This window comes from Nitrosomonas sp. Nm34 (assembly GCF_900113925.1).
Lineage (GTDB): Bacteria > Pseudomonadota > Gammaproteobacteria > Burkholderiales > Nitrosomonadaceae > Nitrosomonas.
Genome location: NZ_FORD01000003.1, coordinates 57,672 through 153,371 on the forward strand (window position 1 = coordinate 57,672; position 95,700 = coordinate 153,371).

General features: G+C 44.8%; 87 protein-coding genes and 3 pseudogenes (1 of these 90 cut by a window edge). 31 read left to right on the forward strand and 59 right to left on the reverse strand.

Annotated features, from left to right (window positions below; translation table 11 throughout):
• Together BM283_RS02165 and BM283_RS02170 are read left to right on the forward strand one after the other, a co-directional pair.
• Positions 1-955, forward strand: partial view of a cupin-like domain-containing protein gene (locus tag BM283_RS02165; protein WP_090688663.1) — the 3' portion only. 245 nt of this gene lie to the left of the window's left edge; only the last 955 of its 1,200 coding nucleotides appear in the window; its start codon lies off the left edge, out of view; it ends in the stop codon at positions 953-955.
• Positions 956-1,092: 137 nt separating this feature from the next.
• The gene (locus BM283_RS02170; protein ID WP_254776097.1) at positions 1,093-2,232 is read left to right on the forward strand and encodes a DUF1207 domain-containing protein; all 1,140 of its coding nucleotides are present in this window, start codon (positions 1,093-1,095) and stop codon (positions 2,230-2,232) included.
• 208 nt (positions 2,233-2,440) lie between these two features.
• Here the strand turns inward: BM283_RS02170 and BM283_RS02175 are convergent, their stop codons facing one another.
• Both BM283_RS02175 and BM283_RS02180 read right to left on the reverse strand, forming a co-directional pair.
• Positions 2,441-2,725: a hypothetical protein gene (locus tag BM283_RS02175; protein ID WP_090688666.1), complete on the reverse strand. Its 285-nt coding sequence runs from the start codon at positions 2,723-2,725 to the stop codon at positions 2,441-2,443.
• Positions 2,726-3,200: 475 nt separating this feature from the next.
• A complete protein-coding gene (locus BM283_RS02180; protein ID WP_090688669.1) occupies positions 3,201-3,521 on the reverse strand; it encodes a hypothetical protein in 321 nt (106 codons plus the stop codon).
• Between the two features lie 334 nt (positions 3,522-3,855).
• Between BM283_RS02180 and BM283_RS20310 the strand changes: the two genes are divergently transcribed.
• From BM283_RS20310 to BM283_RS02190, 3 genes are all read left to right on the forward strand, one after another.
• Entirely contained in the window at positions 3,856-3,990 is a 135-nt protein-coding gene (locus BM283_RS20310) for a hypothetical protein (protein WP_302848272.1), read from the forward strand.
• Positions 3,987-4,223, forward strand: a complete 237-nt coding sequence (locus BM283_RS02185; protein ID WP_090688672.1) for a hypothetical protein — start codon at positions 3,987-3,989, stop codon at positions 4,221-4,223. Before BM283_RS20310 ends, BM283_RS02185 begins: the two co-directional genes overlap by 4 nt.
• Before the next feature lie 403 nt (positions 4,224-4,626).
• Positions 4,627-5,388, forward strand: coding sequence for a pentapeptide repeat-containing protein (locus tag BM283_RS02190; protein ID WP_217646411.1), 762 nt, complete (start codon positions 4,627-4,629; stop codon positions 5,386-5,388).
• A gap of 528 nt (positions 5,389-5,916) precedes the next feature.
• On the opposite strand, the gene BM283_RS02195 is transcribed toward BM283_RS02190, so the two are convergent.
• The 3 genes from BM283_RS02195 to BM283_RS02205 all read right to left on the reverse strand — a co-directional run bounded on the left by BM283_RS02195 (position 5,917) and on the right by BM283_RS02205 (position 9,045).
• Entirely contained in the window at positions 5,917-6,339 is a 423-nt protein-coding gene (locus BM283_RS02195; protein WP_090688676.1) for a hypothetical protein, read from the reverse strand.
• An 821-nt stretch (positions 6,340-7,160) separates the two neighbouring features.
• Complete coding sequence (locus tag BM283_RS02200; RefSeq protein WP_217646412.1) at positions 7,161-8,306, reverse strand: endo alpha-1,4 polygalactosaminidase; 1,146 nt, start codon at positions 8,304-8,306, stop codon at positions 7,161-7,163.
• Positions 8,307-8,754: 448 nt separating this feature from the next.
• Complete coding sequence (locus tag BM283_RS02205) at positions 8,755-9,045, reverse strand: hypothetical protein (protein WP_139225169.1); 291 nt, start codon at positions 9,043-9,045, stop codon at positions 8,755-8,757.
• A gap of 829 nt (positions 9,046-9,874) precedes the next feature.
• Between BM283_RS02205 and BM283_RS19210 the strand changes: the two genes are divergently transcribed.
• From BM283_RS19210 to BM283_RS02215, 4 genes and pseudogenes are all read left to right on the forward strand, one after another.
• Positions 9,875-10,054, forward strand: coding sequence for a hypothetical protein (locus BM283_RS19210; RefSeq protein ID WP_217646413.1), 180 nt, complete (start codon positions 9,875-9,877; stop codon positions 10,052-10,054).
• Between the two features lie 131 nt (positions 10,055-10,185).
• Positions 10,186-10,455: pseudogene (locus tag BM283_RS20425) on the forward strand (transposase); the annotation flags it as partial.
• 37 nt (positions 10,456-10,492) lie between these two features.
• Positions 10,493-10,702 (forward strand): transposase, encoded by a 210-nt coding sequence (locus BM283_RS20430; RefSeq protein WP_368086396.1) that lies wholly within the window; start codon positions 10,493-10,495, stop codon positions 10,700-10,702.
• Between the two features lie 151 nt (positions 10,703-10,853).
• Positions 10,854-11,348, forward strand: coding sequence for a hypothetical protein (locus tag BM283_RS02215; protein ID WP_090688686.1), 495 nt, complete (start codon positions 10,854-10,856; stop codon positions 11,346-11,348).
• Between the two features lie 476 nt (positions 11,349-11,824).
• On the opposite strand, the pseudogene BM283_RS02220 reads toward BM283_RS02215, so the two are convergent.
• The 10 genes and pseudogenes from BM283_RS02220 to BM283_RS02265 form a co-directional block, all read right to left on the reverse strand.
• Positions 11,825-12,551 (reverse strand): annotated as a pseudogene (locus tag BM283_RS02220) (transposase).
• 58 nt (positions 12,552-12,609) lie between these two features.
• The gene (locus BM283_RS19215; RefSeq protein WP_217646415.1) at positions 12,610-12,762 is read right to left on the reverse strand and encodes a hypothetical protein; all 153 of its coding nucleotides are present in this window, start codon (positions 12,760-12,762) and stop codon (positions 12,610-12,612) included.
• A 175-nt stretch (positions 12,763-12,937) separates the two neighbouring features.
• Positions 12,938-13,363, reverse strand: coding sequence for a nucleotidyltransferase substrate binding protein (locus tag BM283_RS02230; RefSeq protein ID WP_090688689.1), 426 nt, complete (start codon positions 13,361-13,363; stop codon positions 12,938-12,940).
• Positions 13,364-13,576: 213 nt separating this feature from the next.
• Positions 13,577-14,446: a M28 family peptidase gene (locus BM283_RS02235; protein ID WP_090688692.1), complete on the reverse strand. Its 870-nt coding sequence runs from the start codon at positions 14,444-14,446 to the stop codon at positions 13,577-13,579.
• On the reverse strand, positions 14,443-14,712 hold the full coding sequence (locus BM283_RS02240) for a DUF504 domain-containing protein (RefSeq protein ID WP_090688696.1): 270 nt from the start codon (positions 14,710-14,712) through the stop codon (positions 14,443-14,445). Before BM283_RS02240 ends, BM283_RS02235 begins: the two co-directional genes overlap by 4 nt.
• The gene (rtcA, locus tag BM283_RS02245; RefSeq protein WP_090688699.1) at positions 14,709-15,749 is read right to left on the reverse strand and encodes an RNA 3'-terminal phosphate cyclase; all 1,041 of its coding nucleotides are present in this window, start codon (positions 15,747-15,749) and stop codon (positions 14,709-14,711) included. Before rtcA ends, BM283_RS02240 begins: the two co-directional genes overlap by 4 nt.
• Before the next feature lie 3 nt (positions 15,750-15,752).
• Positions 15,753-16,643 carry a hypothetical protein gene (locus BM283_RS02250; RefSeq protein ID WP_090688702.1) on the reverse strand — a complete coding sequence of 297 codons (891 nt, stop codon included), beginning with the start codon at positions 16,641-16,643 and terminating at the stop codon, positions 15,753-15,755.
• Positions 16,644-16,760: 117 nt separating this feature from the next.
• Positions 16,761-17,342 carry a DJ-1/PfpI family protein gene (locus tag BM283_RS02255; protein ID WP_090688706.1) on the reverse strand — a complete coding sequence of 194 codons (582 nt, stop codon included), beginning with the start codon at positions 17,340-17,342 and terminating at the stop codon, positions 16,761-16,763.
• A gap of 331 nt (positions 17,343-17,673) precedes the next feature.
• Positions 17,674-18,708 carry a methyltransferase gene (locus BM283_RS02260; protein ID WP_090688709.1) on the reverse strand — a complete coding sequence of 345 codons (1,035 nt, stop codon included), beginning with the start codon at positions 18,706-18,708 and terminating at the stop codon, positions 17,674-17,676.
• 114 nt (positions 18,709-18,822) lie between these two features.
• Complete coding sequence (locus tag BM283_RS02265) at positions 18,823-19,317, reverse strand: SRPBCC family protein (RefSeq protein WP_090688713.1); 495 nt, start codon at positions 19,315-19,317, stop codon at positions 18,823-18,825.
• 260 nt (positions 19,318-19,577) lie between these two features.
• Between BM283_RS02265 and BM283_RS02270 the strand changes: the two genes are divergently transcribed.
• The 3 genes from BM283_RS02270 to BM283_RS02280 all read left to right on the forward strand — a co-directional run bounded on the left by BM283_RS02270 (position 19,578) and on the right by BM283_RS02280 (position 22,164).
• Entirely contained in the window at positions 19,578-20,360 is a 783-nt protein-coding gene (locus BM283_RS02270; RefSeq protein ID WP_090688716.1) for a M90 family metallopeptidase, read from the forward strand.
• Positions 20,357-21,364, forward strand: coding sequence for a glucokinase (locus BM283_RS02275; protein WP_090688719.1), 1,008 nt, complete (start codon positions 20,357-20,359; stop codon positions 21,362-21,364). Before BM283_RS02270 ends, BM283_RS02275 begins: the two co-directional genes overlap by 4 nt.
• Positions 21,365-21,489: 125 nt before the next feature.
• Complete coding sequence (locus BM283_RS02280) at positions 21,490-22,164, forward strand: DUF4126 domain-containing protein (protein WP_090688724.1); 675 nt, start codon at positions 21,490-21,492, stop codon at positions 22,162-22,164.
• 137 nt (positions 22,165-22,301) lie between these two features.
• On the opposite strand, the gene BM283_RS02285 is transcribed toward BM283_RS02280, so the two are convergent.
• A complete protein-coding gene (locus tag BM283_RS02285; protein ID WP_090688728.1) occupies positions 22,302-22,736 on the reverse strand; it encodes a helix-turn-helix domain-containing protein in 435 nt (144 codons plus the stop codon).
• A 127-nt stretch (positions 22,737-22,863) separates the two neighbouring features.
• Between BM283_RS02285 and tmpT the strand changes: the two genes are divergently transcribed.
• From tmpT to BM283_RS02305, 4 genes are all read left to right on the forward strand, one after another.
• The gene (gene tmpT / locus BM283_RS02290) at positions 22,864-23,508 is read left to right on the forward strand and encodes a thiopurine S-methyltransferase (protein WP_090688732.1); all 645 of its coding nucleotides are present in this window, start codon (positions 22,864-22,866) and stop codon (positions 23,506-23,508) included.
• Positions 23,505-24,329: a sulfite exporter TauE/SafE family protein gene (locus tag BM283_RS02295; RefSeq protein WP_254776101.1), complete on the forward strand. Its 825-nt coding sequence runs from the start codon at positions 23,505-23,507 to the stop codon at positions 24,327-24,329. Before tmpT ends, BM283_RS02295 begins: the two co-directional genes overlap by 4 nt.
• 369 nt (positions 24,330-24,698) lie before the next feature.
• Positions 24,699-25,238 carry a hypothetical protein gene (locus BM283_RS02300; RefSeq protein ID WP_090688736.1) on the forward strand — a complete coding sequence of 180 codons (540 nt, stop codon included), beginning with the start codon at positions 24,699-24,701 and terminating at the stop codon, positions 25,236-25,238.
• Positions 25,231-26,442 (forward strand): DGQHR domain-containing protein, encoded by a 1,212-nt coding sequence (locus BM283_RS02305; RefSeq protein WP_217646416.1) that lies wholly within the window; start codon positions 25,231-25,233, stop codon positions 26,440-26,442. The genes BM283_RS02300 and BM283_RS02305 overlap by 8 nt, the downstream gene beginning before the upstream one ends.
• A gap of 348 nt (positions 26,443-26,790) precedes the next feature.
• On the opposite strand, the gene BM283_RS02310 is transcribed toward BM283_RS02305, so the two are convergent.
• Both BM283_RS02310 and BM283_RS02315 read right to left on the reverse strand, forming a co-directional pair.
• Positions 26,791-27,294, reverse strand: a complete 504-nt coding sequence (locus BM283_RS02310) for a dihydrofolate reductase (RefSeq protein ID WP_090688739.1) — start codon at positions 27,292-27,294, stop codon at positions 26,791-26,793.
• Positions 27,291-28,085, reverse strand: coding sequence for a thymidylate synthase (locus BM283_RS02315; RefSeq protein ID WP_090688744.1), 795 nt, complete (start codon positions 28,083-28,085; stop codon positions 27,291-27,293). The genes BM283_RS02310 and BM283_RS02315 overlap by 4 nt, the downstream gene beginning before the upstream one ends.
• 95 nt (positions 28,086-28,180) lie before the next feature.
• Here BM283_RS02315 and BM283_RS02320 point away from each other — a divergent pair, with 95 nt between their 5' ends.
• A complete protein-coding gene (locus tag BM283_RS02320) occupies positions 28,181-29,644 on the forward strand; it encodes a M17 family metallopeptidase (RefSeq protein ID WP_090688946.1) in 1,464 nt (487 codons plus the stop codon).
• A gap of 267 nt (positions 29,645-29,911) precedes the next feature.
• Here the strand turns inward: BM283_RS02320 and BM283_RS02325 are convergent, their stop codons facing one another.
• The 3 genes from BM283_RS02325 to BM283_RS02335 all read right to left on the reverse strand — a co-directional run bounded on the left by BM283_RS02325 (position 29,912) and on the right by BM283_RS02335 (position 35,465).
• Positions 29,912-31,120, reverse strand: a complete 1,209-nt coding sequence (locus BM283_RS02325; RefSeq protein ID WP_090688748.1) for a transglycosylase SLT domain-containing protein — start codon at positions 31,118-31,120, stop codon at positions 29,912-29,914.
• A 252-nt stretch (positions 31,121-31,372) separates the two neighbouring features.
• A complete protein-coding gene (locus tag BM283_RS02330; protein ID WP_090688751.1) occupies positions 31,373-32,557 on the reverse strand; it encodes a ribonucleotide-diphosphate reductase subunit beta in 1,185 nt (394 codons plus the stop codon).
• 46 nt (positions 32,558-32,603) lie between these two features.
• Entirely contained in the window at positions 32,604-35,465 is a 2,862-nt protein-coding gene (locus BM283_RS02335; RefSeq protein WP_090688754.1) for a ribonucleoside-diphosphate reductase subunit alpha, read from the reverse strand.
• 386 nt (positions 35,466-35,851) lie between these two features.
• On the opposite strand from BM283_RS02335, the gene BM283_RS02340 reads away from it, so the two are divergent.
• Positions 35,852-39,286 (forward strand): acyl-[ACP]--phospholipid O-acyltransferase, encoded by a 3,435-nt coding sequence (locus BM283_RS02340; protein ID WP_090688757.1) that lies wholly within the window; start codon positions 35,852-35,854, stop codon positions 39,284-39,286.
• 44 nt (positions 39,287-39,330) lie between these two features.
• Here the strand turns inward: BM283_RS02340 and der are convergent, their stop codons facing one another.
• The 9 genes from der to ndk all read right to left on the reverse strand — a co-directional run bounded on the left by der (position 39,331) and on the right by ndk (position 48,766).
• Positions 39,331-40,734, reverse strand: a complete 1,404-nt coding sequence (gene der / locus BM283_RS02345) for a ribosome biogenesis GTPase Der (RefSeq protein ID WP_090688761.1) — start codon at positions 40,732-40,734, stop codon at positions 39,331-39,333.
• A gap of 113 nt (positions 40,735-40,847) precedes the next feature.
• A complete protein-coding gene (gene bamB / locus BM283_RS02350; RefSeq protein ID WP_254776103.1) occupies positions 40,848-42,068 on the reverse strand; it encodes an outer membrane protein assembly factor BamB in 1,221 nt (406 codons plus the stop codon).
• 30 nt (positions 42,069-42,098) lie between these two features.
• Positions 42,099-42,746 (reverse strand): YfgM family protein, encoded by a 648-nt coding sequence (locus tag BM283_RS02355; protein WP_090688765.1) that lies wholly within the window; start codon positions 42,744-42,746, stop codon positions 42,099-42,101.
• Between the two features lie 30 nt (positions 42,747-42,776).
• Positions 42,777-44,033: a histidine--tRNA ligase gene (gene hisS / locus BM283_RS02360; RefSeq protein WP_090688768.1), complete on the reverse strand. Its 1,257-nt coding sequence runs from the start codon at positions 44,031-44,033 to the stop codon at positions 42,777-42,779.
• A complete protein-coding gene (gene ispG / locus BM283_RS02365; protein ID WP_090688954.1) occupies positions 44,026-45,270 on the reverse strand; it encodes a flavodoxin-dependent (E)-4-hydroxy-3-methylbut-2-enyl-diphosphate synthase in 1,245 nt (414 codons plus the stop codon). Before ispG ends, hisS begins: the two co-directional genes overlap by 8 nt.
• Before the next feature lie 53 nt (positions 45,271-45,323).
• Positions 45,324-46,376: a RodZ domain-containing protein gene (locus BM283_RS02370; protein WP_090688771.1), complete on the reverse strand. Its 1,053-nt coding sequence runs from the start codon at positions 46,374-46,376 to the stop codon at positions 45,324-45,326.
• Positions 46,369-47,160, reverse strand: coding sequence for a type IV pilus biogenesis/stability protein PilW (pilW, locus tag BM283_RS02375; protein ID WP_090688774.1), 792 nt, complete (start codon positions 47,158-47,160; stop codon positions 46,369-46,371). The genes BM283_RS02370 and pilW overlap by 8 nt, the downstream gene beginning before the upstream one ends.
• A complete protein-coding gene (gene rlmN, locus BM283_RS02380) occupies positions 47,157-48,305 on the reverse strand; it encodes a dual-specificity RNA methyltransferase RlmN (protein ID WP_090688958.1) in 1,149 nt (382 codons plus the stop codon). The genes pilW and rlmN overlap by 4 nt, the downstream gene beginning before the upstream one ends.
• Before the next feature lie 35 nt (positions 48,306-48,340).
• The gene (gene ndk, locus BM283_RS02385) at positions 48,341-48,766 is read right to left on the reverse strand and encodes a nucleoside-diphosphate kinase (protein ID WP_074666296.1); all 426 of its coding nucleotides are present in this window, start codon (positions 48,764-48,766) and stop codon (positions 48,341-48,343) included.
• 438 nt (positions 48,767-49,204) lie between these two features.
• Between ndk and BM283_RS02390 the strand changes: the two genes are divergently transcribed.
• On the forward strand, positions 49,205-50,590 hold the full coding sequence (locus tag BM283_RS02390) for an aspartate aminotransferase family protein (RefSeq protein WP_090688777.1): 1,386 nt from the start codon (positions 49,205-49,207) through the stop codon (positions 50,588-50,590).
• Positions 50,591-50,665: 75 nt separating this feature from the next.
• On the opposite strand, the gene dnaQ is transcribed toward BM283_RS02390, so the two are convergent.
• From dnaQ to BM283_RS02405, 3 genes are all read right to left on the reverse strand, one after another.
• Positions 50,666-51,373, reverse strand: coding sequence for a DNA polymerase III subunit epsilon (gene dnaQ / locus BM283_RS02395; RefSeq protein ID WP_090688781.1), 708 nt, complete (start codon positions 51,371-51,373; stop codon positions 50,666-50,668).
• Positions 51,373-51,879, reverse strand: a complete 507-nt coding sequence (rnhA, locus tag BM283_RS02400) for a ribonuclease HI (protein WP_090688784.1) — start codon at positions 51,877-51,879, stop codon at positions 51,373-51,375. Before rnhA ends, dnaQ begins: the two co-directional genes overlap by 1 nt.
• A 153-nt stretch (positions 51,880-52,032) precedes the next feature.
• Positions 52,033-52,794: a class I SAM-dependent methyltransferase gene (locus BM283_RS02405; RefSeq protein WP_254776105.1), complete on the reverse strand. Its 762-nt coding sequence runs from the start codon at positions 52,792-52,794 to the stop codon at positions 52,033-52,035.
• A 32-nt stretch (positions 52,795-52,826) separates the two neighbouring features.
• Between BM283_RS02405 and gloB the strand changes: the two genes are divergently transcribed.
• Positions 52,827-53,591 carry a hydroxyacylglutathione hydrolase gene (gene gloB / locus BM283_RS02410; RefSeq protein WP_090688788.1) on the forward strand — a complete coding sequence of 255 codons (765 nt, stop codon included), beginning with the start codon at positions 52,827-52,829 and terminating at the stop codon, positions 53,589-53,591.
• 208 nt (positions 53,592-53,799) lie between these two features.
• On the opposite strand, the gene BM283_RS02415 is transcribed toward gloB, so the two are convergent.
• From BM283_RS02415 to BM283_RS02445, 7 genes are all read right to left on the reverse strand, one after another.
• Positions 53,800-54,372 carry a peroxiredoxin family protein gene (locus BM283_RS02415; RefSeq protein ID WP_090688791.1) on the reverse strand — a complete coding sequence of 191 codons (573 nt, stop codon included), beginning with the start codon at positions 54,370-54,372 and terminating at the stop codon, positions 53,800-53,802.
• 327 nt (positions 54,373-54,699) lie between these two features.
• On the reverse strand, positions 54,700-55,305 hold the full coding sequence (locus tag BM283_RS02420) for a cytochrome P460 family protein (RefSeq protein ID WP_090688794.1): 606 nt from the start codon (positions 55,303-55,305) through the stop codon (positions 54,700-54,702).
• Positions 55,306-56,120: 815 nt separating this feature from the next.
• Entirely contained in the window at positions 56,121-56,795 is a 675-nt protein-coding gene (locus BM283_RS02425) for a tetratricopeptide repeat protein (protein WP_254776106.1), read from the reverse strand.
• A 141-nt stretch (positions 56,796-56,936) separates the two neighbouring features.
• Positions 56,937-57,698 carry an ankyrin repeat domain-containing protein gene (locus tag BM283_RS02430; protein WP_090688798.1) on the reverse strand — a complete coding sequence of 254 codons (762 nt, stop codon included), beginning with the start codon at positions 57,696-57,698 and terminating at the stop codon, positions 56,937-56,939.
• A gap of 105 nt (positions 57,699-57,803) precedes the next feature.
• Entirely contained in the window at positions 57,804-58,925 is a 1,122-nt protein-coding gene (locus BM283_RS02435) for a deoxyguanosinetriphosphate triphosphohydrolase (RefSeq protein WP_090688801.1), read from the reverse strand.
• The gene (aroB, locus tag BM283_RS02440; RefSeq protein WP_090688972.1) at positions 58,918-60,018 is read right to left on the reverse strand and encodes a 3-dehydroquinate synthase; all 1,101 of its coding nucleotides are present in this window, start codon (positions 60,016-60,018) and stop codon (positions 58,918-58,920) included. Before aroB ends, BM283_RS02435 begins: the two co-directional genes overlap by 8 nt.
• Positions 60,019-60,062: 44 nt before the next feature.
• Positions 60,063-60,704, reverse strand: coding sequence for a shikimate kinase (locus BM283_RS02445; RefSeq protein ID WP_090688805.1), 642 nt, complete (start codon positions 60,702-60,704; stop codon positions 60,063-60,065).
• Between the two features lie 1,046 nt (positions 60,705-61,750).
• Here BM283_RS02445 and iscR point away from each other — a divergent pair.
• Genes iscR through BM283_RS02485 form a run of 8 tightly spaced genes read left to right on the forward strand, consistent with a single transcriptional unit; the run spans position 61,751 to position 68,486 of the window.
• Entirely contained in the window at positions 61,751-62,218 is a 468-nt protein-coding gene (gene iscR / locus BM283_RS02450) for a Fe-S cluster assembly transcriptional regulator IscR (protein WP_074666274.1), read from the forward strand.
• Between the two features lie 26 nt (positions 62,219-62,244).
• Complete coding sequence (locus BM283_RS02455; RefSeq protein WP_090688811.1) at positions 62,245-62,598, forward strand: HesB/IscA family protein; 354 nt, start codon at positions 62,245-62,247, stop codon at positions 62,596-62,598.
• A 2-nt stretch (positions 62,599-62,600) separates the two neighbouring features.
• Positions 62,601-64,037 (forward strand): Fe-S cluster assembly protein SufB, encoded by a 1,437-nt coding sequence (sufB, locus tag BM283_RS02460; protein ID WP_090688815.1) that lies wholly within the window; start codon positions 62,601-62,603, stop codon positions 64,035-64,037.
• Positions 64,034-64,831 (forward strand): Fe-S cluster assembly ATPase SufC, encoded by a 798-nt coding sequence (gene sufC / locus BM283_RS02465; RefSeq protein WP_090688819.1) that lies wholly within the window; start codon positions 64,034-64,036, stop codon positions 64,829-64,831. The genes sufB and sufC overlap by 4 nt, the downstream gene beginning before the upstream one ends.
• Positions 64,828-66,123: a Fe-S cluster assembly protein SufD gene (sufD, locus tag BM283_RS02470; protein ID WP_090688823.1), complete on the forward strand. Its 1,296-nt coding sequence runs from the start codon at positions 64,828-64,830 to the stop codon at positions 66,121-66,123. The genes sufC and sufD overlap by 4 nt, the downstream gene beginning before the upstream one ends.
• Before the next feature lie 3 nt (positions 66,124-66,126).
• On the forward strand, positions 66,127-67,389 hold the full coding sequence (locus BM283_RS02475; protein WP_090688826.1) for a cysteine desulfurase: 1,263 nt from the start codon (positions 66,127-66,129) through the stop codon (positions 67,387-67,389).
• The gene (sufU, locus tag BM283_RS02480; protein WP_090688831.1) at positions 67,389-67,871 is read left to right on the forward strand and encodes a Fe-S cluster assembly sulfur transfer protein SufU; all 483 of its coding nucleotides are present in this window, start codon (positions 67,389-67,391) and stop codon (positions 67,869-67,871) included. The genes BM283_RS02475 and sufU overlap by 1 nt, the downstream gene beginning before the upstream one ends.
• 54 nt (positions 67,872-67,925) lie before the next feature.
• Positions 67,926-68,486: a NifU family protein gene (locus tag BM283_RS02485; RefSeq protein ID WP_090688834.1), complete on the forward strand. Its 561-nt coding sequence runs from the start codon at positions 67,926-67,928 to the stop codon at positions 68,484-68,486.
• A 239-nt stretch (positions 68,487-68,725) separates the two neighbouring features.
• On the opposite strand, the gene BM283_RS02490 is transcribed toward BM283_RS02485, so the two are convergent.
• The 8 genes from BM283_RS02490 to BM283_RS02525 form a co-directional block, all read right to left on the reverse strand.
• Positions 68,726-70,111 (reverse strand): NAD(P)(+) transhydrogenase (Re/Si-specific) subunit beta, encoded by a 1,386-nt coding sequence (locus BM283_RS02490; protein WP_090688838.1) that lies wholly within the window; start codon positions 70,109-70,111, stop codon positions 68,726-68,728.
• A complete protein-coding gene (locus tag BM283_RS02495) occupies positions 70,112-70,420 on the reverse strand; it encodes an NAD(P) transhydrogenase subunit alpha part 2 (protein WP_090688842.1) in 309 nt (102 codons plus the stop codon).
• 71 nt (positions 70,421-70,491) lie between these two features.
• Positions 70,492-71,619, reverse strand: coding sequence for a Re/Si-specific NAD(P)(+) transhydrogenase subunit alpha (locus BM283_RS02500; RefSeq protein WP_090688845.1), 1,128 nt, complete (start codon positions 71,617-71,619; stop codon positions 70,492-70,494).
• A 215-nt stretch (positions 71,620-71,834) separates the two neighbouring features.
• The gene (locus BM283_RS02505) at positions 71,835-75,371 is read right to left on the reverse strand and encodes an FAD-dependent oxidoreductase (RefSeq protein ID WP_090688848.1); all 3,537 of its coding nucleotides are present in this window, start codon (positions 75,369-75,371) and stop codon (positions 71,835-71,837) included.
• Positions 75,372-75,532: 161 nt separating this feature from the next.
• On the reverse strand, positions 75,533-76,804 hold the full coding sequence (gene cysN / locus BM283_RS02510) for a sulfate adenylyltransferase subunit CysN (RefSeq protein ID WP_090688851.1): 1,272 nt from the start codon (positions 76,802-76,804) through the stop codon (positions 75,533-75,535).
• 70 nt (positions 76,805-76,874) lie between these two features.
• Complete coding sequence (gene cysD / locus BM283_RS02515) at positions 76,875-77,780, reverse strand: sulfate adenylyltransferase subunit CysD (protein WP_090688855.1); 906 nt, start codon at positions 77,778-77,780, stop codon at positions 76,875-76,877.
• A gap of 38 nt (positions 77,781-77,818) precedes the next feature.
• Positions 77,819-78,523 (reverse strand): phosphoadenylyl-sulfate reductase, encoded by a 705-nt coding sequence (locus tag BM283_RS02520; RefSeq protein WP_090688859.1) that lies wholly within the window; start codon positions 78,521-78,523, stop codon positions 77,819-77,821.
• A gap of 20 nt (positions 78,524-78,543) precedes the next feature.
• On the reverse strand, positions 78,544-80,640 hold the full coding sequence (locus BM283_RS02525; protein WP_090688862.1) for a nitrite/sulfite reductase: 2,097 nt from the start codon (positions 80,638-80,640) through the stop codon (positions 78,544-78,546).
• 349 nt (positions 80,641-80,989) lie between these two features.
• On the opposite strand from BM283_RS02525, the gene cysB reads away from it, so the two are divergent.
• Positions 80,990-81,961, forward strand: coding sequence for an HTH-type transcriptional regulator CysB (gene cysB / locus BM283_RS02530; RefSeq protein WP_090688865.1), 972 nt, complete (start codon positions 80,990-80,992; stop codon positions 81,959-81,961).
• A gap of 33 nt (positions 81,962-81,994) precedes the next feature.
• On the opposite strand, the gene BM283_RS02535 is transcribed toward cysB, so the two are convergent.
• Both BM283_RS02535 and BM283_RS02540 read right to left on the reverse strand, forming a co-directional pair.
• Entirely contained in the window at positions 81,995-83,284 is a 1,290-nt protein-coding gene (locus BM283_RS02535; RefSeq protein WP_090688868.1) for a c-type cytochrome, read from the reverse strand.
• On the reverse strand, positions 83,281-83,994 hold the full coding sequence (locus BM283_RS02540; RefSeq protein WP_090688976.1) for a c-type cytochrome: 714 nt from the start codon (positions 83,992-83,994) through the stop codon (positions 83,281-83,283). Before BM283_RS02540 ends, BM283_RS02535 begins: the two co-directional genes overlap by 4 nt.
• A 29-nt stretch (positions 83,995-84,023) precedes the next feature.
• Between BM283_RS02540 and BM283_RS02545 the strand changes: the two genes are divergently transcribed.
• On the forward strand, positions 84,024-84,512 hold the full coding sequence (locus BM283_RS02545; RefSeq protein ID WP_175491999.1) for a DUF3293 domain-containing protein: 489 nt from the start codon (positions 84,024-84,026) through the stop codon (positions 84,510-84,512).
• 14 nt (positions 84,513-84,526) lie between these two features.
• On the opposite strand, the gene ftsH is transcribed toward BM283_RS02545, so the two are convergent.
• The gene (gene ftsH / locus BM283_RS02550; RefSeq protein ID WP_090688980.1) at positions 84,527-86,338 is read right to left on the reverse strand and encodes an ATP-dependent zinc metalloprotease FtsH; all 1,812 of its coding nucleotides are present in this window, start codon (positions 86,336-86,338) and stop codon (positions 84,527-84,529) included.
• Positions 86,339-86,936: 598 nt separating this feature from the next.
• Here ftsH and BM283_RS02555 point away from each other — a divergent pair.
• Positions 86,937-87,287, forward strand: a complete 351-nt coding sequence (locus tag BM283_RS02555) for a hypothetical protein (protein WP_090688883.1) — start codon at positions 86,937-86,939, stop codon at positions 87,285-87,287.
• Positions 87,288-87,761: 474 nt separating this feature from the next.
• Here the strand turns inward: BM283_RS02555 and BM283_RS02560 are convergent, their stop codons facing one another.
• From BM283_RS02560 to BM283_RS02585, 8 genes and pseudogenes are all read right to left on the reverse strand, one after another.
• Complete coding sequence (locus BM283_RS02560) at positions 87,762-88,652, reverse strand: universal stress protein (RefSeq protein ID WP_090688887.1); 891 nt, start codon at positions 88,650-88,652, stop codon at positions 87,762-87,764.
• A gap of 21 nt (positions 88,653-88,673) precedes the next feature.
• Positions 88,674-91,409, reverse strand: a complete 2,736-nt coding sequence (locus BM283_RS02565; protein ID WP_090688891.1) for a cation-transporting P-type ATPase — start codon at positions 91,407-91,409, stop codon at positions 88,674-88,676.
• 337 nt (positions 91,410-91,746) lie between these two features.
• Positions 91,747-92,010, reverse strand: a pseudogene (locus tag BM283_RS20435) (transposase); the annotation flags it as partial.
• Entirely contained in the window at positions 91,965-92,135 is a 171-nt protein-coding gene (locus BM283_RS20440) for a transposase (RefSeq protein WP_139225173.1), read from the reverse strand. The pseudogene BM283_RS20435 and the gene BM283_RS20440, both read right to left, overlap by 46 nt.
• Before the next feature lie 92 nt (positions 92,136-92,227).
• Entirely contained in the window at positions 92,228-92,380 is a 153-nt protein-coding gene (locus BM283_RS18575; protein WP_175492000.1) for a hypothetical protein, read from the reverse strand.
• A 130-nt stretch (positions 92,381-92,510) separates the two neighbouring features.
• The gene (locus BM283_RS02575; RefSeq protein ID WP_090688899.1) at positions 92,511-92,999 is read right to left on the reverse strand and encodes a hypothetical protein; all 489 of its coding nucleotides are present in this window, start codon (positions 92,997-92,999) and stop codon (positions 92,511-92,513) included.
• 66 nt (positions 93,000-93,065) lie between these two features.
• Positions 93,066-95,087 (reverse strand): CopD family protein, encoded by a 2,022-nt coding sequence (locus BM283_RS02580; RefSeq protein ID WP_090688903.1) that lies wholly within the window; start codon positions 95,085-95,087, stop codon positions 93,066-93,068.
• Positions 95,080-95,493: a copper resistance CopC family protein gene (locus BM283_RS02585; protein WP_090688906.1), complete on the reverse strand. Its 414-nt coding sequence runs from the start codon at positions 95,491-95,493 to the stop codon at positions 95,080-95,082. Before BM283_RS02585 ends, BM283_RS02580 begins: the two co-directional genes overlap by 8 nt.
• Positions 95,494-95,700 lie beyond the last annotated feature (207 nt).

Below are 95,700 nucleotides of genomic sequence, written 5' to 3' on the forward strand. Positions count from 1 at the left end.
TAATCCTAACCTGTTGCAAAAAATGCGTCGGCAAACAGAGCAGCGCATGCTAAAAAGATTGCAAAACTATAATCTACCACGCCGAGTTGTTTTAAATATTGCGCAATATCATCCTGGTGAGATTGAGCCACGCCAGTTTTACCATGAGCATGTCAAACGCGCCGTTCCATGCATTTTACGTGGCTTTGTAGAAAATGCACCCCAGGACTGGACACTCGCAAGATTAGCGGAGCGATTTCCAGACACCATAGTGCAGGTTCTGGACAAGAACGCTAAGAAAATGATTAACACATCACTCAGCGAAGTTGCACTCGATCGCCGCCGTAATTTCATTCCGCAACAATTATTGCTCGACCAAAACCCAGCCTTCTACCATTATTTCGGTATTCCACGGTCACATGCTTATTTCCCCGTGATGGGCCGTCCATCCAAGCCCATTCTGAGTTTTCTTATACTTGGTTTGGGTAAAGGGTTGAACGCTAATTACCACTGCGAGGAAGGTCTCAACTGGTATCAAGCTGTATCAGGATCCAAGCACTGGACGTTGATTGAATCCGAGTATTCGTGGTTGTTATATCCAGCTGCACGTGGCAATGGTATGCGTCGGTTTGCAGATTTTCGTGCTGATGAGCAAGGCGAACCAAGCGATCGTAATACGTATGCATTGGTGGAATACGCACCGCGCTATGAATTCGAGCTGCACCCAGGAGATGTTTTATTTTTTCCAGCGTGGATGTGGCACAAGACCATCAATCTAGATGAGGAAGGATTAGGGATTACTTGTCGATACAGCGCGCCAGCAGTGATGTCGAACAGGTATTTCCGTGGCCTGCAGCTGCTCTCCGCTGGCTTCTGGAAAAGCTGCGTTGAAGTTATCAGCAGCAGCATACGCGGCAATATTGGCGATCTAGCCAAAGACACTGACCACAACGAGCAGGAAACCCCACTCTACTGAAAAAGACCTGGCTGCTATTTTTCAACAAAACTGAAATTAATCAGCCCGTTTGACTTTTCTTGATCGATTAACCACGAGTACATAATGACGGAAAAACTGCTATCTTTATATGATGATAAATACCGACAAAAAATATCATGGCAAAAATGATGCGTGCTGTACGGTTTTTTACTCTTCTTGGGATCGCTTTGTTTCTGTCATTCCCCATTTATAGCGATGTGATCCCAGATGACTCATATATTGCAGGTTATGCCACAGGGATGCTCAAACGTGATTTTCAACTTGATCTCTCTTCCCTGGTGGTACGCAACGGTGTGATTACTTTGCCAGTCGGTAACTTGCCACCTGAAGATCGTGCTCAAGTTCAACAAATGTTATCTGAAATTCCGGGAGTCACCGGTGTCGAGTTAATTGAGGGTGATCATCAACAAAAGCTGGCGGTTTTGCCACCGCCAGCTAAACAGCAAGTGCCGGTAACTCCGTCTGGTAAAGTTGTGGGAGTTTTTCCTACGGGCTTTCTACCAACCGGTCATTTATTTTTGCCCTTATTGGCCGATCCACGCTGGGCACATTTCTCTGCCAGCTATCGCAACTATGTAGGGGCCGATATTGATGGAGAAAATAATGGGGCAGTCAGTTTCGGCGAAACTATCCCCTTCTATCGCGCCAATCTTGGCCAATCCACTATCCAATGGGAAGCAGGACTGCAGGCGGGTGTTTTTAGCGACTTCAATCTTGATGCAAAGTCTTCCGATCTGATCAATACTGATTTTATTGCTTCTATCTACTCAAGCATGCGCATGAGTCAACTTTCCGCTTTTGCCCGCATTTTTCATCAAAGCTCGCATCTTGGCGATGAGTTTTTACTGAGAACCCAGCTGGAGCGCGTCAATCTGAGTTATGAAGGGGCTGACCTCAAGCTTTCATATGAGTTCCCATACGGAATCCGAGTCTATGGCGGAGGGGGAGGTATTTTTCATAAACATCCTTCAACCATTAAACCCTGGTCAATTCAATATGGGCTTGAATTCAGAAGTCCTTGGCGTCTTGATTTTGCTGCAATGAGACCTATACTAGCTGTTGACTTAAAGAATCACCAACAAAACGATTGGAACGTGAATGTATCCGCCAGAGCCGGGTTTCAGTTCGACAACCACCATGTATTTGGTCGCAAACTGCAGTTTCTGATAGAGTATTTTAACGGTAACTCTCCTACTGGTCAGTTTTACAAAGAGAAAGCTGAGTATCTCGGAATTGGTGCACACTATCACTTTTAACTTAAAAACCAGTGAGTGTACAGAGCAAAGGGGAAGAAATCAGTGAGGCAGGCTGAGACTATATTACATAGCTTTGAGCTAGCCCTTACTAATCGTTACCATTCCAGCATTGCTGATTATTTCATCAACTCACGCATGAGGCTGTTCACGTCCACTGGCGTTCCCAAGCGACGAGCAACCTCTAAAATTTGGCCGGGTCTGGGTTTGACTAAATGGGAACATGCTTTCGAGTTTGCGTAAATGCTGTCTTGACAGTAAGCCGGTCTTGCACCCGAGCAGGCAGATGTATTGGCGTAGCTAGAACTGCTGCAATAGGATGGGTGCGATACAAAACATGCACCGGAATTGGCGTAGCTATCGCTTTCACAATAAGCTTCGTTAGCCAGGAAGCAGGCGCCTGAATTGGCGTAGCTCGAGCTACTGCAATATATTGGATGTGATGTGAAGCACGCACCCGAATTCGCATTGCTATCGCTTTCACAGTAAAATGCATTCATCAGGAAACATGCTCCTGAGTTAGCAAAGCTTGTACTATCACAATAGGAGGGATGCGAGGCAAAACATGCTATGGCATCAGCATGGGTAGTACTTTTACAATATTCTGGCAGCTCAGTAGAAAATGTATAACCATTGAACAGATTCAGAAGCAGAAACAATAGCATGAGCCGCCAGATACTTCTCATCACCCACTCCGATATGTCTCTTAAACTTTGTCTTGAACCTTAACAGAGCACTCATTCACTCAACACCCCCAACAGCATCAACATAACCAAGCATTAGGTTGTCAGCCAATTAGCTGAGGGTTAAATCCATTTGAAATTTCCAATAAAAATCTTGGAACTTCCTCGTTCAATTGATCCCGTCAATTTAATCAATCATTCAAGTAGAATAATCAGATATTGACTGTTAGCAGTACTATTTTCTGGGAACATTTCCCAGACAGTGAAAAATAAGTCATAGACAACAGATCAAACGTCAGCATTGTGTGGCGTATCTACATTTTGGGTGGGCATCAAGCCAGATCGATCAGCTGTAACCCTGCAGTGTGGCTTATCATTAGCAATATCAAAATCATTTTGCAAGTGAAATGGCTGCAGGTTTTCCAGATGATCAGGATTACCTGGTTTAATATTTACAATCTTCCAGCCATATTCTGACTTTGCATTATTATAATTTTGTCGATTTATCCATGCCCCACATTGGTCCTTGCGCCACTCGGATATATCTTGCTCTTGCGTCCCTCTTCCTTTTTCCCAGACTGCCTGTACCAGATTAACATCAATAGCCATAGTCTTCTCCTGCAAAAAGGTTCTTTAAATATTTTCTAATGATCAGAACGAGTATTTTCCGCACTGCCATGCTTAAAATTTATCAATCCTATTTTTCAGCCTCTCATTAGAATTAGAATACTGGATAAGCAGCAAATTCCATCATGCAGATAACAAAGGAAAGTATCAGCAATATATGGCTTATCTCCTGCTGTGCTCTGAGAAGCACAGACTGAGCATTTACCACTGAGAAATGATCGACGCTGGCGCATGCCATTCTCACGACGCCAGACGCAAAGAAACTCGCTCTATCTGCGGCTCGCCTTAACGTCATTTTTAATTTAGAAATGGAATAATGAGTAATCACCGCCGCACTACTGAGGCTGTCACCACCAAGCTTGCGATCACCGGAGTTAAACCAGAGATTCTGCCGGAACACAAAGGCAAAATTGGCAGAAAACTACAGGGGCAGGCAGAAAGATCGCTATGATGGGCGATGACATCGACGATGTACCCGCATTAGCTGCGGCCGATGGAGGCATTGCTATGGGAACAGGTACTGATGTCGCTATGAAAAGCGCGGGCATTACGTATCTCAAAGGCGGCCTGTCCGGTATTGTTCGCGCTCGCAAGCTATCCATGGCAATCATGAGCAATATCCGACAAAAACTGGTCTTCGTGTTTATTAACAACGCTGCCGGAGTACCCGTAGCAGCAGATTAGTAATACTTTGAGATTACAGTTCGTTTCTCTCGAGTAATCGGCCGATAACGTTGCTGCAATACATAAAAATTATCAGAATTTTTTTCAATTTGAGTTAGCCAAATTACTTTCTGGATCATTCCTCAACATGTTTGACAACATATAGGATTCTGGGTACATTCCGGCTAGATTAAAAAAATATTTAAATTAACTTTCCTTCCAATGCAATGATATTAAAAATAACGCGCTTCTCGAATGCATGCACTCGAAGCAGCATAGGAAGCTGCCGATCAGTGCTGTAATTACGGAAAGCGTCAGTCGATGTGGTGCAGTCTTGAGAGCCTTGGCGCATGAGTTATGGATTAAACATTTTTTGAATAGCTTACCTAAATCGTGCGTTTCCAAGGGAGTTACATTGATACTTATGTCCAGAAGAAAAATCGTATTACTATCGGCCACCGTTAAAAATCAATTATACGGGGCCAGACTCATCGTGCATTCATTTGATAGGTATCCCATATTACGCACTGCTATGCACCCTGCTTTCCGATTGCTCGCTAATTGTTTTCGATACTCTCTCGTGCTAGCTTTGTTTATTTGCTTTGAAGCATTTGCCCAAGGAGCGCGCAATATAGAAGGGTGCAATATCCGGCGAGGCACGTTTTGTGTGGATATGAACCTGTATGGGAGCGATCTGCAAAATGAGAATCTGGCAAATTCCCAGTTCACTCGGTCGATACTTTCCAAAGCGAATCTGACTGGAGCCAATCTGAATGAAGCGAACCTATCGAGTACTCAACTACACGAGGCCAACTTGAACCAGGCCTCACTGGTAAAAACGAATGCCCGGGGCGCACGTTTCAATGACGCCCAACTGGTAAAAGCGAATCTGCAAGGGGCCGTTCTACAAAATGCGGATCTCAGTGGCGCTAATTTAACAGGGGCCATGCTGACCAACGCAGATCTCACCAACGCGAAGCTTAGTAATGCCATACTCGATAATGCCGATATTCAGCGTGCTAATATGCGCGCAGCCCATTTGCGGGGAGCATCTCTGGTTAACGCTAATTTGCAGGGAGTAAATTTTACTGGTGCCGATCTGACTGACGCAGATCTGAGTGGAGCCAATCTCGGGCAGACTATTTTTAACATGACACGTACGAGCGGATGCAAGAACTGCCCCTAAAGCGTGCGATGCTCCTCCAACTCTTGTGTATCAGCAGCATATAACTCGAATAGCGCCTGAATTTACCCCTCGAATCTTTGTAACCAGATTGATTAAATAAATGATGCAGATTCGCGTCACCGCTGGTCGGCAATAGCGAGTGAGGGAGCTATCATCACGACGGTATCACGACTCCTGCTATTCATTATGTGAGTTCGACATAAGAATCATCACATCACGATTGGAAGAGCTTGAGGGAGTCTGATATTAAGCGAGAGTTTCTTCTCATGAATAATGAGGGAAATTTTTCTCTAAAATCGCTTCACCATAAGGAATTCAGTTTCCCTTTACAGCTTTTTTTATTCCGAAATCACGTTGAATATGGCAAAAAAAATACCGCTCGAAGGCGGCCTTAAGTAAGTAGTTTGTCATGCCAACAAGGTCAGCCGTACTACATGGCATACTTGGGCGATATCAATTCCCTCGACACCTTGGTTTTCTTTTAGGAGGCTTTAATTCCCGCCGAAGACTTTCAGAATTAAAGAAATTCTATTGAAGATTTTTAGGTGGCGGTAATATGAATTGGAGCTGCTCTCGCTTGCCGTTTACAATATCATCTGTTAATTGACAAAGATAATTTATTGTAATGATTGAATAACCTGGCTCAAGCTCTTCTATTTCGCCATGCTGATTTTCAAGCATATTGATAACCGCAAAAAGTGAACCATACTCAAGAGCAACAGTCGTGTTATGTTCATCCACAGAGGGGGCAACAATTATCTTATCTTGATATTTTAACTGCTGAGGTACTGGAGCAATAATATGGGTTTCATTCTTGTATAAGAGATTATCGTATGTCCCATAATCGACAAGTAAAACGCCAGAGTAATTCTTTTCATTGCAAAACTGTCGAAGGATTTTGGAGTAATCACGATTTGACTTAACTTTGGTATTAGGATATAGCTTTTTCATTATTACCTCCTTATAAAGTTGTCACTAAAGTTGCCAAATTTTTATCAGACAACCCTATGTTTTAACAACAAAATGACACTTTATTGCTGGGATAACAAGGCGTTTAGTGTCATGCATATATATAGCCGCCCTGTTTGATAGATAGGATGAAGTTTTAGTCCAATCCGCCTGTTTCGATACGGCAGTATGGATTACGCGTACTGGTTTTGTTGATTATTGAGAGTGATTTTGGCTATTTAATAATATTGGTTTCGCTGTTTTAATCTGTTTGATTTCTTTTTGTGCGGTTTGTTCTTCTTGTGGTTGTAGTCTCGCTATAATGCGATCTATTGAAATGTAGAGCAGTATGGGAGCAATAGGAATTGCTGTGTATGATGCCTACGGTTTTAAAGATATGAGCCTTGCCAAGTTTGCTCGTTATCCACATTTTCCGTGGATAATGCTGTGGATAACAGACTTATCTTGAGTATGGGTAATCCTTATTTCGAGTGCTATAAAAGTATGCTAAAGCTTTTTCCTACCTAGCCGATGCAAAATTTGCATCAAGATAATTTTAATTGTTGCTGTATTGATACTTATCATAATCCTTTGTCACCCAGTGAGTTGTTCACGCTACTCACCAGGACCTTAAGTGAGGGTTTCCCCTCACGAATAATGATGAAGCTCTTTTTCAAAAGCTATTTATCATCAGGAATTCAGATTCCTCTTGCTGCTTTTCTTATCCCAGCTCATGTTAATTAACGATTCAGAGGTGAGTATTTATTGTTCATCGAATAAACAGTGCGTTGTATTACGTGCGGTGCAATATTAAGTATTCATTTTCAAAAACAGCTAAATCGCCGACTATCATCTAAAGCTGCTGGTAGAATCAATGTGCTGAATTGTGCGCCTTTAGAAATATCACAAAGCGCCTGGCGCTCAGCCGGATTGTCCATATAGCTTTGCTGATATTCTGCATTTAACACAGGTTTGCCGTTAGCAATAAAATTGGTCAGCGCGTCACACTCATGGAACTCATGACATTGCTCATTAATACTAAAGTCAAAATAACTGATTAAGTCAGGAATTTGATCCAAATCATTTTTAAGCCCAACCGATAACCCTCTTTTATGTGCTTCATTGGCAATAAGCTTATTAAATGCCAACTGATCCCTGGCGCTTATATTAAAGCCGGAATTATTTTGATAAGCATCTATATTATCCGGTTCCACGCCATCACAGCCTTTTAGCAGAGCCAAATTGAGCCGTGAAATCATGACCTCTGCTACATTATGTGAGCGAATATCAAGCCATCGCTCATCCGGCCAATCATCTAAAGGATTACCCAATTCCTCAGGCTTGAATTTATCTTTATCTGATCTAAAATCTTCATAACTACCTGCTGAGAAATAACAGATAACCTTTTTGCCAGAAGCTTTGAGTGTATTAATCAAGGATGGGGAAGAATTAAACAGATCAATATCGTAAAGTTGAACTGGATAATTCATATCGATGTCATTATCTTCAATGGTGTCATTCATTGCATTTTTCATTGCGCCTTTCTTAGCAATTTTCAACTGCCATTGCCAGGTTATTGCTACAGGCGGTTTGTACCAATTACCAGTAGTAACCGCTGGTGCATCAGGATCAAGTAACGGTGCTTTAGAAAGAAAAAATAATTCAATATTGGAGTAATCGCTACTACCTGCATCATTATGAGCTTTTATTGCCACAATGAAAGCAGCGCCATCCCATAACTCAATTGAGCCAGATGTGGCATTACCCATATCAACATTTTTAATGCTTTCTGGACCGGTAAAAGGAAAAGGGGCATAAAATAACTGATAACCACTGGCATTTGGAACTGGAGACCATGTAGCCGATATTTTGGTGCCTTCTTGCGTTACTAAAATAACAGGTGGGTTTAATGCATCTGCTAAAGCGAGACTATTAGTTAATAGAAGAAAAAGTATCAGTATGATCAACATAATATTGTTATTTAAACCTTAGTATATTATTAATATTAAGGAATAAAAGCTAGGGCGACAATAATACGATTGCATACAGTTTTACTCCTCATTAGGAGGAACTTCGCTAAGAACAACTTATGTATTCTGCCTCTGCGCTATAAAGCCGGAGAAGAAGTAAATCTTCATTTTGCGATCTTGCACGGTGGAAATCAAGCTATATATTTTGATTCGATGAGTATCTATAATTTTTCATCACCTTCAAAGATCATAATGCGAGCGTTTTAAGGATTTGCGCGAAATATGTCCCTGTTGAGCAGTCGTGCCAAAGAACGGCAATGACAACGCATATCATGATAGAGAAATAGCAATCGGATATCAAACCAGTTTCATTTCGATAGCTCTATATCAACGAGTTTGTTGATTTCAGGAGAGATGAGGCTAAGATATTTGTTTGCCTGATCTATATCTATATCTGCTCTTTCGATATTTCACTCATTCTGTTAGAAAATGAATCATCAGTAAAAAATTGGCTTGGCGGATATCCCATAACTTGCGAAACTGTTAACTCAATATAACTTGGTGCTATGTCAATATAGCTGCAACAAAATATTTTCTTTGAAAGTTGAGCGTAACACTCCGTTATTTTTTCAATCATGCCAGATACTCTGGATTCTCTGAACCCGGCAACTGCTACCTGTGATGCTTTAGTCATTGCTTTTTTCACGTCTTGATATGATTGAGCATGTACTGAAGACATAACAGAGCTAATTACTATGAACAGCATTATTTTTATTGCTCTCACAACTTCAATTATTTTGTTAATCCATGTAAGCGTTTATTCGTTGCGTAACAATAACTTTCACGTTATAACGCAACTTGCTCAGAGCATTGAATTATGCTCATCTCTTAATGGGAATCCTGAAATTATTTATAATTTAAGACTCTGTACCCTAGTTCAGCTAAAACTAATTTTAGCTGAACAACTTAGCCTAGCCTTGGTTTTGTTTAGGAATAATATTAATTTTCAAAGGGTATTAAACATCGTACTTACTCAATTTCCGGGAAATTTCTGATTGCTCTTGTTTTCTTTCCAGATGCTTTTCACATCTTTTCTCATGATGATACGTTTTCATTTCTTGCAGTTTGGTATTTTGCTCAGGAGTTAATATCTTTTTTAATCGTGATTGAGTTTCCTCACGAATTGCTTTGTGTTTGTCGCCCTGCTCTTGAAAAGGGCTTCAATTTTTGCTTTTTGATCTTCACTTAACCTCAGTTCTCTATTGAGCCGCTCTATTTTTTTAGTGCGATATTGTTCATGATTTCCTCGCCTGGATGTGCGACTACCGTCAAAGGAAATGCTAAAATAATTACCATACCATATAGTTTTGCATGCATAGCCCAGTTCTCCTAATGATTAATGATAATCAAGTAGTTAATTGCTACTCTTGAGTTGAGGTAATAAATGCGCATACAGTTTGCAGCAACTGTGAAAAAAATATGGAAGTGAAGTGTATGACTAAATTTCAAATCTATCGATGAATACTTCTCATGAATGAAAATTTGGTTTAAGTGAGTGCGCCAATGTCATGAATAGAAAGAATCGGTGTATATCTTCACGCTACCACTTAACCGATCAAGAATTCGCTGAGTTAGAGTTTGAACACCGTCATACTACCGATAAGCGTTATGTTGGTCGGGTTAAGGCTGTTTATCTGTTAGAAAAAAGGGTGGTCGGCCACCAGGCTTGCACAAGCCCTGTTGATTGAGCGTGAAACGGTACGCAATCACTTCAAGCGATAGGGTAAAGGCGGGTTGGCTGCCTTGCAAAGAAACGACGCTGGCGGCAGCGACGCTGCGCTTACAGAGGAACAGCAGCGGTTGCTGGATCAGCATCTGCGTGAGAATTTCTATCTCACTGCCAAAGAAATCGCGCATTACGTGGAGCAGACGTGGCCAGGATCACCAAATTTCGAGCAACACAGGTCGACAACGCATCAACCTCAATGGCGCTATCGATTGCGCTGGACTATCCCAATCATTCGCTATTGACACGGTCCATGCACAATCCACGATAGCGTTGTTGCAACAGATCGAGCAACAACATCCCGCTGCTGCCCGTATATACGTCATCTGTGATAATGCCCGCTATTATCGCTCTCAGCTCGTTACTGAACACTTAACACTTGTTAAATTCAAAAATCGAATTGATCTTCCTGCCACCTTATGCACCCGATCTGAATCTGATCGAGCGCTATTGGCGATTCTTCAAAAAAGAAATTCTGTATGGCAAGTACTGTCAAACTTTTGCCTTGATCAAGCAAGCTTGCGATGATTGCTTTGCTGCTTCCAACTGCCATAGGGAAGCGCTACGCTCCTTGTTAACCGATAATTTTCAGATTATCGATTGCGCTTGAGTGCCGAAATTTGAAGTGCGGCTAGTATAGAAGAAAAAGGTTAAGCGTCATTGTATGCTATAGTAATTTCTGCTGCTTATGGTTTAAAGCAGCGCCGGTTTTCTTGATGTTTTTATCAGTCATATATTTGTTATCTTTAGGAGGAACAACAGTGAAACAGATACTATTCTCTTTTGTTTTTTTGGGGTTGCTGTTTGTATTGCCAGCTTGGGTTATAGCCGGAGAGCACCAATCTGCGCGTGGCAGTCAAGTACAGGCTGCCGGACCATATAATCTGGAGCTGATCGCAAAGGATGGTCAATTGCAGCTGTATGTCACCGATCGCATGCAAAATGCAGTGCAAACTAGCGGAGGCTCGGCAATTGCCAATATTATTGACAAAGATGGCAATCGCGCTACTGTCCAGCTAAAGCCAGTTTTTGGCAATATCATGAGAGGGTCTGGGGATTTCAAGATAACCCCGGATACAAAGATATCTGTGCTCCTCGCAATGGATGTAAAAGGCACGCATGTGGCTCGTTTCACTTTCAAGGGAGAACCAGCTTTCAAGGGGGAACCAGAAACTGCGCCCGCGCAAACGACTGAAAGCGACAATCATCCACCACATGAAGGCGCTTCCGAAAACGGATCTTCCGATGAAGATTGAAATTAGATAGCAATTTATTCCGTCAGCTAAGTGGTCCGATGTGACATTTAGCTGACGGTCGATAGGGCTCCAAAAAATGGGAGCTTTTCTACGATCAGCCAAAGCAAATAGTGGAAAAACAGGTAGTTATTTGTTGCAGTGTACTGCGAATCTATTAAAATAAAAGACTGCAACTGACGGATTATCAACCGTTTATCTGCCACAGCCTCCCTTATCAAACTGGACAGGCGCTCCTCCCGCATACGGCTTTGCGATGTTTTCTTCCTTAAGCATTGAACTTAACGCATCCTATCGCACCAACTTCTTAAGCAGGACAATTTCATGGCTCCTACTTTAGTTAACGTGAGTTCGACATAAGAATCATCACATCACGGCAGGAAAAACCTGAGAAAATCTAATACTAAGAAAGATCTCTTCTCGATAATAATGATGAAACTCTCTACCAAAATCTATTTAACGTAAGTTCGACATAAAGATCATAGCACCACGCCTAGAAGAGTTTGAGGGTTTCTGATATTAAGGGAGGGTTTCTTCTCACGAAAAGTATAAGCCACCAGCCCGGCTATCAGATTAACAAAGAAGTTAAGTGGACTGCGATGACGGGAATGCTCGATTTGCGAGATTTAACCCCGATCACCAAAGAGTTTTCCAAAGAAGAAGTGCGCCAGTTCCAGTACCGGATCACGGGCATCCACATTGCCTGCTGTTATTTTTACCCCAGCAATTCTTGCCTGGTCATTGATAACCAGGTGCAGCTTGAATCCATAAAACCAACCCACGCTGGTCTTTCCCTGGGCAGCAAGCCTGCCATTACTTTATGTGACTAAATACGCTGGTTGTGACACACGCTGATCCTGATGGAATCAATGAAACTGATCCCACTGCAGCGCCCGAAGCGACTGGTCAGAAAACAGCACAAAGGTACCAGGCTACCTTGCGGCAACTCAACAAAGCGGTGGTCGCTCACCAACCTTGGAAAATAACCCCGCTGATGCCTCAACACGTCATTCAGGTAATAGTGCTTAAACGTCCGGTACCGGATAGATGAGACCCCACCATGATGGTCATGACTTCACTTAGACACAGCTCCCCTCGGCGACGACGCCGTTTTAGCGATGACCCCGACAAACGTCGCTCCTACCTCGGCTCAAACTCTTTACAAAAATCGTCAATTGCACAAAAAATCATTAGCATAGTATCCATCGGATCTGATCCTCCTAATGAGGAAACTCTTTTTGAAAATCTTTTCCTCATAAGGAATTCAGGTCCCTTTTGCTGCTTTTCTTATCCTGAACTCACGTTGTAATACCCCATAATCCCGTTTGACCTCATCCCGGAAGGCTACTGGCAAATGCGCCCAGTCATGGACTTCTATCAGTATCGGCAAACTGCTTTCTTGTAATGCTTCAATCAAATCACCTCAACCAGCCACTTCAGTCGTCAGAACGTTGGGATTACGCAATACGAGATCCAGATCACTGCCTTCATGTGCCGAACCATGGGTTCAACTGCCAAAAACCCAGACTTCGGCTTCGGGCACATGTATTGCCAGCGAGCGCTCCAGTTGTGCCGTATGACGATCTGCCAGCTCAATCCACTTGCTCATTGGGAAGATGCTTCAGGGTATCAGCCAACTCTCTCGCATCGTTAATAAATTGTGGCAGCAGTTTAAGAGTCTGATTGGCAAAACCCTCCCCATAGTCGTGCGCAGCAGTATTGCGGTTAGCGCGGTATGCGAGCCAGCGCTCGACGCCATCCATATCGAGAAGCCCATGCCTTCCTGCCATACGCAGCACATCGTTAAACACTAACCCGTCCACGGCACGTGGGTTACCGCTATAGGATTTGAGTGTCTCACGCAACAACTTGCCGATCGCTTCAAGCGACAATTCCAGACTCTTGATCGCTGCATTGCGGTAGAGATCATAAAGTATGTCGTCATTGTCGAGACGTTGCAGCGCAATCAACGCCTGCTCAAGCGTAGTGATGGTACGCAGGAAGGGGTCAACGTTCAGCGGCGTTCAATATCCTTCAGTAACTTTAGTCATTTTTATGGTATGCCATTCCTTTTCTAAATTAAAACTGACTTTATCGGCTTCACCTTGCCGTATGATTGATCCTGTCCGTGGCTCGCCTTCGCGTCATTTTTGATTTAGAAATGGAATCACGTCAACATAACAGGATTAATGCGAATGTTAGCTGCCACTATTATTACTTCAAAGTCATCATTATGCTTTTACCAGCACTGTCAGTGCACCGGTTAGTCCTTCGACTACGCGCGCCATCTCGGCATAGTTGAGCTCTCCAGGGGTATCACCGGCCCGATGATAGTGCGGGTAGCGATAGAATGCTGTATCGGTGACCATCACTGCCTGATAACCTTGCCGCCAGAACGAAATCTGATCACTCCAGGAAACGCCCGGCACAATAGTGGGGCTGGCAAGCGTCTCGTACGGAAAATCTGAGCTGGCAGCGAACGCCGCCGCGAATTGTTTGAGCGCATGGCGTGAATTGAGGTTGGACACGAAGCCGATGAAATTGCCACGATCAGGATAGAGCCAGCGCAGTAAGGGAGGATAGCTCTGGCTGCCTGGCTCTTCGCTGTAGCAGCCGAGCATCTCGAGCGAGAGCATGAGACGGATATTATCATGTCGCTCACGTGCAGCCTGCGCATAAATCTTGCTTCCCATTTCACCGATATAGAAGAATGGCGATTCTTCATTCACAAACGCCACTAGCCGCAGTGTGCGCTCAGGTTTGACTCCGACAAGAAATCGTGCGATCTCGAGTAGCGCGGCCACGCCGGAAGCGTTATCATCTGCGCCCGGGCTGCCCGACACGGTATCATAGTGTGCGCCAGCGAGCACAATCTCACCGGCCTGCTCCCTGCCGTATATCTCGATCTCGAGATTCTCGCTCCATACGCCGCCTGCATCATAGCCCTGAGCGTGAACTTCATAGCCTAACTGGCTCCAGGTATCATGAATATAGTCGGCAGCAGCGTACAACGCTTTCGGCCGCCACACGTTGCGCTCGCCGATCTCACTCGCAAGCTTTTCAACATGCAGCTGCAACCGCTGTTCAAGTAGTGGTTTCATTTTGTTTTACCTCCTGGATGTCGTTTCCAGATAATCATCCCATCTCGCCAAACTTTTCGCACCCGATGAAACGGGACAGTATGTAATGTGCCATCTTCCTCTTCCGCTTCGAAGGCAAAGTGCTGACCTGGCTCGATGATTATTCGCTCGAGTGGTACACGCTTGTGCTGGTGCTCGATTTTATCCTCATAGGCAAGCTCAAATTTTCCCTTCCCGAATTCCGGATCCCAGCGGATGCGCGCGAGCAGCTCGTGAATCGGGATCATAATAATTCTCTACGTAATTTCACAGTAATGTATGCCAGATCCGGCGATTCAGTTACCTCGAACGTTACCGGCAGAAACTGTTCTATCAGCCACATCGCGGTACGCGCATGCAGTGAGACATGGCGCGTGCTGAATGAGCCACTACCTATAAGCGCGAGATAAACAAGTATTTGATCAGCTGCGTGGATATCGAGCGCAGTACCCGCGGAAATATCTGTAGCAAGCTCTTCCCCCACAGCCTCACCCAACGTCTCCGCAGTGACGCCCCGCTCTGCGACCCGCGCTGCACCCCGCACAGTATGCTCACTCTCGAGCCAGCAGGTGACGGCGCCCCCTGCACCAAAAGCTGCTTCACGACCCAAAACCTGCGTCTCGATCCTCGCGTGCGCACCGTATGTGCCAAGCCGGTTAAGTACCGCCTGCTTCATTCGTAGCGCAATATGCTCAGGAAGATTAGTCACGTGCGCAAGCCCGCAGATGGTCTTGCTATATCCAGACGCATCGAACACTGCGGATGAGAGCATTGCCGGCTTTACTGCGAGCTCGATCTGGCCACCACCTTGTGGATAGTAGCCGCGGCGCAGCACGCGCATGGTCACCTGTGCACCGAGTCGTTTGATCAGCGGGATAAGCACTGCGCGCAAGTAATCCGCAGCGGGTGCCTGCCGCACGTCAGTACCGCCGGTGATATGCACCTTGCAAGGCAGGTGGATCGCCAGCATGACCGGCAGCAAGGCTTGCAGCACCAGCGTAATGCTGCCTGCCGTGCCCACATCAAAGCGATAATCGCCACCCCGAAGCATTGCCGGCTCGAAAACAATTTGGTCTGATCGCAAGGTGAGGCCTTCGATGCTCGCACCGCAGAGCTTGCCTACGGCGTGCACCCCGGCAAGGTGCTGTGCAGCAAGGCCGGGTTTGTCGCGTCGTGCACGAATATTCATGATACGCACATCGATACCAGTAATGGCAGACAATGCGACGGCAAACCGCAGGAGCTGACCACCGCCTTCGCCATAACTGCCATCAATCTCAAGCATAAGCTACCCCCAGAGAGAATAGCGGTGCGCGCCTGGCTTGAGGCTCGGAATACGTTGAGCGGCATCGAGCATCACCCGTGCGACAAATGTCGCAACGTCAAACCGTCCCTCCAGCAGCAACGTGGCATGCGCACCTGTTCGCTCAGTACCGATACGTTCGAGCAGGATACCGCGGCCTTCCTCCTCCAGGGCGGCAATGCTTTCCACTTCGAACACCCGTGTCTGCTCACCGACGAAGAGCGGATCAGCAGCGAGAGCAGCCTCAACTTTATCGAGCAACCTCCTGTCTGAGTCCTCTACATTCTTTGCGTCCTTTACGTTCTTTGCGAACTCAACATAGACATAGCGGGTCAGTTGCCCCTGCCCGTCACGCATCTCGGTGGCAAGTGCACCTTTTATACCTTCGATGTTTTCTACCATTTCGGTATGATGTAGGCTCGCACTTGGTCGGCTGGTGCGCTTGGTGCGGCCATCAGGAATTAAGGTGGTAAACGCGCGCTCGAACAAAGGCAGCATGCCCGGATTCCATCCTGCCCCAACAATAGCGCACGTATGATGATGGCGCGCCGCATTGCCGATGGCATCATAATGCGTCTCAAGTGAAGGCCCTTCCAGCACCGCATTCTCAACGATCGGTATTTCTGCCTGGAGCAATTCGCGTGCTACGCCAAGGACGATCTCTGCAGGCACACAGATCAAGGCGACATCAACACGCTTCAAGTCACGGATGTGCGTAACTACCAGAATCTTGCCAAGTGGATCGGGCAATTTCATTGGTGAAACTGGACGTCGAACCACCCCAGCCAATGCCAGATAATCGATATTACGTAATGCCATTGCACAAGCACGTCCTACTCGCCCAAAGCCGATGACCGCAATGTTAAGCTTCGCCATGAGTCTTCCCTCCGTACCTCTTTAGGAAAAGTATTCGCTGAGCGGTGTAATTTTTTGGTTATCTTCCTGTTCGACCTCTCTTTTTACATCAAGTGCCATCCAGAATAAGTACGCATCCTAAGGTTTAATTTTTGTTCCCAGCACTTGCAGGAATTTGGCGAGCCAATCAGGATGTGCCGGCCAACCCGGGGCAGTAATCAGCTTGCCATCGACATGGGCCTGATCCATCGGAATATCCCTATACGTTCCACCTGCACGTGTGACATCCGGTGCTACCGCCGGATAAGCAGAACATGCCTTACCCTCGATGACTCCGGCCGCCACCAGCAGTTGCGCGCCATGGCAAATGGCGGCAATAGGTTTATTCGCTTCTGAAAAATGTTGCACGATTTTGATGACTTTTTCATTCAGACGAATATACTCAGGCGCGCGCCCGCCAGGAATGACCAGCGCATCATAATCTTCTGCCTTAACCTTGGTGAAAGTGGCATTCAGCGTAAAGTTGTGGCCTGGTTTTTCGCTATAGGTTTGATCTCCCTCAAAGTCATGTATGGCCGTGCGCACAGTCTCGCCTGCTTTCTTTTTAGGGCAGACCGCATGGACGGTATGCCCCACCATCAACAGCGCTTGGAATGGCACCATGACCTCATAGTCTTCCACATAATCGCCTACCAGCATCAAGATTTTTTTTGCACTCATCATGAACTCCTTTCTTTTTATTGTGTTTTACAAGTTGCCTCTCTGGCAGCTATTGTAGCGAATGGGGTGCGGTAATGGATCGACCGATAGTCGATCCAAGCTGGCTAATGCTGAGAAATTGCGAGCAGTTATAGCACATCACGGTAAAATCCATTTCTAAATTAAAGCTGACTTTGTCGACTTCGCCTTCCGTTTCATGGGTACGGTCTGCGGCTCGTCTTCACGTCATATTTTATTTAGAAATGGAATCACTGGCTGATCATAAAGATAAGAGAGTGTCTCCAGCAGCCGGACTGATGCTCAGCTCTCTTGTTGAAATTAACGACGAGACTTAAGGTTTACGGCCACTCACGATACTATAATAGCCAAAAGCTTTCTGAATTTGAATTTGCTCAAATCCGATTTCCCTCAGCATCGCTGACAATTCCTGACCGGAATATTGCTTGCCCTCAGTCCAACCCAGCATTATCATACTGAATGCTGCGGCAGCGAAAGGACCAGTTTTTTCATCATTATAGAGCATCTCATGAATAACGATCCGTCCGCCCGATTCCAGACGATTGAAACTTTTCGCCATCAAAAAGTGACATTTTTCTGGCAACCAATCGTGAAACATATTGGAGAAAAAGTGCAGATCGGCAGCAGGCCAATGATCGCGCCAGATATTGATCTCACACGTTTTAACGCGATCCTGCAGCTTGTACCGGGTAATATAGTCCTGCGCAATCTCACACACTTGGGAAAAATCCAGGATATGTGCCTGTAAGTCTGGCCAACGCAAGGCTGCACCAATCGAATGCGCGCCAGAACCTCCTCCAATATCCAGCATCATCCGGTGCTGGGATAAATCCATGACTTGTGGCCAAACGAGCGCTGGCGTCATGCTGATACTGTGCATGCCGCAGGTGAAGCGTCGAAGCAATTCAATCTGCTCCTCATGAGATTTGAAAATATCGCCCCCTCCGTATGCCTGGGCAGAATCGGTAAGGGCAGCTTTCTCCAGACCCGCATAGGTAGATACTTGGTAATTGTCGATCATCAGATCCCAAAAAAATCCGAAGTAATTAGGACTGTCTTCGAGCAGATATTCCTTACTAACCGGGGTCAGCGAATAGCGCCCCTCTTGTAAGGATAAGAAGCCTAATGCAGTCGCCGTCGTCAATATTGCTTCGGCCGGACGCGGCGCTACGTCCAGTGCCGTACAAATTTCCGGCAAAGTATGGGAATTTTGAGCTAATAAAGGAAAAATTTTCAACCGATGCGCCAGTAACAAGGCTGGATAACCATAAATCGCAAAGATCACATCCCAGAGTGGACGGTCATCCACCTGCGGTACCTGGATACTGGAAAAATTATCTCGCGCCATGAATTCTCCTTTTATGACTACAAGTGACTGACAGAACGGGCCAAACGTCAGGATGTATTTTTTATCAATAATTAACCAATCGTTGTGCTTCTATACTGCTCAGGTTGCAGAACTTTACATTGATTTTTCTGCCTCTACCAGGCGCTTGATATTCTGAACGGTACGTTCAGCCCCATCTTTTATAGCAGAACGAACTAATCCCTCGAAAGGCCGCATGACAACTAACAATTCCAGCAACTCAAAAGAAAACGTCAGCTTAGTAGATCCCTCAGGATTCATATCCTGCAATTCATAGGTACAGCGAAAGGGATCAGACACACCGGCCAATACCAAGCGTACACCCGGTTCAAAAGTAAAAATTTTGAAGCGTGATTCGCTGCGGCGCCCCATATCAAGACGCACTTGCCGCCCAAGCGTACCCAGTTGTACTGGACCGGGCGTGAGCTGCTCAAGCTCTTGAACTTCCGGCGACCATTTTGGATAATTCTGGAACAGATCCTCACCCAGATATTTGAATAGATCTTTCGTCGAACATTCCACTAAAGTGGAAGCTCTTCCTATGATCGGCTCTGTAGAGCCCAAGTTGAGCATGTTACCTAAATTGAACATGTTACAAGAGTTCCTTCTGCCTGGTTGATATCCGACTCAGCATCTGCGAAGAATGAAATTCCGCTAAAATGAAGCTTCGCTAACAGATTTGTTCATAACTTTTCAGCCAATTTCTTGACGATGAGCCTAGACCTTAAACGAATCAGAGATCAGTTTCAAGTTCTTCGTATAAAAATATTGCTTGAATCAGCTCGCTCGCACCACCAGTTCGTGCTTAGTATAAATAACTAAAACTTTATTCCTGAACCTCTTGATAGCTTATGATATGGAAACTGAAAAAGTGGTGGCGAAACTATATCTTCCAGCATGAACCGATCGCTGAAGCCATCTGGCAGAAAGTGCTAGCACGCTTGCACTTTCTGCAAGGATTGACCCAGCCTGAAATCCTACAGTTGCGGCGATGGACGACCATTTTCTTGCACGACAAGAAAATAAATGGTGCGCAGGGTCTCATCGTCACCGAAGAAATGCGCGTAATGATCGCGATCCAGGCCTGTATGCTGATTTTGGAACTTGATCTGGACTATTATCGCAACTGGCTGGAAATCATCGTCTATCCAGGAGAATTCATTCTTGATTATGAATATACCGATGAAATGGGCATCGTTCACGCTGTACACATGGCCGCATCAGGCGAATCATGGCTTGCTGGACCCGTCATTCTTTCGTGGGAAGATGTCAACAATACCAATAATAAACAGGGATATAATGTGGTAATACATGAGTTTGCACATAAGCTGGATATGTTGAATGGGACGGCCAATGGTTGCCCTCCCCTGCATAGGAATATGGATCCACGCGCCTGGGCTGCGGCCTTTACGCAAGCTTTTGAGGCTTGCTGTAATCAGCTCGATAAAGGAGATGAGCTGGTTATCGATCCTTATGCCGCGACCAGTCCGGCAGAATTCTTTGCAGTCATGAGTGAAGCTTTTTTTGTCAAGCCATATGCAATACAGCAATATTTTCCTCAAGTCTATCAGCAATTGTCTGCCTTCTATCGCCAGAACCCAGCGATGCGGTGGCCAACGGGAGTTAACTTGTGAACAACTATTTTATTTATGGTGATATCGGTGGCACCAAGACACTATTGCGTGCAGAAGTAGCTGACGGTAACAAAACGGATTTATGTTACGAACGGCGCTATGACAGCCAAGCTTATGCTGATTTCGACACGATACTCGCCGATTTTTTGGACAAAGCGGAACTGAATCAAGCCGGCCACTTTCCAATATCAGCTTGTTTTGGAATAGCAGGCCCAATCGTGTCACAACGAGCCAAACTGACCAATCTGCCATGGTTGATGGACGCATCCGCTCTTGCGGTCAAATTTTCTATTCCCAAGGTAAAGCTGATCAATGATTTCGAAGCGATCGCATTAGGTATTGAAAAGTTATCCCTGAATGATCTGGCAGCGCTGCAATGGGGAATCGCAGAGAAGCAAGCAATGCGGGTAGTATTAGGCGCGGGTACCGGTATGGGGGTTGCCTGGCTTCATTGGCAAGGCGATCGTTATATTCCGTTATCCACAGAAGGAGGGCATATTGAGTTTGCCCCTGCCACCTCCTTGCAGATGGAATTACTGGATTATCTGATGAAAAAATTTGATCATGTCTCGGTCGAGCGGGTTCTTTCAGGACCAGGACTGACCAATATCTTCAACTTCCTGCAAAGCGACCCAACCAGATTTCCCGGCATCACCGCTGAGGAATATAAGGAGGACAGCGGCGCCATCATCACTCAGCTGGCCTATGAGCAACAACACCCGATTGCACTGCAAGCATTGGAGTTGTTTGTTGAAATTTATGGTGCCTACGCCGGTAATCTGGCACTGTTGGGATTATGTCGGGGCGGCGTGTATATTGCTGGCGGGATTGCACCCAAAATCATCGACACCTTGTTGACGGGTAATTTCATGCATGCTTTCCGCCACAAAGGGCGGTACTCAGAAATGATGAGCGAGATCCCGGTTCATGTCATCATGAACCCGCAAGTGGGCTTACTGGGCGCTGGTCTCGAAGCGCAGCGATTGATAAAGACCAGTACTTGATTAGTCAATTCGGTCACTTTAAACCGGTATGGAAAAATGTATTCGAGGCAACAGACGCGCAGGCAGACCGACAAAGAATCAGATTGGGTTTGGAAAAAAACACATGATTAAAAAGATATAGCAATATGGATAGTTATGAAGCATTAATGGCCACTTTGGCGCTCACCATGGGCGCATCGTGGGCAAGCGGTATTAATTTGTATGCCGTCATGCTGGTGCTGGGTCTTGGCGGCGCCACAGACAATATCAGCTTACCAGCCGAACTCAGCGTGATAGAAAATCCACTGGTAATCGGGGCAGCGGCAGTGATGTATATGGTCCAGTTTTTTATCGATAAAATACCCGGTCTGGATAGCGCCTGGGACACCCTGCACACTTTTGTCCGCATCCCTGCAGGCGCCATGTTGGCAGCCGGTACGGTGGGTGATGTGTCTCCCGCAATGGAAATCGCCGCGGGCATTCTGGGCGGTGGTGTCGCCGCTACCAGTCACGCCACCAAGACGGGCACCCGCTTGATGCTCAATACCTCACCCGAACCGGTCACAAACTGGTCTGCCTCCATCAGCGAAGATTTGTTGGTGTTAGGCGGCTTATGGACTGCATTGAACCATCCCATATTATTCCTGATCCTGCTTGTTATTTTTATCGGCCTCGCTATCTGGCTATTGCCCAAATTGTGGAAATTTATTAGAGGAGTGTTACTCAGAATAGGTAAATTCTTTGGAATGACAAACGCTAGCGCTACTGAAACTGGTCATGGCGCTGCGTCATTTACTGAAAGCAAGCATGAGGGCAAATAGAGTTCTCAAAATCTGGAGAGTGCTTCTTGGATGCACTTCGTGCACTCTTCCATGGTAAATATCATTTCATTCAAATAGCATTGTCTGGTGAGACTCATGAAATATAAAGTGAGTAGAAACAGCCTCCTGCTTCAAGTTTACTGTGCTTTACCCGTAAATTTATTCTTCGATAATTTATTTGAAGGCCTGAAGCGATTTTTCCCAGCAACCTTTAGAAGGCGAAGGAACTTTGGACACTCGAAATGACTGGGGGCGCTACACACCGCTGCATGCCGGAGACTGTCCCGCATAGAAGTTAATTCTTTTATTTTTCTGTCCAATTCGTCAGCCTTTATTAACAGCAGTTCCCTATTAATTTCAGGCCCCTGAGGGGTAAACATTTCCAAAATCTCTTCAAGTGAGAACCCGGCGCTACGGGCCAATGAAATCAGTGCCAGCCTCTGCAGAACATCAGCATGAAATAGCCGCCGCAAACCACTGCGGCCATAAGACTGAATAAGCCCTTTCTCTTCGTAATATCGTAATGTCGAGGCCGGTAACCCCGATGCCTTAGCGATCTCGGAAATGTCCACGTGGACTCCTATTAAACCACTTGACTTAAAGTCAACTTGAACTTGTATCCTACTTTACTACACCACTTAAAACAACATTCAAGTTGGTTTTCTGGTAACGAATAAATTGAAAATATAAGGAGATAATATGGAAGCAAATTACTGGCGTCAAAGATGGGAACGGGGTGAAATTGGTTTTCATGAAAGCGAGGTTAATCCGGCGTTGGTTGAGAATTTGAATAGGTTGAACCTGGCAAAGGGAGCAAGACTCTTCCTGCCTTTGTGCGGCAAAACGCTTGACATTGCCTGGTTGCTTGCACAGGGCTATCGAATTGTTGGTGCAGAGCTGAGTGCGTTTGCAATAAACGAACTGTTTGCAGCGCTGGATTTAGTGCCGGAAATCACCCCAGCCGGAACGCTGACGCGTTACAGCTCAACAAATATCGATATCTGGGGTGGCGACATATTTGATTTATCTAGCAGCATGCTCGGCGCAGTTGATGCCATCTATGACAGAGCGGCTTTAGTAGCACTGCCAGAGCACATGCGCAACCGATATGCGGCACATCTGATAGCGCTTACTCATGCAGCTCCGCAGTTGCTGATCACCTATGAATATGATCAACGCTTATATGATGGCCCGCCATTTTCAGTTCCGGAAGAAGAATTGAAACAACATTATGGCGGAACTTATCAGCTGAAACAGGTGACACAAGACCAAATCGCAGGTGGCCTCAAGGGGAAAGTGGAGGCAGCAACCGTTACATGGCTTCTCCAAAGGAACAAGCCATGACTGCAGTTCATATGCTGAGCATTGAATGGCTTCTGTTATACGCCGCCTTAGGCGTCTTAGTTGGTTTTATGGCGGGGTTATTAGGTGTGAGTGGTGGCGGAATACTGGTTCCGCTGCTGGCACCTTTATTCGGTTACCAGGAGATTGGCACAGGCCACACTGTCCATTTGGCGCTAGGGACAGCGTTGACATGTATGATTATTACCTCAGCAGTAAGCACCTGGGCACACAGTGCGAGGGGAGCCGTAGAGTGGAAAATAGTTGGCGGCATGACATTGGGGATTCTTGTAGGTGCTTGTGCGGCCACTCATATTGCCGCCAAAGTCAATATGGCTTATATGGCGTTGTTTTTTGCCTTGTTTATGGGGCTTGTGGCGGTGCAAATATTTATTGGATGGCAACCTAAGCCCAGCAAAAAACCAATGAAACATCATACATTGATAAGCGTTGGTATGAGTATCGGTGCTATTTCCGCGCTGGCTGCGGTGGGCGGCAGCTTGCTTACCATTCTTTATCTGAGCTATAAAAATACTGAGTTTAAAAAAGCCATTGGCACCTCAGCAGTCATTGGCTTTCCGATTGCTATTGCGGGCGCGGCTGGCTATATGATAGGTGGCTGGTCTGCAACATCGGACATCCCTTACACGGTTGGCTACGTTTACACCCCTGCATTTATCACTATATCTATCACCAGTATTATTGCTGCTCCTGTTGGCGTGCGTTTGTCGCACAACTTGACAGCAGCGTATTTGAAAAAAATATTCGCGGTTATCTCATTATTACTGAGTATAAAAATGTTCTTGTCAGTTGCTTGGTACTAGCTTATAAATAGGTAGAGTGGGGTCAAGCTGTGACAAGAAAAATGATTTTATACTACAGACTACATTGTCAAGACCACTCCGTTTAGTGCCGCAGAGAGCAATAAGCGAAGCCATATTGCGGCCCCATGACAAAGTTTAACATTCGGCGCAATACGCTTCGCTATTACGCCCTACACGAGCTACTATTGCTTACAAAAACAGGTATATACAGCCAGCGAAAAACTGGAGGATTTTATAAATTGCACCAAACGACGATTAGGGCTATTCTTCGCAAAAACAAAAATTATTGGTGCCGGATCTTGCTCTTCCTGTGTAGATACATGTAATTTTACTTACACATCGCAATTATTCCATGATGTGGAAAATAAAATGAAGAAACAAATTTTACATATTGCCCAACAAATCCCTCTATTTGGATCTGTCTTTGCTTTTCGATTTATAGTTCTAAAGAAAGCTTTATCCCAATTAATTGTGGTGTGGACTCTTTCTTCTCTCCCTATCATTTTTACTATCGTTGAATCAGTGTTTTTCGAAGAAAAATCTTTTAATATTGCTTTGTTAAATACTTTGAATGTGACAGTTTTGTTTATCTATACCGCTGCATTCTTAGCACCTGTAATTTGGTTATGTATTGATAGAGTTGTATATCCAAAAACACAAAAAGCGTTTCCAGGGATCATTTGGATCTTTTTAACAGCCTTTATTTTCTTACTATTTTCAGCTTGGGGATTTGATAATTCAAAATTTCGCCTTAATGAAATTTGGCAAGAAGTAACACTGACAATTTATTTCTTATCGTTATATTTTTGGTTCTTAACAATCGCAGATAGTTGCAATGCTGACTTTGATTTTGTTTCTAATGCGCGTGAACAAGAAATAGATTTTGTTAAGAAAGTAACAAATGGATAAAAATAAGATGTCAAAAAAAAATTCTAGAATAGAGATAAATGTCCTTAAGGCTAAACAGCCTATCGGTGATTTTTTTGTAGCATCAATGAAGCCAGATGAATTGGTGGATATTTCTTTTGCAGACATACGTAGGATTGAAGAAAGAGATATTGAAAAATACCTCGGGATTCAGAGGCCTCTCAATAAAACTAGAGTCAAACAGATAAAAGAATATATCCAAGGAAAAGAAGCTACGTTTCCAACGTCAATTATTTTAGCTGTAGATGAAAAATGTGCAGAATATAACGAAGAAAACCAGATTTTAACTCTTTATCCTTATGAGGCGGATGAGGAAAGCAATGAAGAGTCAATTGAATTTAGAAAAATAGCTAAAGTTTTAGATGGTCAACACAGAATTGCTGGATTTTTAGATGATAATGACAACTATTCTTTAAATATTGGCAGAACTTTTGAACTTAATGTTTCAATTTTTGTTGGGATTGATGTTTCAGAACAAGCTAACATTTTTGCTACAGTTAATTTAGCTCAAACTAAAGTAAACAAAAGCTTGGTCTATGACCTTGAAGAATTATCAAAAATACGTAGTCCCCATAAAACATGCCATCTCATCGCGGTGGCGCTCGATGCCGATCCAGAAAGCCCATTACACCAGAGAATTAAGCGCCTGGGCGTAGCAACACCGGGAAGAGAATTTGAACCCCTTACACAGGCAACTGTTGTTGAGTCATTGGTAAAATTTTTATCACCAGATCCTTTCCAAGATAGAAGGCAGCTTTTAGAAGGTCATAGATTACAAAAAGTCGATATTGATCATCTACGAAAGTTTCCTTTTAGAAATTTGTTTATAGATGGAAATGACGAAGCTATATACAAAATACTGTTTAATTTCTTTAAAGCAGTCGAAAATAAATGGCCAACCGCTTGGAATGAGTTGCAACGAAAAGGAAACCTATTGCCAAAATCTAATGCGTTTAATGCACTTATGAAGTTTCTAAAAAATAATGTTTATTTAGAACTGGCAGGAAACAACATTGGAACTATTCCATCTCAAAATGAATTTGCAAATTTTTTTCATAACATTGGTTTAGCTGACGAAGATTTTAATACTCGTAATTTTTCTCCTGGCAGTGGTGGTCAATCTGCATTTTACAAACTGTTAACAGGACAATTATCGAAAGAGGATTTTTTTAAAGATCAGTCTTAAATTATAAATTGCTACTCATGGTCGCACCTTCTGCGCACTTCATCAAAAATAAACAAGATAGTACTCTCGGGACAGCTACTCGCGGCCTGCATCACCTTTATGTCATCTTTTTCATAACATTTAAAACTTCTTATGTTTTACAATAGATAAATCTCCAAAAAACTGGGCTCCCAAAAAATTGGGTTCTGGTTGTGAATAAAAAATAAGCACAATACAACACTTCAGCAAATTCAATGGACCAAGTCTTACCACTTTTAAGTGTCTATGATTTAAACCGTGGATTCAAATTCAAAGTGCAACTTTTTGAAAGTTGAATTAATTGGAAATTATGCTGAATAAATGTAAGGCCTAAGTTTTTCGCTCGAGCACCACAAAATGGTATTTCAGTTTGCTTCCATCTTCTAACCTATGGATCTCACGTGAGGATTCATACCATTCATTCCGATCAAATTCAGGAAAAAAAGTATCACCCTCAAAATCCTGCTGTATCTCAGTAAGATAGATACGCTGGCAATACGCCAATGTCTGCTGGTAAAGTTCTGCGCCGCCGATGATGAAGATTTCCTTATCCTGATAAGGCAAACAGGCTGCTAATGCTTCTTCAATCGAGCCAGTTACTATCGCACCCGCGACTGAAAAGGCTGGCTGCCTAGTGACGATAATATTGATACGCCCTGGTAGCGGCCTGCCGATGGATTCATAGGTTTTTCGCCCCATGATGAGGATTTGCCCCATGGTAAGCGCTTTAAAGCGTTTGAGGTCGGCTGACAGATGCCAGGGAAGCGCATTATTTCGACCGATGACGTGATTAGTGGCCATGGCTACCAGAATGGATAAACGCTGTGTTGTCATACGGCCACCGGAGCTTTAATGGCTGGATGGGGATCGTAATTATCCAGCATAAAATCGTCATAATCAAAAGCAAAAATATCTTTGACTAATGGATTGAGCCGCATGTTGGGCAGCTTTCTTGGCTCACGCCCTAACTGTTCCCGCGCCTGCTCAAGATGGTTCAGGTAGAGATGCGCATCGCCAAACGAATGCACAAAATCACCCGGCTTTAACTTACAAACTTGCGCCATCATCAGGGTGAGCAAGGCATAAGAAGCAATATTAAACGGCACCCCGAGAAAAATATCTGCGCTGCGCTGGTAAAGCTGGCAGGAGAGCTTGTCATCGGCCACATAAAACTGAAACAGCACATGGCAGGGCGCCAGCTTCATTTTATCCAGATCATTCACATTCCAGGCAGAAACAATCATGCGCCTGGAATCAGGGGTATGACTGATTTGCTCGACCACCTGTGAGATCTGATCAATTGAATCTCCCCCGGGGCTTGACCAGGAGCGCCATTGATGACCATAAATGGGACCAAGATCACCGTCTGCATTCGCCCATTCATCCCAGATGGAGACCCCCTTTTCTTTTAGATAGGTTATGTTGGTGTCACCTCGCAGGAACCAGAGTAATTCGTGAATAATGGATTTGACATGACACTTCTTAGTCGTGACCAGCGGAAAACCCCGTGCCAGATCAAAACGCATCTGATAGCCAAAAATAGAGAGCGTGCCGGTACCAGTGCGATCCGATTTTTGATGACCGTGCTCGAGCACATGCCGCATAAGTTCAAGATATTGATGCATGAAAAATTAATAAATAATGCAGTAATAAAAAAACCATGCTAAATATCGCTAGGATAGCAGATATAATAGCGCAAACTATAATGGCAGGAATTCTAATGCTCGCAACACTTTTACAAAATAACGTACCGATTGATGAATCTGTTAAAGCCACGCATATTCTGGCGCTCCTTCCCAAGCTGGAAAAACTGCCCAGCAAAATGAATTTGCCTGGCGAATATGCGCTCAAGGCATTACTGCTTCGGCGCGAGATGCAGTTATCTGAGATTAGCGAAATACCTGTCTGTGCCAATTTGCAGAATGGTACGCTCTGCACCTGGGTGATGGTGGATTTTAATAAATCTGTTTTTGAACAGCACACCGTGATTCGCAAAGCGCTGCAACTGCTATTGGAAGAGGGACCCACTCAGATTCATTTATCGGTTCATGGCAATGCTCATCAAAGACAGCTCTTGGCAAAATTAGCCGTCTATGTCACTTGGATCAATGGTGCGGTTTTACCGGTACGCAAACTGAGAGCTGAGAGAAAATCGCTCGAGTCGATCATTTTACATGGACATGAAGACCCTGACCATTTCTTGCTGTTACGCGCTCAGGCTGAAGGAAATTTGCTCGCGCGCGGATTGACCGGATTGCCGCCCAATGAGTTAACGCCCAAAACCTATCGCGAGCAGATCGAAAAGCTTGCCCATAATGAAAACTGGAAGTATGAGGAATATGACCTGGCCGCCTTACGCAAGCTGGGTGCCGGTGCTTTTGTAGCGGTAGCCCAAGGCAGTGATACCGAAGATGCGGCCATCGTCCATCTACAACGAAGCAATGGAAAAAAATCAGGCAATACCGTCGCGCTGGTCGGAAAAGGCATTTGCTATGACACCGGTGGACATAATCTGAAACCTGCGCGTTTCATGCATGGCATGCATGAGGATATGAACGGGTCAGCGGTTGCACTCGGCGTATTACTCGCCGCAACACGAGCTGATTTACCTATTAATATCGATTGCTGGCTGGCGATTGCACAAAATCATATTAGTCCCCGTGCTTATAAGCAAAATGACGTCATCACGGCGTTAAATGGGACCACGATAGAAATTATCCATACTGACGCGGAAGGCCGCTTGGTGCTTGCTGATACGTTGACTTTGGCAGAAAAACAAAAACCCGATTTGATGATCGATTTCGCCACCTTAACAGGTAGCCTTTATACTGCGTTGGGGTCACGTTATAGCGGCATCTTCAGTAACCGCGAACATCTGATTCAGAAAGCGCTCGCTGTGGGAAAATCAAGTGGTGAACGCGTTTGTGCTTTTCCTATGGATGCTGATTACGAAGCTGATCTGGAAAGCAAAATCGCGGATATCAAACAATGCACATTGGATAGCGATTATGACCATATCCTGGCAGCCCGTTTCCTCAGCCGGTTTATTGACGATGTGCCCTGGCTCCACATGGATCTTTCCGCCTGTCATCATAAAGGTGGCCTGGGGGCTGTGGGGACCGATATCACTGGCTTTGGCGTTGCCTGGTCCATCGCCTTTCTGCAAAAGTTTCTTACCAACTAATGGGAGCTCATTCTTCTAAGAATGTTCAATAAATGCATCTTATTGAATGACTCATCTGAAGATGAGTACCCGATCGATAGAAAGACGTTCGCTATTAGCTATCCTATAATTTGATTTCTTTTATCCCAGCTTCCCCGCGCCTGTCAGTAGTGTATAACATCTCACTTTCCTGACAGGCTATCTAATTCCATTTCTAAATCAAAATTGGCTTTGTCGGCTTCACCTTGCCGTACTGTTTTTGATTTTGAAATGGAATAAGTAATCTGATTAATTCAATGGCGAGTAAGTATTATACTTATCCCTCTCGTTATTTTGTGCCAGATAATTTTTTTCTCCTTCCCTCTTCTTGCTGCGAGGAACTAATAAAATCTGTCCCTTCCTCACAATGCCATTTTCAGCAATACCATTGATCTCTGCAAGTTCAGCCACATCGATGGCGTACCGATTGGATAAACCCTCAATTGTTTCCGCCTCTTTCACCCGATAAATTCGCCATGACACGAGCGATTTATCGTAATTTTCCAGATTATCCACAAAAGTTTTTGCCTTATTGACTGGCAATAGAAGCTTGCGGGGTACATCGTCAATTTTGATAACCGGCCGATGGTAAGCTGGATTAAGTGCAGTAAATTCATTTTCCGTTACATCCGCCAGCTCAGCTGCCAACTTCACATCGATTTGCTGATTAATTTCAACTTGTTCGAAATAGGGCCGGTTAGGAAGCGGTTTTAGCTTAATCCCAAAATTTTCTGGATTAGCAATAATATTCTTTATTGCAAATATCTTAGCCACATGGTTTTTGGTTTCAGTGGGTAACTGAAGGTCACGAAAATTAATAGGCTCCTTTTCTTTATAATTTTCATCGATATATCTTTTTACTATGCCCTCTCCACAATTATAGGCAGCTAAAGTCAATTTCCAGTCACCAAACATTTTATAAAGCCTCTGCAGATAGTCCAAGGCAGCGCGTGTAGCGGCCACGACATCGCGTCGTTCATCATGCCACCAGTTTTGTTCAAGCCCGAATGCTTTCCCAGTAGAGGGAATAATCTGCCAGAGACCTGATGCCTGCTTAGGAGAGTGGGCGAGTGGATCAAAAGCACTTTCGATAATAGGAATCAGTGCAACCTCCATGGGCATGCCACGCCGTTCCACTTCTTCCACAATATGGAATAGATAGCGTCTGCTCCGCTCAACGATTTGATCGATATACTTTTGATGGCGGGCAAAACGATTTTCGTTATGGCTTACTTCCTGGCCTCGCATGCTTGCAAGAGAAAATCCATTGCGGATACGTGCCCATAAATCATTTGAACGTTTATTTGAAGAGGCGACTGTTTTCTTTATTTCCGAGGTATGGCCTTTTTTATTATTTCCTAAAGATTCCTGTGCTTGTGTCGTAGATGGTAGGAAAGCCAGTATGGTACTAACTATAAGTATAACTATGAGATTTGGTAAGATTTTTTTTCTTAGCATGAGTGTCGTTCATCCTTAATTTTCAAAATAATCAATATCTCTGAAAATTCAGATTCGATCATGCCTACCTTATACGCAGCCTTATTCTCTGAGATTTCTTTCGAATCACTCAGTTAGCTGCGTGTCTGGCAGACAAGTGGCTACATCATTGCTTTTTGCGCTTACTTCTAAAGTATTAATGAATCTATAACTTATAGAGCCTTAAATTTCAAAAACGCTATCCAGCAAATTTACTTTTATTTGCTGTTAGCGCTAATCCCAGCTCAATACACCACCCGTTTGATATTCAATGACACGTGTCTCAAAAAAATTCTTTTCTTTCTTTAGATCAACCATTTCCGACATCCAGGGAAATGGATTGCCCGCGTCTGAAAAGAGAGTATCAAGGCCAATTTGCTGGCATCGACGGTTTGCTATAAAACGCAGATATTCTTTGAACATGGATGCATTGAGTCCCAGTACACCACGGGGCATTGTGTCTTCTGCATAGCGGTATTCAAGCTCTACTGCTGTCCGCATCAACGTGCTGATTTCTTCGCGGAACGCTTTCGTCCAGAGGTGAGGATTTTCCAGCTTGATCTGATTGATGACATCAATGCCAAAATTGCAATGCATGGATTCATCCCGCAAAATATATTGGTATTGTTCAGCAGCACCTGTCATTTTATTTTGCCTGCCCAGCGCCAGAATTTGGGTGAATCCCACATAGAAAAACAGTCCTTCCATGATGCAGGCAAATACAATCAGACTCTTCAGCAATTGCTGATCAGTTTCTGATGTGCCTGTTTTAAATTTGGGATCGGTCAAGGTATCGATGAAAGGAATCAAAAATTCATCTTTATCACGAATTGATCCAATCTCATGATACGCATTAAAAACTTCACCTTCATCCAGGCCGAGTGATTCCACGATATATTGATAGGCATGGGTATGAATGGCTTCCTCAAAAGCCTGACGCAAAAGGTATTGACGACATTCAGGGTTAGTAATATGACGATAAGTGCCCAGCACAATATTATTTGCTGCCAATGAATCAGCTGTCACAAAAAAACCAAGGTTACGCTTGACGACACGCCGCTCATCTTCAGTCAATCCATTAGGATCTTTCCAGAGTGCGATATCACGGCTCATATTGATTTCCTGCGGCATCCAGTGATTGGCGCAAGCTGACAGATATTTCTCCCATGCCCATTTATACTTGAACGGAACCAGCTGATTGACATCGGCCTTGCAATTGATAATGCGTTTATCTTCTACCGAGATGCGGCCATTTTTTGTTACATTTTGGTTCGGTATCTCATTCGGTATCTCAAGGTGATGTTCTGTCGCTGCATTGCTTGCAGCAGGAGAATACAAAACGGAATCGGATATTCCACTTAACAGGCCTTTTTTGGGAATACTTTCTGGTTGCAGTGGCTCATCATCAAATGTCAACATTATCTTTTCTCCTTATCTTTATATAGTTGCATCCCTGCATTCATTATCATTGGCACGATTCACATTCAGGATCATCAATTGCACAATATTTGATTTCTGCTGCCATCTGTTGAGCGCTTGCTGCCGCCATGCCACCGCTGGCTGGTACGGCATTGAGTGTTCCGGTATGCACCGTAGATTTTTCTGCCGTTGTGGCACCTAATGAACGTAAATAATAGGTGGTCTTGAGCCCCCGCAGCCAGGCAAGCTTATAAATCTCATCGAGCTTCTTACCAGAAGCCGCTCCCATATAGATATTGAGCGATTGTGCCTGATCGATCCATTTCTGCCGCCTGGCAGCCGCCTCCACTAACCAGCGGGGATCCATTTCGAAAGCAGTTGCATACATATTGCGTATGGTGGCAGGTATCCGGTCTATTTTGCCGACAGCACCATCGTAATACTTGAGATCAGCAATCATCACTTCATCCCAGAAACCACGTTGCTTCAGATCATTGACCAGCCATTTATTGGCGATCGTAAACTCACCAGACAAATTGGATTTAACGTATAGATTCTGATAGGTAGGCTCAATACTCGCTGAAACACCGACGATATTGGAAATCGTCGCAGTCGGTGCAATCGCCAGGCAATTCGAGTTTCTCATACCATGCTTCTTGATACGCGCCCGCAGCTTATCCCATGGCAGAGTGGTGGAAGTATCCACCTCAACATAATTTCCGCGCTCTTCGCGTAATAGCTCAAGAGAATCCTGTGGCAGAATGCCACGATCCCACAGACTGCCACGATAGGAGGCATAACAACCGCGCTCTTCTGCTAATTCGGTGGAAGACCAATAAGCATTATAAGCGATAGCCTCCATTGATCGGTCTGCAAATTCTACCGCTTCTTCAGAAGAATAAGGAATGCCAAGCTTATACAAACAATCCTGGAATCCCATGACGCCAAGTCCAACCGGACGATGTCTCAAATTGGCATTACGTGCTTTGGCAACCGCATAGAAATTGATATCGATCACATTATCAAGCATACGCATTGCTGTACTAATCGTCCGCTTGAGTTTATCTATATCCAGTTTGCCATCGTTGATATGCGCCAGTAAATTGATCGACCCCAGATTGCAGACAGCAATCTCCTGCTCGTTGGTATTCAACGTAATTTCAGTACAAAGATTAGAACTATGTACCACACCGACATGATTTTGAGGGGAGCGTATGTTGCATGGATCCTTAAAGGTAATCCACGGATGTCCTGTCTCGAACAGCATCGTCAGCATTTTTCGCCATAATTGCTGAGCAGGAATCTTCCTGTGCAAGGCAATTTCACCCTCGATCGCTCTTTTTTCATAAGCAAGATAGGCCTGCTCAAATACCTTGCCATACTTGTCATGGAGATCCGGTACGTCCGAAGGGGAAAACAGTGTCCAATCCCCCCCTTCTATCACCCTTTTCATGAACAAATCGGGCACCCAGACAGCAGTATTCATATCATGCGTACGCCGACGATCATCCCCAGTGTTCTTGCGCAGCTCCAAAAACTCCTCGATATCCAGGTGCCAGCATTCCAGATAGGCACATACGGCTCCTTTACGTTTGCCGCCCTGATTGACCGCTACAGCGGTATCAGAAACCACTTTGAGAAAAGGAACCACACCTTGTGATTTGCCATTGGTTCCCTTGATGCGCGATCCCATCGCGCGCACCGGAGTCCAGTCATTACCCAGCCCACCCGCAAACTTTGAAAGCAAGGCATTTTCCTTAATGGCTTCATAAATACTATCCAGACTATCGGGTACGGTCGTCAGGTAACACGAAGAGAGCTGCGGACGACATGTACCTGAATTGAACAACGTCGGCGTCGAACTCATGAAATCAAATTTTGATAGCACATGATAGAACTCGATGGCGCGCACTTCACGATCGATCTCATTCAGCGCAAGCCCCATGGCTACCCGCATAAAAAAAGCCTGCGGCAGCTCGATACGCTTTTCATTGATATGCAGAAAATAGCGATCATACAGTGTCTGTAAACCCAGATAACCAAACTGCATGTCACGATCTGCCTCCAGCACCTCTGCCAGACGCGCCAAATCGAATTGTGCCAGTCGCTCATCCAGCAATCCTGCCTCGATGCCTCGCTTAATAAAACCGGGAAAATATTCTGCGTAACGGGATGTCATCTCTTTCTGCGCAACATCCTCTCCTAGCACCTCAAACCGGATCGTATGCAATAACAACCTGGCTGTAACGTAGCTATAGGCAGGATCTTTTTCTATCAAGGAACGTGCTGATAAAATTAACGATTTTCTGACTTCTTCCGCGGGCACCCCATCATATAAATCTCTTAATGTTGATTTAAAGATCAATGCACTATCTACCGCCTCGCCGAGATCCGCACAAGCGGCTTCTATCAGCGCGGTCAGTCGCGCAATGTCAAGCGGTATCCTGTGGCCATTTTCCAATACATGCAAAACAGGGCTCTGCTTCTCAGCAGCCAATTTTTCCTGCTGTTTGGCCCGTTCACGCGCCCGCTCTTCACGATACAGCACATATGAGCGCGCCACATCATGCTCGCCCGAACGCATCAGCGCCAGCTCAACTTGATCCTGAATATCCTCAATATGAAACGTGCCCCCTTCAGGCTGACGCCGCGTCAACGCTGCCACGACATCCTGAGTCAACCGCGCCACCACCTCACGCACCCGCGCAGACGCAGCTCCCTGCCCTCCCTCCACAGCGATAAAAGCCTTGGTCATGGCAACAGAAATCTTGCTGGGTTCAAAAGCAACTACTGCGCCATTACGGCGTATCACTTTGTATTGCGCGTATTGTGAACCTACCGCCGAAGGAATGTCGGAAAAATCTTTTTGCAGCGTTGGGCTTAAATTTTCACTGTCGGCGGTAAGCATAAGGAGTAAGCATAAGGAGTTAGAGGTAGTATAGTAGACTATACTACCTGTAGTAGCAAGCGCTAGATTATAGCAGACCTATTGTACTAAGCCATTAAAGCCCTAAACTTTTTGAGAAAATAGAGCATCCTAACCAATTAACAGGATTGAAAAAAATAAAAATTAAAAAGGTTGAAATAGAGATAAAAAGACCGAAACAAGAAAATAGTGCTCTATCAAAATAGGTCATTACAGACAATTTTTTAATCCAAAATCACTGTTAGGTTTAAGTCAAAAAACAGGTGCTTGATCCATAAGCACGCTTACTTTTTCCCGATTTTCAAGACGGAGAATATTATAAGAAACTACGCTCGATTGATCTCCCTCATTATTACAGGTGTATTCCTATGCATCAGAACCAATGGCATTTGTTGACTACTAAACGCTTTTTGCCATTTTTTCTCACCCAGTTCCTGGGAACATTGAATGAGCATGTTTGCAGAAATATATCGGTCATTTTGATCACTTATGCAACCATAGAGCGCACTGACTTTAGCCCGCAAATTATGCTAGCGGTTGCGAGCGCCCTCTTCATTCTGCCTTATTTTCTTTTTTCTGCTATTGCTGGCCAGGTTGCAGACAAGTGGGCCAAAGCAAAACTCATCAGAATCATAAAATTCATAGAAATCCTCTTGACGAGTAGTGCAGCAGGCAGTTTCTTTTTAGGCAACGTCACCTTGATGCTCAGCATCCTTTTTTTAATGGGAACCCTGTCAGCATTTTTTGCACCACTCAAATACAGCATTCTGCCAGATCACCTCCAGGATAATGAGTTGATTGGCGGGAATGCTTTCATTGAAGCGGGTACGTTTTTATCTCTATCAACTGGGGCGATCGTCGTAAGCTGGCTCCTTGTGGCTGAGAACGGCATTACTCTGCTGGCCGCCCTGATGATCATCAGTGCGCTCGCCGGCTGGCTCTTCAGCCTATTGATTCCCTCAAGCTATGCTGCATCCCCTCAAATTAAAATTGGCTACCACGTATTGAACGAAACTCGCGCCATCCTTCAGTATATCCGTCAGAATCCCCTCGTATTCCGCTCCATCCTGGGGATCTCATGGTTTTGGCTGTTTGGGGCAGCCTTCGTCTCTCAATTTCCCCTTTTCGCGAAAGAAGTCATGGGTGGCAATGAACAAGTTACCCTCTTGTTATTAGCATTTTTTTCCATTGGCATTGGCTTGGGCTCGCTGCTTTGTAATAAGTTACTAAAAAGCGAAATTGCAGCGACTTTTACTCCACTGGGAGTTCTTGGCATGACCATTTTTACCGTGGACCTGGTTTTTGCCAGCGGAAGCATGCTGCCAGCAAAAGGGGAGTCGATCGGCGCAATGGCTTTTCTGGCTTCACTCGAGCACTGGCATATCTTGCTGGATCTGCTGGCTATCACGATTTGCGGCGGCGTCTATGTGGTTCCGCTTTATGCTCTTGTTCAGCGTTACTCAGAAGCATCTCATCGCTCACGTGTCATGGCTGGCAATCACATCATGAATGCATTCTTTCTGGTGGTATCTACCATGACGATCAGCTTGATGTTAGCCACCAATTTCTCGATAGCAGAAGTTTTTCTTACCATCGCGACTCTCAATGGTCTTGTGATGATCTACCTCTCCAGTTTATTGCCACAGGCTTTAATCAGATCCATTCTAAAGTGGGTTTTTCATACGAGCTGCCGCCTGGAAGTTAAAGGACTGGAGAATTATGCAAAAGCGGGAAATAAAATGATCATTATGGCCAATCATCTCTCATTTCTGGATGCCCTTCTGCTAAGCACTAGCTTGCCCGACCCACTATGTTTTGCCATCAATCTACGCACAGTACGGCGCTGGTGGCTCAGGCCATTTTTATTTCTGGCTGACACTGTCCCGGTCGATCCTGCTGATCCGAAATCGACTCAGTTATTGATGGATAAAGTAAGCAGTGGTCAGAGAGTGGTTATTTTTCCCGAGGGCAGATTAACGCTCACCGGGCTCCTCATGAAAGTATATGAAGACCCGGTCATCATTGTCTCCAAATCAGGCGCCCTGCTTCTGCCGATTAGTATTTCAGGTGCACAATACACCCCATTCTCTCGACTGAAGGGCAGAATCCGCATGCGGTGGTTTCCCAAAATCACCCTTACGTGCATGCCCCCAGAATCATTTGATTTTCCACCGCAAGTCCAGGGAAAACCACGAACACATCTTGCTACAATCAAGCTCTACGACATCATGACAAGCATGATGTTTCAAAGCAATGAGCTCAGGCAAACGTTATTTCAGTCCCTTTTGGATGCCTCCGCTATCCATGGTAAAAAACATCTTATTGCGGAAGATATTGAACGCAAACCAATAAGTTATGTTCAATTGATTACCGGCAGTTTGATTGCAGGAAACGAGCTGCGCAAGCTTACCCGGGCAGGGGAAAATGTGGGGATGTTATTGCCTAATATGACGAGCACATTGATCAGTTTTTTTGCGTTACAAGCTTTTGGTCGCATCCCTGCCATGTTAAATTTCTCTGCCAGCAAAATGAATGTGATGGCGGCGTGTCAATTAGCACAAATCAAATTAGTCATTACTTCCAGGCAGTTCATCGAAGCAGCAAAATTTACTGACATGATCGATGGGTTACAAGCGCAACATATCACCATATTTTATTTGGAAGATATACGCAAACGCCTTCACTGGTGGCACAAGTTGACAGGATGGGTAGCCGGGCGGATGCCGCAGCTTGCTTATCACTTTACTCACCCTGCACACGGTCCCGATGCAGCCGCGGTAGTACTATTTACTTCTGGCTCTGAAGGCACGCCTAAAGGCGTAGCGCTCAGCCACATCAATTTACAGGCCAACCGCTTTCAAGTGTCATCCGTGATTGATTTTGGCCCAACGGATAGTGTATTTAATGCTTTGCCGATTTTTCATTCCTTTGGTCTGACAGGCGGCATGTTGTTACCTGTTTTATCTGGAATAAAAACATTTTTTTATCCCTCTCCGCTGCATTACCGAGCTATTCCTGAACTGGTGTACGATACGAATGCAACCCTTTTATTTGGCACCGATACCTTTCTGGCTGGTTATGCACATTATGCCCATCCTTATCATTTCTGCAGTCTGCGATATGTATTCGCAGGCGCAGAAAAATTAAGGAAAAGCACGCGCGGAACCTGGTTAGAAAATTTTGGCATCCGCATTCTCGAAGGATATGGTACAACCGAAACAGCACCTATCTTGAGTATCAATACCCCGATGCACCATCGGCCAGGGTCAGTAGGTCGGCTGATCCCGGGCATTCACTACCGATTGGAAAAAATTCCTGGTATTGAAAATGGCGGTAAATTACTGGTCTCCGGCCCTAATATCATGAAAGGTTATTACCTGATCGATTCACCTGGGCAAGTGATGCCACCGGTTAACGGTTGGTATGACACAGGTGACATCATCGAAATAGATGAGGAAGGCTATCTCTTTATTAAAGGTCGTGCTAAGCGCTTTGCCAAAATTGGCGGTGAAATGGTGTCCTTGGCGGCGGTAGAAGAATACATCAACAAACTGTGGCCTGCTTATACGCATGCCGTCGTGCAGATTCCCGATGCTAAAAAAGGTGAACAGCTGGTTCTCATTACCACCAACCCTTCTGCCCATCGAAATGAGCTGCTCAGCTATGCTCAACAACAAGGCATTGGAGAGTTGAATATTCCTAAAACCATTTTAATCATTGATGAAATACCTCTCTTAAGCACTGGTAAAACAGATTATGTCACATTGCGCGATTGGGCTCTAAAACAAGTGGCTGGCCTTTGAGATCATACCTTCCCATCTTTCTCTTCTCATATCAATGAATCTCATCAACCATATTTTTTCCTGTTGCGCCGTCGCCGACTATGTGCTCGCCTGGCTTCTTCCTCAGTCAATGGCGCAGGTTTTTTATTCGCATAAGGATTGCGACCCGTCCTGAATTCTACTCGTAATGGGGTACCTTCCAGCCGGAAAGTTTCACGAAAGGTATTCTCCAGGTAACGACGGTAAGTTTCTGGCACATGGTCCAGCATACTGCCATGGATAATAATCAAGGGAGGATTAGACCCGCCCTGATGAGCATAGCGCAATTTGGGACGGGACATTCCTCCGCGTGGGGGCGATTGTTTTGCTACAGCTGCCTGTAAAGCGCGTGTCAGTTTAGGTGTGGACAGATCAGCCATTGCAGCGGCATAAGCAGCATTAATTGACGGAAACAGTCCTCTTATGCCATTTCCATGTAATGCAGAGATATAGTGATATTTAGCATAATCAAGAAAGGCAAACCTTCGCGCCACTTCTCGCTTGATTGCTTCTCGTTGATAATCATCCAGACCATCCCACTTGTTAATGGCGATGACCAATGCTCTTCCCGTTTCCAGGATGAACCCAGCAATATGCGTGTCCTGATCAGAAATATCATTTCTTGCATCAAGAACCAGAACCACCACATTTGCCTCCTCAATGGCTTGCAGCGTTTTGATGACTGAAAATTTCTCAACCGTCTCGAATACTTTGCCACGGCGACGCAAGCCTGCTGTATCGATTAGAGTATAATGGTGCTGATGATACTCAAAATCAATATAGATACTGTCGCGCGTGGTACCGGGTTGATCAAAGGCAATGACACGCTCTTCGCCCACCAATGTATTGATCAATGTGGATTTGCCTACGTTGGGTCGTCCCACAATAGCAATTTTGGGATAGTTTTCCGCTCTCTCTTCCATTTCTTCTTGCTGAGGAAGAAAGCCAGCCAAAGCCAACTCAATGAGCTCACCCACATGGTCACCATGCATTGCTGAAATCGCACAAGGCTCTCCCAAACCCAGCTCATAAAATTCCGAAGTGACCATAGCTGTCCGCATACCTTCAGTTTTATTTACGACCAGCAGGATTTTGCGGCCAGTTTGCCGCAAATGCTCCGCAATAATCCTGTCATGCGGCGTCAATCCCTGCCGGCCATCAACCACAAATAAAACAATGTCTGCCTCATCCACTGCCTGGAGTGTCTGCCGGGCCATCGCGTGTAAAACACCCGATTTCACAACAGGTTCGAAACCGCCCGTATCGACGACAATATAAGGATTATTCCCTATTTTGCCTTGACCATAATGTCGATCTCGCGTCAATCCTGGAATGTCTGCCACGATCGCATCCCGGCTCCGTGTGAGACGATTAAAGAGAGTTGATTTACCGACATTGGGACGCCCAACCAGCACAAGCGTAGGTTTCATGATTGCAGGAAATGAGAATGACTAAAAAGGTGCATGCTTTCCCCTTGTGTGAAGAAGAAAGCATTTCTGAAATTTATCGTGAAAAGTATAAAAAGTTATAGGATGAGGGGCCGTTATTGCACAGCAAAAGCATAAATCCCGCCGTTTGAAGTCTGCACAACAAAGCCATCAGAAATATATTCCGGACGGCTCAAAATCGCGCCACCATCGGTAGCAGCTCGTGCAACTACGCTGCCATCATGTCGCCTAAGTAAAGAGACATTCCCTTCCGCATCGCCCAATGCCAAAAGCTCACCTCGAACAAGCAAAGGTGCAGATAATTTACGGCTACCCAGTTTAGCCTGTTTCCACATCATGGCGCCACTTCTTTTATCATAGGCAACGACTGCACCACGATCTTCACTGACATAAACATTGTTGCTATCCATGGTAAGGCCTGCATTGCTAGAAGCATCTCTGGCCCAAATCTGATTACCATCTGTAATTTCAAAGCAGCCGACACGACCGTGATAAGTCACCGCACAAACTTGTTGATCATCAATGACAGGTAGACCAGCAATATCCGTCATCCGTTCCAACTCTGTTACTCCGCGTGGTTGCGCAACAGCCGCCTCCCAGCCTACATTACCATTCAACAAACTCATTGCCACAAGTTTGCCACCACCCAATCCAGCAAACACAGCGCCGCGATAAACTAATGCACCGGCAGAATTTCTCATCGTCAGGGCAGGAGTAGGCCCTTGATAAACCCATTTACGGCTCCCATCAGCCGCATCTAATCCAAAAATCCTGCCATCTGCGCTTCGTACCACGACCACATCACTATCGATCTGTGGTTGGCTTAATACTTCACTGGTTACACGTGTTTTCCAGCGCTCATGGCCCATCTCATCAAACGCAAGCACTTCGCCATTAAACGTTCCGACCAGAATAGTTCCATAACCAGCCCCTACCCCTCCTGCCAACTTATGCTCAGTCTCTACTTGCCAAACCTCTTTTCCATTAGCAGGATCAAGACGAGCCAGGTAGCCTTTGGCATCAGCCGCGTAGACTGCGCCATTCTCATAAATAGGAGAAAAAACTGCGATCTTGCTCTTATTGAGACTGTGCTTCCATAATAGCGGTATCTCAGGTACTGCTTTTAATGCTGCAATTTCTTTCTCATCAACCTTGTTTTCATCTTTATCACTCAGCTGATCAACCAAATTACTGATACCCAGATCACCAATATTACCGATACCCAGATCACCCATACTTGCGCATCCAGCCAGTAACACCATCGCTGTAAATAATGCGAAGTGTCGCAAAAAAGAAGTGCCTGCTCTAAGCAACAAAAGATACTCCAAACGCAAATTGATAAATATTTACTGCTTGCTTTCTCTCAAAGCATCCAGCTTCATCTGGACAATGTTCTGATAGGCACTTCTCCCACCACTCAATTTATCGATGCCTTGTTGATAAGCAATACGTGCCTCAGCTATTTTCCCAGATGCAGCCAGAATATCCCCTTTCAAATCAGCATAGAGGCCGCTAAAAGGCTCCCCATGCTGAGCATTCAGCAGATTCAAAGCTTCTTCATATTTTTTCTCATCCAATAAAATGCCGGCCAGGCGCAGGCGTGCGATATCCTTTAGCTCGGGTTCTTTACTCCTATCGAGCACCCATTGCAGTTTATTTTTAGCTGCTTGTTGATTGCCAGCATCCGCATTGGCCTGTGCGGCAATGAGTGCTGCACGTGATGCGTATCCACTCGTAGGAAAACCTTCTGTTAACAAATGTGCCGCATCATTAATCTTGGCAGGATCACTCCCCTGCTCAATTTGCTGTTGTAAGACAGCAAATAAATCAGCAGACTGCTGCGCTTGTTGTTTGTGGTAATAATTCCATGCCTGCGTCCCGACTATCGCGGCAATAAATGCCGTCATCATGATAATGACTGTGTTGCCATGCGCCGCCCACCAGGCTTTTAGCCCCTCTATTTTTTCCTGTTCTTCTGGATTATAAGCTGCCATTTTTTCTTTGTTGATCTAGATAATTAACGATTAAATTCGTTTGAGTAGCGGACCCGCTTCTACTAATCCCACTCTTACTTGTTCAGCTGCCTCACGCAATGGTTTGATGCTCACCTCACCTTCTTTTGCTTCATCATCACCGATAATGACCGCAAAACGAGCGCCGCTGCTATCCGCTTTTTTCATTTGTGATTTGAAACTGCCACCACCGCAATGCAAAATAGTATTTAACCCTTCATCACGAAACCATTCCGCTGCTTTCCAGGCAAAATCCGCTGCAAGTTCTCCCTGATGAACAACATAAATATCTGTGGTAGGGCTTGGAATTTCAATTTCATTCATCAAAGCAAGAATTCGTTCAATTCCCATCGCAAACCCACAGGCAGGCGCTGGTTTACCACCCATTTGCGTGATTAAGCCATCATAACGCCCGCCTGCGCATATTGTTCCTTGGGCGCCCAGCTTATCGGTGACCCACTCGAATACGGTACGGTTGTAATAGTCCAATCCCCTCACCAGTTGGGGATTTATCTCAAAAGCAATACCTTGCTCGTGTAGCACACGTTGCAATGCTTCAAAATGCTGAAGTGAATCCTCATCCAGGTCATCCAATAACCTGGGTGCTCCAGCCAGAATTTCGCGCATATGCGGATTTTTACTATCGAGAATGCGTAATGGATTGCTATGCAAGCGCCTCTGAGCATCTTCATCCAGCTCATCCCGATACTGCTCAAAATACTTAATCAGTCTTGATCGATAAATGGCACGGGATTCAGTACTTCCAAGCGTACCAATTTCCAGCCGCACCCCTGAAATACCCAACTCGCGCCAAAGTCGAGCGCCCATAATAATCAGCTCTGCATCAATATCAGCGTCTGCATAGCCCAATGCTTCCACGCCAACTTGATGAAATTGACGGTAGCGCCCTTTTTGCGGACGTTCATGACGAAACATTGGCCCATAGTAATACAATCTCTGCGGTCCGGCATAAAGCAGATTATGCTCCAGTACTGCCCGCACACAGGAAGCCGTTCCTTCCGGTCGCAATGTCAGGCTGTCTCCATTCAGATGGTCCACAAACGTGTACATCTCTTTTTCAACAATATCCGTCACTGCCCCGATTGAACGTATGAATAAATCAGTCTGCTCAACGATAGGAGTACGAATATTGCGATACCCATAGCTTGCCAACCAATCTCGTACGATGTCCTCGAAAAACTCCCAACGATGGGTTTCCTTCGGCAGGATATCATTCATCCCCCGAATAGCCTGAATCAGGTTAGACATGAACTAGTTTTCTTTGGTATTTAGTGCGTACATATTCATCAACGATGTGACGAAACTCACCGGCAATGTTATCACCTTTCAGGGTCACCGTTTTTTCTCCATCGACAAAAACGGGCGCGACTGGATTCTCTCCTGAACCAGGCAAACTAATCCCTATATTGGCATGCTTACTCTCTCCCGGACCATTGACGACACATCCCATCACCGCCAGTGTCATGTTTTCTACTCCAACGTATTGTTCACGCCAACTGACCATTTGTTCTCGGACATAAGCTTGGATACTTTCCGCTAATTCCTGAAAATAAGTACTCGTCGTTCGTCCACAGCCCGGGCATGCTGCCACAAGGGGAACAAATGCCCGCAGACCCATGGTCTGAAGAATTTCCTGCGCCACGATCACTTCACGTGTGCGATCCCCTCCAGGTTCAGGGGTCAGGGATATCCTGATAGTATCGCCTATTCCTTCAAACAACAGCACTGACAATGCCGCAGTTGAGGCAACAATCCCCTTCGATCCCATTCCTGCCTCTGTCAACCCCAAGTGCAGCGCATAATCACACTGGGCTGCCAGCTCACGATAGACAGCTATGAGATCTTGCACACCACTTACCTTGCATGACAATATGATGTGATCGCGAGAAAGTCCAAGTTCTTCTGCTTTAGTAGCGCTCTCCAACGCAGAAGTAATAAGAGCCTTACGCATCACTTGACCCGCATCGAGCGGCTTAGCCAATTTGGCATTTTCATCCATGATGCGTGCCAGCATTTCTGGATCTAAGCTACCCCAATTCACGCCAATTCGGACAGGCTTATCATATTTACAAGCGGTCTCTATCAGTGTGGCAAATTGCTCATCACGCTTCCTGCCATGACCTACATTGCCAGGATTGATGCGATACTTGGCTAATGCTTTAGCGCAATCCGGATACGCTGTCAGCAATTTGTGACCATTAAAATGAAAATCACCTACCAATGGCACATGGCAACCCATATCATCCAATCTTGCACGAATCGCTGGTACGGCCTTGGCTGCTTCCGCTGTATTAACTGTAATCCGTACTAGCTCTGAACCAGCGCGTGCCAATCGGGCAACCTGTACGGCAGTAGCCACTTCATCCGCTGTGTCGGTATTTGTCATCGACTGTACAATGACAGGCGCATCACCGCCAATCGTAATAGTACCTACACGTACACCAACACTTATGCGTCGCGGTGAAGAAATATTGTTTTGAGACATCATTCTATAGAGCCTGAAAAAGAACTAAAAAATTAATGGACAAAATAAGAGATCTATTCCAATGAAAAGCGAGCCACATTATCGCCTTTTCGTATATAGGGCGCTAGATCAACTAATTTGCTATTGTACGTAAGATTCACACCGCTCGCATTACCAATCACCAAATGAAGAGGCGGCATCCCTTTTACCACTTGCTCTGTACCCTTGCCATTCATTTTGACAAAAATAACTTTTTTATTGCTGTCTCTTATCTCAACCCATGATTCCTTGGAAAAAATGAAGTGCAGTACTTTTTCGTTATTCTCCTCCGCCTCATTCACAACAGGTTCAGCAACAGCAGGTGTAACCGGAGCATGCGCTATTTCGGGTGGCCTCTTCTCTGGAGGCTCTAATGGCTCTACACTGCGTGAATGAGCTGAAAGTGTCTGAGGCAGCAATAATTCCATGGTAACCTGCCCATTTTCAGCTTGTGAATCAGAGGAAGCAGGCGCATCCATACTATTCTTCATGATCGCCTCTTGACTCCAATTTCCCCCCTGATATACGCCGTAGCCTACTAAAACCGAAGTTAAAACCATCGCCAAAAACAATATGCCACGCCCTCCGCCCTCTCGTTTCGATGGAACCAGTGGAATGGCTTTTACCTGTTTTGCAGAGCCTTGATGAGCCAGTGCTGGAGTAGATTGAGCGAATAAATGAAGTAACGAATTCGTATCAAGTTGGAGCAAGCTACCATAATTTCGAATAAATCCCCGAAGAAATGTGCTGGAAGGAAATTTACTATAATCCTCTTCCTCTATCGCTCTGATTTGCTGTACTGATAATCTTAATCGTCTCGCCACTTCCGCCACACTCAAACCGCGTTTTAATCTTTCAGCGCGTAATAGCTGTCCACATCCAGTGCTTGTGCTTGCATTAAGTTTCTCTTCTGGACTTGCTCCATGATCAGCAAACTCCTTATCGGGTGCATCCATTCCGCCTTCACAAGCAGCAAGCTGAGCGGGCATGTTTGGGTGAATACCGCTATCAGAAGAAGTGGTTTCCGAAGTGATTTCTTCCAGGCTATTATCCAATACTTTTTGTTGGCCTATATCATTATTATTCATGATTTAATCTCCCTTCCCGCAGGGCTATTGCCTCATTTGAATCAGGAAAACGTCTTTGTAACTGAAAAGCATAGCTTGCTTCAGCCTGATAATCTCCAATTGTACGTTCAATTTGAATGGCCAACCATAAGCTTTCTGGCGAAAGCGAATAAGCTTGCATATAGGAAATAATATTTGATTTGGCTGTTTTAAGATCTCCACGTCTGAAATCAATCTCGATTAACCCAAGTACTGCCAGCGGATAGTTGGGGCGAATTACCAAGGCTTTCTGGAAAAAATCTTTAGCTTGTGCAAATTCATTACGTTTTAGCACACAAATTCCGGCATTCGAATATGTTTTTTCGGGCGTTTCATAAAGGGAGTTTCTGATTGCACTCATAAAATGATCCACTGCCAGAGCCACCTCTTCAGGATGGCGCTGACAAAGAAACCACCCAAAATTATTGTGTACGTCAGAATCATTAGGATCTATTTTAAGTGCACGCTCAAAATTCAAGCGCGCAAGCCCATCTTCGTGCAAATTCATATAGACCAGGCCGAGTACGTTATAAGCAGGTGCATAGTCCGGATTTGCTCGTAATGCGATTTCAGCTTCTTCTATAGCGACTTTGTACTGACCACGACTGTAATATTGCCCGGCGAGTTCGGCATGAATCTTGACACTTTGTTGAGATCGCTTTCTTGTTTCTTCTGCAGCTTGTTCCATCTCTTTCCCAGGTAGCTGGGCACATCCTGTGACTACGCCAGCAAACACTCCCAGCAAACCCGCCAGCACCTTTTTCATCCAGCTATCTTCGTGACACTGCGATTTACCCGCCGGGTTTTATCCAGCACCTGGCCAGCCAATTGGCCGCACGCCGCATCGATATCATCACCGCGTGTTTTACGCACTGTGGTTATGAGACCTGCTTGCAGCAACGCATCGCGAAAAATTCGTATCGCTTCTGGTGAGGATCGCTTATAGCCCGATTCGGCAAATGAATTGAACGGAATCAAATTCAATTTACAGGGAATTTTTTTCACCAACTGCACCAATTCATGGGCATGTTCAATACTGTCATTCACACCATCAAGCATGACATATTCGAATGTCACAAAATCTCTAGGGGCAGCCTGGAGATAGCGTTCACACGCAGCCAATAACATTTTGATGGGATATTTCTTATTAATGGGCACCAACTGATCACGCAAAGCATCATTCGGCGCATGCAAAGAAACCGCCAAAGCAACGGGACAGCGCTCGCGCAACCTATCCATTGCAGGTACCAGACCGGAAGTGCTGACAGTGACTTTTCGCCTGGATAACCCATAAGTGTTGTCGTCCAACATCAAGTCCAGCGCAGTGACGACATTCTCAAAATTAGCCAATGGTTCACCCATACCCATCAGCACGACATTACTAATAGCCCGGCCTATATTTTTTTCCTGATGAGGTATCCTTCCATTGGTAGAATTTTCTGGCAGAAAAGAAGTTTCATGAGCCTTTTCAGTTTTGAGCATTTTGTTTGCCCACCATAACTGGCCGATGATTTCCGCCACCGTCAAATTACGGTTAAACCCCTGCTTGCCCGTTGAACAAAAACTGCATGCAAGGGCGCATCCCACCTGACTGGAAATGCACAGCGTGCCACGATTAACTTCAGGAATGAAAACCATTTCAACAGCATTTCCTGCACCCGTTGACAACAACCATTTACGGGTACCATCTGCAGCAACATGATCATTAATAACTTCAGGTGAGCGAATGATGGAAAGGGCAGTGAGTTTCTCTCGAAATGCTTTTGCCAGGTCACTCATCTCAGAAAAATCCGATATGCCTAGTTGATGTATCCAGCGCAGCAATTGTTTCGCACGATAGGGTTTTTCTCCCATATCCGTGCAGAAACGCGTGAGGCCAGCCGAATCAAAATCAAGTAAATTAATAGCCATATTCATAAGCAAAGCTATCTTGGCTGCAAATTATTTTAGCGCGAATAAACATCCAAAGTAGGAAAAAAGCAGGCAATTTCCACTGCTGCCGTCTCAGCTGCATCCGAGCCATGCACCGCATTTGCATCGATACTCTCGGCAAAATCAGCACGGATAGTTCCTTTTTCAGCTTTTTTAGGATCGGTTGCTCCCATCAATTCTCGGTTCTTACTGATAGCGTTTTCTCCTTCAAGCACCTGAACCATGACAGGTCCAGAAATCATAAATTCCACTAAATCATTGAAAAAAGGACGCCCACGATGAACTGCATAGAAAGTCTCAGCTTCCCTTTTAGACAAATGTGCCATACGTGCTGCGATAATTTTTAACCCCGCCTGCTCAAATCTCGAATAAATCTGGCCAATGATATTTTTTGCAACTGCATCCGGCTTAATAATCGATAACGTTCTTTCAACAGCCATTAAATACTCCACAAAATTAACAAATCAAAATAAAGCACTATTCTAACAAAAAATATATATTGATTCTGAAAAAGAGCGCTTAAGACAAGATGTTATGATTGACTAAATCAGCTGGCGCATTCCACTCAGCCCTCAATATTTAATTGATTTCATTTTATAACACTTTAGTATTGACAGTTTCATAATTAGACAAGGATAATGTTATGATTCTCCGAAGAAAGCACTTTGAATGCTCACAATGAACTATTATCCTAGATCTCATATTTTCCTAATTTTTTAATCTGAATATCAGATACATTCATATTATTTTTTCTGTCATATCCATCCGGATTTAAAACTTCAACGCAGGACCGGTAAACTAAAAGCCTATCTGACCCCATAAGGTTCAAACATGTTTTTTCAATTTTTCGAATGCAAATCTGTCACGGAGCTTGGTTTATGAATATCCAGGAACTCATTCGACAACGCGGCAGAGAAAATTTCACCTTACACGATCTCTATCTCAATAGTCAGATGGTAAAGGTGTTAAAAACAATAGGCTTTGATCGTCATTATGTAAAGGCTGAGGGCGCTTATCTTTTTGATGATCAAGACAATCGCTATCTTGATTTACTAAGCGGCTTCGGAGTATTCTCCTTAGGGCGCAATCATCCTCAAATTGTCCAAGCACTGAAAGACGTTCTTAGCGCAGAGCTTCCCAATTTGGTGCAACTCGATGTCTCGTTACTGTCGGGCATATTAGCAGAAAAGCTGGTAGCCATTAGTCCAGAAGGTCTGGATCGCGTTTTTTTTGCTAACTCTGGAACAGAAACAGTCGAAGCAGCGATCAAATTCAGCCGTTATGCCACAGGTAAATCTAAAATTATTTACTGCCGGGGAGGGTATCATGGTCTTAGCCTCGGCTCACTTTCTGCTACCGGAGATACTCACTATAAACAAGGATTTGGCCCGCTAGTGCCGGATTTTATTGAAGTACCTTTTGGAGATCTCGCTGCTTTGGAAAGAGCACTTTCCCAGAAAGATGTGGCCGCCTTTATAACCGAGCCGATCCAAGGACATGGTGTCTGGATACCAGATGATCATTACTTGCCGCAAGCGGCTGAGCTAACCCGGCGTTATGAAGCATTATTTATAGCGGATGAAGTACAAACGGGATTGGGACGTACTGGTAAATGGTGGGCTGTAGAACACTGGTCCGTCACCCCGGATATACTTTGTATGGCAAAAGCGCTATCAGGAGGGTTTATTCCTGTTGGCGCACTGGTCTGTAAAGAATGGATATTTGATCGTGTTTTTAATCGCATGGACCGCGCTGTCGTTCATGGCAGCACTTTCGGCAAAAGTAATCTTGCCATGGCCGCTGGATTGGCTACTTTAGAGGTATTAGAATCAGAGAATCTGATCGAAAAATCTGCTCAATCCGGGCAAGCTATTATCAATGCACTGCAACCTCTTGTCGGAGAATATGAATGTCTGAAGGAAATTCGAGGAAAAGGTATGATGATTGCGTTAGAATTTACTGAACCACATAGCCTGTCTCTTAAAATGTCCTGGAAAATGTTAGAAGCGACTAACAAGGGATTATTCTCGCAAATGATTACTGTCCCTTTATTTTCCCGGCATCGCATTCTATCCCAGGTAGCCGGGCACGGCATGAATATCGTCAAGTTTATTCCACCACTCATACTGACAGAATCCGATATCAAGTGGATAATAGATGCGACCAAGTCTGTTATTCATGATGCACATCGCGGCCCTGCTGCCGTTTGGGATTTAGGTAAAACGCTTGCGACTAAAGCCCTGCGAAGAAAAGTCAGTACTTAACAATGGCATAAAAACGGTATTTAAAATAGTTTATGACCACTCCTGACTTATGGAGGCGCATTCCACCTCGCTCTTTTATGAGCTGAACGCCACATGCTGCTTCCATAAGCACTTTCCCTTGCTTTCTTTATCAATATTCTCAAGCTGCTGCGAGTGCAATTCAAGCTCCTTCTCACCGGCAGGTAATATTATTAAATGCAAATTCTCAGCAATGACTGCCGAGTCAATGGATAAGGGCGTGATATCCAATTCCATCAACAAACTTTCTTGCCCTCTGGTCATAGCTAAATAAACCTCGGCCAGAAGCTCTGCATCCATTAATGCACCATGTAAGGTGCGCTTCGAATTATCGATTTGATAGCGCTCACACAAGGCATCCAAATTATTCCGTTTACCTGGATGAATCTCCTTGGCAATAACAAGTGTATCGGAGATCTCAGAGCAGTAATTTTTTAGTGGTAGTTGCTTGACCAGCCCTAATTCATGATCAAGAAATCCTACATCAAACGGTGCATTGTGAATAAGAAGCTCCGCACCTTCAATGAAATCCAGAAAAGCAGCACAAATATCACGAAATTTTTGTTTGTCCTGCAGAAACTCGCTGGTTAAACCGTGTATTTGCAGCGCACTTGCTTCGCTTTCCCGCTCAGGATTCAAGTAATAATGAAAATGACGACCCGTCAATTGCCGGTTATACATTTCGACGGCCGCTATCTCAACAATTCGATGGCCCAATTTAGGGTCTAAACCAGTGGTTTCGGTATCAATAAAAACTTTACGCATCAGCTATTTACCTTATCGCTCGAGCTTCCTTTTCTTGTGATGACAGATGTTACTCCCTGGTTAGCCAGTTCATCTGCTCGCTCATTACCCTCATGCCCCATATGCCCGCGTACCCAGCACCATTCGATTTGATATTGCTGTGACAAATGATCAAGTTCTCTCCACAATTCTTCATTCTTGACTGGCTTTTTATCAGCAGTACGCCAGCCCCGATTTTTCCAGGCATATATCCATTCACTGATACCTTTCTGTACATACTGTGAATCAGTATAGAGGTGTATTTTGCAAGATTGCCTTGAAATAGGCAGCGATGCTAACGCTTGTAAGGCACGAATTGCCGAGATCAATTCCATCCGATTATTAGTCGTGCTTGCTTCACCACCAAATAATTCCCATGTACTTGCCTGGTATTTCAGCAAAACACCCCACCCCCCTATGCCTGGATTACCCTTACAGGCACCATCCGTAAATATTTCCACTACGCATGCAGCATCTTGCATATTCATAACTACTACTTTATATTTATTTTATGATTAGTTGTCGAGCATAATTATTCCCTTTCTAAATCAAAACTGGCTTTGTCGGCTTCACCTTGTCGTATGTTTGATACTGCCTGCAGCTCGCCTTCGCATCACTTTTAATTAGAAAGGGAACTACACTTACTTTACAGTATTTTTGAATTTTTGCGTCGCTGGCACAATTTTTCTTTTGCTAGACAGCTTATTTTCCCAACAAGGTTTAATGATACGCATGCCATGGATTTGCTTGACCGCGTGCAAGAAATAAACTCCTCCGGAAATTGGCCACCAACGATCTCCTGCAGCCTCCATAAAATGGAAACGTTTTATCCATTTCTCTTTACTGAAAGGAGGGGCATAACAGCCGAGTCGCCCTCCAACAATCTCAAAATCGAGCAGTTTCAACCAATCCTTAAGACGAGGCAATGCGATGAATTGGCCATACCAGGGAAATTCATTTCTCGCTGTTTTCCAATACCGAGTCACCCCCCAAAGGCTGAATGGGTTAAAACCGCTGATCACGACATGTCCCTCCGGTATCAATACACGATGTACTTCGCGCAGAATCTGATGTGGATTAGAATTGAATTCCAGTATATGCGGCAATAATACCAGATCTATACTGCCACTTTCGATAGGCAGGAAATCTGGTAACGCATAAAAGGATGCACCAGGACTAATGCCAAGACGAAATTGATAAGGGATACGGTTAGCACATAAAAAATTCAATTGAGGAAAACCAATTTGCAAAGCGTTATAACCAAAAATATTAATAACCGCTTGATCAAAATAGCCTTGCTCCTCCTCAAGCAAATATTGGCCGAGCGAGGTTTCAAACCATTGCTGCATAGTCCGAGCATGCAGAGAGAGCGTCATGATGCTGTTAGCACTCAGCCTTTTCATAAATATTTTTTTATTAAACCGAGAAAAACACCATGCTCAATATTTACCCTGTTCGCGCCTTTAAAGACAATTATATCTGGGTAATTCATAACCAGCATTATGCTGCCATTGTCGATCCAGGAAGCGCAACACCTGTGTTAGCCTATCTTCAGCAGCAGAAATTGCAACCTATCGCTATTCTCAATACACACCACCATAACGATCATACTGGTGGCAATGTGACATTATTGCAGTCCTATACTATGCCAGTATATGGCCCTGCAAATGAAAACATCCCAGAACTTACGCATGGCCTTAAAGAGAGTGATGTGGTTCATCTTTCGGAACTATCGCTCGATTTGGCCGTATTGGATATACCTGGTCATACAGCAGGTCACATTGCTTATTATGGCGGAAAATCGCTGTTTTGTGGCGATACTCTATTTGCCTGTGGCTGTGGACGTATCTTTGAAGGCACTGCACAACAGATGTATGCTTCACTTCAGAAGCTTGCCAGCTTACCTGATGAAACGCTTGTCTACTGCACGCATGAGTACACCTTGTCTAATATCCGATTTGCAAGCGCTATCGATGCCAGCAATCCAGCCTTAGCTCAACGCGTAATTGAAGTAGAAGAGCAAAGAAAGCACGATATACCCACACTGCCCTCAATATTGGCCATCGAAAAAGCGACGAATCCTTTTTTGCGATGTAACCAGTCAGCCATCATTCACGCAGCTAATCAACATTCCAGAAAAATACTGTCAGACCCGGTCAGTGTTTTTACAGAAATACGCAAATGGAAAGATACTTTCTAATAAGCTGTCGAAAACACATTCGAACCAATCAATGATAGGCAAAAAAGCGGAGTTTATGTTGATAACTATGCTCTCATACCATTTTTTAACACCGCAGAGGTAACATAGATAGTTTTTTCAACAGCCTGCCAAATCAGGCTTCTGAAATTTACTTTCCCACCCCTCTAATTGAGGTTAGCAGGAAAAATTTAGAAGAACTCATATGCCATTAAACTGCACAACCACCCGGCCCACAACCTAAAGATTCAGCCTCATTCTGCTTGCCTTGAGCAGGTTGTAGCTGTTCGGTTTCATCCACTTCTTCCGCAAGCAAAGTTCCTATTGATACCCCCAATATAAAATCACTGACATGGCCAAATTTATGCATGCGCAGATGACCGGTCTTATCGATCAGAATCGTCGTAGGTGTGCCTTGCATCTGATAAGTCATCATGGTATGCGGAATGACATGCTGATCATTCGGCTTATCGATCCCAATCGGAAAACGCAACCGGTACTCATAAGCAAATACTTCAAGCGCCTCACGGCCCATTACTGAATGATGCTCAAAGACCGTATGAAGACCAATCACGGCAATTTGATCTGGATTGAATTCTTCAAATATCTTTTGCGTCTGGGGGATACCCATTTGCACACAGCCTGGGCACAGCATCTGAAAAGCATGGATTAACACCACTTTGCCCCGCAATGAAGCGAGTGTAATAGGTTGAGGCGTATTCAACCAACCCACCGTCTGAAGTTCTGGCGCCAAAATTTTTCCATTTGCTTGATGAGTTTTCATTAATGAGCTACCTTCTGGTTTTAGAATCTGCATATTACTATAATTTTAGTCAAAATGAACTTTGTCAACTTCTCCGCCCTATTATTGACATGGTTAGCGGCTTACCTGTAATTAATTTGTGATGAGAAATAATAGAATTAAGAAACAACTGCATGAATACAAACAAACCGCATGAATATCTCTTAAAGTTTTATGAAAAAGAAAGGGCAAGTCATTCTGCACTAAGATGTGCTGGGAATAAAATACCCTTTTTCTAAAACCTTTAGATGACTACCGTAGTCTTGGCAACCCTTCTCTCCTAGCCATCACCTTACCAGGTTACGTTACTTACTTCTCAGGCTTGCCAGCGCGCAATACCGGGTAATATTGGGTAAACACGTTGTCTTCAGCAGCATTTTCTTTATGGCAAGCATTGCAAGATTCATCAGGTTGGGGAGCCGCGCTCTTGCTTTTATAGCTATCATAGCCAAAGTATGCCCAATTGTTAGGTCTATCAGCAAAACGCTTAGAATCCTTGACGGTCGCAACGATACCAAGATATTCCCCTTGAAAATAACCATTGCCACTGGTCGCCTCTTCGGCACCGACGCTTACTAATTCCTTAACGATAATCGTCCCATCACGGAATTTTCCAGTTTGCTTCCAGTGTACCCAGCTAACGGGATCAATGTATACATTGTGAAACTCAGGAAATGCGGGATTGCCATCGTTCATATCTTTGGGTGTCACAGGTGCGCCAATGAAAATCCATTCACGATAATTCCTGGGTGTGAGCAGCTGCCCATCTTTGTTGAAATGAGCATAGGTTGTTCTGCCAGGCTCATGACGATCATCTTGTTGGCCAGCAGTAACAGTCGTTGCCTGGCCAACTAGCAAACCGGATAGCAAGAATGACGTTAAACGACCAAACAACGTTCTTTTAAACTGTGACATAATCAATCCCTAAAGTAATAAAATTAGAATGTCAAAAAATAGTTTTAAATAAAGACTTTTTATAGTAGACAGCCCCACAGACAACGTCAAGACAAGAATCCGTCACGCTTGTCACACCAATCGATAGCTGTAGATTTTTTTGGATAACTTTGCAAAATCTTGTAAATCACCCATTAGAAAAGCATAGCTGTCATTCCATTTCCAAATCTAACATGGCGCGAAAGCGAGCCGGAGACAGTATCAATCATACGACAAGGTGAAATAGACAAATTCAGTTTTGATTTAAGAATGGAATAGCCAATGCTATTACTCAAGTAGATTAATTAGAGCTTACTCATAAAATATAAACAATTGTTTTTATTTAACAATATTGTAAAAATCACTTTTTAAGTGCAAGGTTTTTGAATAAATTATGCAAAAACCCTTGCACTTGATTTAAGTTCAAGCTCACCTGAATTCGATCAATTTTTATTGAACCACATACTGTTATGAATAATATTCTTTAGAAAGCAATATATAATGGAACAACACGATAAAAGGATGCGCGCTATATGGTATAGCGGCAATGACACTCATGCTAACAGCTCAAGAAATGGGGGATGAGTCTTACCAATGAATGGGTTTGAGTTAGAGGCGGTCACAAATCTCCTTAAACCTGTAAAGCGGTTTAAGGAGATTTGTTGCTATTGACACGGGAATCAGAAGCATGGTCACGTAGTGGATAACTTCCTTTAGTAGAAATCATCTTTTCTTGTAACTAATTCCAGAGTCCCTTCCAAGCTTCTTTGCAATATTTTGTAAATGAAAATATTAGCCTAATTTCCCGCGGCGCGTATGGCCTTAAGGTTTTCTCTTGCTTCTTCATTGCCTTGTTTCTCAGCCTTCTTAAACCATTCAATCGCTTTATCTGTATTCTTAGGCACCCCCTCGCCTACTAGATACATGACACCCAGGTTATTTTGCGCATCCACGTTGCCTTGTTCAGCAGCCTTGGTAAACCACTCCACTGCTTTAGCGGAATCTTGTGGAACACCCTGGCCTTCCGCGTACAACAGGCCCAGATTAAATTGGGCGCCTGCATGCCCTTGCTCTGCAGCGCGTTGAAACCAACCTGCAGCTGATTCCAGGTCATAGTCCATAATTTTTCCTGTCGCATCCTTGGAAATAGCCTCTCCGGAATAGAACAAGGAACCAAGAGCATTCTGCGCTTCGGCATCGCCTGCTTCCGCATCCTGGCGTAATTTTAGGAATCGTTCTTCAGGTGATAATCCATCATCTGCCATTGGCATGATTTTTTTCAGCAGATCAGCCTTTTCTTCCGATGATAAGCCTTGTTGAAATACGGATGGCAATTCATTGATAGGAGTAATCTCATCGGGCAGTTTCTTCCAAGTTTCGTCTGCCTCCGATTTTGCTGATGGGGTTTCATCACCGCATCCAGCCAGAGTTAACATCAATAAGGCTAGCAATGTAAAAATACGCATATTCATTGAGTCATTCCGCTCTTCTTAGAGTAAATAAAAATTTAATAAAAATTATAACATTCTGTTTGTATTACAGTTAGACACATCTATCAAAGCCAAGCCGATAAATTAATAAGAAGCTCATAAGATGATTACTCAGCAAAATCTCTATTTCGCACCTGCTTTTTGAAGTAACTCAATGACACCCTTATGATCATATTTTTTGGCCAGTAATAACGCAGTCGCACCATTTTCTGCCTTAGCATCAATTTCTGCACCCATAGCAAGTAGCGTCATGGTCACTCCGCGATAGCCATGTTGTGCGGCTAGCATCAACGCAGTTGCGCCATTTTTTGCTTGACTATTCACATTGGCGTTTGCTTGCAGCAAGTGCTGGATCACGACTTGGCCCCCTATTTGTGATGCAAGCATCAATGCGGTAACCCCTTCATTAGTAACAGCATTGACATTGACATCACTACCCGTTTCGAGCAAAAGACGCACCATTTCTATATGATTTTTTTGCGATGCAAACATTAATGCTGTCATTCCATCGTCTGTAACCGCGTTTATATCTGCATTAGCAGCAAGTAATGCTTGCGCGATACCAATACGGTTGTCCTGCGCAGCCAACATGAGCACGGTCCGACCATTGTTTGCCTTTACATTTGCGTCAACGCCAGAAGCAAGCAGTAGTTCAACGATATTTTTGTGACCATTCTGCACTGCACTTATCAATGCCATATTCTTATCGCGTGTTTCGTAATTTTTCTCAGACATGGAAAGCAATGCTTTTACTTGAGACAAATTACCGCGTGTAGCTGCATTAACCAGATCACTATTGTCTAAATTAGCCCATGCGTCGTTTGAAAAGTGCAGCAACCCTATCAGCACGCCTAAAGCATATAAATTAATCCTTGACCAGAGCATTTCTGTTCCTCCTCTCTTCTATATGTATTCACTCAACTTAATAATCAGATAATAGATAACAAATAGGGCTATCTAGAATCCGCTGTCATTCACCCAAAATGAATGTTAGTTTTCACTGATGATAAACAGTCGTTGGTATTCCTTAATTGCAAAACGATCAGTCATGCCGGCAATATAATCAGCAATAGCCTGATGTCCATATTGAGAAAATTTAATCTGGTATGCTGTAGGTAGCAGTCGAATATCTGAGTTGAATGCATTGAATAACATTTTAATCGTATGTTGCGCCTTATTACTCATGCGTGTTACTTGGAAATGTCGATAAAGGTTATCGTACAAAAAGCTTTTTAGCTCCTGCTGCTCCTGCTTTATCTTTTCGCTGAATCGAATCAAGCATGGTGCTGATCGTATTTCATCCAGACCGTTTGGTCGCGCATTTTCGATGTTGCTTTTACTTTGTTGGGTTAAATCTGTTGCCACACTATTAATCATGCCACGTATCGTTTCATGAATTAAACGTCGACCACTAATATTCGGATAATCTCTTTTCACCTGCCATAAATGTCTGGAAAATATTTCTATCTTTTCCAGTTGCAACATTGTAATAAAACCGGAACGTAAACCATCATCGACATCATGATTATTATACGCAATTTCATCAGCAATATTGGTAAGCTGTGCCTCCAGTGAAGGTCTTTGATTAATTAAAAAACGCTCTCCGACTTCACCGAGCTTTTCAACATTCTTTCTAGCGACATGCTTGAGAATGCCTTCACGGGTTTCAAAGCACAAATTCAAACCTTCAAAAGCACCGTACTGTTCTTCAAGCACATCAACGACTCTTAAAGACTGAAGATTATGTTCAAAGCCACCATACTCCCTCATACAATCATTCAAAGCATCTTGCCCCGCATGGCCAAATGGCGTGTGTCCTAAATCATGCGCCAGTGCTATTGCTTCAACTAAATCCTCATTCAACTTTAAATTTCGTGCGATTGAACGTCCAATCTGGGCCACCTCTAGACTATGTGTCAAGCGCGTGCGAAACAAATCACCCTCATGGTTAACAAATACCTGTGTTTTATATTCAAGCCGACGGAAAGCTGTTGAATGAATTACCCGGTCACGATCGCGTTGAAATTCACTTCGACCAATAGGAGGGGCTTCTTTGATGAGACGCCCGCGCGAATTAGCAGTGGATACTGCGTAAGGAGCCAAATCATCCATTAGCCATACAAGTCAGCAATGTCTCTCTCAAGGTTGATGCTGGAATATCATGACTCATCATTGCTTCACCAATACGCCTCAGTAGAATAAAACGTATTCTTCCCTCCTCTACTTTTTTATCAAGCTTCATCAAGCTTAAGTAATCATCTGGAGAAAGTTTGGGTGCACTAACTGGTAGTCCTACCTTTTGGAATATGCTGCATATGCGTTCGAACTCACTTTCACTGATAAATTTTAATTGTTTTGACAAGTTTGCTGCCATTATAGTGCCCGCAGCAACCGCTTCACCGTGCAACCATACTCCATAACCCATGGCGTTTTCAATTGCATGGCCGAAAGTGTGGCCAAGATTAAGCAGTGCCCGCACGCCACTCTCACGCTCATCTGCAGCGACAATTTCCGCTTTGATTTCGCAACTCCGGCAAATAGCTTTATTTAGAATATCAGCATTACGTGTAATTAAACCCGTTATATTCTGTTCCAACCACATAAAAAAGTCAGCATCGCGTATAAGACCGTATTTAATCACTTCTGCAATGCCGGCACGCAATTCCCTATCAGGCAAGGTGGTAAGCGTCGCACTGTCTGTCAACACCATGCGCGGTTGATAGAATGCTCCTATCAAATTTTTGCCAAGGGGATGGTTAATACCTGTCTTACCGCCTACTGAGGAATCCACTTGTGCAAGGAGAGTAGTAGGAATCTGGATAAAAGGTACGCCTCGCAAAAAAGTCGCCGCCGCAAACCCTGTCAGATCACCAATAACCCCGCCCCCCAACGCAATTAGGGTAGTTTTTCGCTCACAGCGTTGTTCCAATAAGGCGTCAAAAATCAAATTCAATGTCTGCCAATTTTTATGATCTTCACCATCAGGCAAAATAATTGCAACGGAACAGATCCCATGCCGCTCTAGTGCTCTACGAAATTGATCTAAATAAAGAGGGGCTACAGTGGTATTAGTGACAATTGCCACCCGTTTCTGTGGCAATTGAGGCAATAGCAAATCTGCCTGTTCTAATAACGCATTACCAATGTAAATGGGGTAACTCCGGTCCTGTTCGGAAGAAAATAAGGCCACCTTAACAGTTTGCATATCATTCATATAACATAACTAATTTAGGGAAGAACCCATCCCTTTTAAGATTCATAATTATTCGGTTGGTAAGCCTTGATCACGTTCTTTTTCCGATTTAACGCCTCAGCTCGGAGCTTCTTAATTTTGAAGAAAAGCAGCTTTCGAGCGAGCCGTTGTACTAGAGAGCGCACACCTTGTTTTCCGCTATCTATGATGATATGTGCCACCTCTCGATAAAGAGCATCGCGTTGAGCATGAAGCTCTGTCAATCTGGCATGCAGATCCTCAGTCTGAAGTAGCGGTCTATTTTTATCAGTACGTGTTCTTCGTTGCAGTTCATTCACGGACGCGCTCAAATAAACTACGATACCATGTTGTCTTAATAAGGCACGATTTTCAGCACTTAGCACCGCCCCCCCACCAGTAGCCAGCACTACATTCTCTGCTTGCACCAGCTCATGCAACACCTCTGTTTCACGTCTACGAAACCCAGCCTCTCCTTCAATTTCAAAAATCAAAGGAATCTTAACACCAGTACGCTGTTGAATTTCATGATCGGAATCCAGAAACGTTTTTCCCATGTAATTAGCCAGCAACTTCCCAATCGTAGTCTTTCCGGCACCCATCATACCTACGAGAATAATATTCCCCTGTAAGAACTTTATATCATGATTATTTTTGCTGATTGGCTTAATTAATGGCATAGAGACAATTGTAACGGAATACTTTCACCTACGCAGAGATTCCAACGGGCCCATAAAAAATTCATGTAATTTATTATTAAATGGTCGATCCTGCTTCTTATGAGCCAAAAATATTAACAAAATAATATTAAATATCAGAAAATTAATCACACTATCATGCAATTGAACGCTTACATCTCTCTTCTTCTATTCGCGACTGAAGAACCTTAGCCAGCATTTTAATACTTTCCAAATAAGATACTTTGATAAAAGTATTTATGTTATAGGAAGGAAATGCTCTTCTCATCTCCTCTATAAAATACATTTTTGGCTCCTTTCTTTTATTTTTATCACTTTTCAAACAAACTGATGTGGACGGCTCATAGCACTATCTGCATGTGTGATGTGGACTGTTCAAAATATTATGCATGCGCATAATACTTGATGTCCATGACTATATAGCACTTGGTAAAGGTCCCACGACACGACAAAAAATAATTTCTTAAATAATTTCTTATTTGGGCAGAAAATATAGCCAATTGCACGATAAGCTTTGAGGCCTACTCAGGTAGTCATTATTCGCGCAGGAGCTAGGTGAGCTGGTACATGAAGAGAAATTAATAGCAACTAAGCGTGTATTGCAGTAATGCAAAAGCCATAAAGCAAGCACGATACCATTGATGCAGAGGTAATCTACGAAGCGGCAAGCAGGCAAAATATACAGTTAGTTTGTAACAATTAAAAAGCTCTCCACTCCACCTGAAAATTTTATTGCAGCAGTGAGGAAAAAATTTTTATGGTAGTGCAGAATTTAACTGGATTGGCTTAAATAATAATATTGAACAAAAGCAGTAACCCATTGATTTTACTGGGACACAATGTGTATTCATTCTTTACAAATAAGAAGCTCATTTATTGAACTTCCTAAAAAATTGCAAATCATAGGTTGCTATAGTTGACTAGTCCAGTCAGGTATTATATAGTTGACAAAAATAATCAAGTATTATTTACAACAAACCCTAATTAACTCTTATTTACTCAACTTTTATTGTATTAAGGAATCTGGTATGAGACTGACAACGAAAGGACGATTCGCAGTGACAGCACTATTGGATCTCGCGATGCAGCACAGCAATGGACCGGTCACACTTGCCGATATCAGTCAGCGTCAAAAAATTTCACTATCATATCTTGAACAATTGTTCGCAAAATTACGCCAACGCGAACTTGTTGATAGTGTGCGTGGTCCTGGCGGTGGCTATTGCCTAGCTAAAAGTCTGGACCAAGTATCTATTGCAGATATTATTCTTGCTGTCGATGAACCCATTGATAACACGCGATGTGGTGGAAAAGAAAATTGTCTGAATGATGGCAAATGTATGACTCATGATCTATGGGCAGAACTCAATGACATTATTTTCAATTATCTTGGCAGCGTAACATTAAAGCAATTGGTCGATGAGCAGAAACAACGCGATCAGCAACGCGAGCAAGCTGTTGTCAAGTTGTACGATATGCGTGAAGCAGCATTTTAGTTTTAATTAATTTATAGAGAAAAATTATGCCAATCACATTGACAGAACGTGCAGCCAAACAAATCCAGCAGCAACTCACAAAGCGTGGTAAAGGATTGGCTCTACGGATAGATATAAAAGAATCCGGTTGCTCTGGTTTTACTTATATCTTTGATTATGTTGAGAAAATACAAGAAGAAGATCAGCTCTTCGAGTCGCATAATGCAAGAATAGTCGTAAAACGAGATAACCTATCTTATTTTGATGGATCAGAGATAGATTTTGTCAAAGAAGGTCTAAATAGTACTTTCAAGTTTAACAATCCAAATGTTGGGAATACATGCGGCTGTGGTGAGAGCTTCAGCCTCAAAATACCTGAAGAGTCTAAGGAAAATATATAAAAATGAGTGCTGTACTACAAAATCTTGTAAACCAGCCTTACAAGCATGGTTTCGTCACAGAAATAGAATCAGATATTGCACCCAAAGGACTTAACGAAGAAATCATTCGATTGATTTCATCCAAGAAAAATGAGCCTGAATGGATGCTCACATTCAGATTGCAAGCTTATGAAAAATGGCTCAGCATGTCTGAACCACGTTGGCAAAATGTCAAATACCCAAAAATTGATTTTCAATCAATTAGTTATTACTCAGCACCTAAGCCGAAGAAAAAATTAGCGAGTATGGATGAAGTAGATCCCGAGTTGCTACGCACATTTGAGAAACTCGGCGTGCCCATGCATGAACGAGCAGCGTTAGCGGGGGTTGCTGTGGATGTCATTTTTGACAGTGTATCCGTTGCAACGACTTATAAAGAAAAACTCGCTGAAGTCGGGATCATTTTTTGTTCGATTTCTGAAGCTGTTCAAACTCATCCAGAATTAGTTAAGAAATATCTTGGAACTGTCGTACCAGTTGGCGATAATTTCTATGCAGCTCTTAATTCAGCAGTATTTACCGATGGCTCATTTTGTTTTATCCCCAAAGGTGTTAAATGCCCAATGGATTTGTCAACTTACTTTCGTATTAATACTGAAGAATCAGGACAATTCGAGCGTACGCTCATTATTGCTGAAGAAAGTGCTTCGGTTTCTTATCTGGAAGGATGTACTGCACCCAAATTTGATACCAACCAATTACATGCAGCCGTTGTTGAGCTGATTGCGTTGGATAATGCCGAAATTAAATACTCGACTGTTCAAAACTGGTATGCAGGAGATGAAAAAGGCATTGGCGGTATTTATAATTTTGTGACTAAACGTGGGCTGGCGAAAGGGGCTAATTCGCGCATTTCCTGGACGCAAGTTGAGACTGGATCTGCTATTACCTGGAAATACCCTTCCTGTATTTTACGTGGTGAAAATTCTGTGGGAGAGTTCTATTCAGTCGCTGTTACCAATAATTATCAGCAAGCCGACACTGGCACCAAAATGATTCATATGGGAAGAAATACGCGTAGCACCATTATTAGTAAAAGTATTTCAGCGGGAAACTCCAATAGCAGTTATCGCGGCTTGGTAAGAATTGCGCCTACAGCCGAGAATGCACGCAACTATTCACAATGTGATTCGATGCTCATTGGTAATCAATGCAGCGCCAATACATTTCCTTATATCCAGGTCAATAATAATAGCGCTAAAGTTGAGCATGAAGCTTCTACCTCAAAGATTGGTGAGGATCAACTTTTTTATTTTTTACAACGCGGGATTGATACTGAAGAAGCTGTATCAATGATTATCAATGGATTCTGTAAAGAAGTTTTTCAACAGTTGCCTATGGAATTTGCTGTTGAAGCAACCAAATTACTCAGTTTTAAATTAGAAGGGAGTGTCGGATGATCAATCAGAATAGTAAAACACTCCTTGAAGTACGTGGCTTACATGCTAATGTAAATGGTATTGAGATACTGAAAGGCGTTGATCTCACGGTCAAGAGTGGAGAAATCCATGCCATCATGGGGCTCAATGGATCTGGTAAAAGTACTTTTGCCAAAATTCTTGCTGGTCACCCTGCTTACGAGGTCACTGCCGGAACGATTATCTTCAACGATCAAAATCTTTTTGATCTTGAACCTGAAGAACGTGCTCGTGCCGGTGTATTTCTTGCATTTCAATACCCGATCGAAATACCAGGCGTCGCTAATAATCAATTCTTGCGGTTAGCATACAATACAGTTCAGTCCCAGCGTGGCAAAGAAGAACTTGACCCGCTTGAGTTTGATGATTTTGTACGCGAAAAAATGAAATTACTCGAAATGAGTCCAGATTTCCTGGATCGCAGCGTCAATGAGGGATTCTCAGGTGGAGAAAAGAAACGTAATGAGATTTTACAAATGGCATTACTGGAGCCAAAACTCGCCATTCTGGATGAAACAGATTCAGGGCTCGACATTGATGCGCTCAGGATTGTAGCTAATGGTGTAAATCAGCTTACCAATAAAGATAATGCTACTATTTTGGTCACGCATTACCAACGCTTGCTTGATTATATCGTGCCTGATTATGTTCATGTGATGGAAAGTGGACGAATCATCAAAACAAGCGGTAAAGAGCTTGCCAAGGAACTGGAAGCTCATGGTTATGATTGGATTAATACCGATGACCGTGGTAACACCGCTGGAGTACGGCCATGAGTGCAGCGACTAGTCCTAGCTACCTCGATCACCTTGTTCAGTCATGGCAGAAACCATCAACTTCATCGTGGCTTGATCAGCTTCGCGCAAACGCGATGGATAGTGCTGGTGCACTCAGGATACCGACGACTCAAGATGAAGAATGGCGTTTTACTGATATTTCGCCCCTTAGTCAGCTGCCTTATCCGGTAGCCCCGACAACATTCAAAATACAGCTCTCGGATATTAAACATTACTATCTCGAAGAAGCCAGCTGTCGGCTGGTATTTGTAGATGGTCAATTTGTCCCCGAGTTCTCACACATTGCTCATGATGCAGGTGCAATTATTGGCAATTTGTCATCGCTTCTTCCTACTCATGGGGATACGATTGCTCGTTACCTTGGTCAATTGGCAGAATTTAAGACTGATGTGTTCACGGCGTTAAATACTGCTTTTCTTCGGGATAGCGCCTGTATCATTATTCCGATGAATAAGTCAGTAACAACGCCTATTCATTTGCTATTCATATCCAGGCAAACTGAAGTTACCAGTTATCCTCGCTGTCTACTGATTGCCGAAGCGGGTAGTCATGCGACAATTATTGAAGATTATATTACTACTGAAGCAGCTTCTTATGTGACGAACTCAGTCGTTGAAATGAATCTTGCCGATAGTGCGCACATCAATCATACTCGTGTTCAGCGGGATAATCAGCAGGCTTTCCATATTGGGAATTGTACGGTATCCCTTGCTCATGCAAGCCAGTACCATTCAGTCAGCATAACGTTAGGAGCCTCTATTTCCCGTTATAACCTGAATGTGATATTGTCAGGTGAAGGCGCTGAATGCGCTACAGATGGGTTGATATTGATTTCTGAACGTCAGCTCGCCGATACTCATACATTTATCGATCATGCGAAACCGCATGGCAAGAGTCGACAGCTCCATAAATGTATCGTTGATGGCATGGCACATGGGGTATTTAATGGCAAAATCATAGTACGCCCGCATGCTCAGTTAACGGATTCAGCACAATTAAGCCGCAATCTTTTACTGACCAATAAAGCCCGTATTGATACCAAGCCACAACTTGAAATATTCGCTGATGATGTCAAATGCGCGCATGGCGCCACAGTAGGCCAACTCGATAAAGAAGAAATTTTCTACCTAAAGAGCCGCGGTCTGTCTGATTTGGCAGCACGTAATTTGCTAACCTATGCATTTGGTGGCGAAGTTATTGATCGTATTCCTATTTCTTCCCTTAAAAGGCAGCTCGAAGAAGTCGTCCTTGCAAGAACACAGATATCTTGAAACATGAAAATTGTTGATGCATTACTAGACATGAATACTTCCCCAACTTCAGAGTTGGCAGCACGATATCGTGCCGATTTTCCCATTCTCAATCTCAAAGTAAACGATAAACCACTTGTTTATCTGGATAACGCTGCATCAAGTCAAATGCCTCAATCAGTCATCGATCGTCTGATACGGTATCAAACAACTCAGCATGCTAATATCCATCGTGCAGTGCACTACCTATCTGAGATAGCCACACGGGAATATGAAACGGCCCGACGCACCTTGCAGCATTTTATCAATGCCCGTGAAGATAGAGAAATCATCTTTACCAGCGGTACAACAGATGCCATTAATCTAGTGATGCATGGTTATGGTCGCAAGTTTATTCAGAGTGGTGATGAAATTATTTTAACGAACCTAGAGCATCACTCAAACATTGTGCCATGGCAAATGCTGGCAGAAGAAAAAGGTGCAACCATTCGTGTCGTACCGATTAATGACGCGGGCGAGCTATTAATTGATGAATATGAAAAGCTATTTAATCCTCGAACTCGCTTTGTCGCATTAACGCATGTATCGAATGCACTGGGCACCATCAATCCGATTAAAAACATGATTGCTTTTGCCCACCGGCAAGGCGTACCGGTTTTAATCGATGGCGCACAAGCTGCTCCCCATATAAAAGTCGATGTGCAAGATCTGGATTGTGATTTCTATGCCTTTTCTGCTCACAAATTATGCGGCCCAACAGGAATAGGCGTCCTCTATGGTAAAGCCAAGTTGCTGGAATCCATGCAGCCTTTCAAAGGGGGGGGTGATATGATTGCCTCGGTAACCTTTGAAAAAACGACCTACAACACCATTCCGTATAAATTTGAAGCAGGCACGCCTCCTATTGCTGCTGCGATTGGCTTTGGTGCCGCAATAGAGTATTTATCGAAGATCGGGTTAGATGCAATTGCAGCTTATGAGCATGAACTGATTAATTACGCAACCGAACAGATCATCACTATACCCGGTGTCCACATTATCGGTAATACGCGGACGAAAGTTGCTGTCTTGTCATTCATCATTGATGGCGTTCACCCTCATGATGTAGGAACACTGCTTAATCAAGAAGGAATCGCTGTACGCACGGGTCACCATTGCGCACAACCCATTATGCAGCGCTTCAAAATACCTGCCACCTCACGTGCCTCCTTTGCTTTTTATAATACTAAAGCAGAAGTTGATACTTTGGTAGAAGGTATTCATTCTATACAAAAGGTTTTCTCATAATGAATTTAAAATCAATTTATCAGGAAGTGATCCTTGATCATAATCGCAAGCCCCGCAACTATGGCACGCTTGATAATGCAAACCACCACGCAGTAGGACATAATCCCTTATGCGGTGATCGCATTGATCTTGCGTTGCACGTGGAAGGAGAGCACATTAATCGTATTGCTTTTCAGGGAGAATCATGCGCTATATGTAAAGCATCTGCTTCAATGATGACAGCGACGGTCAAAGGGAAATCACGGTCGGAAGCAGAAACTTTAATAACAGAATTTCGGGAAATGGTAGTGGGCGATCTTGATCTTGCAGGGCCTCACCACCTCGGGAGGCTAGCTGTGTTTGCTGGCGTACGTGACCTACCGACACGGGTCAAATGCGCAATTCTGCCCTGGCATACGTTGCAAGCTGCATTGAATTCTGATGCTATCGTATCGACTGAAACAGCAGAAGATTCAATCCATACTGCTAACAGTAAGGCCTAACCCCCAAAAACCAGATATCGCATAATAAAACACTATCAAAATAATTAAAACAAAATGCCAAAAATAGCTGAAATAGAAGGCACGCCTAACCCAAATGCTTTAAAGTTTGTTCTAAAAGAACCGCTTACCTGGGGTATAAGTCATTCCTATGATAGTGCTGAGCAAGCAAAGGATGATCCATTGGCATCAGCTTTGTTCGATATAGATCATGTTACCAATGTCTTCTATGTTGACCGCTGGATTACGATTACTCAAGATGGAGAAGCTGACTGGCAAGATCTTGCACGCGCTGTTGCTGATCCGATTAGGGCTGCACCAGCGGCTCATGCGCAATCCGCTGAGACGGTAGCAGCAGCCAATGAACTATTGACTAACTTGAGTCCTGAAGATCAGCAGCGACTGGAGCGTATCAATATATTATTAGATGAGGAAGTACGTCCTTACTTACAAAATGATGGCGGTGATCTTCATATATTGAGCCTGGAAGAGAATATTCTGAAAATTCATTATCAAGGGGCATGTGGCACTTGCCCTAGCTCAATTTCTGGAACGCTCAGAGGAATTGAGCGATTGTTAAAAACAATTGAGCCGGATATCGTGCTTGTTTCCGCCTGAGAAAATATAAGTAACGTGAGTTTTAAACATGAGGATCACATCACAGCAGGTTTTCCCTGCCATAGTGTGATCCTTAGTCAAAGTCACGTTAAATCTATCGTCACCATCATGGCGTTGAACAAGCCAAGCTACTCCAGTCTGCCAAATAATGCACTTAAAGCAACTCATCCTAACTCAAAAAAGAATCAATAAATTAGTTTCTTAATACCTTGAAGGTGACTTAAAAGGATAAGCATCTTCTAGGCATTAACTGCTTTCACCATATCCTCTACCACTTTTTTGGCATCGCCAAACACCATCATCGTCTTGTCCATATAGAACAAATCATTATCAAGGCCAGCGTAACCTGCAGCCATACTACGTTTTACGACTATTACGGTACGAGCCTTGTGTGCCTCTAGAATAGGCATACCATAGATGGGACTGCCCGGCACATTTGCGGCTGGATTGACCACGTCATTTGCCCCAAGTACCAGCACCACATCAGTATTAGGAAAGTCGCTGTTGATCTCTTCCATCTCCAGAACTTGTTCATACGGTATTTCTGCCTCAGCAAGAAGTACATTCATATGCCCTGGCATACGGCCCGCAACGGGATGGATAGCAAAACGAACATTTACGCCTTTTTCATGCAAAACTTCGGCAAGCTCATTGACTGCGTGTTGCGCACGAGCAACGGCCAGACCATACCCCGGAACGATAATAACGCTATCAGCATTACTCATCAGGAAGGCAGCATCCTCAGCACTTCCGCTGCGATAGGTTTTCTGTGTTCCATCCGCGGCTCCTTGGCTGCCGCCTTCACTACCAAAGCCTCCCAGGATGACGGAAAGAAAAGGACGGTTCATGGCTTTGCACATAATATACGACAGAATTGCGCCAGAACTGCCTACCAACGAGCCAGCAATAATCAGCATCGGATTACCTAGCGAAAAGCCGATACCCGCCGCAGCCCAGCCTGAATAGGAATTCAGCATGGAAATGACCACCGGCATATCTGCTCCCCCAATAGGAATAATGATGAGGAATCCGAGTATGAAAGCAATCGCTGTCATGGTGATAAATGCTGGCCAGTTAGTCGTCTCACTGAAAAAGAACCATAAACCGAAGCCAATCATGACCAGGGCTAACGTCAGATTGATCATGTGTTGCCCAGTGAAAATAACTGGAGCGCCACTCATGCGGCCAGACAATTTAAGAAAAGCAATGACAGAGCCAGACCAGGTCATGGCACCGATAAACGTCCCCAAAAACAACTCCAGCTTGCTACCAGCTGGCAACATCTCAGGCAGGCCAAATGAAACAGGATTATTAACAGCGGCAATGGCAATAAATACTGCGGCCAAACCTACCAGCGAGTGCATGAAAGCAACCAGTTCCGGCATTGCGGTCATCTGGACGCGCTGCGCTACGATAGAACCTATTATCGCTCCGATTGCGATACAACCGAGTATCAATGTCCAATTCTGGGTAATGGTCAAGGTAGTGCCAACGGCTATCGTCATCCCAACCATTCCAAACAAATTACCACGCCGGGCAGAAAGGGGGGAACTAAGCCCTTTCAGCGCCAGTATGAAAAAAACCGCTGCAACCAGATAAGCGAGAGCAATCAAATCAGCAGACATTTAGGCGCTTCCTTTTTTATCTTTTTTTCTGAACATTTCCAGCATGCGTTGTGTGACGAGGAACCCACCAAATACATTAATGGAGGCAAGAACAACAGCCGCCGCCCCCAGCCAGACCCCCCAGTCGGTTTCAGCAGGCCCTGCAGCCAGCATGGCGCCTACTAAAATAATACTAGAAATGGCATTAGTTACTGACATCAGCGGTGTATGTAACGCAGGGGTTACATTCCAGACCACGTGATAGCCAACAAAAACCGCCAACACGAATACCGTGAGATGAATTATCGTTGGATCAATTTCACCGATCATGTGTGCTCCTCTTGAATTCGTTAACTTTTATGAATATTAAAGCGCGCATCAAAACAATGGGTTACTTTGTCTCATGCTTTCTTGACAACCTGCCCCTCCGAACATACCAATGTTCCGGCAATAATCTCATCTTCCTGGTTAATTTTGAGCTCTCCGCTCTTGGCATCAAGCATCAAATTAAGAAAATTCATAAGATTACGTGCATAAAGCGCGCTTGCATCTGCGGCAACCAGACCCGGAAGATTCGCAATACCAATGAGATGAACACCATGTTTTACCACCGTTTTATTCAGCTCTGACAAGGGGCAGTTTCCGCCTGCCTCCACCGCCATATCCACTATCACTGAACCAGGTTTCATCGCTTGAACCGTTTCTTCTTTTATTAAAACTGGCGCTGGACGCCCGGGGATCAAAGCAGTCGTAATGACAATATCAGCCGCAACAGCTCTTTGATGAATTAATTCACCCTGCCGACGTTTATAATCATCCGACATTTCAGTAGCATAGCCACCGGCTGTTTCAGCCTTCGCTTTTTCTTCGTCCGTTAACGGAACCTCAACAAATTTAGCACCTAAGCTCTCAACTTGTTCCTTAACTGCAGGGCGCACATCAAAAGCTTCTATCACTGCTCCCAGCCGTTTAGCCGTGGCAATCGCCTGCAATCCGGCTACCCCTGCTCCCAATATTAATACTCTTGCTGCTTTCACGGTTCCTGCAGCTGTCATCAGCATAGGGAAGAATTTCTGATAAACATTGGCAGCCATAATGACTGCTTTATATCCACCAATATTCGCCTGAGAAGACAGTACATCCATACTTTGTGCACGTGAAATACGCGGTAGTTTCTCCATGGCAAACGCAGTCAAGCCATGTTGAGCGAGCACCTCGATTCCTTCCACTTGATGGGGTGACAACAAACCAATCAGAATCGCATCCTTGCGCATTAGCGCCACTTCCTCAGCTCCGGGGCCACGCACTTTCAGGATAATTTGTGATTGACCATATAATTGTGATACCTCATTAACGATCACTGCACCCGCTTCTTGGTAGGCAGCATCAGGAATACTTGCACTAGCACCTGCGCCAGATTGAACCAGAACAGTGTGAAAAGCCTTGGCAGTATATTTTTTAACCGTCTCCGGCGTAGCTGCTACACGTGTTTCTCCCGCATTAATTTCTGCAGGTATGCCTATGTGCATCGATTATCTCCCTTATCCTCTATTCAAACTTGAAAATACCAAATGCTTTGCATAACTTTTCTCGAATGCGAGATTATAAATGAATCTTGATGGATACATTGCTTTGATTGAAGCTTATACATAATTTATCTGTGAACCTATCTATACGTTAGCGCGTTATTGTCTTATATATTCAAAGGCAATAAATACCATGATAAGTTACGCCGCTTTTATTCTTAATTTAAATTTTTCAGGCAACGACCTAACCATTGACTGGTTAATTTTTCCTGTACGCTATTTTGGCGCAAGCGTGACGATAAACTACTAAAATCAACCCAATCTAATGGCTGATCTTGATTGAAACATGAAAAAACGTAAGTAATCTCACCCGTTTCAGGATCTTTATGAGGCTGCAAACATTGGGCACAAATTTCCTTCATCATACATTGCATCGGGGAATTGATAGAACCAATAGCAAAGTGATTTTTTTTCAAATAGGGCTGCAGCTGATGATGACGCGCATAACCCACCGCCGCCATCATTCGATCAGAACCAATCGCAATGATACGATCAGCATCTGCCAGGGAGATAGGCTGTGCACCGAGTGCACCGCTGCCATAAGCAACCATTGCCTGCACAATATTGCCAACGAAATTAAAATCACCTGGCCTGGAAGGTACAAATCCAGGCGCTTCATCACAACACCACACAACGGTGTCTGCCGCGGCCTCAATTTCAGCCACTTTATAACGATCAACCAGTTTTTTGTAGCCAGCAAAATACAAAACCCGGCATCCTGCAGCACGTGCAGCAGCGCCAATAGAAAATAACACCGCATTGCCAAGTCCTCCCCCCACTAGCACGAGCGTCTCATTTGGCAGAATTTCGGTAGGCGTACCTGTAGGCCCCATCAGCACAACCGGTTCGCCTGGTTTAAGCAAGGTAAACAAATTTGCTGACCCCCCCATTTCGAGCGCAATCAGAGAAATAAGCCCACTCGAAACATCTACCGATGCTCCTGTCAATGCGATGCCCTCCATCGCTAGCCGGGTGTTTTCTATCATCGGAGCCAATGTCACAAAATTCTGGAAGCGGAAAAATTGCCCGGGATGAAAATGTCTTGCTGCCATAGGTGCGCGCACGACCACTTCGATAATATTAGGTGTCAGCCTTTCCACTTTATGCACGGTCGGTCTCAATTGATGATTCATTTCAGCAAAAAACTGGACATTCAATTGAGTCGAAGCCGGCGTAACACGTTCAAGCACGCGACTGACAATGGGATAACCTTGTTTGGCACTTGACATGGCTTTAACTACATTACCTGAATAAGACGGGTGCAAATCACCAAAGAAACTGATAAAACGCCCATCATCGCAGTGGCTCAGCAAGACCGCTGGTGTCTCTGGCTTAGGATTACCCTTTGTCAAGCTAACTGGATTCCCCTGATCATCGCAAGCTGCAAAATAGCGTCCATTCAATTTGAAATACTTCTCATCTTCTCTGGCAAGGACGGTATTCGGCTGGGTACCAGCGGCGACCAGAATGGCACGGGCAGGCAAATCAACTTCCCTGATTTTTTGCCATTGTCCTGCCTCATTTACTGTTTGAGCAGAAAGTCTAATCGACTGGGTATGCTCCCATTGATCGACATCAACTCGCAACGGCGTCAGCCCTTCAGCAAACCAAATCCCTTCCTCCATTGCTTTCTCAACCTCTTCATGATTCAGCGTATAAGAAGGGCTGTCAATTAATCGCTTACGATACGCAATGGTAGCTCCACCCCATGATTGCAATAGCTTCAGAATATCCGGTGCTCGCTCTTCCTTGGCTGCCTGTGCACGCTCGGCACGAATCGCTCGTGCGTGTGCCAAAAACTCCTCAGCAATTTGCCGCTCTTCTTCATCCCAGCGATTGCGAACGGCAGTTTCTCCCTGTTCTGAAGCAAGTAACTCATAACGCTGTAAAAATTTCTCAACCTGGACCGGATAGTAAGCCAAAGCTTCCGTAGCCGCATCGATCGCAGTAAGCCCGCCACCAATCACTACAACAGGCAAGCGCAACTGTACGTTAGCGATAGAATCAGCCTGTGCTGCACCGGATAGCTGAAGTGCCATTAGAAAATCGGAAGCTGCGCGCACACCACGTGCCAAGCCATTGGGTAAATCAAGAATAGTTGGACGCCCAGCGCCTGCAGCTAGCGCGATATGATCAAAACCCAAAGCCAGCGCATCATCTACTGTCATAGTACCGCCAAAGCGTACCCCACCATAAAGCGCAAATTCTGGCCGTCGCTCCAGTAAGAGACGAATTAATTGAAGAAAATTCTTATCCCAGCGCACGGTGATACCGTATTCGGCCACTCCACCAAAACCACCTGGGATACGTTCATTCAGATCGACACGGAGCATATTGGTATCGTAAATAGCATTAAAGGATATACGCTCCCCATGCAGACCGACTCCGGAAATCTCTGCCGGTAATGGCTCAATCTTGAGACCATCTACTCCCACTACGGTATGACCATCGTTCATCAAATGGTGTGCCAGAGTATAGCCAGCAGGCCCCATTCCCACCACCAGAACTTTCTTACCGGTAGCTGGTCTGGGCAGCGGTCTGCGTAAATTAAGAGGATTCCAGCGCGTAAGCAAGCTATATATCTCAAATCCCCACGGTAATTCGAGCACATCTTTAAGGGTACGCGTCTCTGCTTGCGGAATATCTACCGGATCCTGTTTCTGATAAATGCAGGATTTCATGCAGTCATTACAAATACGATGCCCCGTGCCTGCGCACATTGGGTTGTCCAGTACAATCATGGCTAAGCTGCCAATCGCCACCCCCTGCGACTTGAGTTTATGAAATTCCGAAATCCGCTCTTCCAAGGGACAGCCCGTGAGTAATGCTCCTAACTCACTTTTCTTGAAAGCAGCGGGTTCTTCGGCATTTTTAGGTTTGACTTTGAACCCTTTTGAGCAGGAATCCTTACCTTGTTCATGACACCAGATACAATAATTGGTCTCATCCAAAGCGCCCACCAGGTCGGTACCATTATCAGTCAGAGAAAATCCTTCGCGCTGACGAAGGTGCTCAAGACGGTGGACAGTATAACCAGCATGATCATCGGTTACCATTGACAACAAGTGCAGATAATCAAGTTTTGCTGGAGATTTGAATAACACACCTTGCTGGGTATGCGTTTGCCCTTCAGGCGTGCGTAATGCCCAAGCCGCATAGTGCAACGCATCATTTAAACGGACTGCGTGGTTTGCTTCATCCTCTAACCATCGGGTCACATGAGTTGCAAACACCAACTCAGAAAAAGGCTCGCCAAACTCTTCTTCGAGTTTCTTTTCTAGGGCAATAGCGTCTATGGTTGGTAATACTTCATCGCTCACCTTAGTTTTGGCACGGCGTTGCACAAATTGCCGCTTGCAGAAATAAAGCGGGGCAAGTTCATGATGACGCGCTGCAAGTACACGCACTTCCTTGCCTATACCAAATAACTGTGCAATGAAATCCTCCATCCACGGAGCAAGCTCAATCAGAAAAGCAGATTCATCTTTGGGTGCTAAGCTATCCGGATGAAGGCGTGCCAGCTCCAAGCGTTTACACAGACCAGCATCCCCTGCTTGTAGAAAGTCAAGAAATGCTTGATCCAGCTTGACTAAACCATCACGGCAATACAAATCCGCAAAAACCATCCCAAATTTAAGATCAGGAATAATAACTTCTACTGATGGTTTGCTACGCATTAATGCTGAATTTGTCATAGTTGTTTATTGATATTTTTATAGCAAAAAAAATGGAGGGCTCAGGGTGAAAAATGAAGTCAATTGCTTAAGACCGGCTCAAGCTAATTTTGAATAAAAAATGATATGGGCGCTACTTTTTCACTATCGTAAAAGATTGTGTTTATTCCGAAAAAGCATATCTAGCAAATCATGCCGGCTGCGACGGTATTATTGCTCGTTTCATCAATAACAATGAAGCTCCCGGTAGCACGATTGTGAGCATAATCGTCCAATACAATTGGCTGCTGCACTTTCATCACCACCCGTGCGATATCATTTATTTTCAGGGAATCTGTTGTCTCATGATCGAGCGTATTGACATCCACACGATAGTCAATCTGACTTACCATTCCTTTGATCATACGCGTGGTGTGCTTGACGATATACTTACGGCGAGAATCAAGTGGCTGTTCAGATAGCCAGCATAGCATCGCAGCAAATTCCTTCTTGATTTGTGGCTGCCCAGCAGCTTTTACTAACATATCCCCACGAGAAATATCTAAGTGATCTTCAATAGTCAGTGTGACAGATTGGGGTGAAAATGCATCCTCAAAAGAATGCTTGTACAAAAGGATCTCTTTAATGCGTGAAGATAATCCAGAAGGAAGAATCGCTACTTCATCACCCACACGAATTGAGCCTGATTCAATTCGTCCCATGTATCCACGGAAATCGTGCAATTCTTCAGTTTGTGGACGACAAACCCATTGCACAGGAAAGCGGAAATCATCGGTATTGACGTCATGCTCAATATCGATATTTTCCAGCAAATCCATCAATGTCGTGCCTTCATACCAAGTCAACTTGTCGCCTCTTTCAACCACCATATCCCCGTTCAAGGCAGACATGGGAACATATTCAATATTGCTTAAACGAAGCCCCTGGGCAAAAGAAGCAAAATCATTACGAATGCGCTCGTATACTTCGCGTGAATACCCTACCAAATCCATTTTATTAATGGCCACGACTAAATGAGGAATCCCTACCAAACTGGCAAGATAAGCATGGCGACGAGATTGCGTAAGTACACCTTTGCGTGCATCAATCAAAATAATCGCCAGATTAGCAGTAGAAGCACCCGTAACCATATTTCGGGTATATTGCTCATGGCCAGGGGTATCGGCAATGATGAACTTACGTTTTGGCGTCGCAAAATAACGATAGGCCACATCGATCGTTATCCCTTGCTCCCGCTCTGCTTGTAAACCATCAGTTAACAAAGAAAGATCAACCGATTGCATCCCGCGTCTATTAGAACTACGTGCAATAGAGCTCAACTGATCCTCAAAAATCGATTTGGAGTCATGCAACAAACGCCCAATCAGAGTGCTTTTTCCGTCATCCACACTCCCAGCAGTGATAAAACGCAACAGTTCGGCACGATCAAGCCTTACATTTTTAACTTCTGACATTTGGTAATAGCCTTTGACAAATGATTCTTAAAATAGAAATGGTTTCTGTTTTTTCAACGAGCAAACTGAATTAGAAATACCCTTCTTTTTTGCGCAATTCCATAGAGGCTTCTGAAGTCTGATCATCCATACGCGTGGCACCACGCTCAGTTATACGTGTCATGGCAGTTTCGACGATAATTTCATTTACATTCTTAGCCTGAGAAATAACTGGGCAGGTACAGCTCATATCACCTACGGTACGAAAACGCACCATCATTTTTTCTATGCGTTCCCCCTCTCTGGGTTGGACCAGATGTGATACTGGCAATAAACCGCTATCACGCGGAATAACCTCACGCCAATGAGCAAAATAGATAGAAGGTACTTCCAGTTGCTCGCGCTCGATATATTCCCACACATCTAACTCGGTCCAATTGCTAATGGGGAAAACACGAATGTTTTCTCCTGGATGGGTGCGTGTATTGTAAAGACTCCATAGTTCGGGTCGCTGGTTTTTAGGATCCCATTGACCAAATTCATCGCGAAATGAAAATATACGCTCCTTGGCACGCGCTTTTTCCTCATCACGGCGCGCTCCACCAATGCACGCATCAAGACGTAATTCCGCAATGGCATCCAATAAGGTAATGGATTGAAAAGGGTTACGGCTTTGGTTTTCAGAGCGCAACACGACTCTACCTTGTTTGATAGAATCCTCCATACTGCGTACAATCAAGCGCTCACCTAACTCTTTGGCCCGATGATTGCGAAATTCAATTACCTCGGGGAAATTGTGTTCGGTATCAATATGTAATAACGGGAAAGGAAAGCGTCCTGGCCGAAAGGCTTTTTCAGCCAATCTGAGCAAAACAATGGAATCTTTTCCTCCGGAGAATAATAATGCAGGATTAGTACATTCGGCCGCCACTTCCCGCATAATATGAATGGCTTCGCTTTCTAAGGCATCCAAGTGGGTAAAAGTTCGATGACTCATTCTTTCTTTAACCTTCTAACAAAAAAATTCAGTATTATCTATTTGAGCGAGGCGGCTTTATCTATATGCAAGCCGCATTCCTTGGAGCCAGAATTCTCCCACCACCAGCGCCCAGAGCGAATGTTCTCCCCAGGTGTTATCGCACGTGTACAAGGAGCACAACCAATACTTGGATAAAAACGATCATGCAATTTGTTGTAAGGCACATCATATTGTTTAAGATATGCCCATACCTCGGTATTACTCCACTCACAGAGTGGATTAAACTTCTGCAAGTTATTTTCAGCATCAAACATGGATATGGACAAATTATCTCGCGTGACGGCTTGTTCACGGCGCATTCCTGTGATCCAGGCGCGCTTGCCCGCTAATGCTCGGCGAAGTGGCTCAACCTTGCGGATATCACAGCATCGTTTGCGTAATTCGACACTTTGATAAAAACCATTGGGGCCATTTTGGGCGATATAGCTTTCCACTGTAACCGCCTCAGGAAAATACACCTGGAGAGAAACGCCATAGCGATCTTTTACTTCTTGCATTAGATTATAGGTTTCTTGTGGCAACCGTCCTGTATCTAGCGTAAACATAGCAATATGCGGATAGTACCGCATGATCAAGTCCGTCAAAACCATGTCTTCGGCACCAAAACTATTGGCAAACACAACAGGCGCATATTCCCGCTGTACCTTTGCGAGCAAAACATGTAGCTGCTCGACTTTTTGTGCCACTTCAGATTGAACCATTTATTTTAATTAAGCATAGTTTAAACTATGACTGATTGCGAAATTTTCTGGAATTGTAATGGCTTAGCTATAGCTTGCGGTAGCGCGCCGGTTAAGTCGAGCTGGCTGTCAAACTGGGTACAGAACCTGGCCACATCGAGCGTCCACGCATCCAATTCCGCATACCATTCAGTCAACAAGGCATCTGTCAATTCACTGACAGGATGTGCAAAATCCCGAGCAAGTTTAGCTAGTTGTTGAGATAGATTAGGTTGGGTTGGCAGCACACGTTGTAATTCTTCCGCCTGCTCTATCAGGCTTTCATATTTCTGTCCCCCTACCAGCTGGGTCAATCCTTGGCTGATCAAGCGGACAATTTCTTCCGCACACTTGGCTGACTCCTTAAATTTACGCTGAAACTTTAGTGCATTCCGATAATTACGCTCGTTTGCAGCATCAAAGAAAGCTGTGCCGATCTGCTGCTGTTTTGCACCTGCACACTCTCCACCACCCAGCTGTAATACCTTGAAATCATCTCTCTGACCATGATCGCGTAGCACTGACTGCAAATCTTCCTGCTTAACTTCTACCAGATCAACCAGTAATTCAGCAAAATAACTCTGGCCAACTCGTCGCGTCCAATTAAAAAACGTTTCTCCCATTTCACGGTCTGCGGCATACGCTGATTTCACCCGCTCTACCGCCAGCTCGATACGGGCGCTTGGTACTGATGGACCTTTAAAAGCCAAACCACCATTAACCATGCCATTGCCACCGAAATACATCTGATAATGCGGCACTAACTTACCAAACATGCGCTTACCTTCGCCATAAATCCCTATATCACCACTTTCCGGCTGAGCGCAGCCATTGTGACAGCCCGAAACCCGAATACGCAGATCATCGCTTCCACCTGATAATTTACCTCCAACAGTCGGACTGGAAGTAATTCCCAAGCGGCAGGTGGAGGTGCCAGGACAAGCCACGACATTGTCACCTGCTTGAGGTAAACCCAAACCAAGATTGGCGAGTGCAGACTGAATCTCCACTATATTTTCTCGTGGCACATCAACCAATATCAAATTCTGATCCTGCGTGGTACGAACTTCTGACAAGTCATATTGCTTTAATATGTTGGCAATGCCACGTATCTGGACCGGAGTCAATTGCCCGAGGCGTACGCTGACCGGCACTACATACAATCCGGCTTGCTTTTGCGCGAACAGCGCCCGGGGAGCGCCAGGACCGGGCACCTCACTCTCCTCCATACCACCTGTCCACTCCCCTTTGGGATAACCTTGCTCGACCAGTACTTCTTTGACACGCGCGAGCTCTTCCCGATACTTCTCGATAAACCCATCTGCACCAAATTTGTCAACTAGAAACTTGATACGCGATTTCGCACGTTTACTGCGATCAGAATACTTGTTATGCAGGGTGAGAACAGCTTCTATCACCAACAACAAGTCCTTTTCTTCGATGAACGATTCAACCTCAATCGCCTCACGAGGTTTATGCCCAAGCCCCCCACCTACCAGGACTTTAAATCCAAAACGCGTACCCTGTCTAATTGCCACCACGCCAAGGTCATGAATCATTCCTTGCGCACAATCCGACTCGCATCCAGAGAAACTGATCTTGAATTTGCGCGGCATCAACTGATTCAGAGGTTTACGTAGAAAATGTTTAACGACTCCATTAAGATGTGCACTGATATCAGTATGCTCACGTGAACAAATACCTGTCAGAGGACAAGCTGTTACATTGCGTATGGTGTTTCCGCATGCCTCCCGTGTCGTGAGCCCACCTTTCGCCAAATGACGCATCACAGCCGGTGTATCTGCTAATGGCACATAATGCAGTTGAATATCTTGCCGCGTGGTAATATGCGCTTCGCCATGCGGCACATAATTCTCCAGTACGTCTGCAATTGCATTTAACTGCATCGGGATTAACCGTCCCCCAGGAATTTTGACACGCACCATATTGACGCCTTCCTGACGTTGACCATAAATTCCCATTTGCAACCGGGTAGCGGTGAAACGATCGTTATCCATCCGTTGCGCGAAAAAATCCTGCAATGATTGATCGTACGAATCGATTTCCGCATCATTAGCGAGATCAGTTAAATAATCCATCCTATTTCTTCTCTCCGTAATTTCTTTACCACATCAGCTTATTGCCAATGAGGATAAAAATATTAATAATTTTTATTGTTATTTTATCTGATATCTATCTTCTGGCGTTAGTGGTTATCAACATTCATTTTTTCAAAGAGAAAGCAATATTAGTAAACCAGTATCAGATCATTTTTATATCTTTCCCTTAATTGACTCTTCCCACCTTAAAAATCTGATTTCTCATACAATTTTATGTTTTTTGTAAGATTTTCTCTAGCTAGATGAATACATCATAACAGCATCATTATATTTCTCATAATAATATTAAATTAGATTATTATAATATTATGTTATAATAAAAGACATTATGAGATTGCAACAATTACGTTATTTGCGTGAAATCGTTAACAAGAATCTGAATCTGTCGAAAGCTGCCGAAAGTCTGCACACATCACAACCTGGAATAAGCCGGCAAATTCAGCTTCTTGAAGAAGAGCTAGGTGTGGATATTTTTGTTCGTAATGGCAAGCGTATTGTAAAAATCACCCCCCCAGGAGAGGTTATCGTCGAGATTGCTGAAAAGATGCTCAAAGATGTTGAAAACTTGAAACAAGTCAGTCAGGAATTTAGTGATAAAGCGAGCGGCACTCTGGTTATTGCCACGACCCATACCCAGGCACGTTATGCCCTCCCACCCGTTATCAAGCGTTTTACCGAAAAATACCCTAAAGTTAAACTCATACTGCGCCAAGGTAACCCAACCCAAATCTCCACTTTGGTCTCTTCAGGCGAAGCTGATTTAGCCATTGCCACAGAGGCAATCGAGTTGTTTCAAGAACTCGTCATGCTTCCCTGTTATCAGTGGAATCGTAGTATTATCGTTACCTCAAAGCACCCTCTGCTCAAACAACATCCGCTGACATTAGAAGCGATTGCGCAATATCCTATCATTACCTATGATTTCGCGTTTACCGGTCGCTCAAAAATTAACCAGGCGTTTGCATCTAAAGGACTGACTCCCAACGTGGTACTCACTGCAATCGATGCGGATGTAATTAAGACTTATGTAGAACTTGGTTTAGGTATTGGCATTCTAGCAAAAATGGCTTTCGACACGGACCGAGACAAACATCTGCGCGCAATTGACGCCAGTCATTTGTTTGAACCCAGCACGACGCGTATCGGCATCAGCCGTAATAGCTATATTCGCAGTTATATCTATGACTTCATCGAAATGTTTGCTCCCCACCTTGATGAAGCTACGGTCAAAGCTGCTATGAAAAACCAGCTGAGAACACCTGCACAAGATACCTCGCAAACAACTAATAAGCCTGCATAGCATTCGCTTGCGCAGGCTTATATGAGCAATTCCTTAGTAGCTGCTTCCTCTGCTCTGACCTACATCTATCGCGGACACCAAACTACTCCGATTCCCCCAGGCATTTCGGATAAAGGATACCACTTGAGCGACTTCTTCGTCCCGAATAATCTGCTGAAATGGAGGCATGCCATAAGGTCTGGGATTTGCTGCTGTGGTAGGGGGATAACCTCCATTCAGTACACTGCGAATGACGTTAGCAGGAATCGTCATGGTAACGCTACGATTACCCGCCAATGCAGGATAAATCCCTGACGCCCCTTGACCTGTTACGCCATGGCATCCCTCACAGTATCTCTTATATAACTTCTCCCCCTGTGCCAAGTACTTCCGGACATTTTCCGGCATTTCTGGATAACTCACTTCAGGCTGAGCATTACTCTCAGGTATTGACTTAAGATAAACAGCCATGGCACGCAGGTCATCCTGAGATAAATACTGCAAGCTTTGCCTGACAACTGTTCCCATTGGCCCCGATGTCATAGCACGCTGAGATACGCCAGATGAAAGCAGCTCGATAATTTCTTCAATAGCCCAATGCATGCTTCCCGCTTCCTGCCGAGAAGTCAACGAGGGCGCATACCAGTTCGACCCCATGATTTGACCTCCACCAACGGTATCTTCTTGAATTGCACCCAGCACATTTCTGGCAATGTGGCACGCATTGCAATGGCCCAGTCCTTGTACTAGATAAGCACCTCGGTTCCATTCGTCACTCTTGCTCTGATCCGGTTCATAAACTCCTTGTTTGAAGAAGAGGGCGCGCCACAGATATAAAAGCGGTCTAGAGTTATAAGGGAAGCGGATTTCATGAGGTGGGTTGGATTGCGACACAACAGGAATTGACTGCAGATAGGCAAAAATCAGGTCTGCATCCGCACGTGTCACCTTCGTATATTCGGTATAAGGAAATGCAGGATAGAGGAGTTTACCATCGCGCGATTTGCCCTCATGCATCGCCTTCCAGAAATCCTCTTCGCTCCAGGAGCCGATACCCGTTTCTTTATCAGGCGTGATATTGGGAGTGATGAAAGTCCCAAATGATGTTAGCAATCGATGTCCTCCTGCAAATGGTCGACCTCCTTTGGCCGTATGACATCCCAAGCAATTCCCCACACGTGCAAGATACTCACCTTGCGCTTGTCGCCGTTCGGATAGGGTGGAATTTTCAGGAGAAGCATTGACCACAGCGGTATGAGCCACCATCAGCAAGGTCAGCATATAGACAAGAAATAAAAAATTATTTTTTGATTCCCGAGCAATAATCCTCATGGATGGTATCATCGAGCCTCTCCATTTTCCGAAACGATACTGACACAGCGCTGCGCCATTTCAGGCGGAAGATGATTAGCCGGCTTTCCCGAAACAGGTTGGGTAGCCAGCCATTTTGCCACAGCATTGATCTCTTCATAAGTCAATTTTTTGGCGATATCCGCCATGCAATTCGTAATTTTTCCACGAATCAACCCTCCGCTATGCCATCCTCCCAATTGTGCTGTCAAGTAAGTGCTATGCAACCCCAACAAACCCGGTACAAAAGGTGCTGTTCCCATCAAATCCTTTCCATGGCAAGCACTACATGCCGGTATATTTCGTTTAAGATCACCTGAATAAGCAAGTTTCTTCGCTAGATTTGCTTCCGAAGATTGCAGGGTAATAGATTCTGGCGGAGGGTAAGGTAAATTTAATGACGCAAAATACCGGGCTATCTCTTGCAAGTATTCATCGGACATATTCTCCAGCAAAATAGCCATCGGCTGGTAATAACGTCGACCGTCCCTGAAGTGGCGCAGCTGGTTAAAGAGATAGCCCTCCAATTTTCCCGCAATACGCGGATAATATGCATCTCTGCTATGCTTGCCCTCTGCACCGTGGCAAATGGTACAAGCCTTGACACGTTCAGCAAGCGTATCGGGAATATTCACCGATAGGACCTCGTTAGCTTTTGCCAGATTAGTAAAAAACAATAAGATGAATAAAATTGAATATTTCATATCGTTATTTTTATAGATGATCAATGTCTATGCCATTTACTCTTTTGAAAGATTTGTATCAGCATGGCATAATTATTCTGGACGAAAGTTTAAAGCAATCCAAAATTTCGGCCAAACTTACCCAATGCTATGCCACAGCTCACTACCAAGCAAGGATTGACTCGGTCATGTTGACATTGCTCTTGGGCCAGCGTAACGAATTATTAGCCAAGCTCATGAAAAAGCATGGGAAACAGTGCGCCCTCTATATTACTGCCTGTAATCCTCATAGTAGACCTCATGATGAGGAAACGAATCGCACAGCAAACAAGCGATTATTCGCACTGTTATCGACTCTTTCCAGTTGCATTTTTGTAGGCAAAAGCTCAGATCCAGCGGGTAATTGGCCGGCAGAATCGAGTTTTTTAGCATTAGGCATTGATTTTGTCACCTCTAAAACACTCGGCAAACAGTTTGATCAGAATGCTATTGTATGGGTTGATTTTGATGCAATCCCCAGATTAATTTTATTGCGCTAGAAACTCCGCTGCTATCATACCTCACGCACCATCGTCTGCTTTAACGCTTCGATTTGAGACTGATTGAGCGTCTCAATTTTGATTAACTCTTCAGCAGTCTTTTCAAGTAGCTCATGATTCTTGCGCAGGATACTCATCGCCCGTTCAAGCGCCTGATCCACGAAGGTACGCACAGTCGAATCAATTTTGTTGGCCGTCTCCTCGCTGTAATCTCGACTCAACGGTAGCGGGAAGCCCTGCTGTAAAAAAGGAGAACGATCACGATCATATGCAACGTTACCTAATGCATCACTCATGCCATAACGCAGCACCATAGCGCGCGCCATATCAGTTGCACGCACCAGATCATCAGAGGCTCCCGTAGATACCTCATTGAATATCACCTGCTCGGCTGCCCGCCCACCCATCATCACGGCCATTTTGTTCTCCAACTCAATCCGTGTCATTAAATATCGATCTTCGGTGGGGCGCTGAATGGTATAACCCAGTGCACCCACTCCCCGCGGAATAATAGATATCTTATGCACCTCATCCGTGCCAGGTAATGCCAGCGCCACCATAGCATGTCCCAATTCATGAAACGCCACAATCTTACGTTCTTTTGGATTAAGCAGACGATTACGCTTTTCAAGACCCGCAACGATCCGTTCTATTGCGTTATTAAAATCCTCCATTGTGACGGAATCTGCTTTACGACGAGTTGCCAGCAACGCCGCCTCATTGACCAGATTAGCTAAATCTGCACCTGTAAACCCTGGTGTGAGAGCAGCGATCTGCTCCAGTCTCACATCCACATTCATCTTTACTTTTTTGATATGAACCGCCAAAATCTGCTCACGCCCAATCTTGTCTGGTCGGTCTACCAGTACTTGTCGATCAAAACGCCCGGCACGCAGCAGTGCGGCGTCCAGGACTTCCGGACGATTAGTTGCGGCCAGCAATACGATACCGCTTGATGGATCAAAGCCATCGAGTTCTGCCAGCAACTGATTCAGAGTCTGCTCCTTTTCATCATGCCCACCCCAGGCATAGGAACCACGCGCGCGCCCCAACGCATCAAGTTCATCAATGAAAATAATCGCTGGCGCCATTTGCCGCGCTTGTTCGAAAAGGTCACGCACTCTGGCTGCACCCACACCGACAAACATCTCGACGAATTCCGCTCCCGAGATTGAAAAAAATGATACTCCCGCTTCACCGGCTACCGCACGCGCTAGTAATGTCTTGCCTGTTCCGGGTGGTCCGACCAGCAAAATTCCCTTTGGCACTCTCCCACCCAGACGAGTATAGTCAGCAGGGTTTTTCAAAAAATTAATGATTTCAAGGAGTTCCTCCTTGGCTTCATCGACACCCGCCACATCAGCAAAGGTAACCTTGGTTTCTTTCTCAACATAAACTTTGGCCCGGCTCTTCCCAATTGACATTAATCCACTGCTCATGCCACCGCTCATGCGCCGGATGATATACAACCAGACGCCGATAAAAAGCAGCATCGGCAAAATCCAGGACAACAAATCGCGCAGCCAGGTACTCTTGACGACTCCGCTATAAGTTACATTATGTTGATCTAAGATATCAGCAAGATCGGGTGCAACACGTGTCGTAACAAACTCCTTGAGTCCATCAGATTCGGCTTTTAGCGTACCGTAAATCTGGTTTTCTGTAATCGCCACCTCGGCAACTTTATCTTGTTCCAGTAGCGTATGGAATCGGCTATAGGGAATCGGCTCAATTCGGGTATATTGCTCGTAAAGATCACGTAAAAACATCATCACAAGAACAGCAATGACGATGTACCAGAAATTGAACTGCACTTTCTTATCCATTAAATTTTTATCCATAAAACATTTCCTTCTTTATTGGAAAAATGATTAAATTCGTGAGAATCAGCCAGTTCAGCTACGGTCCAAGCTACGATTAAGCTATCTCTTTATGATCTTATCTTATGAAAATAAATCCTGCCCATATTCTTCCTGAGTAAAAAATAAATTTTGAGAATAGTACAAATTATGAGTTTTCATATCTGACGTAATGGATTGAGTCATTTTGCGAATTTAACTGTGATTAGAAATGTTTGCCCCAAGAGCAGCCCCATGTGTAGGTGTTTTTAGATATATCTGTATAAGTTGCCAAGGGAAAAATAATCGGAGCAGCTTGCCGACCTTTAGAACAATTCGAAAAGAAGATTAAGCTGCGAAAAAAATATTAAATGTGAATTGAGAGCTGAAATAGAAACCAGTTCATCAATAACCGTTAAACTATCCAGCTAAGAAATCAAAATCATAAAGGTTTTACACCTTCCCCAAGACCGATAGAATGTCCTATGTATCTTCCTGTTGCTTGGATCAAAATAATATAAACATGCTAAATATTTATAGATAATCGTGAAATTTCCTTTTATCTATCTATCCAAGGAGACTCATCATGAAAACAAAAATATTCTTCACAAGCTGGATTATTCTTATTTTTCTGGCTTTCATCCCTCCTGTACCCGCTGAATCACAAAATACAGTTGATACCAAAGTAAAAACAATCGCTCCCCCTGATCATAATAAATTAGCTGAATACTATGAAAATGAGGCTAAAGAAATGAGTTTAAAAGTGGAAGAGCAAAAAAAGCTACTTCATGAATACGACTTTCATAGTTATTACTATGGCCGTGAGGGCCAGGATTTTCAGGCACATCATGAAGCCTTATTAGACAAATATGAAAAAGCAGCAGAACGAAACAGTGAGATGGCCGCTGCTCACAGGAAAATGGTAAAAAAACGCTAAACCTGTTTTCCTCAGTTGAACCTATAAAAATAGCTGCAAGCATAGTACTGTGAAGGTTTTACGGCTGAATAAAGGAATCACCTAATAGCTGAAAAGGATTTTTGAGGAAAGAGAGTAATAAAGGCGATGGATAGCATCGGGCAGGAGATGGCGCATAAAGGAGCTGTACTCATCTACCTCTGGCGGTCGATTTCATCTAAGCTAAAATAAAAACGGGAGTGCCACAGCTATGCGTCAGTTGGCACTTTTTGCCAAGCTCATGGAAGTTACAGGCTTATTCCCAGTTAGGTGAAATCCGGAAGGACGAGCCGCTGATGCTGCGCAAGGAAGGCATTGGTAATCGGCACCGTCTCCTATGGTGATGAGGAATTGGTCAAAGGTATGGCAGGGCAGGTGCTGCAACGCTTCGCCCTTTAACCGAACAGCCAGCCCAGGGCCGTGTCCATGTCTAAACCCTTCCCAACTGAGCTGTATTCACCCCCTGGCGCGAGGATCAGGGACGAGCAGCATATCGCACGGTAGCCAGTCGAGCAGCTTGGCAGCGGTGCTGCCAAGCAACAGGCTCATGACCCCGCTATTGCCATGGCTGCCCATGACCACGAGATCGATCTCATGCTCGCGCACGTAGCGGGTCAGCGTTGTTTCGATGGCTCCGTCCTCCACCATCGTCCTGAGCTTCGTCCCCTCGGGCAAGACCGTAGCAGACAGGAAAGATGCGCATTCGGCATCTTCGATGCTCACGCATACGTCGGTAGAGCGGGTGGAAACATCAGCCAGTCCTGCCATCGATAGAGCATGGGCGTGATAAACGATCAGCTCGCGTCCTGGAAAGAACCGCACAGCGGCCAGGAGGGCATGTCGAGAGGATTCCGAAAAGTCGGTGGCCACGACGACGCGCCGATAAGGTCCATACGCACGGTTGTGCACCACCAATAATGGGATGGACAGAGAGCGCGCCAGCTTTTCGACTGTCGATCCGAGCAGGAACTGCCCCAAGGTTTCATTGCGGGAGACACCGGTGACAACCACATCCGATTGCGTTTCGGCAGCCATTCGGCGAATGGTTGCCGGAACATCTTTGCTTCGGCTGATATAGAGTTTCACTGGAACCTTGACGGTCTTGAGGTCGCGGGCAAGCTGCTGCCGCGCCACACGCAGCAGCAGCTCATCACCAGTTCCGCTGGCCCAGGCCAGCACCTGGTCAGGCGACGCAGTAGGGTCGAGGATATTGAGCGCAATCAGTTCAGCACCCCATTCTTCGGCCAACTGGCTCGCCTGATCCAAAGCCCGGTCGCATCGGGCGCTTAGGTCGGTGGCCAGCAAGAGGCGCCGGGGCGCAGTATCGGATGAAGCAATGGTGGTCATGGATATATATCTCCCTAAAAATTATTTGTTCAACCGCGCAGCCAATGGACTGTGGCGGATCACGAACTTTTCAAACTCGGCCACGCTGAATACCAACAGGCCAGCTGCCACAACCTTACACCACTCCAGCTGCGTCAAGTCGGTTGAATTGAAAATGGCCTGCATGGTCGGTGCGTGGGTATAGGCCATTTGGAGCGGGATACAGGCGGCGATAGCCAGTAGCACGTAACGGTTGCCGGTCAAACCATCGAGGCTGATAACCGAGGCAAGAGTAAAGCGACTATTGACCAGATAGAACATTTCGGCTGCCACCACCGCATTAACAGCCATCGTGCGCGCTGCCTCCATACTTGTTCCATTGTTCAGCTCCCACAGGAATAAACCCAACGCGCCACTCATCATCAAAACCGAGACCATCAGCACCCGCCAGACAAAGAAGCCCGACAATAGTGTCTCGCCGGGTGGGCGTGGTCGGCGGTTCATGATGCCGTACTCAGCTGGTTCAAAGGCAAGGGCAAGACCAAGCGTGCTCGAGGTGACCATGTTGATCCACAACACCTGTGCTGGCGTAAGTGGCAAGGCCAGCTCAAACAGGATGGCGGCGATCACCACCAGTACCTCACCGCCGTTGGTTGGCAACATGAAGAGGATAAACTTCTTCAGGTTATCGTAGACTGCTCGGCCTTCGTGTACGGCGCTGGCAATGGTGGCGAAATTGTCATCGGCCAGCACCATACCGGCGGCTTCCTTGGCCGCCTCGGTGCCTTTCATTCCCATCGCCACACCTACGTCGGCGCGTTTCAATGCTGGAGCGTCGTTCACACCATCACCAGTCATGGCCACTACCTGGCCTTCTTCTTGGAGTGCCTGTACCAAGCGCAGCTTGTGTTCGGGGCTGGCTTGCGCGAACACGTCTACATCCCACGCCAAGCGGCGCAGGGTAGCATCATCCATTATTGCGATTTCAGCACCAGTGACAGCAGGTTTACCAACACCGATACTGAGCTGGGCGCCGATGGCGCGCGCCGTTTCGGCATGATCGCCAGTAATCATCTTGACCCGGATACCGGCGTGGTGACATTCACGCACAGCAAGGATAGCCTCTGGTCGCGGCGGGTCGATGATGCCAACTATGGCCAGCATCACGTAGCCGGATTCGGTATCAGTAAAGCTCAGGCACCCTCCCAGCGGGGATGCTCGCTTGCACGCAAGAGCCAGCAGCCGTAGTCCTTGGGCCGCTATATCGGTCGCCATGCGTCGCCAGTAATTGATCTCCAGCGTCCGCTCGCCGTCATGGCTCCACTGCGCACCGCACATGTCGAGTATGCGCTCTGGCGCGCCTTTGACAAATATCCATGGCTCATCATCGCTGTCACGATGATAGGTAGCCATGAAGCGATGCTGTGACTCGAAGGGAATGACATCCAATCGTGGCCACGCCTCATAGCTCACGTGTTGAGTAAAGCCGGCCTTTTCTCCAAGCACAAGCAAAGCCCCTTCGGTGGGATCTCCTTCTACCCGCCACAAACTGTCCGCTTCGCGTAATCGAGCGTCGTTGCACAATACGCCAGCACGGATCGCCATAGCCAGTGCAGGATAGTGATCAGGGTCAATAATACGGCCATCGATACTCAAATTACCTACCGGAGCATAACCAACGCCGCCCACGTTGAATACATGTTCAGCGCAGACCACGTGCTGGACGGTCATTTCATTGCGCGTCAACGTACCTGTCTTATCTGAACAGATCACTGTCACCGAGCCCAAAGCCTCCACCGCTGGCAAGTGACGAATGATAGCGTTGCGGCGGGCCATGCGCTGCACACCAAGCGCCAAGGTGACGGTCATAATCGCCGGCAGCCCCTCGGGAATCGCGGAAGCAGCCAACGCCACAACCATCATAAACATTTCGGATGAGGGCTGTCCGCGCCACCAAGCCCCAAGCGCGAAGGTAGTGGCCGACATGCTCAGAATGGCCAACGCCAGCGTCCTGCCGAAACGATCCACCTGGCGCAGCAGAGGCGTGGACTGCATACGGATGCTGGACAGCATTTGGTTGATCTCGCCTAGCTCGGTGGCGGTGCCGGTCGCAACCACGATGCCGCTGGCCTGTCCATAGACCACCAGCGTTCCCGAGTAGGCCATGCTGTATCGTTCTCCCAACGGGGCGTTGATGGCCACGGCTTCATGACACTTCTCCACCGGTAGTGACTCGCCAGTCAGAGCGGCTTCGTCGACACGCAGCTCCTTGACCTTCACCAGCCGCAGGTCAGCTGGTATCCGGTCACCGGAAGCGAGCGTTACCAGATCTCCTGGCACCAGCTCAGCAGCGTTGATTTCACGCCACCGCCCATCTCGGATCACCGTGGCATGGGGGGATAGCATGGCGCGAATGGCGTCGAGAGCTGATTCGGCTTTGCCTTCCTGAATGAAGCCGATGATGGCGTTGATGACTGCCGCAGCCATCAGCACGCCCGTGTCGATCCAATGCCCAAGCAGGGCCGTGATGACGGCGGCACCGATCATTACGTAGAGTAAGATATTGTGGAACTGCATCAACAGGCGATGCAACGGGCCACGCCGCTTCGGCGGAGGCAATTGATTTGGCCCGTAGTGCGCACGGCGATCCCGGACTTCCGCATCCGTGAGGCCACCTACTCCGGTTTGCAGCGCGTGCTCGATCTGTTCCTTAGACAACGCATGCCAATGAGTGCGTAGCGGAGTTTCCTGGTGATCAGGGATCAAGTGCTCGGCCATAAATTAATTTTGTTGTTATTATGAGGGCGGGAACGCGCGTATTACAGAACAAAAGAAAATCCTTGAAAATTTAAAATTTGTAACTATTCAGCCACTAGATATAGATTTTAGGGATGTTTTTTAGTCAAGAATACAAGAAATATAGTAACGTGCGTTCGACATGAGAATCATCATACTAGGACTAGAAGAGCTTGAGAAATCTAATGTTAAGTAAGGGTTCTTCCCCCGAAAAGTGTAAGCCAACCAGCCTGGCTATCAGATTAACAAAAAAGTTAAATGAGGTATAATGGTCGCAATGTTCGATTTGCGAGAGATTTTCGTATAGCCGTTGATGGTCTCAATGAGAGAGCGTTACACAATAAGAGCTTAGCGAATAGCGGCAACAGCTTGCTTTCCATGTTCTTACGTACTTTGGTGACGAGCTGCATGCCCTGCTTATTAGCTGTTCAAAAAGTGCCAACGAGATAGAGTCCTGATCATCGAAGAGTTTCCCAAAAAAAGAGTGTGCCAACTCCAGGCGCAGATCACGGCGCTCGACATTGCTTGTCGTGATTTTCACTCCCAGCAATTCTCCTTGATCATTGATGACCAGGTGCAGTTTGAACTCATAAAACTAACCCACACTAGTCTTCCCAAGGCAGCAAACGCTGCCATTACTTTATGCGACCAGAGTCGGTGGTTGCGACATACACTGATCCTGCTCGAATCAATGAAGCTGATTCCAATACATTATCTGAAGCGCTCAAAGCGACTAGTCAGAAAGTAGCACCGCTAGTGCCTCTCAACACCTCACTCAAATATGAGTGTTTAAATATCCGTTAACCCCACAGATGAAATCCCACCATGATCGACATTACTTCACGTAAAAACGTAAAAACTCTTCTCTCCTTGCCGACACCATCCCAGCGATAATTACGACAAGCACTGTTCCCACCACGACTCAAACTCTTGACAAAAGTTGTCAATCGCATAAAAAATCAATACTATAATAACCATTGGAATCTGACTCCTCTCGTGATGAAATTCTTTTCTAAGAGTGTTCATCAGGAGGAATTCAGATTCCCTGTGCTGCTTTTCTTATACTGAACTCACGTTAATTTATTAGTGAGTATGCTTATTACTCTCTTCCTCAGCAGCGTCATGGTCATGATGATGATGATGATGCTCTCCTCCTTCTCCATTCGACGCGAGCGGCATGAAATGTGCGCCTTGAGTCTCATAGCCAGGAATGGCTAGAAAAACAGCTACTGTAGTCTCAGGCGTAATTTGAAAATCTCCCTTCGCTTTCATTATATTTGCATAAACTGGCTCCAATACAACGGATTGTTTTTTCCCTTCCTTACCTGCTTGGATATTGGCTTTTCCTTGCCCCCCACTCGTGGGAATGGGGCTATCTCCATGATCAGTTACATACAGCGTCAATTCGCCATTCTTCGCTACCAATTCTAAATGGAAAGGACCAGATGCGCGAAGTTGACCACCGTGAGGTGGTGTTAATGTGGCTAAATGCCCTTCTGTATGGGCCAGAGCAAAATGTGACATCATCAACATCATACTCAATAAAATAGATGCAACAACCAGTCTTCTCATTCAGTTTCTCCTGGAGTATTAATTAAGACACAGATAATACTTTAAAAATTTTAATAGATTTAAATATTAGTGCACATGATCACGTGGCGGCGGAAGGATTTCCTTTTCACTATTAAGCTGAACCAATTGTTGTGTTAGAAAATCCATATTATTCCACCCACTTTCATCTCTATCTGGTATCCATCTTGCACGTAAGTAGCCAAAGCGATCTACCAAAAACTCCAAATGTTCTGGAATAACCCCCTCACCAAGGATATCTGGATGAGTTAATGTCCTTCGGTATAGAACATAACTATTTTTGATCTCCTCAGCTCCTTCTGTAACTACTGGGAAAGGTATATCCGCTGCAATCTGCATTATTTCCTGTTGATCGAGCTTATTCATTGGAACAGCTAGGATGACTGCATTGAGTTCGCGTAGCTTGTCATAAGACGCGTTCAATTCCTGTAAACGAGCTTGTGATTGTGGCCATGTAAATAACACGAGCATCACATTCTTTTTCTGGCGGAAATCCTTCAAATAGCCGCTGGAGCCATCATGCGCAAAATAGGAAAAAATAGGCGGCCCAATCGATGGTTTCTCAGGAACAACCATCGGACTTAGTAAACGTGCCTGATAGCCGCGTGACATACCATGCATATAATTGACCACATCCCAGCGATCTTCTTCTGACAGATTATTGGAAAAACCAGGCATACCTGTTTCCGCTATGCCATAGGTTAACCAATGGAAAAAATCCCCGGCTGTATGCCTAGCTGTGTGCGGCTCAGTCAGTAAATCTGCGGGTGGTGGATTAAATGTTTTGGCAAGCATTCCATTCCCTTTACCTTGCGGGCCATGACAGGAAGTACAATTTTGCGAGAAAAAGATTGATCCATTAGAAATGGAAATAGCATCAAAAGGTACTGGCGTATTTTGATAAGTTTCCGGATAAGCGTCTACTGCTAAAGGAGGCAAGGCTATGGCTAAAGAAGCAATTGTTAAGCTAGCTGGTATTCCAACTCTCTTTTTAATTTCCCATTTATTTTTAATGCCTAACCACACCGAACCAACTGCAAGTATCAATAACACTACACCACTCCAGACGAGAAGAGGGGTATTGGGTTCATTCCAAGTGGCATCAATTGAGAACCTAAAAGAATAAGGCCAATTTTCTACGATGGCATGCTTTGCCGGTATGGTATTAGACAAAATGGTCGCACACAACACCATGATAATGGCAAGTATGAACTCAATACTGACCCATTTCTTCAGTTGCTGCCCGCCCCTTTGGATTTGCTCAACGTAATCTACTTGCGTTAATGAAGGTAACCATTTAGCGCGTGCTCGATATGCGATGACAAGAATTATTGCTAATAACATAAGTTTCATGTTTATTAACCAGCCATACGCACTAGCTACTAACGCATGATAATCATCCTCTACCATTCGATCCGCAATAATAAAACCTGTCAGCATTAAGACGACCATTACCGGTAAGGCGATCGTAGAAAACTTCTTCAAACTTTCAGTACTCAATAAATCCAAGGGTTTGTCAGACTCCTTCTTATTGAATATGATCAATAGAAATGCTGGTAAAGCGCCGAACCAGGCACCTGCCAGAAGAATATGCAGAGCATAAGGAAATATTGATATAACAGATATTTCCTCTGCCGCCGCATGGCTGACCAGTGAACCTGCAATCAGCGGAAGTGAAGCTGCCACCGCACCTAAGATATAGTGCCACCTCACTCTGTAAGTATGCCGAATGTATAAAATGGCCCCTAGCAAAACTAGCGCAAATAATGCACGAGCTGCCCACATTTGTCCCATGCGAGTCTGTTGCACTACTTCTAACCAAGCATCAGGTCGCCAAGCATTCGCAGCAACACCTGTCGCTTCGCCGGCCGTTGTCGCTAAAATGCCGAGCAACCCAATTAGAATAATACCAGCTAACCATGGAAATCCACGTTCCAAGCGAGTTGCCCAAGGGCTTCCAAATACAGCTTTTTCTTGTCCAGCTATAGCAAGAAAAATACAACTACCAAAAATAATCAGATTAGCTACCAGCTGTGACCAACGAGCAAATGCAGCAACGATCTCAATCATCTCTTTTTTCTTTATCCGTAACTGTAAAATTATATTCAGAATCAACCACATGACCATCTACAGAGAGTACCCGAAATTTCACTGTATATCGTCCTGAGCTCAATTCTGGTAATTCCAGAATGATAGACTTCGGATCTTCTGGATGAACCTTTACTTTATTATCAGTAACAGATTTTTTATCTTTATCCAGTACCGAAAGTGACGCATAGGCAGGCTCAATCTCTTCATTAAACCAGAGACGAATTTGTGCTGGTGCGGTAGAAAGTACAGCACGACGAGCAGGTTCTGCCTTGACCAGAGCAGCATGCGCAAATGCTTGGTTCGCATGCATAAGTGTCATTACCATTACGGTTATAGATAATGCTAAAAATTGTGTTAAATTTAATTTTGGCCATTTTATTTTCATTCGAGTACTCCTCATTTTAAAACTGATAATTTCAATAAGCTATTATTATTATTTAGATTATCAAATATGAGCATGGTTCTAATGTGCTTTCACTAACTTATTATGCAACTTCTGCTTTATTCTTTTTGCTGCGCATCAAGAAGAAGGCAGCAGCCACTGCCAGCACGATGACACCGATGATATAAGGCAGGTTCGATTTTCCACCTG

Coding starts and splice junctions, on each gene's coding strand:
- BM283_RS02170 (WP_254776097.1), top strand. CDS start 1,093: ATGGCAAAAATGATGCGTGCTGTACGGTTTTTTACTCTTCTTGGGATC.
- BM283_RS02175 (WP_090688666.1), bottom strand. CDS start 2,725: ATGCATTTTACTGTGAAAGCGATAGCAATGCGAATTCGGGTGCGTGCT.
- BM283_RS02180 (WP_090688669.1), bottom strand. CDS start 3,521: ATGGCTATTGATGTTAATCTGGTACAGGCAGTCTGGGAAAAAGGAAGA.
- BM283_RS20310 (WP_302848272.1), top strand. CDS start 3,856: ATGAGTAATCACCGCCGCACTACTGAGGCTGTCACCACCAAGCTTGCG.
- BM283_RS02185 (WP_090688672.1), top strand. CDS start 3,987: ATGATGGGCGATGACATCGACGATGTACCCGCATTAGCTGCGGCCGAT.
- BM283_RS02190 (WP_217646411.1), top strand. CDS start 4,627: ATGTCCAGAAGAAAAATCGTATTACTATCGGCCACCGTTAAAAATCAA.
- BM283_RS02195 (WP_090688676.1), bottom strand. CDS start 6,339: ATGAAAAAGCTATATCCTAATACCAAAGTTAAGTCAAATCGTGATTAC.
- BM283_RS02200 (WP_217646412.1), bottom strand. CDS start 8,306: ATGTTGATCATACTGATACTTTTTCTTCTATTAACTAATAGTCTCGCT.
- BM283_RS02205 (WP_139225169.1), bottom strand. CDS start 9,045: ATGTCTTCAGTACATGCTCAATCATATCAAGACGTGAAAAAAGCAATG.
- BM283_RS19210 (WP_217646413.1), top strand. CDS start 9,875: ATGAATAGAAAGAATCGGTGTATATCTTCACGCTACCACTTAACCGAT.
- BM283_RS02235 (WP_090688692.1), bottom strand. CDS start 14,446: ATGAAACCACTACTTGAACAGCGGTTGCAGCTGCATGTTGAAAAGCTT.
- BM283_RS02240 (WP_090688696.1), bottom strand. CDS start 14,712: ATGATCCCGATTCACGAGCTGCTCGCGCGCATCCGCTGGGATCCGGAA.
- rtcA (WP_090688699.1), bottom strand. CDS start 15,749: ATGCTTGAGATTGATGGCAGTTATGGCGAAGGCGGTGGTCAGCTCCTG.
- BM283_RS02250 (WP_090688702.1), bottom strand. CDS start 16,643: ATGGCGAAGCTTAACATTGCGGTCATCGGCTTTGGGCGAGTAGGACGT.
- BM283_RS02255 (WP_090688706.1), bottom strand. CDS start 17,342: ATGAGTGCAAAAAAAATCTTGATGCTGGTAGGCGATTATGTGGAAGAC.
- BM283_RS02260 (WP_090688709.1), bottom strand. CDS start 18,708: ATGGCGCGAGATAATTTTTCCAGTATCCAGGTACCGCAGGTGGATGAC.
- BM283_RS02265 (WP_090688713.1), bottom strand. CDS start 19,317: ATGTTCAATTTAGGTAACATGCTCAACTTGGGCTCTACAGAGCCGATC.
- BM283_RS02270 (WP_090688716.1), top strand. CDS start 19,578: ATGATATGGAAACTGAAAAAGTGGTGGCGAAACTATATCTTCCAGCAT.
- BM283_RS02280 (WP_090688724.1), top strand. CDS start 21,490: ATGGATAGTTATGAAGCATTAATGGCCACTTTGGCGCTCACCATGGGC.
- tmpT (WP_090688732.1), top strand. CDS start 22,864: ATGGAAGCAAATTACTGGCGTCAAAGATGGGAACGGGGTGAAATTGGT.
- BM283_RS02295 (WP_254776101.1), top strand. CDS start 23,505: ATGACTGCAGTTCATATGCTGAGCATTGAATGGCTTCTGTTATACGCC.
- BM283_RS02300 (WP_090688736.1), top strand. CDS start 24,699: ATGAAGAAACAAATTTTACATATTGCCCAACAAATCCCTCTATTTGGA.
- BM283_RS02305 (WP_217646416.1), top strand. CDS start 25,231: ATGGATAAAAATAAGATGTCAAAAAAAAATTCTAGAATAGAGATAAAT.
- BM283_RS02310 (WP_090688739.1), bottom strand. CDS start 27,294: ATGACAACACAGCGTTTATCCATTCTGGTAGCCATGGCCACTAATCAC.
- BM283_RS02315 (WP_090688744.1), bottom strand. CDS start 28,085: ATGCATCAATATCTTGAACTTATGCGGCATGTGCTCGAGCACGGTCAT.
- BM283_RS02320 (WP_090688946.1), top strand. CDS start 28,181: ATGCTCGCAACACTTTTACAAAATAACGTACCGATTGATGAATCTGTT.
- BM283_RS02325 (WP_090688748.1), bottom strand. CDS start 31,120: ATGCTAAGAAAAAAAATCTTACCAAATCTCATAGTTATACTTATAGTT.
- BM283_RS02330 (WP_090688751.1), bottom strand. CDS start 32,557: ATGTTGACATTTGATGATGAGCCACTGCAACCAGAAAGTATTCCCAAA.
- BM283_RS02335 (WP_090688754.1), bottom strand. CDS start 35,465: ATGCTTACCGCCGACAGTGAAAATTTAAGCCCAACGCTGCAAAAAGAT.
- BM283_RS02340 (WP_090688757.1), top strand. CDS start 35,852: ATGCATCAGAACCAATGGCATTTGTTGACTACTAAACGCTTTTTGCCA.
- der (WP_090688761.1), bottom strand. CDS start 40,734: ATGAAACCTACGCTTGTGCTGGTTGGGCGTCCCAATGTCGGTAAATCA.
- BM283_RS02355 (WP_090688765.1), bottom strand. CDS start 42,746: ATGGCAGCTTATAATCCAGAAGAACAGGAAAAAATAGAGGGGCTAAAA.
- hisS (WP_090688768.1), bottom strand. CDS start 44,033: ATGTCTAACCTGATTCAGGCTATTCGGGGGATGAATGATATCCTGCCG.
- ispG (WP_090688954.1), bottom strand. CDS start 45,270: ATGTCTCAAAACAATATTTCTTCACCGCGACGCATAAGTGTTGGTGTA.
- BM283_RS02370 (WP_090688771.1), bottom strand. CDS start 46,376: ATGAATAATAATGATATAGGCCAACAAAAAGTATTGGATAATAGCCTG.
- pilW (WP_090688774.1), bottom strand. CDS start 47,160: ATGAAAAAGGTGCTGGCGGGTTTGCTGGGAGTGTTTGCTGGCGTAGTC.
- rlmN (WP_090688958.1), bottom strand. CDS start 48,305: ATGGCTATTAATTTACTTGATTTTGATTCGGCTGGCCTCACGCGTTTC.
- ndk (WP_074666296.1), bottom strand. CDS start 48,766: ATGGCTGTTGAAAGAACGTTATCGATTATTAAGCCGGATGCAGTTGCA.
- BM283_RS02390 (WP_090688777.1), top strand. CDS start 49,205: ATGAATATCCAGGAACTCATTCGACAACGCGGCAGAGAAAATTTCACC.
- dnaQ (WP_090688781.1), bottom strand. CDS start 51,373: ATGCGTAAAGTTTTTATTGATACCGAAACCACTGGTTTAGACCCTAAA.
- rnhA (WP_090688784.1), bottom strand. CDS start 51,879: ATGAATATGCAAGATGCTGCATGCGTAGTGGAAATATTTACGGATGGT.
- BM283_RS02405 (WP_254776105.1), bottom strand. CDS start 52,794: ATGAAAAGGCTGAGTGCTAACAGCATCATGACGCTCTCTCTGCATGCT.
- gloB (WP_090688788.1), top strand. CDS start 52,827: ATGCTCAATATTTACCCTGTTCGCGCCTTTAAAGACAATTATATCTGG.
- BM283_RS02415 (WP_090688791.1), bottom strand. CDS start 54,372: ATGAAAACTCATCAAGCAAATGGAAAAATTTTGGCGCCAGAACTTCAG.
- BM283_RS02420 (WP_090688794.1), bottom strand. CDS start 55,305: ATGTCACAGTTTAAAAGAACGTTGTTTGGTCGTTTAACGTCATTCTTG.
- BM283_RS02425 (WP_254776106.1), bottom strand. CDS start 56,795: ATGAATATGCGTATTTTTACATTGCTAGCCTTATTGATGTTAACTCTG.
- BM283_RS02430 (WP_090688798.1), bottom strand. CDS start 57,698: ATGCTCTGGTCAAGGATTAATTTATATGCTTTAGGCGTGCTGATAGGG.
- BM283_RS02435 (WP_090688801.1), bottom strand. CDS start 58,925: ATGGATGATTTGGCTCCTTACGCAGTATCCACTGCTAATTCGCGCGGG.
- aroB (WP_090688972.1), bottom strand. CDS start 60,018: ATGCAAACTGTTAAGGTGGCCTTATTTTCTTCCGAACAGGACCGGAGT.
- BM283_RS02445 (WP_090688805.1), bottom strand. CDS start 60,704: ATGCCATTAATTAAGCCAATCAGCAAAAATAATCATGATATAAAGTTC.
- iscR (WP_074666274.1), top strand. CDS start 61,751: ATGAGACTGACAACGAAAGGACGATTCGCAGTGACAGCACTATTGGAT.
- BM283_RS02455 (WP_090688811.1), top strand. CDS start 62,245: ATGCCAATCACATTGACAGAACGTGCAGCCAAACAAATCCAGCAGCAA.
- sufB (WP_090688815.1), top strand. CDS start 62,601: ATGAGTGCTGTACTACAAAATCTTGTAAACCAGCCTTACAAGCATGGT.
- sufC (WP_090688819.1), top strand. CDS start 64,034: ATGATCAATCAGAATAGTAAAACACTCCTTGAAGTACGTGGCTTACAT.
- sufD (WP_090688823.1), top strand. CDS start 64,828: ATGAGTGCAGCGACTAGTCCTAGCTACCTCGATCACCTTGTTCAGTCA.
- BM283_RS02475 (WP_090688826.1), top strand. CDS start 66,127: ATGAAAATTGTTGATGCATTACTAGACATGAATACTTCCCCAACTTCA.
- sufU (WP_090688831.1), top strand. CDS start 67,389: ATGAATTTAAAATCAATTTATCAGGAAGTGATCCTTGATCATAATCGC.
- BM283_RS02485 (WP_090688834.1), top strand. CDS start 67,926: ATGCCAAAAATAGCTGAAATAGAAGGCACGCCTAACCCAAATGCTTTA.
- BM283_RS02490 (WP_090688838.1), bottom strand. CDS start 70,111: ATGTCTGCTGATTTGATTGCTCTCGCTTATCTGGTTGCAGCGGTTTTT.
- BM283_RS02495 (WP_090688842.1), bottom strand. CDS start 70,420: ATGATCGGTGAAATTGATCCAACGATAATTCATCTCACGGTATTCGTG.
- BM283_RS02500 (WP_090688845.1), bottom strand. CDS start 71,619: ATGCACATAGGCATACCTGCAGAAATTAATGCGGGAGAAACACGTGTA.
- BM283_RS02505 (WP_090688848.1), bottom strand. CDS start 75,371: ATGACAAATTCAGCATTAATGCGTAGCAAACCATCAGTAGAAGTTATT.
- cysN (WP_090688851.1), bottom strand. CDS start 76,804: ATGTCAGAAGTTAAAAATGTAAGGCTTGATCGTGCCGAACTGTTGCGT.
- cysD (WP_090688855.1), bottom strand. CDS start 77,780: ATGAGTCATCGAACTTTTACCCACTTGGATGCCTTAGAAAGCGAAGCC.
- BM283_RS02520 (WP_090688859.1), bottom strand. CDS start 78,523: ATGGTTCAATCTGAAGTGGCACAAAAAGTCGAGCAGCTACATGTTTTG.
- BM283_RS02525 (WP_090688862.1), bottom strand. CDS start 80,640: ATGGATTATTTAACTGATCTCGCTAATGATGCGGAAATCGATTCGTAC.
- cysB (WP_090688865.1), top strand. CDS start 80,990: ATGAGATTGCAACAATTACGTTATTTGCGTGAAATCGTTAACAAGAAT.
- BM283_RS02535 (WP_090688868.1), bottom strand. CDS start 83,284: ATGATACCATCCATGAGGATTATTGCTCGGGAATCAAAAAATAATTTT.
- BM283_RS02540 (WP_090688976.1), bottom strand. CDS start 83,994: ATGAAATATTCAATTTTATTCATCTTATTGTTTTTTACTAATCTGGCA.
- BM283_RS02545 (WP_175491999.1), top strand. CDS start 84,024: ATGCCATTTACTCTTTTGAAAGATTTGTATCAGCATGGCATAATTATT.
- ftsH (WP_090688980.1), bottom strand. CDS start 86,338: ATGGATAAGAAAGTGCAGTTCAATTTCTGGTACATCGTCATTGCTGTT.
- BM283_RS02555 (WP_090688883.1), top strand. CDS start 86,937: ATGAAAACAAAAATATTCTTCACAAGCTGGATTATTCTTATTTTTCTG.
- BM283_RS02560 (WP_090688887.1), bottom strand. CDS start 88,652: ATGACCACCATTGCTTCATCCGATACTGCGCCCCGGCGCCTCTTGCTG.
- BM283_RS02565 (WP_090688891.1), bottom strand. CDS start 91,409: ATGGCCGAGCACTTGATCCCTGATCACCAGGAAACTCCGCTACGCACT.
- BM283_RS18575 (WP_175492000.1), bottom strand. CDS start 92,380: ATGCGATTGACAACTTTTGTCAAGAGTTTGAGTCGTGGTGGGAACAGT.
- BM283_RS02575 (WP_090688899.1), bottom strand. CDS start 92,999: ATGAGAAGACTGGTTGTTGCATCTATTTTATTGAGTATGATGTTGATG.
- BM283_RS02580 (WP_090688903.1), bottom strand. CDS start 95,087: ATGATTGAGATCGTTGCTGCATTTGCTCGTTGGTCACAGCTGGTAGCT.
- BM283_RS02585 (WP_090688906.1), bottom strand. CDS start 95,493: ATGAAAATAAAATGGCCAAAATTAAATTTAACACAATTTTTAGCATTA.